The following is a 115,343-nucleotide window of genomic DNA, read 5'->3' as shown; positions in this document are numbered from 1 at the left end:
CAAAAGAGATTGTGGATGAGATAGTTAAGGCTTCGACAGGCTCAGCCTGACAAAATTATATAAAAGCAGTTAGTATTAGAGATGTCACCCTGAGCTTGTCGAAGGGTTTAGACAGACAAAACAAAATGAATGAAAATCTATTATGTTTATATTGTGAAATGTTCTGATAACTCTTATTACACGGGAGTTACCAATGATTTGGAACGAAGAATAAATGAACATAATGATGGTTTTAAACCTGAAAGTTACACCTATAAAAGAAGACCTGTAGAATTGGTTTTTTATTATGAGTTTAATGATATTAATCAAGCCATAGATTTTGAGAAACAAGTCAAAGGCTGGAGCAGAAAAAAGAAAGAAGCAATAATAAATGATAATTGGGATTTACTTTCTGAATTGTCAAAAAATCGAATGAAAAAGTGAAAGGGCTTCGACAAGCTCAGCCTGACACAGGTAAAATGATTTTCATTATTAATGCGTCTTTTAATAATAGTATTAGCAATGTCACTCTGAGCTTGTCGAAGAGCCATTAAAGATTAAATATAAAAATGAACAATTTAGAAACATATCAAAATTTTTACTTCGTTGGAATCGGAGGAATCGGAATGAGTGCTTTGGCGCGCTATTTCCATGCTTCGGGCAAGAATGTTTTGGGCTATGATAAAACCAACACCAAATTGACGACAGCGTTAATGAACGAAGGAATTGATATTGTTTTTGAAGATGTGATTGATGAAAAAATTACTTCGCTTCAGAAAGAAAATACATTGATAATCTACACTCCGGCAATCAAAAAGCTTGAGATTTTAGATTATTTTAATGAAAATCAGTTTGAAGTTTTAAAGCGTGCAAAAGTTTTAGGTTTAATTACAGAAAACACAGATTGCATCGCTGTTGCGGGAACACATGGAAAGACCACAACTTCTACTTTGGTTTCGCATTTGTGCAAAGAAGCAGATTTACCTTTCTCATGTTTCTTAGGTGGAATTTCTGAGAATTTTAAATCAAATTTTCTATATAACGGTTCGCAATATTCTGTGGTTGAAGCCGATGAATACGACAGAAGTTTCCTCAACCTTTCTCCGGATTGGGCAGTGATTACTTCTACAGATGCCGATCATTTGGATATTTATGGAGATAAAAATACGATTGAAGAAGGCTTTAGACAATTTGCAGCTTTAGTTCCTGAAGACAAACAGCTTTTTGTAAGAAAAGGTATTGAAATCGGGAGATCGCATAAAACCTATGCTGTAAACGAAGAAGCAGATTATTATTCGGATAATCTTCGTATGGATCATGATAAAATCTACTTCGATTTTCATACGCCAGCAAATGATTGTCACTCTGAGCTTGTCGAAGAGTTTGTGTGGGATGTTCCGGGAATTCATAATGTTGAAAATGCAACGGTTGCGCTGGCTATTCTTCACAATCTGGGAGTTGATTTTGAAATCTTAAAGAAAGCAATTGCCAATTTTAAAGGAATTAAGAGAAGATATACAAAACATATTTATCCGAGTGGTAAAATTTATATTGACGATTACGCACATCATCCGACGGAAATCAATGCTGTTGTAGGTTCAATAAGAACATTTTATCCGGAAAAAAAACTTTTGGTTGTTTTTCAGCCGCACTTATTCAGCCGCACGAGGGATTTTGTGGATGGATTTGCTGAAAGTTTAAATAATTCTGATGAATTGATCTTGCTCGACATTTATCCGGCAAGAGAACTTCAGGAAAATTTTGAAGGAATTACTTCAGATTGGTTATCAGAGAAAGTAAGTTTAGATAAAAAAGAAGTGTCAAACTTATCTGATGCTTTCAACAAAATAAAAGAAAAGGAATTTGACATTTTGCTTACAGTCGGCGCAGGAAACATAGATACACTGTATGACCCGATTTGTGACTGGATGAATAAAATGTAAAAGTAATAATGTATTAACGTATTAATTCATGAATACATTTTACATTAATACATGAATACAAAAAAGTATGAAAAATAAATACAGAATTTTAAAAATTGCCATTACAGTAATCATTCTTGGGTTCCTGCTGAGTTTCTCGTTGAAGAAATTTGGGAGTCAGAAGATTACGGACAATAAAATTTCTGTAAAAATGAATGAGAAAACTCCGGTTTATTTCATTGATGAAAAAGATATTCGTGAGATCGTCAATAAAGAAAACCCGTCACGGAAAGTCGGTGATTTGAATATTCCTGAACTGGAAAGAAAAATAAATGCGCTTCCGGCGGTTGACAGCGCTAATGTTTATTTAAATCTAAATGGAAAACTGAATCTGGATATTAAACAAAGAGTTCCTGTTTTCAGGCTTAATTATAAAGGAAAAGATTTTTATGTAGACGAAAAAGGAACAGAATTTCCGATTTCAAGAACCTATTCTCATCCGTGCATGCTGGTGACAGGAGATGTAAAAAAAGATGAATATGAAAAGCTGGCAGATCTGGTAGATAAGATTGATAAAGATGATTTCAGCAAAAAATATTTCATTGGGATTTCAAAATATAAGGACAGTTACAATCTTCTCACCAGCGAAGGAAACTATAAAGTTGAGATAGGAGATTTAGACAATATTGAATTAAAGGTAAAAGGTTTTAAAACTTTTGTTGAAAAATACTTAGTGTTTCAGGATCCTCAGAAATACAAAATGATTTCTGTAAAATATCAGAATCAAATTGTTACAACGCTGAATCCTTATTTTAAAGAAAATGACAGTATTTTAAAAGCCAGTCATAAAGATTTAGCAAAAACTCCGGTTGCAGTAGTAAAAAAAGCGACTTCAACTTCTTTAAAGCCAAAAGAAAATACAAAGCCAAAAGCGGTCGTCAAACCAAAAGAGAAAAAGATAACTCCGGAAAAGAAAACGGTCACAAAACCGAAGACTAAAGCAAAGGTTAAAATAGAATAAACAAAGAGTCCAAAAGGGACGACTTAATAAAGGAGGGGATAAAATCCTATCAAATAATAAATAAGTAATTAAATCAAATCGATATACACAATGGAAAATCAAGAGTATTCAGTAGGTCTTGACATCGGGACAACCAAGATTGTCGCCATTGTCGGAAGGAGGAATGCACACGGGAAAATAGAAATTCTCGGTGTTGGGAAGGCCAAAAGTCTTGGAGTTCATAAAGGGATTGTGAATAATATTTCACAAACCATTAACTCTATAAAAGCAGCTGTGGCAGAAGCACAGTCGAGCGCAGGAGTTCCTATTCATAAGGTAACTGTAGGTATTGCAGGAAAGCACATTCGCTCATTGCAGCATTCAGATTACATTATGCGTGAGAATCCGGATAGATTCATCACAGATGATGACATCGAAGCATTAAAAGATCAGGTGAAAAAACTGGTCATGTTACCGGGTGAAGAAATTATCCATGTTCTTCCACAGGAATATAAGGTTGATTCTGAAGGAGAAATTCAGGAACCTGTCGGAATGCACGGAAAACGTCTGGAAGCCAATTTCCATGTTGTTGTAGGACAAATGGGAAGCATCAGAAACATCGCAAGATGCGTAAGAGAAGCAGGTTTGGAGATGGAAGCGCTTACATTGGAGCCTTTAGCATCTTCTGAAGCTGTTTTAACTAAAGAAGAAAAAGAAGCAGGAGTAGCAATCGTAGACATCGGTGGTGGTACTACAGATATTGCTATTTTTAAAGATAATATCATTCGTCATACTTGCGTCATCCCTTATGGAGGCGGAATTATTACGGAAGACATCAAAGAAGGCTGTTCAATTATAGAAAAGCACGCCGAGCAATTAAAGGTTAAGTTCGGTTCTGCAGTTCCAGAGTTGGAAAAAGACAGCACATTTGTAACGATCCCGGGACTTCACGGAAGACCGGATAAAGAGATTTCTCTGAAAACTTTAGCACAAATTATCAATGCGAGAGTTGAAGAGATTTTAGAAATGGTCAATACAGAGTTAAAAGCTTACGGAGCTTTTGAACAAAAGAAAAAACTGATTGCAGGAATTGTTTTGACGGGTGGTGGTTCAAACTTGAAACATCTTCGTCAGCTGGCAAACTACACGACAGGTTTTGATAGCAGAATTGGTTTTGCCAATGAATATATTGCCAACGATAAAAACCAGTATCTGAAAGGTCCCGAATTTGCAACTTCTATTGGTTTACTGATGGAAAGTCTAAAAATCAGAGATAAAAAAACGGTTGCTGTAGAAGAGGAAATTGAAATTGAGGCTGACACAAAAGTGGAGCAAAAAGAAGCACAAACGAATGCTAATGCTGAATCTCAAACTCAAACAACTCCTCAAATAGAAGAAGAATTTAAAACTCCTGTACAAACATCAAGACCTTCGAAACCAACATTCGGACAGTCGCTGATGGAAAAAGTGAAAAAATTCTTTGAAGAAGTAGAATAAAATATAAATGATGAATGATAAGCGATGAATGATCTTTCTCATCAACTATCATAGTCGATTATCAATTTAGAAAAAATTAAATATGGAAAATATAGGCACACAAGGATTTTCATTTGATCTGCCAAAAGGAAATTCTTCGATCATCAAAGTTATCGGTGTTGGTGGCGGTGGAAACAACGCTCTAAAGCACATGTACGAAAAAGGTATTCACGGGGTAGATTTCGTGATCTGTAATACCGATGCGCAAACTTTAGATAACAATCCGGTTTCAAACAAAGTTCAGTTGGGAGTTACCATTACTGAAGGTCTTGGAGCAGGTGCAGATCCTGAAGTAGGGGAGAAAGCGGCTATTGAAAGTATCGAAGACATCAAAGCGGCAATGGGACAAAACACCAAAATGGTTTTCATCACTGCAGGAATGGGTGGTGGTACCGGAACGGGTGCGGCTCCTGTTATTGCTAAAGTTGCCAAAGATATGGGAATTCTTACGGTAGGTATCGTTACCGTTCCTTTCAGCTTTGAGGGGAAAAGAAGACTTGATCAGGCAGAATTAGGACTTGATAAATTAAGAAATAATGTTGATTCATTAATTGTGATCAACAATGATAAACTAAGACAGCAATTTGGAAATCTTGGTTTCAAACAAGGTTTTTCTAAAGCCGATGAAGTGTTAACCAATGCTGCAAAAGGTATGGCAGAGGTTATTACAGGTTACTTTGATGTAAACATTGACTTTAGAGATGCTAAATCTGTGCTTCAAAATTCCGGTACGGCATTGATGTCTACAGGAATGGCTTCAGGTGAAAACAAAGCGGAAGAAGCAGTAAGAAAAGCATTAGATTCTCCATTATTGAACGACAACAAAATTACAGGTGCAAGAAATGTGTTATTGTTGATCAGAAGCGGTGTAGAAGAAGCTACAATGGACGAGATCGGGATCATCATGGATTATATCCAGAAAGAAGCTGGTCACACGGCTGATATCATTTTCGGTGTTGGAGCTGACGAAGAATTGGGCGATGCTGTAAGCGTATTGGTGATTGCTACTGGTTTTTCTAATGATAACCAAAAGTTTTCAGGACCTACTGAGAAAATCAGAATTGGTTTGAATGACGCTTTAGATACTCCAAAAGCTTCTCCTTTCAAAACAAGGGACGAGAGAGAAGTAGCTCCTGAACAGGGATACGACTTTGGAGGTAAAAATCTTTTTAGATTAGATGATGAAGATCAGGATCTTCCGAAGTTTAAAATGTCGTCTTCTGAAAAAAAAATGATTATTGAGGATGAAGATGTAAAAACCGAAATAAAATTCTCTGATAGAGAGGAAGATACATTAGAAAGCCCGATTCAGAGCTGGAGAAACGAAGAATCGAGCAATGACGATGATGTCAATTTGTTTTCTTTCGATGACGATCCGAATGATTTAGAAATTCAGTCTTTCTCTTTCGATTTTGATAATAAAAAAGAAGAACCAAAAGAGAGTGCTTTTAACAATAATTATTCAGACGAAAAAAAGGTTGAGTTTAACTTCACCGTGAACGAACCTCTTGTTGAGCCTAAATATGATTTTGGTCAACCAAAAAATGAAGTTGAAACTTCAGCTGTGATTGAGAAAGTTGAAGAGAAAATTCAAAGAGTTGAAACATTTTATCAAACTCCAGAACAGCCTAAAGCTGAAGAAAAACCTGTTGTTGAAAAAAGAGTAGAAATAGAAACAACAAGACATACAGAATCTGAATTCACTTTTGTGAATAAGCCTGCTGATCAGGAAAGAGTAGTAGAGAGAAGAAACAAGTTGAAAGAATTCAATTCTCGTTACCAAAATTTCGATCACGTAAATGAATTTGAATCTGTACCTGCTTTCAAGAGAAAGAATATTTCAATTGACGGCACCAATGCATCAGACCAAAATATCAATACCTATTTGTCTGATAACAACGGAAACATGCAGATCAGAGAAAACAGATTTTTAAATAAAGACGTAGACTAAAATAATGTAACAATGTAGAAATGTACCAATGTAACAATCTCGAACGGTCATGCTGAGCTTATTGAAGCATCTCAATTGGTAAACTGTTACATTGATACATTGTTAAATTTAATAAAATGAGTTTAGAACTAACCATAAGCGAAGCAATAAAAACAGCAATGAGAGCTAAAGACAGAGTAGCTTTAGATTCTCTTCGTGCTGTAAAATCTCAGATATTATTGCTGAAAACCGAGGCTTTAGGAGCTGAAGTTTCATCTGAGCAGGAAATTGCAATTTTGCAGAGAATGATCAAACAGCGTAAAGATTCTTATGAGCAGTTTACCGCTCAGGGAAGAAACGATTTGGCAGAAGTAGAAGAAGCTCAGATGAAAGTCATTGAGAAGTTTTTACCTGCACAATTGTCCTCTGAAGAATTAGAAGCAGAGATCAAGCAGATTATTTCAGAAACTGGCGCTGAATCGATTAAAGATTTAGGAAAAGTAATGGGATTAGCTTCAAAAAACTTGGCCGGAAAATCTGACGGAAAAAGTATTTCCGAGATGGCTAAGAAATTACTTTCGTAGTTGATTGTTGACCGTTATTGGTTGGTACTTTTAATATACTATCAACTGACAACTAAAACTCATCAACTATTTAAAACGGATATTCAACCTTTGCATATCGATTTGATTAACGAAGCCCGAAACTTTATGTTTCGGGCTTCATTTATTGTAAATCCTTTATCAATGTTTTTTAATGAATTCTAAAAACCGAGGATAAAACAGAGAGAAAGGTGAGGGAATTACATTGTTACCAGATTACTCTGATGTCTTGAAAGATTGATTTAATAAAGTTTTTTTCATGGAAATCGTTTTTAGAATCATTTCAAATTTAGCAAATAAAATTTAATATAGATGATTTTTATTTAAATATTAATTAAAATTATTATGTTATTCTTATATGTTGTTCAAAATTCATTTTGTTTATTAAAAGCTTTGATAGTTTTTATAAATTGTAAATACATACAGAATTGTGTAAATTTGTAGACACTTAAAAAAAAATAAGAAATGTATCCAACAGATTTAGTAATGCCTATGAAGGCTGAGCTTACAGATAAAGGTTTCGAAGATTTGGCAACTCCTGCTCAGGTAGAAGATGCTTTAAAGCAATCAGGAACTACTCTTTTAGTAATCAATTCGGTATGTGGTTGTGCAGCTGGAGCCGCAAGACCGGGAGTGGTTTACTCTTTGACTGGAGAAAAAAAACCAGACCATTTGACTACCGTTTTTGCAGGTTTCGATAAAGAAGCAGTAGAAGCAGCTAGAAAACATTTGGCACCATTTCCTCCAAGCTCACCATGTGTAGCACTTTTCAAAGACGGAGAATTGGTTCATATGCTTGAAAGACACCATATTGAAGGTAATCCTGCAGGAGCAATTGCTGCAAACTTACAGGCAGCGTACGACGAGTATTGCTAATCCTTTAAGAATTAAAAAAATAATATGGAAACCATTGCAAATTTGTGATGGTTTTTTTGTTTAAATCATTCGCTGAAAATTCAAATATTATTATATTTGTCAGAATGGCAACGAAAGCACTTTTCAATACGGTGGTCAATTGGTTTATCCGTCAAAGGATAGATCAGATCCAGCATTTTATGGATCATCCTATCGATACACAGAAGGGAATTCTGTTTTCTCAATTATTCCATGCAGAAGACACGGAATATGGCAAGAAGTATGGGTTTAATTCTATCTCAAGTTATCAGGATTTTAAAAATAAAGTCCCGATTGTTACGTATGAGGAATTTGAGCCGTACGTGGAACGGGCAAGGCAAGGCCATAAAGACGTGAGCTGGCCCGGTTACATTAAGCATTTTGCAAAATCTTCGGGAACTACTAATGCCAAAAGTAAATTTATTCCTATTTCAGCAGAAAGTCTGGAATACTGCCACTTAAAAGCAGGAAAAGACATGGTTTCGATCTATGCCAATAATCATCCTGAAAATCAACTTTTTACCAATAAAAATTTACGTCTTGGCGGAAGCTCTGAGTTATATGCTGATTTTAACACGAAGTTTGGCGATCTCTCTGCTATTTTGATTGATAATCTTCCTTTTTGGGTTGAAATTACCACAACACCGAGCAAAAAAGTTTCGTTGATGGGAGAGTGGGAAAGTAAGCTTAACGCCATTGTTTCTGAAGTAAAAAACGAAGATGTAGGAAGTATTTTAGGGGTTCCTAGCTGGATGATGGTGCTTTTGCAAAGAGTTTTAAAGGAAACAGATGTGAAAAATGTTTCTGAACTTTGGCCAAACCTGGAAGTATTCTTTCATGGCGGAATCAGTTTTAAACCTTATAAAGAGCAATACAAACCGATTATCGGGAAAGATATCAATTACTATGAAATCTATAATGCTTCTGAAGGCTTTTTCGGAATTCAGGACAGATCGAATAGTGATGAAATGCTTCTGATGCTCGACTACGGAATTTTCTATGAATTTATTCCCATGGATCAGTTTCACCATTCCAACCCGAAAGTGGTGAGTCTGGAAGGAGTCGAGGTAGGAAAAAACTATGCAATGGTGATTACAACCAATGGCGGACTTTGGAGATATTTAATTGGGGATACAGTGGTTTTCACATCGACGAGCCCATTCAGAATAAAAATTACGGGTCGTACAAAACATTATATCAATGCTTTTGGTGAAGAACTGATGATTACGAATGTAGAATCGGCTTTAACGAAAGCTTGCCAGGAAACGAATGCTTCCGTAAAAGACTTTACCGGAGCTCCGATTTTCATGAAAGAAAATGAAAGCGGTGCCCACGAATGGATTTTTGAATTTAGTGAACATCCCGAAAATCTCGATTTGTTTACGGATATTTTTGATAAGCACCTGAAATGCATCAATTCGGATTACGAGGCTAAAAGATATAATAATATTACGCTGAAAAAACCTGTCGTGCATATTGCAAGACCCAACCTTTTTTACTGCTGGCTTGAATCTAAAGGTAAACTGGGCGGGCAGAACAAAGTGCCGAGGCTTAGTAATGACAGAGAATACATAGATCCTTTACTGGAGCTTAATAGAGTATAAAAAAACCGCAGAATTTTCTGCGGTTTTTATTTTATTTAAGATCTTCCTTAATTTTTTTGGCACCGTCTTCTACTTTCTGAGCACCTTTTGCAGCTGCATCTTTAATGTCTTTACCTGCTTTGTTGATGTCTTCTTTTGCTTTTTGGGCTGTATTGTCGATCTTATCACTCGCATTATCTACGGTGTTTTGAATATCGTTTTTAGCTTTATCTACTTTCGAAGAATCGATCAATCCGGTACCTATTTCCGTTGTCGTAGTTGTCGTTACAGATCCGTCAGGATTTTCTGTTTTTTCAGTGGTTGTTGACTTTGTACATGCAACAAATAGTGTAGAAACTACAACTGCTGATAAAATGTGTTTTTTCATTGTGTATATTTTTTTGTAATGAATTGTTTGAATTGCAAAAGAAGAAAATTTGTTTGCAATAAAAATCTGTTTTAAGTATAAATTAATTTTAATTATTCCTGTTTAGGTTCTGTTGTCTTTTCAGAAGCTTTTAATTTTTTCTCGGTCTCAGCTTTCTTTTTATTTTCTTTTTCAAGCGCTTCGGTAATTCTTTTTTCTTCCTGTTGCAATTTTAAGGCCTCTTTTAAAGAATCCTGATATTTCTGTGAAGACATTCTTATTTGTCTGGCAATATCTACTGATGTTGCGCCCGGAGAAAAAGAATCTATTGCTGTGGTATCGTATTTAATTTTTAATACCTGATCGTTGCTGACAACAGGTTCACGTTGAGAACAGGCAACCGATAATAAAGATGAAATTACAGTAGCAAAAATTACATTTTTCATGCGACTAATTTAGTAGAAATTCAGCAATTACAGGATAGTGATCTGATAATTTTACCGAATAATCTACCTTATAGCTTTTGGGAACAAGGCTGCTTGATGCAAAAATATAATCTATTCTGAGTGGGAATTTATAATCGTGAAAGCTTGTAGAGCTTCCGTTTCCGGCTTCTACAAAAGCATCATCCAGGTTTTTACCCAGATTGTAGTATTCCCAGGAATTGGGAACCGAATTAAAATCTCCTGCAAGAATCACCGGGTAAGGTGAATGATCAACTACTTTTCTTATTTTTCTCACCTGATCTTCATGCGTTCGGAAGGTAGGAATCAGTCTTGAAAATAACGCTTCCATTTTATTATTTTCTTTTTTGCCAGAATTGTCATCTTCTATTCCGATCATGTTTTTATTGAGTCTGAAAGGTTCCAGATAAACATTTACAACTCTTACGATTTTACCATTAATATCGATATCTGCATAGAAAGAATTGCCTTTGGAAGCATCATTAATTAAATCTCCCTGTCTTAAAATTTTATGTTTTGTTTTTAGTATGACCGAAGGATATTTTACCAGATCGCTCCTAAGCGCTTTATTAGTGTCTTTTTCCTGAACCAGAATAATATCGGCATTTTGATCTTCAATATATTTTTTTACATTATCCCAACCCAGACTTCCATATTTTACATTGTATGTCAAGACTTTTATATCTGTCTTGGCGGTCTCAATATTGCTGTTTTGAGGTGAAAAATTAACCCATCGTCTTACAGGGTTATAGAAAATAAATGTTGAAAGAATAAAGACGACAGCAATTTTCTTCTTCTTAATAATCCAGATAAGCGTAAATAAGAGATGGGCAAAAATTAAATAAGGAAAGCTCAGCGAAAGAAGATTGAGTTTACTGAAGTAGTTGGGGCTTATCCATGCATTTGCAAATGTGCTTATTAACAGTGCTAAAACTCCTAAATGGATAATAAGAAAAAAAGGAAACCGCTTCATGAAACTCAAAATATTTCTTGAGCAACAAAAATTCTGCCAATCAGTGTTTTATGAAGGCTGAGATTGTTTTTAATCAATTTTAAAAGTGGCAATCACCGGAAAATGATCAGAAAGATGCACGCTACTGTCAACCTGATAGCTTACGGGTTTTATTGATTCTGAAGTGAAAATATAGTCTATTCTTAACGGATATTTATAGTCATGAAAGCTTGTTCCGCTGCCTCTTCCTACTTCGTAAAAAGCATCTTTTAAGCCCTCTGAAGTTTTGTAATATTCGTAAGAGTTGGGAACGGAATTAAAATCTCCTGCCACAATTACGGGATACGGAGAACTGTCGATACTTTCTCTGATGATTTGTACTTGTTCCTGATGTGATTTAAAAGTAGGAATTAATCTTTTAATTACGTTTTTTACTTTAGTTTCGTCTTCACCGCTATTTCCGTTAAGTTTTACCATACTTTTTACAACGCCGAAAGATTCTAAATGAACGTTGATGACACGATAGGTTTTACCTTTAATTTCAAGGTCTATTTGCTCGCACTGCGCGGTAATGTCTCCATTAAAAAGATTTTCAAAAAGATTTTTGCGGGAAACAATTTTATAATTTGTGTATAAAGAATTAATCGGAATAGTGTTCTTTCCTGTGAGATTTTCAAGCTCTAAATCACCGGCTCCATATTCCTGGATGAAAACTAAATCAGCTTTTTGAGCATTAATATATTCCTGTATTTCCTCCTTACCAAAAGTACCTCCTTTTATATTAAAAGTAACAATTTTTAAGTTCGCTGTTTCATTGCTTTCAGAAGAGTAATTAATCCATCTTTTTACAGGGTTCAGAAAAAATAATCCTAAAAACATAAAGACGAATGCTCTTTTTTTCCAACTCAAAATCCAGAAGAATGTGAGTAACACATATCCGGCAATCAAAATAGGAAAACCTAAAGACAGTAAATTAAACCACGGGAAAATTTTCGGTGGAATATAAGCATTCAGTAAAACTCCTGTTAACAGAAATAATAGCCCTAAATGAAGTATGAGAAGTATTAATCGGAAAATTTTCACAATATATTATTTGAATCTGTATAAGTGTTTTTTCCAGATCATAGCTAAAATGAAACCAACAATTGCGCCACCAACGTGAGCTAAGTGAGCAATTCCGCCAACATTTCCTGTAACGCCTAAAACAACAGAACCAACTATAATTATGGGTAGTAAATATTTTACTTTCACGGGAACCGGAATAAACATAATTCCGATTTTTGCTTCAGGATACAAAGTTGCAAATGCAGCAATAACACCGAAGATTGCGCCAGATGCACCTACCATTCGGCCAAATATAATTGGGTTTATCTGATCATTAATCAATTCTTGAACCTTTAATGAAACTTGAGCATTCACAAAGCTTTCTGGATCAGCAACATATCCTTGTATGTCAAACCCTAAATTACTTAATTGAGAGTAGGCATCTTGATATTCTACAAAATTCCATAAGTTAAAAAGAAAAAATGCTCCTAATCCACTTAAAAAATAAAGAATTAAATATTTTTTGGCTCCCAGACTTTGCTCTAAAATAGGACCAAAACTGAACAGAGTAAACATATTGAAAAGAATATGCATAGGACTTCCATGCATGAACATATGTGTAATAATTTGCCATGATTTAAATTGTGGTGATAAAGGAAAATACGCAGCCAAATAAAAATCAAGCTGTGGTATTACCAATGCTGCAATATAAACTACAATATTTAATATAATGATATTTCGGGTAATTGGCGGTATATTATTAAACATCTACTTAAAATTTATTTTTAAAATCATTAAACGGAACTTCATAAAAACATCTTTTTCCGTTAGGTAAAAATTCAGGGAAACCCAAAGCTGTAAAGTCTTTGATGAGCTGTTCGGCATCTATTTTATAAATAAAATCGAAACGGGATTTCGACTGCATTTTATTCCATTGGTTCTGGTAAAACTGCATAAACTCTTCCTCGGTTTTATACTCCAAAACATCAAAAAGATTCTCCAGAAACTTCATTACCTGAGATTCTTTCAAACCTTCCGGAACAGCATCAATTCTTAAAACACTTTCATGAGCAATGCTCATTTCAAACCCTAGCTCGGGAAGATATTTTTTGATTGATTTGTATTTGCTCTTTTCAATCTCATTCATATGATATTCGAGCGAAAACAAAAGAGACTGGCTATTTGTGGTTTTCTTTGATTTGTTATTGATTTCGGTCACCACAAGACGGTGCATTCTACCCAAATCGAGCATCAAAGTGCGGTCTCCTTTATTGAAAAGCCAATATCCGTTGGGAAGTCTCATCAAATCTTCATCAAAATCTTCATCTTCAAACAAGTTGATTTTTGAAGGCTCAGCAGAAATATTCTGATGATACATTTCCGCAAGATTATGAATTTCAGTTTTTGATGTTGTTCTTTCTTCCAGAAAAGGGTTGTAATCTCGGTCTACGATGATTTCAGGCATTTTTAGATTTCCGGTATTATTGCTTTTGCTCGGAAAGCTTTTTTGCATAATTGCATCAATCTGCGGATCTCTTTCGAAATCTAGACTTGGCGCAATATTGTAAATTCCTAAAGAACGCTTTATAGTCGAACGAAGCAGCGCAAAAATAAGATGCTCGTCTTCAAATTTTACTTCCGTTTTTTGCGGATGAATATTGACATCAATTTTTTCAGGATCTAATTCCAGGAAAAGAAAAAATGTAGGGATATATCCGGGCATTAGCAATCCGTCGAAGGCTTCCTGAACAGCCTTGTTGAAATACGGACTTTTAAAAAATCTTCCGTTCACAAAAAGGAATTGTTCGCCACGCGTTTTCTTGGCTCCTTCAGGCTTTGCTACAAAACCGTGAAGCTTACACCAAATGATATCTTCTTTGATGGGAATCAATTGCGGATGAAGTTTTCTGCCAAAAATATCGACAATTCGCTGCATCTGTGTTCCTTTTCTCAGCTTAAAAACCGGATCGTCATCATGAAAAAGAGAAAACTCTAATCCTTCATGAGCCAATGCAACACGCTGAAATTCGTCAATGACATGACGAAATTCTATATTATTATTTTTAAGAAATTTTCTTCTTGCAGGAACATTATAGAAAAGGTTTTTAACTAAAAAATTAGAACCTTCCGAAGTCTGCACCGGTTCCTGAAACTGGAAAACTCCGCCTTCAATGTATATATTGGTTCCTAAAGCAGCATCTTTAAGCTTGGTTTTCAGTTCAACCTGAGAAACGGCGGCAATAGAAGCCAAAGCTTCACCACGGAAACCTTTGGTTGCAATTTTAAATATATCTTCAGTTCCTCGGATTTTTGATGTGGCATGCCTCTCAAAAGACATTCTTGCATCGGTTTCAGACATTCCTTTTCCGTCGTCAACAACCTGAATAAGGTTTTTTCCGGCGTCTCTTATAATCAGCTCTATTTTTGAAGCCCCGGCATCAATAGAGTTCTCCAAAAGTTCTTTTACAATAGATGCAGGACGCTGCACCACCTCACCGGCTGCGATTTGGTTGGCTACATGATCGGGTAAAAGCTGAATAATATCTGACATAAATGAGTAATGAACTTACAAAAATAGGCAAAGCAAATAAGATTTTAAATAATAAACCGATGAATTAAGATTAAGTTATCCCTAACTTTTACACAATTTCGTTAAAAAAAAGTCCATGCCTGAAAAACCAGGCAAGGACTCCAAACTAAGTATATACAATTTGTGCTGCTATTTTTAATGAATTTTTACATCATTTTTTCTTCTAAGACCAGTTTTGATTTTTCAGGTCTTTGCTGTTTTACCACAACTTCGCCATTTCCATGTATTCTGTCATATAAATAAGCCATCAGATTGGGTTTATTATAGATTTTCGAATATCTGTAGTTTGTGTAAAAGTGTCTCAGATGAATTTTATAAAGATCATATCCGATAACGACCAGCAAACAGGCACTGATCACATAAAATACACTGAATTCCAGATAATAATATGTCAAACCTGAAAATACGGCTCCTGTAACATACGCCAACATTACACTAGATAAAAGCTTGGCTCTTGCAATCAACTCAGGATTTTTTCTATATTTTTTGTGCGTAAACATAGACATCAAAATTCCCAAGTCGGTTGTTGTTCCGGTAAGATGCGTAGTTTTTACCAAAAAGTTTGAAATACTTGCCGTTAAACCATTTTGTAAACCGGTTGCAAAAAGCATTAACGCGACCAGATATTCGGCTTCTTCCAATGTTTTTTGGTAGAAAAACTGACCGTAGATTCCGACTGTCAAAAGACATAATATTTCCAGAACAATCGGCATTGCATGGGCAAAATATTTACTTTTTTTGTTGAAATTGATGACAAAAAAGTTGGCGGTAAAACTACCGAAGAAGAATAAGAAGATCCAGGCACCTACAACGGCAACCTGATTCCAGTTTCCTTTGCTTATTTCTGCTGCAAATACAGCATAATGTCCCGTTACGTTTGACGTAAATGAGAGAAATATCAATAGAGATGCTATATTTATAGTTCCTGCCGTAAAAGCAGTCAGCGTCCCCAGTTTTATGTTGTCTCCCAACGTCCTGCTGTTACTATAATTTCTTAACATTTTACTTAAATTTTAAAATAGTTTACATTTAAAGCATTACACTTCTACAAAAACTTCTGCAAGTCTGCCTTTTTCAGGCATAAATTCCGGAGTTCCGAATACCATTTCATAAGAAGTCAATTCTTTACATTTTTTGATGTAAGGATTTAGATCAAATTTTCCTTTGGTATTTTTATTTTTAAGAGAAGGCGAGTAGTACGCTTCTGTAATTCCTTCAGCTTTTACGTAATTGTTAAATGCTCTCTGGAAGCTTCCTGAAAAGACATCACAAACAATTTTGTGAACCAAATGCGGATATTTGTTAACAATAATTCCGTAGGCATCGCAAAATTCCTGCGTTCTTATTTTGCTGAAAATGGTAGATTTTGTAGTGAAAAGAAGATCTCTGATAGAATCTCCCATGTCGTAACCTGATACCAATAAAATTTTGTATTGCGTATCATTTTCTTCTGCGTTTTTCTCTTTTAAAACTCTTTTTAAAATATTCAGAGACTCAAGAGAATAATCCGTTGCTATTAAAATGGTTTTGATCATATCTTTAGATTTAGTTGTGTAACATCTTTTTGATGATACAAAACTATACCTGCCAAATTAAAAGCTCTTTGGAAAGAAATTAAAATGTAATTAAAGAGATTAAAATGAGATTAGAATTTCATTTTAAAAATGCTTCTTTTTGAAGCTAAGATGGGTTTTCTTCTTTCTGAGTACCGTAAATAGTAGGAAAACGCATTTGTACGGTCGTTCCCTGATTTTCGTGAGAACTTACCAAGAGTTCACCGTTGTGCATTCTCACAATATTTCTGGCAAGAGGAAGACCGATGCCGTAACCTTCATAATTTCGCGTATTGGAAGCCCGGAAAAAAGGATCGTAAATTTTATTCATTTCAGATTCTGGAATACCGATTCCGTTGTCTTTAATGATAATATAAAGATCTGTGTCTGTTGCGCCCAATGATACTTTTACCTGCTGGTGATTAGAATATTTACAGCCGTTATTAATAATATTGGCAACCGCCAAATGAAGAAGCTGCTCATTACCCTGAACTTTCAGTTTTTTAGGATTATCGGGAAGCATGCTGATGTCAAGATAAATATTATTTCGGGAATCTATTCTTCTTAAAGTTTCAATAACATCCCATAAAAGCTGGTCGATTCGTACTTTATCGATTTTCTGAATTCTACCGTCAAATCCGGTTTGTGCAATCAGTAAAAGTGCTTTTATTTTTTTATCAAGCTTTTCGGCTTCATCTAAAATAATTTCAAGCGTCTCTTTATATTCTTCGGCAGTTCGGTTGATAGAAAGTGCTACATCGGCTTCGCCCATAATCGAAGTTAGCGGTGTTCTGAGCTCGTGCGATACATTTCCAATCAAGTGATTCTGAGTTTCAAAAGAAGTTTCGATTCTTGTCAGCATGGTGTTGAACGTTTCAACCAATTCATTTAATTCTTTGTTATCCGGTTGAGGTTCAAGTCTTAAATGCAGGTTTTCGGAACTGATTTCTTTTACTTTTCCGGTGATCTTTAAAATCGGTTTAAATAAAGTTTTAGACAAATAAAAAGAGAAAATCATGCTGAAAAATATCGAAAGAATCATACATGTAATTAATGTTCTTTTCAAAAATCCTAGATAATGAACGACGTAATGGTTTTTTGCTGAAGCGATTGCGATATAATCTTTGTTTTGATATTTAAACGTCTGTCCGATATAATAAAATTCAGAATCGTTGTAATTGGCTTCTCCGGATCTGATAATATTTTTAAAAAAAGTATCCGGAATATGCACTTCGTGCGAAATTTTTTTGAAATTAGAATCTGTAGGAATTGCAAAAACATAGTCTCTTTCCATCGGAAGTTCTTCGTCATTCCTGCTGTTGAGAATATAATTTTCTGGAAGATCGAGACGTTCTTTGCTTTTTTCGATCTGCACAATGGTGGTGGTACGGATTTTTAGCAATTCATAGAACCTCTGATGCGAAAAATTAACAATAGAAAAGTACACCGATCCGCCAAAAATCAGAATAACGGTTGTAAAAACAACCATCAAAAGCACCATTGTTTTGGTTTGATTGGTAATGACTCTATTGAACATTTTCTAAGGTTTTTTTAAAACATATCCCATTCCTATTACCGTATGGATAAGCTTTTTATCTTCCTGGTTATCGATTTTCTTTCGCAAATAATTTACGTAAACATCCACCACATTCGTTCCTAATTCGTAATTGACTCCCCAAACGGCATCTAAAATTTCAGCTCTGGAGATCACTTTTTCGGGATTATTGAGGAAATACATGAGGAGTTTGTATTCTGTGGAGGTTAAAGAAACTTCTTCACCTGCGCGAGTGACTTTTTTGGTGTAATCATTGACAATTAAATCTGAAATCTGAAAAACATGCTTGTTATCAATTTCGTTTTCTGTTTCGTCTGGAGTGTTTATTGGGTTACTTCTTCGAAGCAGAGATTTTACACGGGCAACTAATTCGATAAATTTAAAAGGTTTTACAAGATAATCGTCACCGCCATTTTCCAGACCTAAAACAATATTCTCGGAAGTTCCCAATGCCGTTAAAAAAAGAATAGGAACGTTTTTATTGGTTTTTCTGATTTCTTTGCAGACATCCAATCCGTTCATTTCGGGCAGCATAATATCGAGAATAACCAAATCGAAATCGTTTTCCTGCACCAAGCTTACACCGGTGCGGCCGTCGAATGCTACAGAAATTTCATATCCTTTTTCCTGAAGTCCTTTTTTAATAAAAGAGACTACGCTGGTTTCATCTTCAATCAGAACAATTTTTTTCATAAAAAGTAGTGAACTTCACAAAAATAGGAAAAAGATTATAAACTGAAGGTTCTGGTTTTTCATTTCAATCAACAAAAAAGACGAATATAGAATTCGCCTTTGGTTATATATGGAAATGTGTTTTTAGTTTATATGAAAATAAATCATTAATTACAACCTGAGCAATATGATCTGTCAACATATTGTTTGCTGTTTCCGGTGTAATAATAGCAACCGCCTCTTTTTCCGACGTACAAGGTTCGTCCGTTATACATACAGTCCTGGCTTTTAGACGCGGTTGTCGTTCTTTTCTTTTTAGTTTTTTTGCTTTTCTTTTTTGGTTTTGTGTTTGAGAATTCTGTTTTGGCAGTCGAATTTTCTTTTGCTAAAAAGTTGGCTGGTAATAATAAGCCTAAACCTAAAAGGCTTGTAAATAGTAGTTTTTTCATGGTAGTTATTTATATGTTATACTTTGAGTTAAATCTATTTTGTGACATAAAAATGAAAGCAAAGAAATCAATAATTGAAAGGCAAAGCGGGATAAAAGTCCAGCAAAATATTAAATATAGAATACCGATAAGAGGTTGGCCTAAATAAAAACGATGTATTCCTAAACCACCTAAAAATAACGCCAGTATAGTAGCTATGTTTTTATCTTTTAATCCTTGAGTTTTTACTTTTACGTTTTGAGTTTGAGAAGATTTTAATTTGATAATATCGTCTGAGGACATCGAAACCAACTGCGCAATATAATTTACAATATTTATAATGTGATTATTGGCATGAGTAACTTCATGCGATTCATTAAATGTGCCTAACTTTCTTCTAATTTCAACAGTTATTTCTGTTTTATTTTCAGTTACCGAATTTAAATTAATGTCAATATAAACTCCGAGACTTAAGAATTCATAAGACTCATAAGTGTATTGGTTGAAGATTTCATTAGAGTTTGAAAATCTATATTTTTGATTAATTAAGGATAAGTTTTTTACACCTTGTCTTACTTTTTCGATTGGAAAATCAACACTAAGATTTTTCTTTGGATTAGGAATTGCAAAAACAGCCATAATTAATAATTTTCTAATGTTTTCAGAAGCTCTGTCTTGTAATTATATATTTCGTCCAGATTATTAAGTAAAATCTTTTCTCCGGCATCTTTTCCGTTGTGAAATGTTTCCAGATATTTATTTGCAGTATTAAAATGCAATCTGCAAAGTGGTTTTCTATTATTATCATCCAGCAGAATTCCGAAATAGGATAAAGTATCTCTGTGTGCAATTCTGGCAGATGGAATTTTTTCTCTCAAAATAGCTTTCACAATCTGAAATCCTTCCAGTTCTTCTTCTGTAGTTACAATTTTAGAATCGTTATTTTCGTCAATCGGCTGTGATGTTTTTACATCATCTTCCTGCTTTTCGATTTGCTCATTAATGCTTAAAGCAGATTTTAATCTGAAACTGATTGATTCATTAATGGAAGTTGTTAACGCCTTTTTGGCATATTCTTTAAACGAAATCATTCGGTTTGCCGTTAATGGTTTTTCAAAAAAACGGTTGACTAATAATTTGACCAATTCATCTGAAGGGTTTTCAATTTCTTTTTCAAACTCTTTTCTGATAGCTTTGATGTATTTTAAGGCTTCTGCAGAATCAAGAATACTTTCAAGATTGTAATCTTTCTTGGTGAAGCTTTCCAGAATTTTAATCGAACTTTCTTTTATATCTTCAATATTGATGGTAAAAAAAGGCTTTTCATCCATGATATTTGGTTTCTCAAGATCTGTGTAGAAGTTGTAGACAATTCCGTTGGTTAAGACTCCGAATCTTGTTTTTGAAACATGATAATATCTGTGAAGTTGAGAATTGTGCGCATCGGCGCTTTCTTTCCAATGTTTGCATTCGATAATGAAAATGGGCTCGTCATTATTTTTGATGACGTAATCTACTTTTTCACCTTTCTTGGTTCCAATATCGCAAACATGCTCCGGAACGACTTCTGTAGGATTGAAAATATCATAACCCAAAATTTGTATAAAAGGCATTACAAAAGCATTTTTGGTAGCTTCTTCTGTAGTGATCTGCTCTTTTAACCCAACTACTTTTTGATGTAATTGCTCAAGTTTAATTTTAAGATCCATAATGGTATTTTTTAAAGAGTTTCATCAACGATTTCGGCAGTTGGTGCATTGGTTTTTACAGAATCAATTCCGCTTTCCATGCTTGATTTTGAACTGTAATACTGGCTTTTTCCAATGATTTCTCCGTTTCTTGCTTTCAATACAAAATAATCTTTTCCGTTTACAGCAACTCTTCTGTCGTATCTTGAAGAATCCTGTGAATTGATTCTTACAGATTCGATTCCTTTATGGCAATTTGCTTTTGTCGTGTAACCTTCGCTGGTTAAAATGATTTCTCCGTTCCCAGCTTTCAGATTAAATTGATATTCATCATTTTTTCTTTTGCTAATAGTAAATTTTCCCATGATTGTTTTTGTTTAATACTTCAAAAGTATAACCCTTTCAAAACCAATCCTTACGGGAAACCGTAAAACAAAAAAACCTTTCAATAATTTGAAAGGTTTCGAATGGTTATTTAAAATGAATTATATAATTCCTAAGTCTTTGCAGAATGCAACCAATTGTTCGTTGTTGCTTATTCCCAACTCTTCTTTCAGCGTATTGAGTTTCTTTTCAATACTGCTCAAACTGTTGGGTTTTATATTGTTGTTTTGTAGAAATACCGGAATATTCTTTTGTAAAACCCCTTGAGAAAGTAACGAGACTAGTGTAATATCATACGATGTAAACTCATAATTATTCAGTTTTTTTACCTCCTGTTTAAGATCAAGCGAAAGATAATTTTCATTGTCATAAACTGATGCAATTGCTTTTTTTAATTCTTTAGAATCGTGTCTTGCTTTCCGGACATAGCCGTTGATTCCGTAATCATTAAAAAGAGAATCGATTATTCCGGATTTATGTTCGGCCGAAAAAACGATAATTTTTAAATCAGGTTGTTCTTGTCGGACTGCCAAAATCAATTCCCGACCGTCTTTTAATTTTTGAGGATGATGATCTTCTTCGTAATAAAGATCGGTGATGAGCAAATCATAAGGTTTCTTTTCACGGATTGCTTTCTGAGCTTTTGATAATGCATCATCACAATAATATACATACTCAAAATTATCAAATTTGAGATCTTCTAAAGTTTTCTGTACTGAAATATTGATACTTTCGTGATCTTCGGAAATTAAAATTTTTTTAAACATTGTTATCTTTTTAAGAAACAGGAAATGAAACATTGATTTTCAGTCCTTTTTCGGTTTTGGTTTCAAAAGTAATTTTTCCGTTGATGTTTTCTATACGGGAAACCGTATTCGATAATCCGTTTTTAAAAATTAAATCATCAGAAATCCCAATTCCGTTATCAGTATAGTGAATATTGATGAGGTTGTTTATTTTTTCAAACTTAAAAACAACATTGTTTGCCTCACTATGCTTTTTCATGTTTACCAAAAGCTCACGAATAATCTGGTAAATCTCTGTTTGAGTCGATTTTGTAACGTTTTCCCATGTTTCTTCCTGATTTCCGACAGTAAATGTTTTGATCTCATCATTTTTAAAAGAAGCTACAAGCTTTGAAATTTTTTCATTGAATTTTTCATCTTGAGAATCCGGGTTTTCGTACGAGATATCTCTGGATTTTTCATAGACAAATTCCAATTCATCAAGCGCCTGTTCTTTATTGAAGCTGCCTTGATTTTCAATTTTTGTCATCACCTGATAAATCCCGTTGGCTACTACGTCGTGTACTTTTTTTGCGGTCTTAAGTTGTTGTTCTTTTAATTTGTTTTCAGATTCTAATAGTATTCTTTGTCTACGTTTTCTATACCAAATGAATGTTCCTATTAATGCTAAAGCCAAAAAAGTAATTCCAATATTTTGTTGAAAGTTTCTTGCTGTTAATTCTTGGTTAGAACGCTTTTGTTTTTCTACATCAAATTTTATGAGACCAAATCTTTGAAAATCGTTGTTTCGAGCATTTTGCACACTGTCTTTTAGTGAAACATATCTGCTAAAATTTAGTGAATATTCGTTAGAATTTAAAAGAATTAGTTTATTTAGCGCTTCCAATTGATCATCCGGATTTTTGTTTTTCAGAGCAATTTTATACATTTCATTTGTATAGAATAATGACTTCTTGGGATTTCTTTTAAAATAGAAATCCGCTAATGTCGAAAAGCTTGAGGTAATTTCTTTATCATCTTTTTGGCGCATTCTAATTAGCAAAGCTTTTTCTAACACAGGATATGCTTTGTAAGAGGGGGTTTCTAAGAAATTAGCTTTTGCAAGATTATTTAAGGCACGAGCAAAATCTATACTGTCAGTTGTTTTTAAAGCTATTTTAAAGTATGATTTTGCAATTTTATTGTTCTTTTGTTCTAAATAGGTGTCTCCGATATTGTTATAAAAAGCTAATGAATCTATCTCTTTTTGAGATGTTTTTATGGCAAGTTTATAATAATCAATTGCTTGTGAGTAGTTTTTTAAATTTTTTGATGCGATTGCGATCGAATTGTAATTGCTGGATGCTATTTTTAAAGCATTACTATCTTTTTTGTTTTTTAAAAGCTTTTCAGCTTCTATTGAATTAGTAATACTTGAGTGATAATCTCCTTTGTCACATTCTATAATGGCAACATTTACAATTGCTCGTGCTGCTTCTGTGTTATTTTTATCTTTTAGTAATTCTTCTTTGGCTTTAACATAATAAACATAAGCAGAATCTTCATTTGATGACTCTCTAAATTCTCTTGCTTTGTTTAAATTTTTATTTTCGCCATCGGTAGAATTATTTTTTATTTTTTCCTTACAATTAATTAAAATCAATAAGGTGATTAATATAAATTTTTTCACGGATAGTTTTTCCGAAAAGTACAAAAAAAGAGAGTAATAATTAATTACTCTCTCAATTTATTGAATTAAGGGTTTGTTGAAGGATTTGTAAATGGTGGCTTTTGACCTGTATTTCCACTCGTACCTCCATCTCCGGTTCCCGTTCCCGGATCTAAACCAGCTCCTCCTCCTGTATCCTGTACCGTTATGGGGGCTTGGTCGTTATTATTGCAGTTTGTTGTATTTCCGTTTGAAAATGCTAATCCCAATAGCATCAATATAAGTTGTAACATTGTTTTAAAATTTAAAATTTTGCATAAGTGTTCTTCCTTGCGAAACCGATCACAAGCAGTGGAACACGATTAAAAAAATTGAAGCGCTTCTAAATTTTTGGGAAGTAAACCTTCAAAAACGGAAGAGAAACATCTGCTTCCCAACCCGGAGTTTTCTTCCGTTTTATCAGGTGATTAGAAATCAGAATAACTGTTTTTTGTTTTTGTAATTGTTAGTTTGTCACTGATTTCTATTGCAAAGATGGGGTAGAAAGGAAGGTAAGTGTTAGACAAAACATGGACATCGATGGACATCGATTACACACATTTATATTACGGGAAACCATAATGTTATGTGGTTGAAAATTATTTAATTTGTAATGCCTTTAAAAACTAATTATGTCCAAAAGAAAATTATTAATCAATGAGGTATTTGAAAGAATTAAATCTAAATCTGATAAGGATACAAAGAATGGGTGGGCAACGGATCTTTCTGATGATATCGATAAGAAATTAGGATTTCTAATTTCTATAAAAACACTTTCGAGATATTACGATTCGTATGTTGCAGGAACAAAAGAGGAAACGGGTATTGAAACTTTAATCTTAAATAAATTGAGCGAATATTTAGATTATAAAAGTTTTGCTGATTTTTCAAGAACCATTATTAAGAAAGATGATGATGCAAACAAAACAACAGTGAAAATAAGTGTTGATAAAGACGAAGAATCTTTTAGTGAGAAGTTATCTAATATAATTATCAATATTAGTAATGAGCAAAATTTCAAAATGCCCGAATTCATGAAGAAAAATGGGATGGGAATTATGGAAATTGCATTTTTAATTTGTCTTACTACAGGAAGTATTGCATTTTCGAAGAAACCCAACGCACATATTCAGGGAATTGCCGGAATTTTACATTCAGGGCCATATTGCATGTATTGGGATAAAAGTGAATATAAATCTGTCGATTGTGAAGATAAAAATCCGGCTTACAATCACAGAATTCCTTTTGATTTTGAAAGAATGGAATATTTTAAAAGAATTGAACGGAAAGATACTTTAACGGTAGAGAATGCTTTCGGGAAAGTTTGGTATTCAAAATATAACGGAGAAGTAGATTTTTTTACAAGTGATGGCGTTGATCCGAATAATGGAAGAGAATTAAGAAAAGCAACAGAATATATTATTGATAAATATGCTGGGATTCAGGAAGATGGGCAATAAAAAAAGCGAAGAAAAATCTCCGCTCTTGTTTTTTATTCTGAATCTGTTTCCAGCATTCCCAATTCTCCGAAATGTTTTTTAAATTTTTGAATCTTTGGTCCTACAACTGCGCTGCAATAAGGCTGTGTCGGGTTTTCATTATAATATCCTTGATGGTATTGTTCGGCTGGCCAGAATTTTTCAAAAGGGGTTAATTCTGTCACATAAGTTCCAGACCATCTTCCTGATTCCTGCGACGCTTTGATGGCTTCTTCAGCTTTTGCCTTTTCAGCATCGTCTTTATAATAAATTACAGAACGATATTGAGTTCCGATGTCATTACCCTGTCTGTTGAGTTGAGTCGGGTCGTGAAGGAAGAAAAAGACATCCATTAATTGTTCATAAGAAATAATTGCAGGATCATACGTAATCTGTACCACTTCGGCGTGACCAGTTTCGCCTGTGCAAACCTCTTCGTACGTAGGATTATCTTTATGACCTCCCGAATATCCGGAAATAGCAGATTCTACTCCTTTCAATATATTAAAACAGCTTTCTACACACCAAAAACATCCGCCACCAAAAGTGATCTGCTGAAAATTATTTTTATTCATTTTAAGTTGATTGTTTTATTTAAATATTCTCTTTCTTAAACTTTAATAAGCCTGAAAAACGAAATCAAAATTATGAAAAACTTTTTCATTTAAATAAGGTTTTATGCTTTTAGAATAAATGATCACAATAGATTTCACAAATCAAATGAAAGAAATTTGCACACTTAAATGAGCCATGAAAAACCGGCAAATTTATTAGCCACGAATGCACGAATATTTTTCGATATCTATTTAAATGTTCGTGCATTCGTGGCAAAATATAAAATCAGTGGTAATTTAATCAACAAAAAAAGCACCCCAGAAAGGATGCTTAATATTTTAAATTTAAGTCAGATTATTTTTCCCAAACTAAAGCACTTGCTCCAAGAATAGCTGCATCTGCTTCATCCAGTTCACTGAAAACCAATCTTACTTTATTTCTGAAAATAGGAAGGAGGTTTCTTTCCATGTGAAGTTTAGCTGGTTTCAAAATAAAATCGCCCGCTTTGATCACTCCTCCGAATAATAAAATCGCTTCAGGAGAAGAAAACATGACAAAATTGGCTAAAGCTTCACCCAATTTCTGACCTGTATATCTAAAAACCTCAACCGCTACAGGATCTTCTTTTAATGCACATTCGTGCACTGTTTTAGAATTGATCGCCTCCTCCGGGTACTGATTCAGCATAGAATCCGGAAATTCTGCTCTCATTTTTTTTGCGGTAATGGCAATTCCTGTGGCTGAAGCATAAGCTTCGAGGCTTCCTTCAGAACCTGTACTCCAATGTTTTCTACCGCCTGGCTTTACAATGGTGTGGCCCAGTTCTCCGGCAAAACCGTCATGACCGTAAATTAGATGTCCACTGGAAACAATTCCGCTTCCTACACCTGTTCCCAAAGTAATCATGATAAAATCTTTCATACCTCTTGCTGCACCATACATCATTTCTCCTAAAGCCGCAGCGTTGGCATCATTGGTCATTTTGCAGGGACTGTTGAATTTCGCAGTCATTAAGTCGGCGAAGTTGATTACTCCTTTCCAGGGAAGATTGGGAGCCAATTCTATAGTTCCTCTATAGTAGTTTGCATTTGGAGCACCTACACCTATACCTTCAATCTTTTTTCCTTCGCAATGCTCATCGATCATCGGTTGAATCTGCTCATGAAGAGCATCAACAAATGCTTCAGGTGTGCTGTATTGGTCGGTCGGCAAAGAACCTTTAATCAAGATTTCTCCTCTGTGATTGACGAGACCAAATTTTGTATTGGTTCCACCGATATCGATACCTAATGCAACCTGTTTTGACAAATCTACTACTGACATTTTCTTATTGTATAATTTCGAGGCAATAAATTTATAAAAAAGATTGTATTAATAGTTATTAAACCCGACTTATTTGAAAAATCAGACTGCTTTTTTAGTCTTTTTTCTTCTTCCCCACCATATTAAAAACCCCGTTACGGGAAGTGAAGCACAAATTAAGCTGACAATAAATGCAATGATTTTTGTGGGTAATCCCAAAATAGATCCTACGTGAATATCATAATTAGCAGCGACTGTTTTTTCGCCAAAGTTCTTATCTTCATGATTATAAGTATGCAAAAGCTCTCCCGAATTTTCATCAAAAATCAAACTGCTGTTTTTGTGATAAGAGTAAGAAAGATGTTTTACGAAAACTGAGAAATTAGGATGCTCATGATCATCCATATGCGGATGTCCAAGGTCAATTGCAAACCCAAAAGAGTTCGGGTATTTTGCCTGAACCGTGTGAATGACTTTATCTAATGTGGTTTCATTTCTTTGCTCTATCGGCGCTTTGGTGGTAATGTGCGAAAAATCGGGGTATACCGTATTTCCTCCGGAAAAAACAAAATAGATCATTGCCTGTACGATAAAGAAGGCATAAAATAAACCTGTAATTGAAAAGATTAAAGCAAAAATAGAAGAATAAAATCCTAAAATATTATGAAGGTCGTAATTCTTTCTTTTCCAGTTTTTGATATTTTTCCATTTGAAAGAAAGGCGTTGTTTTCGGGCAGATTTATTCTTTGGCCACCACAATATAATCCCGGAAATCAGCATGATAACGAATATAATTACCGGAATTCCCACTACATATTTTCCCCAGTCCTGTTTTAATAAAAAGCTCCAGTGAATAGATTTTACAATGCTGAAAAAACCGTTTTTCTCATCATAAGTTCTCAATACTTTTCCTGTATAAGGATTTACATAAGCAACTTTGTAGATAGGAAACTCGTCAAAATAATTCCAGGCTGCGGTATTGTGCTCGTACCAATAGAACTGATAAGACATTTTCTTATCGATAGGAACATTTACCCAATGGATCTTATATTTTTCTTTAAGCTGAGCATCGACAGCTTTTTCTAAAACCCGGATTGGCAAAATCTGTTTTTGCGCAATATTTTGCTCATTGTGATAAATAACATCTTTACGGGTAAAATTCTCAACCTCATCTTTGAATACAAACAAAGTTCCGGTGATTGAAACAATAAATATGATCAAACCGATGGAAAGACCAAACCACAGATGCAGTTTGCCTGTCCATTTTTTGAAGATACTGGGCTTCTTTTTATAGTGGTGTTTTTTCTTCATAGAAATTGCAATGTGCAAATATAAAACAAGTTTTTATTTAGATTAATTAAAATCTGTATTCAATCATAAAGGTTCCTCTCATACCCAAAGCGTTTACAAATTCAGAATCTCGGGCGTTCCACCATGCAATTGCTGGCTGATAAGTGGTGTTGAAAAGATTTTCTATCCCTAAAGAAAGCTTCCAGTTTTGGTTGATTTCATAGTTTGTTTTAAAATTAAAAATAGTGTATTCAGGGACTTTTCCTTCACCATAAGCATACAAACCTGTGCTTGCATTAGGGCTAAACCTGTCTTGTTCGAAAGAATGAAGCATATCAAGGCCTACAGAAAATACTTCGGTAGGCTTTACCTGAACGTATGCTAAAACTTTGGGTGCTGCGATTCTGCTGTTGTTTACTTTTGCTGAGTAATCTCCATCGTCTTTAAGCGAAGTAATACCTTCCAGCCAGCTATAACTTCCACCGAAATTAATCCATTTTACTGGTGTGAAGTGCAGAAAACCTTCAACACCGTACACTACTTCAGGAGATCTTTGAATGGTAAAAGCTCTGTCTGGACCCTGTACGAAAGAAGCTCCCAATTTTGAGGTGCTTACATAAGATGTTACTTCATAATTCAGCCAATTAGAAATTTGTCCGGTAGCACCCAACTCATAATTGTTGACAATGATTGGCTTGGCTTCTATCTGGGCAATGGTACTTTGTGTAGAAGTTCGTAAAATTCTCCCGATCTCGTTGATTGAATAAGACTGTGAAAAGCTCCCGAAAAGATTGATCTGATTATTAATATTATAACGAAGACCAATATTCCCTACCAAAGCGTTGTATTTTAAGTCTCCACCGGTTACAAAGATACTTTTGGTGAATGTTCCGTCGCTCTTTACAGAAGAAAGCGTGTTGAAATCTCCTACATTTACGGTCATATTTTCGTATCGTAATCCTCCCTTTATCGTTAATTTTTTAAAAAGATCGATTTTTAATAAAAGGAAAGGTGCGGTATTGATCATATCCATATCCGGAGTCCAGTAACGTCCGTCTTCAAGCTTCTGCACGGTCTTATCATTGAGTAAATCTAGACCATATATGACTTCTGCCTGAGAATTGTTTCCAGACCAAAGTTGGGTATCAAAATTGATTCTGGCTCCCATTTTTTTAGAAATAATATTCGACTGTCCTCCTCCGAAAAAAGTATCGCTATATCCATAAACTGTTCTGAAGTCTTGCATATACGCATTAACATTAAGAGCTGTAGAGCCCCAAAAAAGATTTTTGTTGTCGTAGTTTATTCTGTAATTGTGATTACGGGGTGTGCCTTGCGGAGTGGTTTCTAAACTTTTACCTTCGCCATCTCCAATAGTTGGAGTAATGCCATATTTCCCTGTTTTTATACCTAAATTCAAATCAGATTTTGATGCATATCCCATATAAGAAACTTCGATTCTCTGGTTATCATTAATATCATAACCCAACTTCAGTAATCCGTTGTAGCTGTTCATCTGTGATGTGCTGTACGTAGGGCTTAGAAATACGCCGTCACCGTCTTTTGCATCACCGGTTCTCTCATAAGCCAAAGACAAGACATAATCTAATTTTTTTATTTTACCAGATAAAAGCTGACTTGCTCTGAAACCTAAAGTCCCGCCATAAGGTTGCCCGGTAATACCGATCTGAGAAATACCGGAAATCTTCTTATCTGTTTTGTTTCTTTTCGTAATATAGTTGATGATACCGCCATCTGCGCCATTTCCGTAGATAGACGAGGCTCCTTTTATTACTTCAATTCTCTCAATAGCCGAAGGATCTATAGATTTAATGTCCCTTGCACCGTTACGTAGCGGAGTTGATTGCGGAATTCCATCGATGAGTACCAAAACCTGACGACCTCTTAAGGTTTGTCCGGAATTGGAAGTCTGCCCTGAACTAGGTCCTAAACTTGGTACCGTGTATTGCAGAATATTAGAAATGTCTGAATTGACTGTCAGCTGCGCTTGAATTTGTTTTTCGCTAACGATGGTAATAGAACTTGGTATTTCTTTGATGCTTTCTTTTTTTCTGGAAGCTGTAAGCACTACTTCATCTACATTTTTTACTTTCAAACTGTCTGTTTCTTGTGCAAAAACTGTGATTGTGCCAAGACAAGCGACTGATAAAATAGCCTTTTTCATATTGTTTTCTTTCCTTGTTTTTTACGTTTTCCCCACCATACCAAAAAGCCGGTTACCGGTAATGAGGTACATACCAATCCTGCGGCAAACCATAGGATTTTACCGAAGATGCCGAAATATGACCCAACATGAATGTCATAATTGGCATTGGCATATTTTTCAGCGTTCGTTAATTTCTGATAAGGTTTATTTAATAAAAGTTTCCCCGAATATTTATCGTAGAAGAGTAGATTTCTTTCACTGTATCTACCGTCTTTACCATAGACGGTAACGGGGATGTTTTCTAATTCTTTTCCTTTTTTATTTTTTCCGTTTAATGGAATTCTAAAGCTTGAAGACTGAGAATATAATTCTTGAGTTTGAGGAATGGTAAGATCAAAAACCGAGTTGTTTTTTGCTAAAAGTGAGTCAGGGGATTTGATCTCTTTTTCTTTTGGAAGTTCTACGGAGCCGGATAATGTAAAATTGAATGCATTTTTCATCCACGGATAAGCAAAATATAACCCTGAAAGACTTATTAATAAAGCAATAAACGAAGCGTAAAATCCTAAAACATTGTGAAGGTCATAATTTTTGCGTTTCCAGGTTTTTACGTTTTTCCAATCAAATGAAAGTCTGCTTTTTCTCGCATTTTTATTTTTTGGCCACCAAAGAATAATTCCTGTAATCAGCATAATGATAAATAAGACAACCGGAATACCGACCACATATTTTCCCCAGTCAGCTTTTAATAGTAAACTCCAGTGGATGGATTTCAGAATAGGGAAGATATCATATTTTTCATTGTAAATTCCCAGAACTTCACCAGTGTACTGATTGACATAAATCAGTTTGTTGATCTTTACTTCATCAAAATAGTTCCACGCTTTTTTGTCTTTTTCATAAAAAATAAACTTGTAAGATTTGCTTTTATCTAAAGGGATCTCAACCGAACTTACAGGATATTTCTCATTGAGCTCCAAAGTAATTTTTTCCTTTAAAACTTCGACAGACAAAGGTTTTTGTGTAGCAGTTTCAGTTTTTACAAACAGAACATCTTTCCTTAGCTGATTCTGAATTTCGTCTTTGAAAACATACATCGTTCCCGATAAAGAAACTATGAAGATAATGAGCCCCACAGATAAGCCAAACCATAAATGCAGTTTGCCTGCCCATTTTTTATAGGCGCTCGGTTTCTTTTTATGATGATGTTTTTTTTTCATTTATCTATTAAAAAACTATTCCCGAAAAAGCTTTCAGGAATAGAGAATGTAGTTTTTAAATTTTAGAACTTGTAATTTAAACTTAGAGATAAAGTTCTCAATCTCTGGGGTGTCACTGTAGACCATCCAGAGAAGTATTTTTTGTTAGCAATGTTATCTAGCTTAAGAATGATGCTGTATCTGTCTTCTGTGTAAGAGAGAGATGAATTCATAATGATGTAGCTAGGAAGTGGAAATGCGCCAATATTACCTCTATTAAGGGTGTAAAATCTACTTGCTGAGTTACCTCCGAAGCCAATTCCAAAGTTTTTCAGAGAGCCTTCCTGTATTTTATATGTTCCCCAGAAATTGATTAGGTTTTTAGGTCCTGAATCTTCCGTTCTGTGACCAGGATAACCTTCGTCACCTTTTACAACGTTACTGTCGTTGTAGCTATATCCTGCAATAATATTCATACCGGGAATTGGGCTACCCAAAACACTTACTTCGAAACCTTTACTGTCAACCTCTCCTCCTTGAGTAATATTAGTTCCGTTACCCATTACTTTATTTTTAACATTAATGCTGTAATAACTTGCTGTAATTGAGAATTTGTCACCTGCTAAATTGGCTTTTGTTCCAACTTCCCATTGGTTGGCGTGTTCAGGATCAAAATAACGAAGTTCGTTGCTCAAAACATTTCCAAGATCATCAGTGATCTGTACAGTAGAAGGATCAACATTTTTGAAACCATTCATATAATTCCCGAAAATGGATACTTTATCAGGAATAGGTTGGTAGACCAAACCTAGTTTTGGTGAGAATGTTGTTTGGTTTTTAGAATCGTCAGTAGCATAAGCAGTTGCTTTACCTGTAAAATGATCCATTCTTAAACTTAACATTGCTGATAGGTTGGGTAAAATGTTCACAACATCAGAGATATAAGCACTGTAAATTTTTGCCTGTGCATGACCTATTTCCTGACCAGATCCCTGTAAAGCAAAATCAACTGAAGATTTTGTTAATACATCCGCTTTTGTATCACTTTGATTAACAATGTCTACAACTCCGTAACCAATCCAGCCAGTTCCTCCCTGAATGAAATCTCTTTGGAAATAATCTAAGCCAACTAATAATTTATTTTTAACACGTCCAAAATTGAAATTACCGACGAAATTTTGCTGAATACCTGTAGTGTTGGTTTCACCACCTACATCAGCAATGTATCTTGTGAAATCTTTTCCGTTTGACTGATCATATAAATATTGATAGTAACCATCTGTTTTGGTGTTGCTTCTAGAAAAAATTGTTTTTGAAGTCCAATTATCAGAAATTTGGTAATTCGCTGAAGCTTGAAAATTGAAAGTTGTATTATTAATGGTTAAGTCATCACTGGTATAAGACTTTTTATAATTGTCTTTAAATACTCCAATTGAATAATAGGTAAGTGGAAGATTTCTGTTTAAGAAGATCATTGGCGCATTTGCAGACTCGCTTTTTTTGATTTCGGTATTTACAAAAAAGGTAAGTCTGTCGTTAGCGATAAATTTTAGAGAAGGTGCAACGTAAAAAGATTCGCTAAAACCTGCGTCCTGAAAAGTATTCTGTTTTTGATAAGCGGCATTTACTCTCGCAAATAAGTTTTTGCTTAGCGGAGTATTTATATCGGCACTCAGCCTGTTCAGGCCGTAACTTCCGTTAATATAGTTTACTTCACCTCCAAAATGGTGATACGGCTTTTTAGTAATTACATTAATCAAACCGCCATAAGAAATTACACTTCCTCCGTACAATGTACCAGATGGCCCTTTAATGGCTTCAATGGTTTCAACTCCTGCAAGGTCTAAAGTTCCGTTGGTAAGGGAAGGCATTCCGTTTGTCAAACTTGGCTGTAAAGAAAAACCTCGCATGGTATAATATTCACCACCATCATTTCCTCTTCCTGTAGATTCCCATAATCTGGCAATCCCTGTAACGTTTTTCAAAGCATCATTAAAGCTTGTGACAACTTGCTCTTTGATTACATTCTTGTTAACAATATTATAAACCTGAGGGTTTTCGATTTCCTTTAGAGGCATTTTGTTTACCGACTCTCTATCTCGCGTAATATAACCTTGTACAACAACTTCGTCAATTTTATCAGTTTTAACAGTATCGTTTTCTTGTGCAAAAGCAAATGCTGTTGCTAACAACGAAGCAGAGATCAATAATTTATTCATGTAATACCTAATTTTTTGCAAATATATAGTTTTTAATTATTCTAAATAAAATAGCTAATTGATATTTGTCATATTTATTTAATAAGTATTATTCTGTAAATAACAAAAACCCGTCTCATTTGAGGCGGGTTTTTATAAAATCTATAATTTATCTCTTATGCGGGAATTTCTCCTCTGTATAAGAATGAAATAATTTCTTTGTTCATCTTGTCTACCATTTCACTGAAAAGGTGGAAAGATTCTTGCTTGTAAATCACCAAAGGATCTTTTTGTTCGTAAACAGCTCCTTGAGAAGATCTTCTCAAGTCATCCATCTCACGAAGGTGAAGTTTCCAGTTTTCATCAATGATTGATAACGTGATATTCTTTTCAAAATCATTAATTAAGCTGTCACATTGTGAATCATAAGCTTCTTTTAGATCTGTAACGATGGTTAAAGTTTTCACACCGTCAGAGAAAGGAACCTGGATCATTTTGAACATAGAACCTTGATTCTGATATACATTCTCAATAATTGGGAACGATTTTTCTTTCAGCAAATTCAGCTTCATGTTATAATCATCCTGAGCTGCTTTGAATAGAATATTGGTAAGTTCGGGAACTTGTTTTGATTTAAAATCATTTTCAGAAACCGGAGATTCCATCGTGAAGTTTTTAATCACCTCAAATTCAAAATCTTTGTAGTTTCCAGAAGCTTTGCCTTTGGTTACAATAGAGTTTGAAACATCAAAGATCATATTCGTAATATCATACTTCAGGTGATCTCCGAACAAAGCATTCTTTCTTCTTTTGTAAATTACGTCACGCTGTTTATTCATTACGTCATCGTATTCCAAAAGTCTCTTTCTTGTTCCGAAGTTATTTTCCTCTACTTTTTTCTGAGCTCTTTCGATAGATTTACTGATCATAGAATGCTGAATTACTTCACCTTCTTTGTGACCCATTCTATCCATCATTTTTGCAATTCTTTCAGAACCGAATAAACGCATCAAGTTGTCTTCCAGAGAAACATAAAACTGTGAACTTCCAGGATCTCCCTGACGTCCCGCTCTACCTCTCAACTGTCTGTCAACACGTCTTGAATCGTGTCTTTCTGTTCCGATAATTGCTAAACCGCCTGCTTCTTTTACTTCTTTAGAAAGCTTAATATCGGTACCACGACCTGCCATGTTGGTTGCGATAGTCACAACTCCTGGTTGACCAGCTCCGGCAACGATTTCTGCTTCTTTTTTGTGCAATTTTGCATTCAACACCTGATGCTGAATTTTTCTTAGCTGAAGTGCTTTAGAAAGTAACTGTGAAATCTCAACAGAAGTTGTACCTACCAATACCGGTCTTCCAGCTGAGGTTAAGTTTTCAATTTCTTCAATTACTGCGTTATATTTTTCTCTGTTGGTTTTGAAAACCAAATCTTGTTTGTCGTTTCTCTGGATCGGACGGTTGGTAGGAATTACCACTACGTCTAATTTATAAATCTGCCAAAGTTCTCCTGCTTCAGTTTCTGCTGTACCTGTCATCCCCGCAAGTTTGTTGTACATACGGAAATAGTTCTGAAGTGTTACCGTAGCAAAAGTTTGGGTAGCTGCTTCAATTTTTACACTTTCTTTAGCTTCAATTGCCTGGTGTAAACCGTCTGAATAACGACGACCTTCCATAATACGGCCAGTCTGCTCGTCAACGATTTTCACTTCTCCGTCAATTACCACATATTCATCATCTTTTTCGAATAATGTATACGCTTTTAATAATTGGCTCATGGTGTGAACACGCTCTGATTTTTCGGCAAATTCTGCGAAAAGCTTTTCTTTAGCTTCAAATTCTTCTTCTTTAGATAAATTTTTAGCTTCTACTTCTGCGATTTCAGTTCCGATATCCGGAAGTACGAAGAAGTTATTATCCGAATTTCCTTGAGACATGTATTCAACACCTTTGTCTGTCAAGTCAACCTGATTGTTTTTTTCTTCGATTACGAAGTATAGATCTTTATCTACAATCGGCATATCACGGTTGTTGTCAGCCATGTATTGAGCTTCAGTTTTTTGAAGCAATGCACGGTTTCCGCTTTCCGATAAAAATTTGATTAATTGTCTGTTTTTAGGAAGACCTCTGTAAGCCTGAAGTAATTTGAATCCTCCTTCTTTAGTATTTCCTGCTGCGATTAATTTTTTAGCCTCATTAAAAATACCAGAAACAGTTTTTTTCTGTACTTCAACGATTCTGTCGATTGAAGGTTTTAAAAGATCAAATTCTTGTCTGTCACCTTGAGGAACCGGACCAGAAATGATCAATGGTGTTCTCGCATCATCAACTAATACAGAGTCAACCTCATCCACGATGGCAAAGTTTAGTTCTCTCTGTACCAATTCTGTAGGCGAAGTTACCATGTTATCTCTCAGGTAATCGAAACCAAATTCGTTGTTGGTTCCGTACGTGATATCTGAGTTGTATGCTTTTCTTCTTCCGTCAGAATTGGGTTGGTGATTATCGATACAGTCGATAGACATTCCGTGGAATTGGTACAATGGTCCCATCCAAGCGGAGTCTCTTTTTGCAAGATAGTCATTCACGGTTACAACGTGAACTCCTCTTTCTGGAAGTGCATTTAAGTAAATAGGAAGTGTTCCTACCAACGTTTTACCTTCACCAGTTGCCATCTCAGCGATTTTTCCGCTGTGAAGAATTACACCACCAATAAACTGTGTATCATAATGCACCATATCCCAAACTACTGGTGTTCCGGCTGCGTTCCATGAGTTTTTCCAAACTGCCTGATCTCCCTGGATCTCAATGAAATCTTTTCCGGCAGCGGCCAATTGTTTATCCCACTCTGTTGCTGTGGTACGAATTTCCCCGTTTTGTGCCCATCTTCTTGATGTTTCTTTGATCAAGGCAAAGGCTTCCGGAAGAATCTGTAAAAGAACTTTTTCTTCAATTTCGTAAGAATCTTTTTTCAAAGCTTCTATTTTAGAAAACAGCGCTTCTTTCTCATCAACATTGGTAGAGTTTTTTATCTGCTCTTTAATTTGTTCTATCTGCGCTGTGATACTGCTTGTCGCTTCTTTTATTTTAGATTTAAATTCGGCGGTTTTCTCTCTCAGTCCATCATCAGATAATTCTCCGATACCTGGCTCAACAGCTTTGATTTTTGTTACAACTTTTTTTACTTCCTTTAGGTCCTGCGCTTTTTTGTCTCCCAAAAACCCTTTAAGAACTTTATTTAAAAAACTCATAGAATTTGATTTAAGCTCAAAGCTTATTGCTTTAAGCATATTAAAATTACACGCTTTGGTGTGTATTATATATTTAAAAAAGCTTTAAGTATACCACCTAAAGCTTAATGCTTTTCATTAATATTCGTCTTCGTTCCAAAGATAATCTTCATCTGTTGGATAATCGCTCCAAATTTCGTCGATAGCATCGTAAATTTCTCCTTCGTCTTCAATTGCCTGAAGGTTTTCTACCACTTCCATTGGTGCACCAGTTCTGATTGCATAGTCGATAAGTTCTGCTTTTGTCATCGGCCAAGGTGCGTCGCTTAGATATGAAGCTAATTCTAATGTCCAGTACATAATTTATTATTTTTTGCAAAAGTATAAAAATAGGTTATATTATAAACTTTTTTTATGAATTGATTTTCAATTCTTTTTGTTAAACTTTGTCTATATTTCACTGCAGATGCATGTAAGTGTGCAGGCGCAGTAGATTGATGTCATTTTCTCAAAAACCATTCCACAAATTTTTTTGTGCCATTTTGGAAGTTTGTGACTGGTTTGTAACCTATTAAATTTTGTGCTTTTGTAATGTCAGCGCTGGTTTTCTGTACGTCACCCGGCTGAAGTGGCAGTATTTTTCTGATGGCAGTTTTATTAAGATTTTTTTCAATTTCTGACAACATTTCAATTAAAGTGACTACTTCATTTTCGCCTAAATTAATAATTTCATAGATGTCGGAATTTTTCTCAAGATAATCTATTGATTTTAGTATTCCATCAATGATGTCGTCTATATAAGTATAATCTCTTGCTGTGTTTCCGTCGCCGTAGAAAGGGATTTCTTTGTTTTCTGAAATGAGTTTTGTAAATTTATGAATGGCTAAATCAGGTCTTTGCCTTGGTCCGTAAACCGTGAAAAACCTAAGCTGAATCATGTCTATTCCATATAAACTGTGATAAACGTGACCTAAAATCTCCCCACTTTTTTTTGTCGCTGCATACGGTGAAATAGGTTGATCTACATTATCAGTTTCACAAAAAGGAATTTTCTCATTGTTGCCGTATACACTTGATGATGAGGCGCAGATGAATTTTTTTATCCCGAATTGATTACACAGTTCCCAAAGATTCATCGTACCCCGTACATTCACTTCTTCATATTCTAAAGGTCTTTCAATAGACGGTCTTACGCCAGCAAGAGCAGCTAAATGGATGATAAAATCAATTTGATGATTGTGAAATATTTTCTCTAAACCTTTTTGGTCTCTGATATCCTGGAAATATAAAGTGTAATGTTCTGATTTTGAAATTGAAATTAAATTTTGAATATCATTTTCTTTTTCGGAAAATTCAAAATCAATGTTTTTTTCAACAGAATCTAAAGTATTTTTAATTTTTATCTTATAATCGTAAAAATTATCAAAATTGTCAATGTTTATGACAGAATGTCCTTCTTTCAATAATTTTTCTATCAAATGAGAACCAATAAATCCGCTTCCTCCTGTTACGAGATAAATCATTTGCTAAGTTTCTTTTACAAATATATCCATAAACTGAAAAAGAATCTCAATAAAACATTGAGATTCTTTTATGTTTAAATGATTTTTATTATTTGATCAGTACTTTTTTAGATACAGCTGCTTCGTTCTCCTCAACATTTAGAATGTAAATTCCTTTTGGTAATTCAGAAACGTTTACTTCGCTTTTAACTGTTTTACTAATGAGTAATCTTCCTGTTTGATCGAAGATTTTCACTTTTTTATCAGAATTTTTACTTGAAGTAATAAAAATTTTACCATTACTTACAGAAGTAGGATAGATATTAAATCCCTTTTTGTTGTTTTCATTAGTCGCTAAAGTACCAGCAGTTCCTGTCAACTTTATATCATCAATTCTAAAACCTACATTAGAATCTAAAACATTGGTTAATCTGATTCTCAAATTGGTAGTTGCGGGTATTATTCCGGTGGGGCTTATCAATATCCAATTTGATGTTCCGGAGCCTGTAGGTCTTGTATAAGTTAATGGTGTCCAGGTTGTTCCATTAGCGCTTACTTCGATAGTAAGTTCGTTACTTGAAGCATTTGTGCTCTTTTGATGACCAAGCGTCATTGAAATACCCATATAATTGGAAGTGTTTATCCCTTCAATCATCAATGTTTTTGCAGGGTTTCCTGAGGTTGTAGTAACTTCTCCTAAAAATACACATCCACTGCCACTTGCTCCAGCATAGCCTACTGATGGACTAGAGGTTCTTACATCTGCAGTTCCTGAATACATGATCGGACTACTGTTTTGGTATCCCGAATAAGCTGTCAGTAAAGTTGTTGCGGTAGGAGTTCCGAAATCCTCCGAATAAATAGTAGTTTGTGCAACAAGTAATGATGTCAATAATATTGACAAGATAGAATAGATTTTTTTCATCTTTTTTATGTTTTTAGTGATAGTGAAGTTAGGAATTTATTTTTAAATGACTAAAAAAGTTTACATTTATATCATAATTAAAATTTTTTGAAATGCAGTTTTCCGGACAAATATTGAAAATGACAACCTATGACGATCAACCGATACAATATTATCTAAATCTTTCTGGAGATCTTATCCACATGAATGAATTATTTGGAAAAGAAATAACTATAAAACATACAGGTTTTCAGTGTGTAAATTGCGGATTAGATAAGACCATTTACAGAATGGGATTTTGTAAAAGCTGTTTTTTCGAAAGTCCTTATGCAAGCGATACAATTATCCGTCCTGAGCTGTCTACAGCGCATTTGGGAATTGGTGAAAGAGATTTAGATGTAGAAAGACAAATCCAATTGCAGCCGCATACCGTATATCTGGCATATACAGGAGATGTGAAAGTGGGTGTGACGCGAAATACACAAATTCCTACCCGATGGATCGATCAGGGCGCAACATTTGCTTTACCGATCGCGAGAACAGAAAACCGATACGAAGCAGGAATGATAGAAGTTGCCTTGAAAGATCATCTTCCTGATAAAACGAACTGGAGAAAAATGTTGCAGGACGATTATGAAGATGACATAGATTTGGCAGATTTTCAGCGGAAAATAAGAGAATATTTCCCTGAAGATTTTCAGAAATTCTATTCTGAAGGTGAAGATATGTGGAAGTTTGATTATCCTTTTTCAAAGCCTGAAAAGATTACATCTTTTACGCTGGATAAAAAGCCTGAATTTACTGCAAAACTGAACGGTATTAAAGGTCAATATCTGAGTTTTGAAGGAGGTAATTTTATAAATGTCAGAGGACATGAAGGGTATGTAATTGAGTTGACTGTAAAAAATTAATTGTATGTATTAAAACTTTATAATGATGAAAAAACCTTGGGTTAAAAAGCTTTTGATAGGTCTGGGAATTATTTTCGGCCTCGTACTGCTTGCTAATTTCGGACTTAATATATGGCTTAAAACCCAATTACCCAATTACATCAAAAAAAATACAGATTATAAAGTTTCGTACAAATCGCTCGATGTTGATCTTGGAACCGGAAATATATTTGCATCCGGAATTACGGTCAACAATAAAGATCCACAAAACATAAACGTCATAGGGCTTCAGGGAACAATTGATACTTTAAAGATCAGTCGTTTCGGAATTTACGATGCGTTGTTTAATAAGACCATAAGTTCTTCGGATTTATTGCTTTCAAAGCCGAATCTTAATATTATTCTGGCAAAACCTGTCGATAAAAAAACCGGAAAAAAACCAAATCCGGTTAATTTTGAAAATATCAGAATCAATAAAGGAACAATCAATATTTTTAAACATACCAAGCAGAAATTTGTAGGCGTTGATCAGCTTGATCTGTATGTGGAAAATCTACAGATGACAGAAGAATCTGTAGAAAATAAACTTCCTGTTGTTTTTGATCGTTACAGCATTCGAGGCAGAGATTTTTTCTTTCAGCCGGATGATATTTACACGATAAAAATTGATAAGATTACTACAGCGAACGGGCAAATGTCTGTTGAAAACTTTCAGCTGACACCACTTATTTCGTTCGAGCAGTTTAAGAAAAGTTATCCTAAAAAAACTCAAATGTATCAATTCAGTATTCCTAAAATGAATTTTAAGGATATTGTTCTGAAAAAAAATAAAGTTTCATTGGCCAATGCAAATTTTCAGAATCCTTTTGTGAAAATTTATACAACAGGAGTTTCTGCGATAAAAAAAGCAGAGAAAAAAAGAAATTTTGAGCTAAATTTAGATGATATACAGTTGAGTAATGCTAAAATTCAAGTGTTAAAACCTAATGATACTGATTTGTTTTTTGCTGAAGATTTAAGTGTTAATATCAATAAATTAGAATTTTCCAAAGAAAGCTCGCAGGAGGTAATTCCGGTGCTGTATAAAGATTTTAAAATTGCCGGAAAAGGGATTCACTATAATGATCAGCAAAATATTTCTGTTGAAAGTTTTAATTTGAATCCTAAAGGCGGACAAATAAAAAATATGGTTGCAAAGCCTGGCAACTCGCCAAAAATGGTAATGGATTTTAAAACCAACCTTATTCAGTTTAATATTAATGATTTTAAATTTGTTGATAAAAAATTAAATCTCGACGTTAAAGATCTTCTGATTGACGGGATTAACGGTAAAATTACTGCAGGAAACGCTGTTCCAAAGAAAAAGATAGCTGTTAAAGGAATTGAGTTTCCGATTCTGGTAGGGAAAATATCACTTAAGAATTCAAATATTACTTACGAAAGCGACAAACAACCGCTGACTTTCAATGCACTAAATGCGACGGTAAACCAACTTGAGTTAGTAGAAAATGCCACCAAAAACGGAATGGCAGTGAAGATAAAAGATTATGCACTTACAACCAAAAATTTCATCTATACAACAAAATTCTATAAAATGAATGTCGGAGCTTTGGCTGTAACCAAAAATAAAATTGAAGTTGATCAATTTGCAATGACGCCATTGGTTTCGCGAGCTCAGTTTATCAGAATGATTCCCGTAGAAAGTGATTTATATGATATAAAAGTGAAGCAGATTTCTGCGCAGGGAAGTTGGGACTTTTTTTCAGCAAATAAATTTATTAATGCCTCAAATGTTACTATCAATTCTGCAAATGCCAATATTTTCCGAAGTAAAATTCCTGCCGATGATCCCAAAGAAAAGCCTTTGTATTCTAAACTGTTGAGATCGATCAAAATGCCGATGTATATTGCTAATCTCAATCTGAAAAATTCAGTTTTAGAATACGAAGAAGATACTCCCAAAAGCGACGGGCCGGGAAAATTGATTTTTACCAATTTTAACATGAATGTGAAAAATCTGAATTCTGCTAAAATGAAAGGTAAGTCTACTCAGGTTGCCATAAAAATAAATTGTGACTTTATGGAGACTTCGCCACTTTCTGTTAATTGGGGCTTTAATACAGCAGATCTTGGTGACCGTTTTTCTATTTCTGGGAAATTGATAAATATTCCTGCGAGAGCACTCAATTCTTTTATAGTTCCTTATTTAAGTGTTTCGGCGACCGGAACGATACAGGAAATGCTGTTCGATTTTAAAGGAAACCCAAAAGGAATTGGTGGTGCATTTAATCTTAAGCATAAAGATCTTAAAATTTCGATTTTAGATAAAGAAAGTAAAGAGAAAAAAGGTTTTTTAAGTGCCGTTGCGAATGTTTTTATCAAAACAGACTCTGATAAACTTCCCGAATCTGTTATCGTGGAAGGAGTAGAAAGAGATCCTACAAAATCTTTTTTCAATATGTTCTGGAAAGGGATTGAAGACGGTTTGAAGAAAACATTGATCGGTATCAATATAGACAAAACTAAAAAAACCGTTGAAGGAGCAGTAAATACCGTAAAGGATGTAAAAGGTAGTGTAAAAGATGTGAAAAATTCTGTGAAGCAGGCCAAGCAAGATATTTCCAAAGAATTAGCGACACCTAAAACCAATACAGATACGCCAACTGAGGAAAAGAAAACTGAAACATCAAAAGAAAAGAAAGAACTGTTTAAAAAGATATTCAAGAAAAAAGAAAAACCCGAAACTGAATAATTTCGGGGGATTCTATATTTAAAATAAATTTTTATTTAGTATTCGTCGCTTTCCTGAATCGGAATAGCACGAAGGAAAGTGTCAAATTCTTCACCTGAATAATTGCTGTCTGCACCATAAGAATCAATGATAATTCCTAAATTTTGTTCATTATCCTGCAATACATACAAGGCAACGTTATCATCCGGATTACTGTCGCCTTCAAAACGGTATGTTTTCAGGATTAATAATTCCTCTGGAGTATAGTTTTTTTCAGAGTTATCATACTTCATTTGACATTCATCATTCATTCTGAATTCTTTGTGAACCCCTCTTTTTCGCAGGGTTTCCATAACCTGACTCAGGGTTGTCATTTGGTCGTTATTTTCTGAATGTTCCATAATAATATTTTTAGTTTATACTACAATTATTAAACCATAATGAAGTATATATTAACAAAATATAGATGTAGATTTAACGAAAATTTTTATTACATAAATATAAATAGGTATACTATTTGATATAAAAATACAAATCGTAAAAAAAATGAAAAAAGAAGTTGGAGTTTTACTGGCAGGAGGAGTTGGCCTTTTGGCGGTATTAAGTTTTTTAAGCGTAAAGAAAATTTTAGGTAAAAAACATAAAAAATATAACGAGTACTATTCTGATCATCACAGACATTTTGATAGAAAAAATGATGATGACGATCATGGTATTGAGTTCTACGCATTCAAATAAAAGTAATAAATAGATATAGATTTTTGAAGTCCGGCATCCAAATTTTTGGTGTTGGATTTTTTTTGTGGAAAACTTTTGTCGTAAAACTTATTATTTTTAAAACAAAGCTTTATAATTTTACATAGAAATGCAGAACGAAAATATCATAAAAGGACAAGGTGCTCAGCGAAATGTAATTAACCGTTTCGACAGATTTACTTTTGAGCCTGAAGATGAAGATTTCGACATCATAAAAACTTCTTTTACCGAAGTATTTCCCAAAACGATTGTTAATCAGGTTAAAAGCGAAGATTTACCGATGGAATACTCGATGAATCCTTATCAGGGTTGTGAACATGGATGTTCTTATTGCTTTGCGAGACCAACCCACGAATACTGGGGCTACAGTGCCGGAATTGATTTTGAAAGAAAGATCATGGTCAAGAAAAATGCTCCCGAATTATTGGAGAAATTTTTCAGAAAGAGAGGCTATAAACCTGAACCCATTTTAATGTCGGGAAACACCGATTGTTATCAGCCGGCAGAAAGACAATTTGAAATCACCAGACAATTGTTAAAGGTTTGCCTGGATTACAGGCATCCGGTAAACGTTTTGACAAAAAATGCTTTGGTTCTGCGTGATCTGGATATCCTGAAGCCTCTGGCGGAGCAAAATTTAGTTTCTGTATCATTGAGCATCCCGACAATCAATGAAGATTTGCGCAGGAAGATGGAACCCAGAACAAGTACGGCAAACAATAAACTGAAGGCAATCGAAGTTCTTTCTGAAAACAATATCCCCGTTCATGTTATGGTGGCTCCTATTATTCCAGGGTTGAACAGCGATGAGCCGTTGAGCATTTTAAAATCAATTTCTGATGCAGGAGCTCAAAGTTTTGGTTATACTTTAGTCAGGCTTAATGATACGGTAGAGCCTGTTTTTGTAAAATGGATTGAGGCTCAGTTTCCGGATAGGGCACAGAAGGTTTTAAATTTAATCCGTTCTATGCGAGGCGGAAATTTAGGTGACAAAAGGTATTTTGAAAGACAAAAAGGAAGTGGAAATATTGCAGAAATGATTCACAATACGTTCAAAATAGGAAGAAAAAAGTTTTTTGACGAGAAAGAATTTCCAAAACTTTCTACTGACGGTTTTACCGGAACTAAAGAGCAGCAGCTGAAATTGTTTTGATTATTTAAGCTTCATTTAGATAAAAAAAGACTTCTGAATAAACAGAAGTCTTTGTGTTTTATTGAGAGAATTGATTTATCCAATCAGCTCTTTCGCCTGCGTTAATGCCGCTTCAGTGATTTTACTTCCGGATATGAGCTGTGCAATTTCGTTCAGTTTTTCCTCATCATTGAGAGGGATAATGGTTGATTGGGTTTTACCGTTAATATCCTGTTTTACAACTTTGTAATTGTCATTTCCTTTTGCGGCAACCTGTGCCAAATGAGAAATAACGATCAGCTGCATATCTTCAGACATTTGGCGCATTAAATTTCCTATCTCTTCAGCTACTTTTCCGGAAACTCCGGTATCAATTTCGTCTAAAATCAAAGTCGGAAGTTCATCGCTTTCGGCAATGATCTTTTTCACAGCAAGCATTACACGAGATCTTTCACCACCTGAAATAGCGGTTTGAATGGGTTTTAAAGGAAATCCTGAATTGGCCTGAAATAATAATTGAATATTTTCTTTACCAAACTGATTGTATTCTGAAGCTTCAGTAATTTCAATATCAACTTTAGCTTTTTCTAAACCGAGTTTTTTAAGCAAATCTTCTGCTTTTTTAATGAAAACAGGAATGCTTTTCTTTCTGTTTTTTGAAAGTTTCTGGCTTAAAGATTCCAGTGATTTTTCTTTTTTAGAAATGTTTTCAAGAATTTGTGCAATATTGGTCTCAATTTCTGCTGTTCCTTTCTGTTCGCCCGAAAGCTGATCTCTTATTTCCTTTAAATCTTCAATATCAGTAACATTGTGTTTTAGGAAAAGACTGTTTACTTTATTATTAAATTCTAAAAGTTGAGCTAAAGTTTCAGGATTAATTTCAATTCTATCGGCTTCATCTTCCAGCTCCGAAATGATATCTTTGATTTCCACAAATGATGTTTCAAATCGTTCGCTAAGTTCTGCGAAGCTTGTTGATACCTCAGAGATTTTAGAAAGTTTAGATTTTGCTTCATTAAAAAAGGAAAGAATTCCTATTTCTTCCTGATGAAATCTTGACAGAAGCTGAGCCAGATTTTCAGAAATCATGCCTGCATTTTCCTGTACGGAAAGCTGATTCTGTAGATCTTCATAGTTTACATCATCCATTTTCAGATCTTCCAGCTCACTCAAAAGAAATTGCTTGTAATCACTTTCTTTAGTGTTTTCTGAAAGTTGGGTCTGAAATTTTTTAAGCTGAGTTTTTAAAGACTGGAATTCATAAAAATCGTGCTGATAATTTTCAATCAGGTTTTTGTTATCTGAAAGTCCGTCGATGATTTTAAACTGATATTCTGAAGTAAAAAGATTTGACGTTTCAAACTGAGAATGAATGTCGATCAACTGAGAAGTCAGCTCTCTCAAAATATCCAAAGTGACCGGAACATCGTTAATAAAAGCTCTTGATTTCCCTGAAGGCAAGATTTCACGTCTTATAATGGTCTGATGCTCGTAATCGAGATCATTTTCGATAAAGAATTTTTTAAACTGGTTGTTCAGTTCAAATTCGGTCTCAACAATACTTTTTTCTTCAGTTTTTGAAATTGATTTTATATCTGCTCTTTCACCCAAGATCAATCGAAGAGCACCGAGAATAATCGATTTACCCGCACCTGTTTCACCGGTAATTACCTGTAAACCGTTTTTTAAAGATACTTCGAGAGCATCGATAAGGGCAAAATTTTTAATGTAGATTCTTGAAAGCATAGATCAGAGGCAGATTACGTTTGTTACTGCAAATATAAAATTTAGAAGTCAGAATTCAAGAATTATGCCTGTTACTTCCACTTATTCCATCTGGATTCTGTGTTCTTTGGTGAGAAAATAATCATCTGTTGCTTCAAAGCACTGATGTTTACCGCTCCATTATTGCCAGAATTGAAAATATTGAATATTTCATCAGCTTTAGTATCCATAAAAAGATTGAAGAAATAATTCTGCTGGAAAGAGTTTTCGTAAGTTTTAAGCTGCATCAAAGCATCAAAGATAATTTTCTTGGCCTGTGTTTGATCCTGATTAAACAATCCGTCTAAACCCGCTCTGTGATAGGTGTAGATTGTTGAACGCAATTGGCTCATATTCGGATTAAGAATCTCGCCGATTAAAATAGAACGGCTTCTGGGCTCGTTGATTTGATTCCAACCTTCATAATTTCTGTTCTGAGAATTTTGGGCAATCTGTTGCGCTTTTGAAAACCACTGCGTTCCGCCCATCGACTGAAAACTGTCTGCATCGTAACCTAAAATAAGATAGACATAAAAGCTGATCACATCAATTAAGTTTTTCCCCGAAAACTGTCTTTCATTAAATATCAGATTTTCGTTTTCCGCATATTCGAAACCAAACCGAGTATCCTGAAGGTTTAAAAGCGGAGATTCATATGAACTGTTAAATACAGGGCGAACAGCCTGAACAACTATAACTCCTTTAAATCTGTTTCCTTCTCTTTCGCTAAGAACAATCGAGATATTTGATTTTATTTTTTCGAAATTCTGAAGTTTTTTACCGGTCCAGCTCGTGTTGTTGATAAAATCTCTGAGACTTTTTTCCAAAGCTTTAAAAACCTGGGTATTACTCCCTCCCAATTGTTGAGAGTTCACCTGAACTGTAGCCAGAATTTCCTGAGAAAAACCAAAATTAAATGCGATGAGAAGAAAAAGTATGATTATTTTTTTCATTTGACAAATTAAAAGTTGAAAACGGAAATTTATAACATTTATTTTAAATACTGAGCTTCAATACAATCGAGAATATCTTTAGCGACATTTTCTTTTGATTTTAAATCAAATTCTATTTTCTCGTTTTTTGTAAATATCTTTATTTTGTTGGTGTCGTTTTTGAAACCGGCTCCTTCATCACGTAGCGAATTCAAAACTATCATATCCAAATTTTTCTTGGCCAGTTTTCCTTTCGCATTTTTTTCTTCGTTTTGAGTTTCCAAAGCAAATCCTACCAAAAACTGATGTGCTTTTTTTTCGCCCATTGTTTTCAGAATATCCGGATTTTTAATGAGCTCAATCGTAAAAGTATCTTCATTCTTTTTAATCTTTTCTGAAGCCACCACTTTCGGAGCGTAGTCTGCAACTGCGGCACTTGCAATTCCTATGTCGATCGTATCATAATATTCTAAAACTTTATCGAGCATTTCTTTTGCCGATGTAATTCGGTGTAAATTGATATTTTCATGTTTCGGTTTCAAAGAGCTTGGCCCTGAAATTAGAATCACTTTGGCGCCTCTTTTTGCAGCCTCTTCAGCTAAAGAAAAACCCATTTTTCCTGAAGAGTGATTTCCAATAAAACGAACAGGATCAATAGCTTCATACGTTGGTCCGGCAGTAATTAAAACTGTTTTTCCTCCCAAAGATTTTTTTTGATCAGAACTAAAATGCTCTTCTATCATTCGGGCAATGGTTTCCGGCTCAGCCATTCTCCCTTGCCCAACTAAACCACTTGCCAATTCTCCACTTTCAGCAGGAATTACTGTGTGACCAAATTCTTCGGCAAGTTTTAGGTTATTTTTGGTTGAAGGATGTTGATACATATCCAAATCCATCGCAGGAGCAATGAAAACCGGGCATTTTGCCGACATATATGTCGCAATCAAAAGATTATCACAAATCCCGTGAATCATTTTTGCCAGAGTATTTGCCGTACAGGGAGCGACAATCATTAGATCTGCCCAAAGTGCCATTTCGACATGGCTGTTCCATGTTCCGTTATCACTATAAAATTCTGTGTACACAGGTTTTTTTGAAAGCGTTGAAAGACTAAGTTTAGTAACAAAATGTTCTGCATCAGAAGACATGATTACCTGAACTTCTGCTCCTTTCTTTATCAAGTCTCTGATGAGGAAATGAATTTTATAAGCAGCTATTCCGCCAGAAACGGCAATGAGAATCTTTTTCCCGGAAATACTCATGTAGATTTTTTTAAAGGACTAATTTACTTATTTTTTTCAAGAACCTTGTTGTCTTATTTGTGCGCATTTTGATAATTCTAATAATGGCAATATATAGAAACAACAAAAAATCATAGAAGAAATTAATCTTCTATGATCTTAGATTTTATAAAAATAAAATTTTATTATTTTCTTTCTTCAGTTTTTCTGAAATATACATCACCATCCAACCATTCTTGGATTGCGATAGATGTTGGTTTCGGAAGTTTTTCGTAGTGTTTTGAAATTTCGATTTGTTCTCTGTTTTCAAAAACTTCTTCCAAAGTAGAGTTGTGAACAGCAAATTCGTCTAATTTATTGTGTAATTCAGTACGGATTTCTGCATTGATCTGCTCTGCTCTTTTCCCCATGATCACAATAGCTTCATAGATTGAACCTACTTTATCTTCAATCTTATCTTTATCGTAAGTAATAGTATTTACTTCTGCTTTTGTATCTTTTACGCTCATTTTGAGAAAATTATTTTAATTATAAGATGGCAAATTTACGAATTATCTTTGGATTTTGAAAGTCGCCGCCGGAGGAGGTGTCTGTAATGCAGCACTGTCTCTCTGAATCTGCATTGCTTTCTTCTCGTTAGAGATCTGTTCTTTCATTTGCTCTTCTGTTTTATTCTGCTCTGCAAGCTTATCGGCGATCTTTTTTTGCTTCGCCGTAAGTACCGCAATTCTTTCTTCCATTTGTTTTTTAGCAACAGCAAAATCTTTTTTCTCTTTTTCGAGTTTTTCTCTTAAGTCTAATGCTGTTTTAGAATATTCTGTATCTGGAAGTTCTTTTTCAACCTGTCTGGTAAAAGCTAAAGCACTTTCTATACGCTCGCTTTTTAGATCATAATTGGAACCTACAGCCAAAGAATAGCGTGATTTCATGATGTAATCATAGATTTTTGGACGAAGTTTGGTACTTGGGAAATCATCCAAAACATTCTCAAAAGTAGTAACTGCAGCTTTGTAATCTGCCATCTTGAAATATTGCTTGGCATTTTCGTAAGCTTTGAATTCTAGCTTATAAGAAAGCTCATCAATCATGGTGTTGATGTTTTTTGATCTTTCAGAAGTAGGATAGGCCGTCAAAAATTCCTGAAGCTCATTAATTGCCAATTCTGTACTAGACTGATCCAAGTTATAATCCATAGAACCGTTATAGTAACATAATGCAGACATATAAGCCGCTTCTTCTTTTCTGTTATCCTGAGGGAAACTTACCGAGAAATTTTTAAACTGATTTCCTGCCAGTCTGTAGTTTTTATCGTAATAGTTGGCGTATGCAGAATTGAAAACCACGTTGGGTGCATCATCTGTACCTGCCACCAAATTGGGAAGTCTGTCATAAAGTGCCAATGCATTTTTCCACTTCTTTTTAGCAAAATTTTCGTTTGCAGCTTTAAGAATAAAGTTTTTGTCTGCACTTCTCAACGCTTTTTCCTGCTGACTTTTGCACGATGCCAAAACAGCAATGGCGAAAATACCTAAAATATACTTTTTCATATAAAATGTAACAGTTTTCGGGTTTACCGAGCTATTAATTTGCAAAAATATAACTTTTTTGCTAAAAGATTTTTTTTTATGATTATTTAACGTAAAATTAGTCTGCTGCATATCCCAAAACAGCAAAAATATTCATTAAGAGATTCATTCTCACCTTTTTTTCGGCTTCTTTGGTGTATGATTCGTCATCATTGTGAGGTACATACAGCTCATAGAAATTCTTATTTCTGATGACAAATAAGGTAGAGCCTATAATGGTAGTAAGGATATCCTCAGGTTTTGGTGTGAATGTAAAAACTCCTGAAGTAACTCCTTTTTTGATGACTTCATCTAGTTTTCTTACAAAAAGCTGATAAAAATCGAGCAATTCATCTTTAAGATTTTCGGTATGGCGAAGCTCCTGTGTGACAAAACCATGAAAATAATTGTATCTGAAAAGCTGGCTTACAATATATTTTATCATTTCTTTCATCTGCATTTCGGGTCTGCCATCTTTTATGGTATCTGCAAATTCAGAAAAGTTCTCTCTGGTTTTCAGTACCCGATACTGATAAAGATAAGACATCATTTTCTCTTTAGAACCAAAATAATAAGAAATCATTGCGACATTGATATTCGCTTTGGTGCAAATATCTCGTACAGAAGTTCCTTCATATCCTTTCTTAGCGATGAGTTCTTCAGCAATATCAAGAATGTGAATCTGCTTCTCAGAAAACTTTTTTCCCATGCGTAGGTTTTTAGTAAAGTTAAGACTTTTTAACATATCTGTAAACAGATGTTTAATAATTTTCAGCCTTACAGTAATTATAGTATTTTTGAATATGAAATTTTTTGATTTTCATCATCATAAGAAAAATATAAGCTACGGAATTTACAATCTGGAATATAGTGAAGGTCTGCCTGAATTTCCATACTCAATAGGAATTCATCCTCAAGATATTCAATCAGAAAGTGTTGAAAGCCAATTCAATTGGTTGAATTCTAATATTACTCAAAACTGTTTTGCCATCGGAGAATGTGGTCTTGACGGATTGATTTCGATTGAACAAAAAATACAGGAACAGGTCTTCAAAAAACATATTGAAATTTCTAATGAGTTTAAAAAACCATTAATCATTCATTGTGTAAGAAAATTCTACGAGGTAATTTCTTTCAGGAAAATAGCGACTCAAGCCATGATTATTCATGGGTTTAATAAAAAACAGAGCATTGCTGATGATTTGCTTAAAAATAAATTTTATTTGAGTTTTGGAAAACCTGTTTTGTATAATCTATCTTTGCAGAATGTTTTAAAGACGACTCCTTTAGATAAAATATTTCTCGAAACTGATAATGAAGATTTTAATATTGAAGAATTATATGCAAAAGTTTCAGAATTAAAGGGAATTTCTTTAGAAAAACTTAATCAACAGATTTTAGAAAATTTAGAAACAATTCAGCATGGATAAAGTTTGGCTTGAAAGAACAGAGTTACTGATAAAAGAGGCAGGTGTTGAAAAATTAAATAAAGCCGCAGTTTTGGTTGTAGGCTTAGGAGGGGTGGGTTCTTTTGCCGCTGAATTCGTAGCCAGAGCCGGGGTCGGGAAAATGACAATTGTAGATGGTGACACTGTAGATATTACGAATATTAACAGACAGCTTCCTGCTCTACATTCTACTGTAGGAAAGCATAAAGTAGATGTTGTTTCAGAAAGATTGATGGATATTAATCCGAATCTTGAACTTTTAAAAGTCAATGAATTTTTGAATCCTGAAAGAATGGCGGAAATTCTAGATGGTGGAAATTTTGATTATATATTAGATTGTATAGATAGCGTTAGCCCGAAAGTATCATTAATTATTGCAGCAAGACGCAGAAAAATAAAAATTGTAAGCTCAATGGGAGCCGGCGGAAAATCTGATCCTTCTAAAGTTATGGTTCGCGACATTAGTAAAACCCAGCATTGCCATCTTGCAAGAGAAGTTAGGAAAAGACTGAAAAAAGAAAAAATAGATAAAGGAATACGTTGCGTTTTTTCGGATGAAATTCAGGATGAAGAAAGTTTAAAAATGACTGACGGAAGCAATTATAAAAGATCTTTCTACGGAACCATTAGCTTTCTTCCTGCAATTTTCGGATTGTACGCAGCTGCAGAAGTTATAAATCATCTAGTGAAGAAAGATTAATGTCTGATTTTAAATATCCAAAAGAAGAAAAACTCAAAAAAGATAATGAGATCACTTTACTTTTTGCAAAAGGTAAGTGGAAGAGTTGTGGAAATTTGCGCATTATTATTCTAAAAAATCACCCGGATCTACACACCGAAAATGTAAAACTAGGAGTTTCGGTTTCTAAACGATATTTTAAAAAAGCGGTGTATAGAAATCGTATAAAAAGACTTTTAAGAGAATGTTACCGTCTAAATAAAGATTTGTTTAAAGAAAGTTTTGGTGAAAAAACAATTGCGATGATGTTTTGGGTTTCGAATGAACTTCCTGAGAAATTTCAGGATGTAGAAGCTGAGTTTATTAAGCTTTGTCAGTCTCAAAAGAAATCGTAGCAAGGTTAAATTTAATTATTTTATTGTTAATATAAAGGTTGCGCTCCGAAGGAGCGCAATTTTCGTTTTCATATTTTCTACAAAGTTTCTGCTCCCAAGGAGCCTAAATTAATCTTTCTCATTATAGCACTTAAAAATTTGAGATGCAGGTGTTTGTATTTTTTGTAGCTTTAGACAAACAATTGATGTTATGCAAGATCAAATTCCTTATCTTCCGTATGTTCTGAGCGCATTTATTGGTATTGGGCTTGCTGCTGCAACTGGTTTCAGAGTTTTCCTGCCGATGTTTGCGGTGAGTTTAGCTTCTTATTTTCAATGGATTCCCACGCATGAAAGTTTTGAATGGCTTTGTGGTCTTCCAGCATTAATTACGACAGGAATTGCCACATTAGCAGAAATTTTAGCTTATTATATTCCGATTGTAGATCATTTGCTCGATACTGTTTCTGTTCCAATGGCAACGATTGCGGGTTCTGTACTTTTTGCAAGTCAGTTTGCTGATTTAGGAACATTTCCACAGTGGGGATTGGCTTTAATTGCAGGAGGCGGAACTGCTGCAACGATCAGTTCCGGCTTTGCAGGAATTCGGGCGGCGTCCACCGCGACAACAGGTGGATTGGGAAATCCTGTTGTAGGAACTACCGAAACCGCAGGAGCAGGAATTATGGCTGTTTTGGCAATGGTTGCCCCTGTAATAGCTGCTTTTCTGGCAATTGCAACTGTAATAGCGATTGTCATTTTGGGTAGAAAAGCTTTGAAAAAATTAAGAAAACGAAAAGAAGTTTTGAATAATTGAATTTAAAATGTGTATTATAAAGAGTTTTTCTTTATAATTTCTACAGTTTTAAATAACCAGTTTTCGTTTTCGTTAAGTTCAATGTTGGGTGTGATACCAATATATTCGTATTGAAGTAAATCTTTGTAATTTTTATCAAAAACCTTAGTGGGAAGGAAAATTACATAATCATTATTAGGGAATGGAGCTTGATGAATATCCCGAAATGAAGTCATTCCCATCGTGTTCTCTCCAATGGTTTTAATAGGTTTTAATCCTCTTAAATGAAGAATGAACAACTCCGCAGCACTTGCTGTATTTCTGTTTTGTAAAACAAAAATATTTTTAGGATCTTTTATCTTTTTAACTCCGCTAAGCAACGTTTCATATGCCATTGCTCCGCCGGGATTATCTCTTACGTCAAAAATAATGTTTTTGTATTTTTTATAGTTTGGCAAAACATATTTTTCGAAAAACTCTACAAACTCTTTGTTTTCTTCAATAGTTAAGTTCCTGAAACTTCTTATTGAAACGTATAATATTTCATTGTCGATGATTTCAAAAGACAATTTTTGTTTAGATCTATTGAAAATCAGGCTTTCTTCTCTAGTGAATTTACTAATGTTAAATTTTTTGATAAGGCTTTCTAAAGATGATGTTTTGAAATATCGTGGATCTTTAGAAATAGTATATGAAACCCCTTCGTAAAAACTATTTCCTTTAGTAAACTTTAGAATTAATTCTCCTTTTCTCCAAAATTTTGAATCTGAATTTTTTACATAACCTTTAAAATGATTTTGAGAATCTTGAAAAATATAAATATTAATGTTGTCTATTAAAGAGTTGTAGATGTAATCTGGATTCTTATGTTCGATAAGAGAATCAATATTTATTTTTGGTAATGAATTGAATTTTTCCGAATTTAAAAAGTTATTAACTGAAGTTGAATCACTGAAATCAAGGTTGTTTTTTACCAAAATTTGCAAATGACCATCTTGGATGGTTCGCATAATTCTCTGTAAATATTCTTTGCAATTATAAGGGTTGTTGTCTTTGATTGCAATGCTTTTGATAGAATCTGCTTTTATTTGGAAATCTACTTTATTCTTAACTAAATACTTGTAAGAAGGCGATTTTTCTTCTAGTGTTTTAATTAAAAAATCTATATTCTCAGCGCATTTATTATTTTCTTGTGCGTACGAAAGGCTTGGTAATATTGTTGTTAAAATGAAAAATAATTTTCTGATGGTTCGTGTGTTCATGAAATTCCAGTTATCAAAAATTTGAATTATTTAATTTCAAAAACATCCCGATCATTCAAAAACTGAAAATGATTTCTGAAATCTTTAAGTTCATCTAAATTTAATTCTGCAGAAACCAAATTTCCTTTTTTCTCAGCAATTTCTTTTCCGTCTGCAAAAAAGCAATGCGAACTTTCCTGGTAAAAAAGATCGTTCCCATCTGTGCCAATTCTGTTTAATCCAAAAACATACGACAGATTCTCAATCGCACGTGCTTTTAACAAATGTTCCCAAGCTCCGACTCTTTTTTTCGGCCAGTTGGCAACGTATAAAATAGCATCATAATCATCATTATTTCTCGCAAAAACAGGAAACCTCAAATCATAACAAACCTGTAACAGAAAACGAATTCCAAGATATTCTACAATGATCCTTTCTTTTCCGGGAGTGTAGATTTTGTCTTCGCCCGAGAACGAAAACAAATGCCTTTTATCATAAAATGTAACCTCAGAATTTGGCTTCACAAAATACATTCTATTAAAAAACTGATCATCAACTTTTATAGAAGCACTTCCGGAAAATGCTGTATTTTTCTCTTTTGAAATTTTCTTTAAAAATTCTAAAGATTCTTCATTTTTATCTGAAACTTCAGCAGCATCCATACAAAAGCCTGTAGAAAACATTTCAGGCAGAAGAAATAAATCTGCTTCTTGGTTTTGAAGCTGATTCTCTATTAATTTAAAGTTTTCACTTTTATTTTTCCAGATAATTTCCTGATTCAATCCTATAATTTTCATACACAGATTTCTTTTTTTTTAATTGCCGTATGGAATCGCCTTTTTAAAATCGCATCTATAATTTAAAAACAAACATGGCGATTTCACATTCCAAATTCAAAACTTGTATAAAATTACAGCTTTTAAATGGTTTCGGTTTTATATTTGCTGCAAATTGTCATTAGTAATAATTTAAAATTAAAATCTATGAAGAAATTGGTTTTTATGTTGATGGTTTTTGCCGGAGTGGCAGTCAGCGCACAAGCCTACACCGGAAAAGGGGATCAGAAAGTTAATTTAGGTTTAAATGCCTGGGGCTATGGAACGGGAATTACCGCAACTTACGACTATGGTTTAAACCAGTTGATATCTGTCGGAGCCGGAGCTAATGCTTATTTTGATGGATATAAAGACAATAATAAAGATAACAGGGTTTTTATATTTGGAAGGGTTAATTTTCATTTAAACGAAGCTTTAGAATTGCCTGAGAAACTAGACATCTATCCGGGAGTTGATCTTGGGGTTCTCGGCAGAGACTTCGGTATTGGCGCTCATATTGGTGCCCGATATTTCTTTACAGAAAAAGTTGGTGTTTTCGCGGAAGTCGGGAACAACGGAAGTCTGGGAGTTTCATTCAATTTTTAAAAAAGCAGTCACAATATATGACAAAGCTTCTCATTTAGAGGAGCTTTTTTGTTTGGCATCCTTTTGATAATTGTTACCTTTGCAAATTAAAATCTAAAAACAATTAATGGAATTAGCAATTAAGATCTTTCAATTTATATTAAGCATATCTATCTTAGTAATTCTTCACGAACTTGGGCATTTCTTACCCGCAAAGTATTTTAAAACCAAAGTAGAAAAGTTTTATCTTTTCTTTGACCCTTACTTTTCTTTAGTTAAGAAAAAAATCGGCGAAACTGAATACGGTATCGGATGGCTTCCTTTCGGAGGTTATGTAAAAATTGCCGGAATGGTTGACGAAAGTATGGATACCGAACAACTAAAGCAGCCTGCACAGCCTTGGGAATTCAGAGCAAAACCGGCTTGGCAGAGATTGATCATTATGTTGGGTGGAGTTACGGTTAACTTTTTCCTGGCTTGGTTGATTTACGGATGTCTTTCGTTTTTCAATGGTGAAACTTCTTTTGATACAGCGAAAGTTGATGCTCCTATGAATTATACGAGCGTTGCCAAAGGAATGGGTTTCCAGGATGGCGATAAAATCTTAAAAGTTGACGGGAAAACTCAGAATAATCTTGATAAATTAGCTTTAGATGTTCTTTTAAGTGACGAAATCACAGTTTTAAGAAACGGAAAGGAAGTTACATTCCCAACGAATGACGATGGTAAAGCGATGGCTTTCAGAGATGAGAATCCCAGAGCATTCCTTACGCCTAGATTTCCTGCAGTAATCGATTCTATATACAATCCTAAAACTGCTCAAGCTGGTTTGAAAGTTGGTGACCAAGTTGTTGCTGTTGATGGAAAGAAAATTTCATATTACGACGAATTTCAGGAAACTGTAAGAAATAGTCCCGGAAAAGACCTGAAAGTAGATGTAGTAAGAGGTGGAACAATTCAGCCGCTTGTTTTATCGGTATCTAAAGAAGGAACTTTAGGATTGGCTTCTTATAAGCAATTAACTAAATTCTATGAAACGAAACACTTTTCTTTTGGAGAATCTATCGGAAGAGGTTTCACAAGAAGTATTGAAAGCTTAACGTATCAGGTAAAACAGTTCAAATTAATCTTCAATAAAAAAGTTCAGGGTTATAAGAAAGTTGGTGGTCCATTGGCTATCATCAAAAATATGCCTGTTGACAAAGCAAGAGACGGAAGTGTATCTATTGACTGGACGGCTTTCTGGAGTTTTACAGCAATGTTCTCTGTTTGGTTGGCATTCTTAAACCTAATTCCAATTCCTGGATTGGATGGTGGACATGTAATCTTCACTTTATACGAAATGATTGTTGGTAAACCTGTTCCGCAAAAGATATTAGAAAATGCACAGATGGTTGGTGTTATCTTCTTGTTAGGCTTGATGTTACTGATTTTTGGAAGTGATATTTTTAAATGGGTTACAGGAAATCTTTAATTTTATTCAAAAAAATAATTAAAAAACTTGCGTGGTACAAATATCCGTCCTATATTTGCACCACTTAAAAATAAGGACATTCCTCCTTAGCTCAGTTGGTTAGAGCATCTGACTGTTAATCAGAGGGTCGCTGGTTCGAGCCCAGCAGGAGGAGCAAAAAGACTTACAGAAATGTAGGTCTTTTTTTGTTTCATACTTTCCTTTTTTAATTTATTTTAAAATTTAAATTCCTGAAAAATAATCTGATAGCAGGTTTCCTGTAATTTTGGGTAAAAAATATTTGCTTACTATTATTTTTCATATTATCTTTGCACCACCTTAAAAGAGGAACATTCCTCCTTAGCTCAGTTGGTTAGAGCATCTGACTGTTAATCAGAGGGTCCTTGGTTCGAGCCCAAGAGGAGGAGCAAGCCGTAGTCGTTTAGATTACGGCTTTTTTTATGTTTTATATTTATATTTTGTTTTCAGAATCAGCAGATAAATACTACATCGGATATTCACAATTTCCGAATGAAAGACTTTTGAAACATAATCAGTAGGAACTTTAATACATTCACTCGAAAATTCCGTCCGTGGAAAATAGTTGCTCTCTTTGAGGTTTCTGATGATAAAACTATAGTCATTACTATTGAAAGATATATTAAAAAACAAAAATCCCGAAAACTTTTGGAAAAACTATGTGATGAAAATCACCAACTGTCTGGAATTTTAGCTCAGTTGGTTAGAGTCCCGAACCTTCGGGATTAATCAGAGGGTGCTGGTTCGAGCCCAGCAGGAGGAGCAAACCGTAGTCACTTAGATTACGGTTTTTTTTATGTATTATATTTATATTTTGTTTTCAGAATCAGCAGATAAATATTACACCGGATATTCACAATTTCCGAATAAAAGACTTTGAAACATAATCGGCAGGAAAACTTTAATACATTCACTCGAAAATTCCGTCCGTGGAAACTAGTTGCTCTTTTTGAGGTTTCGGATGATAAGGCTAATGTCATTGCTGTCGAAAGGTTTATTAAAAGACAAAAATCAAGGAGATTTATAGAGACGCTTTGTGATGAAAATCACCAACTGTCTGGAATTTTAGCTCAGTTGGTTAGAGTCCCGAATCTTCGGGATTAATCAGAGGGTGCTGGTTCGAGCCTAGCAGGAGGAGCAAACCGTAGTCACTTAGATTACGGTTTTTTTATGTCTTATATTTATATTTTGTTTTCAGAATCAGCAGATAAATATTACACCGGATATTCACAATTTCCGAATAAAAGACTTTGAAACATAATCGGCAGGAAAACTTTAATACATTCACTCGAAAATTCCGTCCGTGGAAACTAGTTGCTCTTTTTGAGGTTTCGGATGATAAGGCTAATGTCATTGCTGTCGAAAGGTTTATTAAAAGACAAAAATCAAGGAGATTTATAGAGACGCTTTGTGATGAAAATCACCAACTGTCTGGAATTTTAGCTCAGTTGGTTAGAGTCCCGAATCTTCGGGATTAATCAGAGGGTCGCTGGTTCGAGCCTAGCAGGAGGAGCAAACCGTAGTCACTTAGATTACGGTTTTTTTATGTCTTATATTTATATTTTGTTTTCAGAATCAGCAGATAAATATTACACCGGATATTCACAATTTCCGAATAAAAGACTTTGAAACATAATCGGCAGGAAAACTTTAATACATTCACTCGAAAATTCCGTCCGTGGAAACTAGTTGCTCTTTTTGAGGTTTCGGATGATAAGGCTAATGTCATTGCTGTCGAAAGGTTTATTAAAAGACAAAAATCAAGGAGATTTATAGAGACGCTTTGTGATGAAAATCACCAACTGTCTGGAATTTTAGCTCAGTTGGTTAGAGCCCCGAATCTTCGGGATTAATCAGAGGGTCGCTGGTTCGAGCCCAGCAGGAGGAGCAAAAAGACTTACAGAAATGTGAGTCTTTTTTTTATTTTATTTCCTCTCAAAATATAACTTTTGTATTTTATTAAATATCAGCTTTAAGCTTTCTCTGAGCGCAATATTCATAGCTTTATTTTCGTTACATTTGCAGGTTTATAGATAAACATCAAAGTCTGTAAAAAACTTTTAAAATTTAATAATAAAACAGCATAGTTTTTGTTTAAGCTATTGCTCGAAGATACGAATGATGTCAACCAATCAATTAAAATACGGTCTCCTATATATATCCCTTTTTATAACCAGTCTTTTTCATGCTCAAAATACAGCAAGCGGAAAGATTGTAGATGCTAAAACCAATAAAGAAGTCAGCGCTGTCGAGGTTTTCATTAATGAAAGCGATACGCCTGTTCTTACCACTGCTTCAGGAAGCTTTACTCTACAATCTGACAGTATTATTTACAAATTAAGATTTCAGAAAAAAAACTATGCGTTAGAAAGTGTAGATATTACTCCCGACAGCAACAATAATCTTCTTATTAAACTGTCGTCTGAAAAAGTAAGCAGCATTGAAGAAGTTGTCATTCACAACGAGAAAACAAAATTTAAAAATAAAAAAGAAAATCCGGCATACAGAATTATGCAGGAAGTGTGGAAGCGCAAGAGAAATAACGGTCTTGATAAATTTGATACCTACACTTATAAAGAATACGAAAAGATTCAGTTTGATGCCAATAATCTCGACAGTGCTTTTATGAACAGGAAAATCTTCAATAAATTAGACTTTATTTTTGATTATGCCGATTCTACTGCAAGAGGAAAAATGGCATTGCCTATTTTCTTAAATGAATCAATCTACAACCATTTCGGAGAAAACAAACCAAACAAGAAAACAAAAAAACTTTTAGTCGCGCAAAAAACATCCGGATTTCAGGATAATCAGGTTATTGCGATTACGGCTAAAAATCTTTATCGTGACATCAATATTTATGATAATACCTTAAATTATTTTGATATCGGGTTTCCGAGCCCGGTAGGAACTGATGGTTTTAGCACGTATGATTATAATTTGACTGATACAGTCTCCATTCGGGGAGAACAGGCGTATAAAATACGTTATCAGCCTAGAAGATCTGAAGTTTTGGCTTTCCAGGGATATCTTTATATCGACACCGATTCTTATGCGGTTTTAGAAGCTACTTTAAAGTCTACAAATAAAATCAATGTCAATTTCATCAACGCTATTTCTACAGAATTAGAATATGATAATCCTGATGACGAAACATTTTTGCCTAAAAAATACGTCACAGAAATTGAAATGACCCCTTTTTCGAAAAAGAAGACAGCAAAAAGCATTATTGCAAAACGGTCTGTAGATTATTCTGATTATGATTTTAATAAACCCTTAGCAGATACTGTTTTCACAAGGAGAAAAGAAGAATATGACGATCGCTTTGTAGACAAGGATGATGCTTTTTGGGTGAAAGCAAGGCCAGACTCTTTATCGAAAGAAGAAAAAGGGGTTTATGAAATGCTTGACAGGTTACAACAGACTCCAAAATTCAATAGAATTCTTAAACTTACAGAAACGCTTGCTTCTCGATATTATAATGTTACAAAAGGCGTCGATTTAGGTCCGATAACCTCAGTCTACGGGAAAAATGAAGTGGAAGGTGATAGAATAAGATTGGGAGCGAGAACCTATTTTACGCAAAATGACCCTTGGAGAGTTGAGTTTTATAATGCTTACGGTTTTAAAGATCAGCAATTTAAATATGGGGTTGAAGGTCGATATATGTTCAATAGAGTCAATCGTTTTATGGTGGGAGCCGGAACCAAAAGAGATATTACGCAATTGGGTGTGCAGCTTACAACGGAGGACGGTATTCTGTCGCGTTCATTTGCTTCTTCGACAGTTTTTGCCAGAGGAGAAAATGCTTCTTTAAGTTCGGTCAACCAAACGAGTGTTTTTACTTCTATTGAGCCTTGGAAAAACTTTCAGGTAAGAGTTGACGGGACGATGCAAAGCATTAAATCTGCCAATCCTTCAGGTTTTAGTTTGATGTATTTCAGAAATGGTGACTTAAGAAAGACGACCAATGATTCGCATGTTACGATTAGTTTGATTGCAAGACCGGGCGCTACTTTTTCTCAAACCGGAGTTGACCGATATGAGCATGGAACATTGGCTCCGACCATTGTTTTAAAATATACAAGAGGTATTGAAGGTTTGTTTAATGCAGATTTTAATTATAACAAATTGCAGTTTATGTTTTACAAGCCGATTCTTTTGGGAAGTTGGGGAAAAACATTGCTGAATTTTGAAGCCGGGAAAAACTTTGATACCGTTCCTTTGGCACTGCAGAATATTATTCCTGGAAACCAGTCGTACGGAATTGTTCCGAATACGTTTGCTCAGTTAAATTACTATGAGTTTGTTGCAGATACCTATTCTACGCTTCATATAGAACATCATTTCAATGGTAAAATACTTTCTTATATTCCACTTATTAAAAAATTGAAATTAAGAGAAGTTGCGTTTATCAGAGGCGCTTACGGATCATTAAGTGATGCTTCAAAAAATATTAATGTTGATAATTTAAAATATTCTGCACCCGATCAGCAAGTGTATTATGAATACGGATTTGGGATTGAAAATATAGGTTTCGGAAACATCAGAATTTTCCGTGTAGACTTCAATTGGAGAGGAAATTATCTTGACCGACCGGATGTTTCCAAATTTGGAATTAAAGCAGGTTTTCAGTTTGGCTTTTAAAATTATCAATAATGTATTTCTTCAACGAGCCTGCAGAGCCTTTTACGTCGTTTACGTATTATGACATAACTTTCCTTATTTTAGTCTTAATAATCAATATTTATATATTCAGAAGTAGTAAAAATATTAAGATAAATCGTTTTATGAAAATATCTATATTTTTACTTTTCTTTATATTAATTCCCTATATATCAAACGCGATCGAAACCAAAAACATTTATAAGAAATTTATAATCGTTGACAGTTTTAATCTTTGGTATTTAATATTTAAATATCCAGTTAGGTGGTCAATAGGGATCTTAGAAATATTATTTTTATCTAAATTATCAGAAAAACAATCCGCTACAAATTCATTAAGCGCAAAAAATCCTCAACAAAAATGCTGAGGATTTTATTTTTATAAAACGCTAATTTAATTATGCGTTTGGTTCAATAGATACAAATGATCTGTTGTTTGCTTTCTTTCTGAAAACTACTTTACCGTCAACAAGAGCGTGCAAAGTGTGATCTTTACCCATACCAACATTTTCACCTGGGTGATGTTGAGTACCTCTTTGTCTGATAATAATGTTACCAGCAATAGCGTCTTGTCCACCGAAAATCTTCACACCTAATCTTTTAGAATGAGATTCTCTACCGTTTTTGGAACTACCAACTCCTTTCTTATGTGCCATTTTATTTTAAGGTTTTTTGGTTAAACAATTATTCTGCGCTTTCAGCGTCAGCTTTTTTAGTTGTTTTTTTAGCAGGCTTCTCTGCTTTTTTTCCTTCAAATCCTGTGATTCCAGTGATTTTGATTTGAGTTAAAGATTGTCTGTGACCGTTTTTAACTTCATAACCTTTTCTTCTTTTCTTCTTGAAGATGATTACTTTATCAGCCTTTACGTGGTCAAGGATCTCTGCCTCTACAGTGATACCGCTTACAGCTGGGGCGCCTACAGTGATTGCTCCGTTTACAGTAAGTAAGATTTTATCGAAAGATACTTTCCCTCCTTTATCTCCTTTCAAACGGTTCACAAACAACTTCTGGTCTTGCTCAACTTTATATTGAAGCCCTGCTATTTCTACAATTGCAAACATTGTCTATAAATTTTTAGTTAATTCGAGGTGCAAATGTACTGATTATTTATTTAGTAACAATATGATTTTGAGAAATTTTCTACTTTCGGTGTAAATTTAATTCCAGCTGATTATTGTTCGATTTATATTTCCTGGCTGATAATTCTTCGAAAAACTTTATGATTTCTGCGTTGTTGGTTAATTTTTTGCCTTCTCCTGTAGTAACGGTCATCGAATGATTAGGATTAGCCAAATCGAGTTTAATATCTTTTGCAGGATCATTTTTGTAAGTCATAAATAACTTTTTGTATTGAGCCGGATTTACTTTTACTCCTTCAAATTCATGTTTAGCTTCTTTTTGAAGTGCTAAAATATAATCCCAAGAATGATCTTCAGCTTTCAGCTTCTTGTTTCCTTTCAATAAAAACTGATGTGACTTGGTTTTATCTTCTAATTTCACAATCAAACCGGGCAAACCGTGAAACTTGTAAGGCCCGTCGGGAAAAGGCAGATCTTTTGAAAACCATGCTTCCCAAATTCTTCCTCCAAAATTTGCTGTCGCTTTCTGACAATTATAGCTTTCAATTTTTTTTGTTTCTGGAAGAATCTGCCATTTTATCACAGGAGTTTCCTCTACGACCATATTAGTCTGCTCAATATTTGTAAACCAATTAGTTTTAAAGCTCGGATATGACTTTTCTATTAAATAAGAGGTATTCCAATCTTCTGTGGTGGAAGAATAGCTTAAACTATTCGGAGTAGACTTTCTTTGCTCAATGATCGAATTGTTCGTGATAGAATCACTTGCGAATTTAGCCTGACCATAAAAGTAAGATTTGGTCGGAAAAATATCCAGGTTCACAAATTCTTTTTTCAGGCTGTCTGTTTTCGTGGAATCAATTCTGAACTGATATTCATAAGTGAAACGATTTCCTTGCGCAGATAAATTGAGAATGGCAAAAATAGCCAAAATAAGAGCGTATTTAAGTTTCATATTTTTATGATTGGTTGTTTCAAATATAGAAATTAAATTGCTTTTGTTTTATTCTTACTTTTAAAAAATATTCCACATTTAGATGAAGTGAGTTCTTTACAATGATTTTTACCACAAATTGAGCAATATTTCCACATCAGATCTTATTCATAAAGCCTCTTTAGTAAAGAGTTTTTATACCCTTCCAAAACGTCGCATGTTTTTTGGTTTTGGTATTTTATTTTTTTGATGCTTAAACACAACTGCATCTTTATCAAATAGTAAAAAATATTTTCGACCTGCATAGCATAGCTTTTTTTCGGTATGAATTAGTGAATTATTTCACATTATTGTATATCTTCGCTTTCACCAAAATATTTCAATATGAAAACAAACTTTAATTTCTGCTTACTAGCAGGAGCATTTGCTGTATTCTCATTATCAGCATGTAACGACGATACAATGGAAACTCCTGTATCTGAAACTCAAAAGGAAAACTTAAAACCTGAGCAGCCAAGCGATCTCGAAAAAATCTGTTATTATGTAGACCAGTACTGGAGCTCAAGTGCCGTATTAACGACATCATTACCGAGCTCTACAGACACGAGTTTTATGAATGCTCAGATGACAAAAATTGCCAGTTTATGGGGAAGGAGTAATCCGACATTACGTTTCGTAAATGATCCGTCCAGTCCAAATTCTACGTATAATGCGATTTCGTATTCCACTGGAAAGATCTATTATGGATACGCAATTTATGCCGATGCAAAAAACAAAGGCGGAAATATTGTTAATGCAATGATTCTAGCTCATGAATATGGTCACCAGTTGCAGTATATTTTTGGATTGCCTTCTGTAAGCGAATCCACGGCAAGACCAAACGAATTGGAAGCAGACGGTTTTGCAGGATATTATCTAAGAAGACCCAATGGATACAACCAAACATCATTTGCCCAGATTGCTGCGGCATATGAGTTTGCCCAAAGTATTGGCGATTATCAGACAACCAGTGCAGGACATCACGGAACGCCGCCTCAAAGGAGATCTGCAGTACGTTTAGGTTTTCTTTTAGGACAGTACGACCTTTCTGCAGCAGATTTTGATTACAACTTCTTTTATTATTATCAGGGAGTTTTAAACGGAACTTACAAAATGGCAAAAAACTCAAAATATCCTGAGTTGGATGCTTACATGAGCCAATATCTTGATGAGCTGAAAAAAATTCAGTCAGGAGAAATTTCTGCTGAAGAGTTTAAAGAACTTAAATAAGCATTTATTTTAATATTTTTAATAAGAGGTAAGACATTGTTCTTGCCTCTTTTTCTTTGTATAGAATATTGATAAAGTTTAATTACTTTTGGAAAATAATCCACATTTAGATGAACAGAGATCTCTACATTGATTTTGCGAAAGGTTTAGCCACGCTTTCCATTATATTTATTCACACGGCATTTTGGTCGGGGCAGTTTTATATCATTCCGGAAATCCGTGTGTTTTCTTTGGTTTTTGATGTTGCGCTTTTTTATGCTTTAAGTGGTATCACGTCAGGAAATAATATTGAGAAAACGCTTTACCGTTTACTAAAATTGCAGATAACGTACATGATCTTTGTGACGCTTCTGTTCTTTTTAGATTATTTTTTCAAAATATTCGGGCTCACCTTTTTCTCACTCGAATGGCTGCAAAGTTTTTACTCAACATTTGGCTCAAAGTATTTGGCAACAAGTATTTCAACAGCACCGCAATGGCAGAATTTAGGGAATTGGTATCTTCACGAATACAGCAATGCAGATACTTTCCCTGTTGTGATGGGAAGTTTTTGGTATCTTAAAGTCTATTTTATTTTAACCGTTTTTGGAGTTTTAATTTTAAAATTTTTCCCCAAACATGTCAATTGGTTTATCGGACTTTGCATTGCGTTAACTTTAATATTTAATATTTTCCCGGAAATTTATCCAAGTGGGCAAGTAGGATATGTTGCTTTTTATATGACAGTTTTCCTTGTCGGAAACAGAATGAGAGGTAAAAAAATACCGACAAAAATGATTCCTGTTCTTTACGGATTGGTGGCCTTGGCGTTAGTTTGGATGTTTTGGTACTTTGGAAACGAAATATTTTTTAAAATCAATAAGCAAAAGTTTCCGCCGCAAACGCCATATATTATCTGGACTTTCTTTTCTCTGACGACTTTATTTATTTTGTACAACAGATTAAAAATTAAAAAAGAAAATTTTGTTACCCATATTGGTAAAAACGCAATCTTCTTTTATTTCGGTCAGGGAATCAGCTCTTCATTGGTCTATTTTCTTGTTGTTCCGATGAAAGAATTGATGCCTTGGTGGGTTTTAATGGTCATTATTTACATTATTAATGTTGCTTTGGCTTTTATCATTGCAACTGGTTTAAAGAAATTTGATGCTTTTGGGTGGAATGTTTTAGAAGTTTTAAGAAAGAAAACCGCTTCTCCAAACTAAATCAGCTACGGAATTTGAAACAAAACGATAATTCTTATCGCAATTTATTTTAAATTTACAGAAATTTTTAAATTATGTTTAAGTTGAAACTTCCTACCGACCCAAGGTGGGCAAATATTGCAGAGGATAACATTCAGGAAATTTTGACCGATCATGCATGGTGTGAGCAAAAAGCAGCTACCAATGCAATAGGATTAATTACAATGCTTCCGGAACGTCCGGATATTGTAAAAGAACTTTTAGCAATTGCTCAGGAAGAATTGGAACATTTCGGGCAGGTTCTTGAGATTATTACAAAACGAGGTTACACTTTTGGGCGAACTAGAAAAGATGATTATGTTAACGAATTGGTGAATTTTATTCAAAAAGGAGGTCACAGAGATACTTTAATTGTCGATAAAATGCTTTTTGCTGCGATGATTGAAGCCAGAAGTTGTGAAAGATTTAAAGTTTTAACAGAAAATATAAAAGACGAAGAACTAAAAACTTTCTATAAAGAATTAATGATTTCTGAAGCCAATCATTACACTACCTTTATCGGATTTGCCAGACAGCTTGGCGATCCTGAAAAAGTAAACAAGAGATGGGAAGAATGGCTGGAATATGAAGCAGGCATTATAAAATCTTACGGAAATAAAGAAACTATACACGGATAAAAATAAATTGAAAAAGCCGACTTTTGAAAATCTGACTAATTTTTTCCTGAAAAACTTTTTTCAGGGATTGCTGATTATTGGTCCCATCGGATTGACCATTTTTGTCATCTGGTCTGTTATTACGTCCATAGACAATATTATTCCGTCTGTGGCAAGGCAAATTCCGGGGTTGGTTTTCATTTCAACATTGCTTATTACAGCATTACTGGGTTATCTGGGAAACAAATTTGTGGTCGGAAGATTCTTTGTAGATTCTATCGATAGATTATTAGAAAAAACACCTGGTATCAAGCATATTTATTCACCTACAAAAGATGTAATGTCTTCGTTTGTAGGAGATAAGAAAAAATTCAGTGATCCGGTTTGGGTGAAAACCAATGAAAATCCTGAGATCTGGAGAATAGGTTTTCTTACGCAAAGAGAGATGGCTGATGTACATAAAGATAATTTTGTAGCAGTTTACCTTCCGCATTCTTATGCAATTTCTGGCTGGGTGATTGTAACTGAAGAAAAAAATATAAAACCTGTTGTAGGAATGTCTGCAGCTACGGCGATGAAATTTGCGGTAAGCGGCGGCGTAGCAGGTTTTCATTCAGATGAAAATATATTTAAAGCTCCTGAGTAAATTTCTTTTACTCGCTTTAAACTGTCTGATTTTAAAACATTAAGAAATTTGACACTTTCAAAAAGTTAAAGCATAGTGCTTAATAAACATTTTTTTAGTGTTTTTCCTAATTAAACTTAACATCTTAATTTAATCTTAATGGTTAAATTTTAAACAGTATCAAAAATACATCTGATGATTTGAAATCAATTTCAAATTAATTTTTCTTTAATAAAATCTAAAAATATATCACATGGAATTACCATATGCAGAACCGTTTCGTATTAAAATGGTGGAAGAAATCCGTCAATCTACAAGAGAAGAAAGAGAACAATGGCTGAAAGACGCAAAGTTCAATTTATTTAATCTAAAATCTTCGCAGGTTTATATTGATCTTTTGACAGATTCCGGAACTGGAGCAATGTCAGACAGACAATGGGGCGCTTTGATGACCGGAGACGAAAGCTATGCCGGTTCTCGTTCTTTTGAGCAACTGCACAAAACTGTACAAATCATTACAGGTTTTAAATATCTATTACCAACACACCAGGGAAGAGCTGCTGAAAATGTTTTGTTTTCGGTTTTGGTAAAAGATGGTGATGTGGTTCCGGGGAATTCACATTTTGACACCACAAAAGGTCACATCGAAATCAGAAAAGCACACGCAATCGACTGTACAATTGATGAAGCTTTTGATATTAACGACCTTCATCCTTTTAAAGGAAATATCAACCTTGAAAAATTAGAAGAAGTTTACAAATCTCATCCAAAAGAACAAATTCCTTTCTGTTTGGTTACCATTACCTGTAATTCTTCAGGAGGTCAACCAGTTTCTCTTGAAAATATGAAAGCGGTAAAAGCACTTTCAGACCAATACGGAATTCCAGTATTTTTTGACTCTGCAAGATTTGCTGAAAACGCCTACTTCATCAAAAAAAGAGAAGCAGGTCAGGAAAACAGAAGCATTAAAGATATCTGTAAAGAAATGTTTTCTTATGGTGAAGGAATGACGATGAGTTCTAAAAAAGACGGTTTGGTAAATATCGGTGGATTCATCGCTTTAAATAATGAAGACGTTTTCAGAAAAGCTTCAAACTTTACGATTATTTATGAAGGATTCATCACGTATGGTGGAATGGCCGGAAGGGATATGGCTGCTTTGGCTGTTGGTCTTGATGAAGCGACTGAATTTGCTTATCTGGAAAGCAGAATTTCTCAGGTAGAATATCTTGGAAATAAATTAATTGAATACGGAATTCCTGTACAAAAGCCAATTGGCGGACATGCGGTTTTTATTGATTCGTTGGACTTCTTACCAAATGTTTCTCGTGCAGAATATCCGGCGCAAACTTTAGGTTTAGAAATCTACAAAGAAGCAGGAATCAGAACGGTTGAAATCGGAACTTTACTAGCAGACAGAGATCCTGAAACCAGAGAAAATCGTTATCCGAAACTGGAATTGGTTCGTTTGGCGATTCCTAGAAGAACGTACACCAATAATCACATGGATTACATCGCTGCTGCAGTGAAAAACGTTTACGAAAGAAGAAATGAAATCTCAAAAGGGTATAACATTACTTGGGAACCTGAAATTTTAAGACATTTTACGGTTCATTTAGAAGAGGCTTAAGAAAATAATTGTTAGAATAATTGATAAGTTTTGGCGCAAAATCGAAGATTTTGCGCCAAAACCATTTTTTAATAATATCTTTTTTGATAGGATTTTATCCTATCCTTTGTTAAATCGTCCTTTCAGGATTCTTTATTTTTAGAGTTATTTCTTAGATATTTTATATAATTTTCCGCTGTCGGTAATTCCGTAAAGATTGCGGTCGGAACCATTTAAAACATCTCTGAATCTTTCTTTTTGATCCAAAAGTAAACGCTCTTCGCCAACCACTTTATTGTCTTTCATCACAATTCTGTTGATGTGTTGACCACTCAAACAGGCGATAAATAGATTATTTTTCCATTCGTCAATATTTCCGGTGTAGAAAGTTACTCCACTTGGTGAAACTACAGGATCCCAATAATAAACGGGCTGCTCGGTTCCTTCTTTTTGCGTCGTTCCGTTGTTGATTTTATCTCCGGAATATTCAATTCCATAAGTTACATCACCCCAACCGTAATTTTTCCCCGGTTGAATTAAATTAATTTCATCTCCGCCTCTTGGTCCCATTTCAATATCCCAAAGCTGGCCTTTTTCATCCATCGCTAAACCTTGAGGATTTCTTATTCCGAAAGCATAAATTTCAGGTTTGTAACCGGTTTTACCGATGAAAGGATTTCCCGGAGCGGGTTTTCCGTCTTTGGTTATTTTTAAAATTTTACCTAAATAATTATCGGTTTTCTGAGCATAAACACGAGTTTCCTTATCTGATCTTTCGCCGGTGCTCACAAAAAGATTTCCGTCTTTATCAAAAACCAATCGGCTTCCGTAGTGTTTATCACCATTATAAGTTGGCGTCGCACGGAAAATCACTTTTACCTCTGAAATGTTCTTCAAGTCTGGAGAAAGTTTTCCTTTGGCAACGGCTGTATGATTTCCCCCTTCATAAGGTTCAGAATAACTGAAATAGATAATATTATTGGTTTTAAAATTAGGATCGAGTGCAACATCGAGCATTCCGCCTTGTCCTTTTGAATCTACCTTCGGAAAGCCTTCAATTTTAGAAATTTGTTTTCCGTCTATAGAAACTACATTCATAAAGCCTGACTTTTCAGTAATCAAGAATTTTCCGTCAGGCAGATTAATGATTCCCCATGGTTTACCTAGATCTTTAGTTAAAACTTCAACATTATATGGAGTTGACGTTTTTATTGGAGCAATACGGGTTTGTCCTTTAAAAGCCGGCTTATAACTGGTATTTGGTTTTTCTTCTTTTGCAGAAGGCTCGCTTGGCTTTCCTTTTCCTTGACAAGAAATCATAGTGGTTGCGGATGCCAGTAAAATGGGTAATAGTAGTTTTTTCATAATTAAAATTTAGTGGTTCAGAGATGAGAGGAAAAATAATGCCACAAAAAAGTTGCACAATTAAAATTTTATTCTACATTTGTAGAGTAGATTTTAATTATGTAGAATATGGATGAAATAAAACTCACGAATTCCGAAAAAATAGTAATGGAGATTCTTTGGGAAAAAGAAAAAGTATTTTTGAAAGATATTTTAGAATCATATCCTGATCCTAAACCGGCAACAACTACCGTTGCAACAGTGCTTAAAAGAATGCAGAATAAAGATTTGGTAGGTTTTAAACTTTTTGGAAATTCTCGAGAATATTTTCCAAAAGTAGCAAAAGGAGAATATTTCAATGATGAAATGACTTCTATGATTGACCGTTTTTTCAATAGCTCTGTAACGCAGTTTGCTTCGTTTTTTACTTCAAATTCTAAACTGTCGCAAAAGCAATTGAAAGAACTTCGTGATATTATTGATCAACAGATAAAAAAATAATCATGTTAACAATAGTTTTAAAAATGATTCTATGCTCAGGAATTCTGCTCGCATTGTATCATTTGGTTCTGGTAAAAGAACGGACTTTTATTTTCAATCGGTTTTACCTGATTTCAGCTTTACTATTTTCATTTTCAATCCCATTTGCAACAATAGAAACAAAACAGGTTGAAAAAGAAATTCAGGAAACTGTTTTTGTAGGGGAAATTGAACAGCCTATTTTACAGGCTCAAATTGAACAGCAAGAAAGGTTTGATTATGCACAGGCTCTTTTAATTGCATATTGTATTGTTTCTGGGATTTTAATTATAAAAATTGCATATTCTGTTATAAGAATCAAAAAATTAAAAGGAAGAAAAATTACGTATCAAAATAGAACTGTTTTTCTTCTGAAGCAAGACCTAGCTCCTTTCAGTTTTTGGAATACAATTTATCTTTCTGAAACTTATTTTAAAGATTCCAAGATTCAGGACTCTGTATTTCTGCACGAAGAAATTCATGTAAAACAGAAACATTCTGCTGATATTCTTTTTGTAGAGATTTTAAAAGCTGTTTTTTGGCTTAATCCATTCCTTTATTTTTATAAGAAAGCGATGGTTAATAATCATGAGTTTATTGCTGATGATCATGTAATTCGTAAGAATAAAAACATAAAAAATTATCAGGAGCTGATTCTGCAGGAAATTTTAAAACAACAGAATCTACCATTGATACATCAGTTTAATTTTAATAACACAAAAAAACGATTTATAATGATGACCAGTAAAAATTCAAAATTTGCGAAGGTGAAAAATTATCTTGCAGTTCCCGCATTTGCTGTTTTAGCAATAGTTTTTGCAGAAAAAACATATGCGAAAGAAAGTATTGAAAACCTAAATCAGGAAAAAGAAAATGTAATTTCTAAGGTATTTTCAAACGATCCTCTTTCAGAATATAATCAAATCATAAAAAAATACGGCAACCTTTTAGAGCAAAAAAAATACGCTGAATTTCACAAAGCAGTAAGCATATCTGATCGATCCAAACTTCACGACCTATACTTTCAACTTACAAAAGAACAAAGAGCAGCAACCCCTCTGTTTTTTATGAATACTCCTAAAAAACTTGCAAAGACGAAAGTAACACAAAGCGAAATTAACGACTTTATGGATTCTAAAAAATACGGTTTGTGGATTGACGGTAAGAAAACCAAAAATCAGGAACTTAAAAACTTTAAGCCTGAAGATTTCTCTAATCATTTTGTAAGCAAAAGATATCCAAATGCCATTAGCAAGCAAAATCCGGAACCGTTCCAGCTTAATATGATGACAAATAGATATTTCCAAGAATATCTGAAGAAAGAAGAAGCTGTACATATGAGTTTTAAAGTAAAGGCTATTATTAAAGGAAAAGACACAATCCCTATTAAAAGAAATGTCGATGCAAACATCGTAAATAAGGTAGAAGAAAAATCTTTACAAGATATTTCTACTGCTGTCGAAGGTAGTGCAGCAGATTTTGTTCCTGCTGAATATCCTGGCGGAAATAATGAACTTAGAAAAAAGATGGGTTATAATTTTGATTCAAGTTCTTTAGATCATCAAAATAGCATAATTAAAGCAGATGTTTTTATTATAGTCGATGAAAATGGGAAGGCAAGCGGTATAAGTGCAGTCGGTGAAAACGAAAAATTCAACAATGAGGCAATAAGAGTAGCTAAATTGGCTAATGAAAACGTAACATGGACTCCCGGTAAAAAAGATGGACTGGCCGTAAGATATAAATATAAAATTCCCTTAGCAATGCAATTTGCGCCCAATGATAAAACACAATAAATATAAATAATTTCACTCAGTGATATTACAACCAACCGTAAAGTATTATACTTTGCGGTTTTTTGATGCATTAATGATTTATCAGAATAGTTATTTTTTAATAAGCTTCTTCAATTGAGAAATCATAATTTTATGACTTCACTCTTCATCTTCGCATTTTTTTATTTCCTAAATTTGTTAGATGCAATTCAAACTTCAATCAGAATATAAACCTACAGGAGATCAGCCCAAAGCAATTGAAAAATTGACCGATGGAATAGAAATTGGCGAAAAATATCAAACATTGCTTGGTGTAACAGGTTCCGGGAAAACTTTTACCGTTGCCAATGTTGTGAACAATGTTCAGAAACCAACGTTGGTTTTAGCACACAACAAGACTCTGGCAGCTCAGCTTTTTATGGAATTTAAAGAATTTTTTCCTGAAAATGCTGTGGAGTATTTCGTAAGTTACTATGATTACTATCAGCCTGAAGCTTATATTGCAAGTTCAGGAACTTACATAGAAAAAGATTTAAGTATCAACGAAGAGGTAGAAAAATTACGTCTTTCGGCAATTGCAAGTTTACTTTCAGGAAGAAGAGATATTTTGATTGTAGCCTCAGTATCATGTATTTATGGTGTCGGAAACCCTGCTGAATTCCATAAATCTTTAATTTCTCTTCAGATAGGTGAAAAAACTACCCGAACGGCGTTACTTCATTCTTTAGTTAATGCTTTGTATTCAAGAACGTTGGCGGACTTCCAGCGTGGGACGTTTCGTGTAAAAGGGGATGTCATCGATATATTTCCTGCGTATGCAGACAATGGAATAAGAGTTCAGTTTTTTGGGGACGAAATCGAAAAAATTCAGAGTTTTGATCCTGTTTCCGGAAATGTAACTTCCAATTTTGACCAGATTCAGATTTATCCTGCCAATCTTTTCGTAACCACAAAAGAAACATTGAATGGTGCGATAAAAAACATTCAGGATGATATGGTAAAACAGGTCGACTTCTTCTCCGAAATCGGTAAGCCTTTAGAATCAAAAAGACTGCAGGAAAGAACAGAATTAGACCTTGAAATGATTAAAGAGCTCGGTTATTGCTCAGGAATAGAAAACTATTCACGTTATCTCGACGGAAGGCTTCCGGGATCTCGCCCGTTCTGTCTTTTAGATTACTTTCCAAAAGATTTCTTAATGGTGATTGATGAAAGCCACGTTACGGTTCCACAAGTTCATGCGATGTACGGTGGTGACAGAAGCAGAAAGGAAGCTTTGGTGGAATATGGTTTCCGATTACCAGCAGCGATGGATAACAGACCTTTAAAGTTTGAAGAATTTGAGGCGATTCAAAATCAGGTAATTTATGTTTCGGCAACCCCGGCAGATTATGAGCTGGAAAAAACCGGTGGAGAATATATTGAACAGATTATCCGTCCGACAGGACTTTTAGATCCAATAATTGAAATAAGACCTTCCTTAAATCAGATTGATGATTTAATGGAAGAAATAAATAAGCGTGCTGAAATTGACGAAAGAGTTTTGGTGACCACTTTAACCAAAAAAATGGCGGAAGAACTCACAAAATATTTCACAAAATTCGGAATCAGAACGAGATATATTCACTCGGATGTTGAGACTTTGGAGCGTATTCAGATTATGCAGGATTTGCGTCTTGGAGTTTTTGATGTCTTAATTGGTGTCAATTTATTGAGAGAAGGTCTTGATTTACCTGAAGTTTCATTGGTTGCAATTTTAGATGCCGATAAAGAGGGAATGTTGAGAAGCAGAAGATCTATGATTCAGACAGTGGGGCGTGCTGCAAGAAATATCAATGGTAGAGCAATTATGTATGCCGATAAAATCACCAAATCGATGCAGGCAACTTTGGATGAAACCGAATATCGCCGTGCAAAACAAATGCAGTATAATGAAGAACACGGAAAAGTTCCGATGGCATTGAACAAGAAAATCTCAGAAAACCTTGTCGGAAGAAGTAAAGATTTCCCTGATGAAAGATATACTCAGAAAGAAATTACTCAGAAAGTTGCAGAAGTAAAAGCATCCTACGCAACTGAAGATATTGAGAAAATGATTGGGCAGAAGCAAAAAGAAATGGAAGCTGCTGCAAAGAATCTAGATTTCATAAAAGCTGCAAAACTTAGAGACGAAATTGCTGCTTTAAGAGCGTAAGAAGTTAAATTACTTTAAAACTATATCATGAAAAGAGTTACAGGAATTGGAGGCATTTTCTTCAAATGTAAAGATCCTATCAAATTGAAAGAATGGTACAAAAGTCATTTAGGGATTGATACCAATGACTACGGAGCAACTTTTGATTGGAAACAAATGTCCGATTCTGATGCAAAAGGATCATTGACCTGGAGCCCAACTAAAGAAACAACAGATTATTTCGAGCCTTCTACAAGAGAGTTTATGATTAATTATACTGTTGAAAATTTAGAAACATTGGTTGAAGAATTAAAAAAAGAAGGAGTAACAATTCTTGACGAAATTGCAGTGTATGATTTTGGAAAATTTGTTCACATTCTTGATTTGGAAGGAAATAAGGTTGAATTGTGGGAACCGAAATAATTTATTCCTTGCTTGAAAATATATTCGGCGGTACCAAAAGTACCGCCGAAGTTTTGCAAAGTCTTTTAAAACTTATAAATCTTAGTTTTAGGTTTTTCATAACTCACTTTCCCGCCACGAAGAGGTGTAAGCAAATCCATCAAACCATTTAGTTTTATTTCGTAAATCGTAGAAAGCTGCATTCCCAATTTTCCTGGCGGCATACCTTGACGGTGAAACCACTCCAGATAACTGATTGGAAGATCAGCCAAAACGGTGTCTTTATATTTTCCGAAAGGCATTTTTACAACACATATTTCCTGTAAAATTTCAGGATTTATTCCCTGCTCCATTTTTAAACTATTAAATCAATTTTATTTTCTAATTCTTCTTCACGGTCTTTTTCTGAAAGTTGAAGTTCAGGAGTTTCATCATCAGAAAACTCATTTCTATATACCTGAATAAGCAGTAATGTAAATGATACTAGAATGGGCCCGAAAATTAATCCCATAAACCCAAATAAATTCATCCCCATAATAATTCCGAAAACGGTATTTAAAGGGTGAATATCTTCCAATTTTTTAAGCAATGTGAAACGAAGTACATTATCCGTTAATCCCACAACAATTACACAATACAATCCAAGACCAATTCCGGGTCCTGTCTGGCCTTCAGCGATCATAAAAATACAAATTGGGGCATATACTATCGCCGCTCCCACAATCGGAATCATCGATGCAGCAGCAGTTAATGCAAACAATAAAATAGGGCTTGGCGCACCAAAGATAAAATAACCAATTAATGCGATAATACCTTGTCCTAAAGCAACAACAGGAAGACCAATCGCATTGGCCATAATCAGCTTACGCATTTTTTCGCCAATTAAAGAAACATTTGCTCTTTTTAAAGGAGCAGCTGATGCCAAAATTCTTTCAAAAAATCTTGGTTTTTCAAACATAAAGTAAAGAATAAAATACATCGACATCACTACCGTCAGAGTATTAAAAGTTCCGCTTAATGCTGAGGTAGAATATTTTCCGGCAAATTCTTTGACCTTTGCCATGTTTTCTTTGCTAAGAATATTTATACCTGTTTCTTTATCAATGAAATCATGAATTTTAGCAATAAAAATATTAAACTTTTCCATGTAAGCCTGTGCATTACCAAGCTTTTCGATCAATAAATCAACGATTAAATATACAGGAAGAATAATTATAATTAAACTGGCCAGCATAAGGACCAGAGATGAAGCCCAGGGTTTCCATTTTCGCTCTTCTTGCAGGTAAAAATTATATTTGCGGCAGACTACGTAAATCGTTATCGCTCCCAAAACGGAAGGAATGAAAAGCGCAAGATTAAAACAGATTAAGCCCCCTAAAACTAAAATAATGGTTAGCAAAAAGACCTGTTTGATGGCAATGCTGCTGATATGTTTCTCTTTATGTGGCATTTTCATAGTTTTTATTTAGAAGTAAATTTAACCTTTCTCATAACAAAAGCAATACCACGGCTTACATATTATGCTTCCTCTTTGAAAATAGTCTTGTAAAGAGAATAAATCATCGCATTCCAAAATGGAAAAGTGAATAATCCACCGATCAAAAAGATTCCAAATCCAATGTATTTAAATAAAACTGCCACTATTGTACAAACTAATATTTCGATGAAAAACATTTTTAAAGCTTTCCAGTTTAATGCGATTCCCTCAAAAATAGTTTTGTTCTGAAAAAACATTAGTGGCGCTACAAACAAGGTGATCATTACCCAAATGACCGGAAGAATGAGGGTTTGAGCAATAATGCTGTATAAAAAATACCAGAATATAAAATAGCTTGCATATCTGAAGAAATTCAGACCATTGTAGCCTGCAAATAAATCTTTTAACTCAACATTCTCTTTAAGGTCAATTTTTCTGAAAATCTGAAAAAAACCTAAGTTTAAAGGATAAAGAAAAATAAGTGTTCCTACCATTCCAAGATAAAAGTTCTGAAATCCTTCACTAGAAATGATTGTTGAAATATTATTTTTATAGGCTTCTAGCCCTGCAGGTCCTATTTTCATATAATCAGACATGGCACCGAGAAACTGATCCATAATTCCGTATCGACCCGAAAAGTACATGAATACCGTAGAAAATAAAGCCATATAAATAACTGAAAAAATCATTTGGTATATCAAAGTCTTATTCCAATAAAAAAATGCCTGTTTTAAGATAAAATCGATTCCCGGTTTTTGTGGATATTGCTGCTGCATGAAAATATTTTGTGCAAAAGTAAACATCAATAACTACTTTTGCGGAATGTTTTTGGCGAATCATCAAAAATTTATTCAAATGGACGAACTTTCACATCAGAAAGTTCCCTTTTTCTTTATTATAGACTTTCTGGTTGATAAGGTAGAGGTTTTCACAGAAAATGAAATTAGTAAAAATGGTTTATTGATTGATTTTCAGGGTTTTTCGAATGTAAATGAGCAGGAAGCTTTAGGAAAAGAAATAGAATTGAAATCTTTTCCTGAATCATTGAAAAGCTTTAAAAAAGGTTTTGACCACGTTCAGAAAAATATTCGGCAGGGAAATTCTTATCTTACCAACTATACAAGGAAAACAAAAATTGAAACCAATCTCAGTTTAGAAGAAATTTTTCATCATTCTCAGGCAAAATATAAGGTTTTATATAAAGATTTTTTCGTATTTTTTTCTCCTGAAACTTTTGTAAAGATCGTTGATGATAAAATCCTTACTTTTCCGATGAAAGGCACGATTGATGCTTCCGTAAAGAATGCTGCAGAGGTTTTGAAGAACGATAAAAAAGAAAAAGCCGAACATTATACCGTTGTTGATTTGCTTAGAAATGATTTGAGCATGGTGGCAGATGATGTAAAGGTTGACAAATTTCAGCATATAGATTTTCTGAAAACAAAACAGAAAGATTTGTATGCGATGAGTTCTGAAATTTCGGGAAATTTAAAATCTGAATTTAAAGGTAAAGTAGGAAGCATAATGCAAAAGCTTTTGCCTGCAGGCTCAATTTTAGGAGCTCCAAAACCTAAAACTTTAGAAATTATTCTTGAAGCAGAAGGCTTTGAAAGAGGTTTTTATACCGGAGTTTGCGGTTGGTTTGATGGTAAAAATCTAGACAGTTGTGTGATGATTCGTTTTATAGAAAAAGAAGGCGATCAGCTGTATTTCAAGAGCGGTGGCGGTATTACGCACATGAGCAGGTTAGAAGACGAGTATCAGGAAATGAAAAACAAAATTTATGTCCCAATTCATTGAAAGTATTAAAGTAGAAGATCAGGAATTGTTCCTGCTGGAATTTCACCAGAAGCGTGTGAACGAGACTTTCGCCCATTTTGGGAAAGAAGGCTCTATCGATTTGGAGAAAATTTTTAAAAATCTCAATCATGACGAAGACGGTTTATACAAATTAAGATTGACGTATGATTTGGATAAAAAATTCAGAACCATGATGATTCCTTATGCAATTCCCGAAGTACAGGATTTTCAGTTGGTAGAAAATAACATCTACGATTATTCTTTTAAGTTTGAAGACCGCAAAGAACTGGAGAAAATGAAGATGAAATCTAAAGCTGAGGAAATTATTATTGTAAAGAATAATCACATCACAGACACTTCTTTTTCTAATCTTCTGTTTCAGAAAGGAAAAGACTGGTTTACACCGTCTACTTACCTTTTAAATGGAGTTCAAAGACAGTATCTTTTAAAGAAAAAGAAAATAAAAGAAGCGGAAATTACATTGCAAAACATTAAGGAATTCTCACATTTTCAGTTGATTAATGCGCTGAATGACTTTGATGATATGTTTATTTACCCAATTCATAAAATCACCAATCTCCCGGGAAATGATGATTATCTGGATATTTAGATAACTCTTTTAAAATATTTTTCTTACAGATTAAATAGAAAAGCAGATTTATTTAATTATAAATCTGCTTTTTTTTATCATTAAAGTTTAGGATTTTTTCTTAATCTTCCTCACAACTTAATTCTTCTTAATGGTTCAAATCTATTTTAAACTTCCTTCAAAAAATTAAAATAAGCTTTTTGTGTAGCTGCATTATTTTGACCTTGCGTATTGACTTCCATTATTTTAGGTTGTAAATCCGGCTTGAAGAAATTTTCAAAAACCCGGTCTAAAGTTCCGTCATCATCTACTTTTACATAAGAAAAACCAAAATGTTTAGCCATAAACTCAGCATTCTTATGATGCTTTGTAGAAATGAATTCATCAACTGTATTTGAGTTAGCATTTCCAGGACCAGGAATTATTTTAAAAATATTTCCTTCACCATTATTAAAAATGATAATTCTTGTAAACGGCGGAATATATTGATTCCACAAACCATTGATGTCATAGAAAAAGCTTAAGTCGCCTGTAATCAATAAAGTTGGGTTTTTGTTCTTAATGGCAAAGCCCATTGCCGTGGAAGTACAACCGTCGATTCCGCTTGTTCCGCGATTACAGTACATTTTTCTTTTACCAAAATCGAATAATTGTGCGTAGCGTATCGCCGATGAATTACTGAAGTGTACATTGTAATTCTCCGGAATGCTTTGTGAAGCTTTATTAAAGAAATAAAAATCTGAAAACTCGATTAGATTTAAGAAATCATTATGTTTTTTATCTTTTTTATCTCTTAAAACATCCCAAAGATTATAATAAGGCCTTGGTTCTAAGTTGATGAAATTTAATAATTTAGAAAAGAATAGTTCAGGCTTTACTTCTATTTTCTGGGTTAAAGAAAAATAAGTATCGGGCTGCCAAACCTCATCCAAATGCCAATGCTGTTTCGGATGTGCATTTCTTAAAAATTGCTTTACTTTTTTAGAAACCACATTTTGCCCGACAGTAATCAATAAATCGGGTGCGTAAGTCTTAAAATCTTCTTCTGTGAATGCAAAAATATATCGGTCGATATGCCTGAAAAATTTCTCATGATACAAATTAGAATTCGCTTCGCTTAACACGACAACCGAATGGTTTTTTACCAATTGTGTGAGCTGGTTTTCAAGCTCTGCGCTGTAGCCTTTGGTACCCACAAGAATCATGATTCTCTGTGAAGTATTCCAGTCTGCAACTAAATTTGAAGGAAGCTCGTAATCTTTCTTTTTTATGGTTTTCTCCACTTCAGGGAAAGTTGGAAGTTCTGAAACCAAATCATACAAAGGCTCTTCCAACGGAATATTGATATGCACCGGACCTTGTTTTTCAAAACAAAGCTCAATTGCTTTTTTTATAAGGCCTGAATTGATGTTTTCGGCATCGTCTTTACTGTCTTCAACTAACTGAAAATCTCCGTAAGAATGCTGATGAAAAAGGTTGTTTTGTCTGATTGTTTGTCCATCAAACAAATCGACATAATCCGTCGGTCGGTCTGCCGTTAAAATCAACAATGGAATATTCTGATAAAAAGCTTCGGTAACTGCAGGATAATAATTTGCCGCTGCAGAACCGCTTGTACAGGTAATTGCAACAGGTTTTTTCTCACTCATTGCCATTCCGAGAGCTACGAAAGCCGCACTTCTTTCATCAACAATGCTGAAACAGTTGAAATCATCCATTTCTGAAAAATGAATGGCCAGAGGAGCATTTCTGGATCCCGGAGATATCACAACGTCTACAATGTTGTACTGATGAAGAATATTGGCAAGTACCTGAATACTCCTTTTAGAAGAATATTTTTTCATATAGCAAATTTAGTTTATAAATAATGAATTCAAAAATCATTTAATTTAAAAAAGATGTATTTTAGCACCACGTAAAATTTCTATAAAATGGATAAAATACCTAGTGTAGACCTGCGTGATTTCCTTTCGGACAACCCGGAACGCAAACAGAAATTTGTAAATGAAATCGGAAAAGCTTACGAAGAAATTGGTTTTGTAGCCTTAAAAGGACATTTCCTTGATGACAAACTCGTAGACGATCTTTATGGAGAAGTAAAAAACTTCTTCGAACTTCCAACAGAAACCAAACAAAAGTATGAAATCCCAGGAATTGGGGGACAGAGAGGGTATGTAGGTTTTGGTAAAGAAACGGCAAAAGGTTTTAAAAAAGGTGATTTAAAAGAATTTTGGCATTTCGGACAGTATGTTTCGGATGACTCAAAATACAAAAGCCAATATCCTGACAATGTAATCGTTGACGAGCTTCCAAAATTTAATGAGGTAGGTAAAGAAACTTACCAAATGCTTGAAAAAACAGGAAAATATGTTTTGAGAGCTTTAGCTTTATATCTTGGTCTTGATGAATTTTATTTTGATGATAAAATTGCAGAAGGAAATTCCATTCTTCGACCAATTCATTATCCTCCAATCACTCAGGAACCAGATGATGCAGTAAGAGCTGCCGCTCACGGAGACATCAACTTAATCACTCTTTTGATGGGTTCTCAGGGAAAAGGTCTTCAGGTACAAAATCATAAAGGTGAATGGATCGATGCCATTGCACAACCTGATGAATTAATGATTAACGTTGGAGATATGCTTTCAAGACATACCAACAATAAGCTGAAATCTACCATTCACAGAGTCGTTAATCCGCCAAAAGAATTGTGGGGAACTTCAAGATATTCTATTCCTTTCTTTATGCATCCGGTAAGCGAAATGTCGCTGAATGCTTTAGAAAACTGTGTTGACGAAAACAATCCAAAGTTGTATGAAGATACAACAGCCGGAGAGTTCTTGCATGAAAGATTAATTGAATTAGGATTAATCAAGAAATAATTTTGAAACCGAACTTTTTAGTTCGGTTTTTTTCGAAAGTATCATCTGTGTCAATATGTGAAATCCATGAAAAGTAATTCTTCTCATATATTGACACAGATTTTTTAAGTTAAGCTCTTATTTGTTGATTTTCAGCTATTTCGTAATGTTTTCTAGTACAATATTTTAATTTATTTTATATAATTGTAAATCAATATAATTGTTATTTTTTAACATCTGTTTTTCGACATACTTTTTTTCTTCTCTTTTCTTTTGCGTAAAATCTATTTCATTTCCATTATTATCAAAACTTTTACCATTTAAAAGACCAGGATTTATATTCATAAATTGTTCGGTGGCACCCATTGGATTTCTTTTAAAATTATTCCAAATTTTATTAAATTCAAATTTATTTATTTGAATAGGTGTTAAATACTGTTTATAAATAAAGTTTGTTACTGCGTTTGCTACTTTATAATTTGCTATTAATAAAAAAGAATGCTGGTTTTGTAAATCATTTATTTTAACTATTAAACCAGGAAGGTTTGCAAAAACATATGGACCATCCTGTATTAAAATGTCTTGTGTAAACCAAGCTTCCCATGTACGTCCGCCATAATTGACTTCAGCTTTTTGACAATTGTAGTTTTGTATTATTTTTTTTTCTTTTGTAAGCTTCCAATTTATTAGTGGTTGTTGTATAACTTTAAATGGTTGAATACCAACATACTCAATAGAATAAGTGCTTTTTTTACTTTTAAAAACATTATTAATAAATAGACCCTTAGTGAGTTTAATGTTGGCTGGACTTTCATTATTTTTAATAGCGTTCGCAATAGCTGAATCTCTCTTTGCGCCAATATTACTAACAAATTCAGTATGGTTATCAAAAACTTCTAACCTAGTTTCTTCATATAGCAAACTATCTATCTTTGTTGAATCGGCAATAAATTTATATGAATAAATAAATCGATGGGTTTGAGAATAACAAACAAAAGGTAACAGGAATAAGACGAGATAAGTAAATTTCTTCATTGAGTAGTATTTGATTTACATTTATTAAAAACCATTAACCCCCAAAAAGCTATGGGTTAATCTTGTAAAAGTCTATAATTTCTTAAAAATTACAATTTACCTGTATTATTGTCTGGTATGGAGGGTTGTGAACATTAACACTAGGTGTTGAAGATAAATCTTTTAAATCATTCTGCAAACTTCTTGTTCCGTCATCACAGGAAGTTTCCAATCCGCCAGAAATCCTTGACAATAAATTCTCAGAGACAACTGCTCTTTTTCATCAAAATATTTCTTTCTGCTTGTTTTTAGAACTTGTGATAATTTTAGAAAATAAATTGCTAGAAACTAAAAGTATTTTGAATCATTTCAGCGATATTCTTTAGAAAACTGTGTTGACGAAAACAATCCGAAGTTGTATGAAGATACAACAGCCGGAGAGTTTCTACATGAAAGATTAATTGAATTAGGATTAATCAAGAAATAAATCTGATCTATAAATTCTAATATATAATTAAGAAAGACCTCTATTCGTAGAGGTTTTTTTGCTCTAAACAGTTGGATGCGATAGAAATACATCGTACAGAAAGTCTATACGATCCAATTAAACTTTTCGTAGATCTGCATAATATCTAAACTGATATTTTAAACTCTCTGTAAACTTACAGAATGCTTAAACCAACATTTTAAACTTAGCGAAGATTGATTTAGCTTAAAATCTGAGACTTTAATCTGTCGGTATACAGAAGCTTTTTTTATTCCCACAACTTTACGTATTTTTGAGAAAATCCTTCATAATGAATTTTAAACCTATATTATTAACAGCCGGAGTATTGTTCTCGGCTACAGTTTATTCTCAAAAAATGAATTATCCTAAAGCGATTAAGGGAAATCAAACAGATACTTATTTTGGAACAGGCGTTGCAGATCCGTACAGAGATTTAGAAAATGATTCAGCCCCTACCAAAAAATGGGTAGATGAAGAGGTTGCTTACAGCCAAAATTATTTGTCTAAAATTCCTTTCAGAAACCAGATTAAAAAGCAATTGACAGATATTTGGAATTACGAAAAGATTGGTGCGCCTTTTAAAGAAGGAGGTTTTACATATTATTATAAAAATGACGGTTTGCAGGCGCAATCTGTACTGTACAGAACCAATAATAAAACAAAAACAACAGAAGTTTTCTTAGATCCGAATAAATTTTCAGATAAAGGAACAACTTCACTTTCCAGTTTATCTTTCAATAAAAAAGGAAATTTGGCAGCATACTCAATCTCAGAAGGAGGAAGCGATTGGAATAAAATCATCATCATTGATGCTATTACGAAAAAGCCAATCGATGAAACTTTGGTTGATGTAAAGTTCAGCGGAATTTCTTGGCAGGGTGATGAAGGTTTCTATTATTCAAGCTATGACAAACCGAAAGAAGGAACTGTACTTTCCGGAATGACCGATAAGCACAAAGTGTACTTTCATAAATTAGGAACAAAACAATCTGCTGATCAACTGATTTTTGGAGGCGATAAAACTCCAAGACGATATTTGGGAGCTGGAGTTTCTGAAGATCAGAGATATTTGATTATTTCAGCGGCTAATGCAACCAACGGAAACGAGTTGTACGTTAAAGATTTAAAGAAAGGAGGCGATTTCGTTCAAGTCAACAAAGGTTTTGATATCAATGTAAATATTGTTGATACAGAAGGTGACAATCTTTTTATTTTTACCGACAAAGATGCGCCAAATATGCGTTTGGTGAAAACTACCATCCAAAATCCATCTCCTGAAACATGGCAAGATGTTATTCCAGAAACAGAAAATGTGTTGGGAATTTCCGGCGGCGGAGGTTATTTCTTCGCTACTTATATGGTTGATGCGATTGATAAAGTGAAACAGTTTGACAAAACCGGAAAGCTGATCAGAGAAATTTCTCTTCCTGGGAAAGGTAATGTCGGTGGTTTTGGAGGTAAAGAAACAGAGAAAGAAATGTATTATTCTTTCAGCAATTACATTACTCCGGGAACAACGTACAAATTCAATGCAGATACCGGAAAATCTGAAGTTTACCAAAAACCGAAAGTGAAATTTAATCCTGAAGATTATGTTTCTGAGCAGGTATTTTATACATCAAAAGACGGCACCAAAGTTCCGATGATGATCAATTATAAAAAGGGGATCAAACTGAATGGTAAAAACCCTACGATTCTTTATTCTTACGGTGGCTTCAACATCAGTTTACAACCATCTTTCTCCGTAGTTAATGCGATTTGGATGGAAAATGGCGGAATTTACGCTGTTCCAAACATTCGTGGCGGAGGTGAATACGGTAAAAAATGGCACGATGCAGGCACGAAAATGCAGAAGAAGAATGTATTTGAAGATTTCATCGCAGCTGGAGAATATTTGCAAAGTAAAGGTTATACTTCAAAAGAATATATGGCGCTTTCAGGAAGATCAAACGGAGGTCTGTTAGTTGGAGCAACGATGACGATGCGTCCTGATTTGGCTAAAGTTGCCTTCCCGGGAGTTGGTGTTTTAGATATGTTGAGATACAACAAATTTACTGCTGGAGCAGGTTGGTCTTACGATTACGGAACTGCTGAAGACAACAAAGAAATGTTTGATTATTTAAAATCATATTCACCGGTTCATAACGTAAAAGCAGGAACTTGTTATCCGTCAACAATGATTATTACAAGTGATCACGACGATAGAGTTGTTCCGGCGCATTCATTCAAATTTGGTGCAGAATTACAGGAAAAACAAAAATGTACAAATCCTATTTTGCTAAGAATTGAGAAAAATGCAGGCCACGGAGCAGGAAGAGCAACGGATCAGGTAATCAGTGAAAATGCCGATCTAATTTCTTTTGCGTTATACGAAATGGGAATTAAAAAACTAAATAAATAATCTAAAATTCTTTAGGTTTAAATGAAAGCGAGATTGTAATATTACAGTCTCGCTTTTGTATTTTATGTTACTAAGAAGTCCTGAAAGGAGGATTTAACGAAGAATAGGATGAAGTCCTATTAAATTAAACAAGTTGATACAGCCTAAAGAGCTATATGTTAAAAGATTCTTTATTTTACGCATTTAATCTTACTTTTCCTTCCTAAAAATCAATCGCAAAACATTCTCTCAAAAATGCTTATTTTTAAAATCTTAAATCTGAAGAAATGAGAAGGGAAATAAAGAATAAAATTCCTCAATTTAATATATCTGAAAATCAGCAGGAAATCTACCAATTTGAAAAGGATGGACTTGAGCTGAAATCAAAATACACTGCGGAAGATGTAAAAAATAAAGATATCGCTGATGCCTCTCCGGGAATTGCACCTTTTCTAAGAGGTCCTTATTCTACAATGTATGTCCAAAAACCTTGGACCGTTCGTCAATATGCGGGATTTTCTACAGCTGAAGAATCGAATGCGTTTTACAGAAGAAATTTAGCAGCCGGACAAAAAGGACTTTCCGTTGCCTTCGATTTGGCGACACACAGAGGGTACGATTCCGATCACGCAAGAGTTGTTGGAGACGTTGGTAAAGCCGGTGTTGCGATTGATTCTGTTGAGGATATGAAAATTTTATTCAACGAAATTCCTTTAGATGAAATATCGGTTTCCATGACGATGAATGGGGCGGTTTTGCCGATTCTTTCGTTCTATATTGTAGCGGCAGAAGAGCAGGGTGTTTCTCAGGATAAGCTTTCAGGAACCATTCAGAATGATATTTTGAAAGAATTTATGGTGCGTAATACGTACATTTACCCACCAACACCGTCCATGAAAATCATTGCTGATATTTTTGAATACACTTCGAGAAATATCCCCAAATTTAACTCGATTTCGATTTCCGGATATCACATGCAGGAAGCCGGTGCAACCCCTGTTTTGGAAATGGCTTATACTTTAGCTGATGGTTTAGAATATGTAAGAACCGGAATTAAAGCAGGAATGAATGTGGATGATTTCGCACCAAGATTATCATTTTTCTGGGCTATCGGGATGAATCATTTCATGGAAATTGCTAAAATGCGTGCGGCGAGATATATTTGGGCAACGCTTTTAAAGCAGTTTAATCCTCAAAACCCTAAATCTTTAGCTTTAAGAACCCATTCACAAACTTCGGGTTGGTCTTTAACAGAGCAAGAACCATTTAATAATATTACGAGAACATCAATTGAAGCCCTATCTTCAGCTTTAGGCGGAACCCAGTCTCTTCATACAAACGCTTTGGATGAAGCGATTGCTTTACCTACTGATTATTCGGCAAAAATTGCAAGAAATACCCAAATTATTCTTCAGCAGGAAAGTGGAATCTGCGATGTGGTAGATCCGATGGGCGGAAGTAATCTGGTTGAAAGTCTTACGCAGCAAATGATCGAAGAAGCGATGAAATTCATCGATGAGGTAGAAAAAGAAGGCGGAATGACGAAAGCCATAGAAGCAGGAATTCCAAAAATGAGAATTGAAGAAGCTGCCGCAAAAAAACAAGCTAAAATTGACAGCAGTGAAGAATTTATCATTGGTGTCAATTCATTTAAATCCAGCTTAAAGCAAACACCAATCGATATTTTAGATATTGATAATACTGAAGTTCGTAGAAAGCAGATTGAAAGATTAGATTCAATTAAATCAAACAGAAACAGCGAAGCTGTTGAGCAGATTTTAAATGAAATCCGAGAATCTGCGAAAACAGGAAACGGAAATCTTTTGGCATTATGCATCGAAGCGGCAAGAAGGAGAGTGACTTTAGGAGAGATGAGTGATGCAATGGAAGAAAGTTTCGGACGTTACAAAGCCAATATCAGAACGATACAAGGAGTTTACGCTATGAATGCAGGTAAAAATGAATACTTTGGAAAAGCTCTTGAGCTTACCCAAAAATTTGAAGAAGCAGAAGGTCGTCGCCCAAGAATTATGGTGGCAAAAATGGGGCAGGATGGTCATGACCGTGGTGCAAAAGTGGTAGCAACTGCCTTTGCAGATATGGGATTTGACGTCGATGTTGCGCCGTTATTCCAGACTCCGGAAGAGGTTGCAAAGCAGGCGGTTGAGAACGATATTCATATTTTGGGTGTTTCAAGTTTGGCGGCTGGTCATAAGACTTTGGTTCCGCAGGTTGTTGAAGAGTTAAAGAAATTGGGTGCCGAAGATATTACAATTGTTGTGGGAGGAGTAATTCCGCAACAGGATTACGAATTTTTGTATGCAAACGGAGCTGATTTCATTTTCGGTCCTGGAACAAATCTTCCTAAATGTGCGGTTGATATTTTGAATAAATTTCTAAATATCACAATTTAACATTTCATTAGACTTCAAATTGCACAGCTTTTGTACTGTAAGACATAACCAAAAATAAAATGTTATGGCTTATACAGTAGTTTCAGTATTTCCGGAAAATGTGAATACCGAGGAAATAAAATCAGAATTAAAAAATAACGGATTTCTTGATGCAGACATTATTGTTTCGAAATCAAGGTTTGATCAGGAATCTTTAAATAATGAATACGAAGATGATGAAAAAACAAAAAGTTTTTGGAATCATGTTTTTGTGAACGATAATGAAATTTTAGCGGCTTACAGCAAAGAAAGTGTAGGGAAAATCAACTTGGTAGTTTATGCTTCCAATCTTACAGATGCCCAAAAAGCAAAAAAAGTTCTCGATCAATATGGAGCGTTAAAAATTTACAACAAGCCTTCTGTTAATCAGAGTGAGTCAGACACAGCAGGTTTACCGGAAGATGTTTACAACGGGATTATTGCAAAAGCAAAGCACGATGTATATTTCCTCGATAAAGAAAGAGTGTATTCCCCAAACAGCAACGGAATGGGCGATACAATGGATAGTTTAGGATCTAAAGATTAAGTTTAAGAAAAAAAATAAAGAATGCCTGGATAAGAAATTATTCAGGTTTTTTTCTGAAAAAATATTGTTTTTCAGAAAATTGTATATCTTTGCATCTGAAAATCAAGTTTAACCATTAAAAAAACAACGAAGCAATGTTCAAATACAATCAACATTCATCAGTAGGATTGCCTTTTGCAAAGGCGAGGCTTCGTGGTTTGGTACATTCATAGAACAACAGTATATTGAAATATCAAAACCCGAAGTCGTAAGATTTCGGGTTTTTTATTGCGCAATATTTCAAACTCAAAACGTTTCCCCGAAATCATTTTTTTTAGGAGCTTAATCCCGCTGTCCACTGTATCTTTTTTGCCAACGCTTTTTCAAGCCAACGCAAAAAAGGATGCCGTTTCCATGGTAAGTTTGCATTAGTAAATGTACTTTAATAAATTAGTTAAAAAATTAACCTAAAGATAAAAGCAGCAGGATAAAGGCAGACGCTTCACTGATACTTAGATATCGTCCCCGATTTTATTCCCCTGCTGCTGTTTTCTTCCAAATCCGGATAGAACGTTGTTTAGCCATAACTTTTACCATGGTGGATCAGAAGAAAACTTCTTTAAAAAAGAATTTTGTATGTCAAAAATATCAAAAAAAGTAATTGGAGTAGATGTCGGAGCGAAGTTTTTAACAGTAAGCTTTAATGATTTTGAAAACAGAGATCAGGTTTTTAATATAGAAAATACCCAGCGCTCTATTTTGTCATTTCTAAAGAAACTGCGGATAGAAGATTATTGTTTTGTCATTGAGGCCACAGGAAATTACAGCAGTCGTATTTTACATTTATCCTTAGTTCAGGGCTTTGAATCAAGTCTGATAAACTGTATGTCTGTTAAGCATTTTGCAAGGATGAAAAACATCATCAGCAAGACAGATGCTGAAGATGCCAAGCTGATCAGGCTTTACGGAGAGATGTTTAAACCTGATATTTATACTTCTAAAAGTGTTGATATTGAACATCTTGATCAGGAACTAAAGCTTCTCAATGATTTGGAGGAAGAAAAAAGGAGATATGGAGTGAAGTTAAAATCTCTTCGCTATAATGCTCAGATTAATCCAAACACAGAAAAACATTATGAAAGAAGATTACAACAATTAGAAAAAGAGATTAAAGAAGTTATAAGCCGTCTCCCTGGGCTCCAGGATGAAGAGTTTAAGGAAACAAAAGCATTACTACAAAGTGTATCTGGCATTGGTGAAAAGACATCTCTTCAACTGATGACGGCTACTTCAGGATTTAAAAACTTTAATTCAGCAAAATCATTATCTAAATATTTTGGCTTGGCACCCCGTATTTATCAATCGGGAAAGAAATCATATTCCCCGGGAAAATGCAGAACCTCAAAGAATCATATCAGGGGCTTGTTATATGTTTGTTCGTGGACGGCAATTAAGCATAACAAACAATGTAAAGAGTTTTATGAAAGACTTCTTTCTCAGGGGAAACCTAAAAAATTAGCTTTAATTGCAGTATGTAACAAGCTACTGAGAATATGTTTTGGAGTGGTAAAAAATAAAATCAATTATCAACCAGATTATCAAAAAAACTTTAAAATTTTAACCTGAATAATTTGCATAGTAACATAGAACATCGGGGCTAGAAAACACTCTGCCAATAAACCTCATAGGTTTTTAAAACCTATGAGGTTTGAATAACATTGTCATTCTCACGAAGGAAGAATCTCTTTCAAAAAGATGACAAAAACAAGATCAACTAAAATTTTAGTTGGTGAAATATCAGATGCAAAAATATCTTTCATCTAGCGTTGATATCTAAACATTTTATTAAAAAAAACAATGGGAAATTTAAAACTTAAAGGAAAAGATATATTAAAATTAGGCTATCCAAATAATCAAAGCGTAAACATCGCTTTGGAAGTCATGAAAAGAAATTTTGCCACGAAAAATATTCATCATGTAAAATCTCTTTTAAAGGAAATTCTGGTCAATCCGGAAAATTTTGAGAAAGATTTAACCTTCGGACAAATCGCAGAAGCCTTGCTTTCATCCAAGAAAACAGAAAAAAGAATGCTCAACACAAACCGAACTTCTTTTCAGATTTTCGGAAATAATATTTCGGATGAAGCAAAGAATCAATTGTACACCGCATTGAAACTTCCAATTGCAACGCAAGGAGCTTTGATGCCTGATGCACACAGTGGTTACGGGCTTCCGATTGGTGGAGTTCTCGCCGTAGAAAATGCTGTAATTCCTTACGGAGTCGGCATGGATATCGGCTGTAGAATGTCGCTCAGTATTTTGGATACGCCGATTTCATATCTGAACGGAGCTAGAGATAAATATGAAAAAGCGCTTGCCGAGCATACCAAATTCGGGATGTATGAAACGCATAAATCTCACGTCGATCACGAAATTTTCGACAGAGACACATTCGACTTAATTCCGATTTTGAGACGATTAAAAGGAAAAGCCATCAAACAAATGGGAAGTTCCGGCGGCGGAAATCATTTTGTGGAGTTCGGGGAAGTTGAAATTACGGAAGAAGACGAACAGATCAACCTTCCAAAAGGAAAATACCTCGGAATTCTTTCACACAGCGGTTCGCGTGGTTTGGGAGCAGAAATCGCTCAGTATTATTCGAGAGTTGCGACAGAGCAATGTCCTTTGCCAAAAGAAGCCCAAAACTTCGCCTGGCTAGATTTGAATACGCATCTCGGCTTAGAATACTGGACAGCGATGAATCTTGCAGGAGATTACGCTTCGGCTTGTCACGACGACATTCACCGAAGATTGGTAAAAGCAGTTGGCGGAAGAGTGAAAGCTAAAATCGAAAACCATCACAATTTCGCCTGGAAAGAAATCCATAACGGAAAAGAAATGATTGTTCACAGAAAAGGCGCAACTCCGGCAAATGAAAATGAATTGGGAATGATTCCCGGATCGATGACTGCAAAAGGTTTTATTGTTCGCGGAAAAGGAAATCCGGATTCATTGAACTCAGCTTCACACGGAGCAGGACGAGCTTTTTCAAGAGGAGAATGCAGAAATCTTTTCACTCAAAATGACATTAAGAAAGAATTAAAACTCAAAAATGTCACTTTGATGGGCGGAAATGCCGAAGAAGCACCAATGGCGTACAAAGACATCAACGAAGTCATGAATGCGCAAAGCGAATTGGTAGATATTCTTGGAACTTTCCAGCCTAGAATTGTGAGGATGGATAAGTAAATTGGTTGTTAGTTTTTAGTTGATGGTTGTTAGAATCTTTAACGCCATCAACTGACAAACATCAACTATCAACAAAAATTAACAAAAATGGGAGCGCCACATAATATAAAAAGATACGGTGAGGTCTGGCCGGAATTTAGAATTCAATACGGACTGGAAATTTTAGAGAAATTAAAAAACAAAGTCATTTTATCAGGAGGTTGGGCATGGCATTTTATGTCTGAAATAGGACACACAGAATATAAGCACGCTCACGACCATAAGGATATTGATATTTTTGTAAATAAGGAAAACGTAGCAGAGGTCGTTATGATTCTTCAGCAGGAAGGTTTTCAGAAAATCTGGACTCGTTATGATCATTTGCCAAGCGAAGAAAACTTCCGCAGGTACGAGAAAACAATCGAAATGGAAAATGAAAAATTCCACAGGATAACCATTGATTTCTTTGAAAGAAATGATTTGGAAACTGTAGAAACCAACGGATTTATGGTGGTGAAACCTGATGTTTTACTTTCATTTTACAGAAATATTCATTCCAGCGATAAATGTTGGGCGGTAATGGCTGCAAAAGATTTATTGGAAAAAGGAATTGATCCTGTCGGTCATCCAAGATTAAGTGAAATACCAAAATAAAATGGACAAATTAATACAAATAACCTCAGGAAGAGGACCTTTAGAATGCCAATGGATAGTTGCCAAAGTTCTGAAGGTTTTCCTTGAGGAAGCAAAAAATAATAATATAGATTACGAAATCATACACCGCGAAAATGGTGATGAAAATCTTACATTGAAATCTGTAACCCTATTTTTAAAATCAAAAAATGTAAATGAATTTTTAAAAACTTGGTTAGGAAGTATTTGTTGGATAGGGAAAAGTACATTCCGAAAACTGCATAAAAGAAGCAATTGGTTTATTGGGGTTTTTGAACTGGAAGGATTGAAGAAAATTAATTTCAACGAAAAAGATATTCAGTTTCAGACGACGAGAAGCCAGGGAAGTGGCGGACAAAACGTGAATAAAGTAAATACTGCTGTTCGTGCGACTCATATTCAGACCGGAAAAAGTGTTTTTGTGCAGGATTCTCGTTCGCAATTGGAGAATAAAAAACTTTCTATTGAAAGACTGAAAGAAAAAGTATTGGAGCAGAATATTATTCAGCTTCAAAAGCAAATGCAGGAAACATGGAACAATCATTTGCAGGTGCAGAGAGGAAACGCTGTCCGTACTTTTTCGGGAACAGATTTTAAAAAGAATTATCAGGAAAAATCTTTCAGAAAACAAAGAAATACCCTGAAAAACGAATTAAAAAAATATAAAAATGACCTTAACTAAAAGTAAATATTACTTCGAGGCTTTAGATAATTATCCTTATAGCTTGCCGGATTGTCTGGAAGCGTTGAATTATGCATTGTCGTACGATCCTGAAGATGCAGATTCTCTCTGTTTAATGGGAAGAATCTACAGCGAAATGCTCATCGATTACGAAAAAGCAAAACTCTATTTTGAAGAGGCAATGCAATGTGATGTGACGAATCTCAATACGCCCAAATATTACATCAAATGTCTTCTGGATAATGAAGATTTGCAGGAAGCTGAAATGCTGATTACCTATTCTTTAAAAATAAAAGGAATTGATAAAGCGACTATCTGGTTTTACAGATCCCTGCTTTCTGAGAAGAGAGGAAGTTTTCCCAATGCTTTAAAGTTCTTAACTGAAGCAGAAAAGTATTGTTTTTCATCGCATAGTTTGGATGTTGTAAAAGATCGCAAGAAATTTATAAAATCTAAAATGCCCAAGAAAAAATCTAAAAACAAGAAGGAGACGAAATAAGTCTCCTTTTTTGTAAATTTAATTTATGAAAGACTATTTATTTTTGATTCTATTGCTATTGATTTCCTGCAAAAAGAACGAAGCGAGAAAAGAAATAATCCAAAAAGATGAAACCTTGGACTTGAAGTACGAAGTTTTGAATCAACTTATTACTGACCAAATTAGAGAAGACAGCATTAATGATATTTTACATGATAACATTTATAATATTGCAGTTAAGAGGATTTTTTTTGAAGAATTAAATGAGAACGAACCACCGCCGCCGCCTGTTTTAGCGTTGAATTTCTCATATGATTCAATTTTTGCAATGAAAGATTCATCTTACTATAAAAATCAAGATAGAAACTTAATAAATTTTAATCTCCAAAAAAGTAGAATCAAGAATAAATTAGATTTTGTAACCACCGACGAAATTTTGAATTTAAGCATAAAATATGAACGAAATTTTTGGAAACAGTTTCGAAAAAAATATGGAGATAAATGCATTCAAACTTTTTCTGTTCCTTTCTTTAATAAGAATAAAACGGTTTGCATTGTACAAAATTCAATGTCTTGTGGACCATTATACGGTGGAGGTTCAACTTCGATCTATAAAAAAGTGAATGGAAAATGGGTTGTTTTAAGAACATTTGACCAATGGGTAAGTTAGTATATGAAAATAAAGTTTACACTTAAAAAGCTTCACCTAAAAGAAACATTCTCCATTGCTTACGGGAACTATGATCATCGCAATGCATTGCTCGTTGAACTATCTCATCAAAAATGTAAAGGCTATGGCGAGTGTGTGGCGATTGATTATTATCAGATTAACCTTAGTGATTTTGTTTTAAAATTAAAAGAAATTCAGCGTGAAATTGAGGGTCATAATATCATTCATCCCAAAGATTTTTTTGCTTTTTTAGTGGGTTTAAATCTACATCCGTTTTTACTTTCTGCTTTGGATTGTGCGTATTGGGATCTGTTCGGAAAGTTGGAGAATAAAAGTTTTATTGAATTAAATAAAATTCCTTCTAATGATTTGGTTGAAAGCTCGATCACAATTTCTGTAGCATCCATTGAAGAACAGATAAAAAAAATTCGTCAAAGTGAATGGAATAAGTTTAAAGTGAAATGTAAAGGATTGGACAAAATGCAGGTTGAGAAACTGTTACAATTAAATAAAAATATCGCATTAGATTCCAATGCAAGCTTCACCGATGAAGATTGTAGTTGGCTTCAGAAAAATAATGAAATTCAGAAATTCTCCTATCTGGAACAGCCTCGCCCGATCAACAATTATAAAGTTTTACAAAAAGAAGGCTTTGCAAATTGGATGGCAGATGAAGATTGTCAAGATATCGATTCACTTGAGGAACTCATTCCATATTATAAAAGTATCAACATTAAGCTGATGAAATGTGGAGGATTGACTCCCGCTTTAGAAATGATAAAAAAAGCAAGAGAATTAAACTATAAAATTATGATCGGCTGCATGACAGAATCCACAGTTGGAATTTCGGCAGGATGCCTTTTAGCAGGTCTTGGAGACTATGCCGATTTAGACGGAGCAACACTTATTTCCAATGATTATGCAACCGGGAATTTTGTGGAAAATGGTAAAATTACTCTATCCGGAAAACCAGGCTTGGGAATTGATTTAAAGTGATTTAAACGGTTAATTGTCAATTGTAAATTCACTTTGCTTGTCAATTTTTATAAGTTTAATCTGAGCGAGGAGTTTGTCAGTTCGGGCGTTTATCTTAATGAAATGAAAAAAGTGTATCGAGAACTTTTGCTAATCTCAACTCGAATTGAGGTGAGATTTAAGCACAATAGACTCTCAAAAGAAAGTCTATTTTTTATTTACAGAAATCAAATAATCATACACCATTTGATGTTGTTCATCGTTCAACTTTGCTTTTGGCGCCATTCTACTTAAGGTTTTAATCCAGCCTTGGTCGTCATGTTTTTCCGGATTTGGAAGCGCATGACATCTGTTGCAAGAGTTTTCAAAAACTGTTTTCCCTTGTGCTAAATGTTCTGCTGTGGTAAATTTAGGACCGGTTACTGCTGTACTTTTTGGTCCACATGAAACCATAAAAGCAGATCCTAAAATCATACTTAATACTAATTTTTTCATGATGATATTTTTTTATTGGTTAAATCTTTTATTTTTTAACAGACACCACATAATCATAAACCCACTGATGTTGTTCGTCGGTTAGTTTTGCTTTGGGTGCCATAGAATTCATAATTCCTACCCATTGCACAGAAGTAAATTTGGTGGGTTCTGGCAAATCGTGACATCTTTTGCATGCAGTTTCGAAGATTGTTTTTCCCTGTGCTAGTTGTTCTGCCGTACTGGTTGCTGATTTTGGAGCTTGTGCTACGGGTGTTGCTTTCGGCGTACAAGATGCTAATAAGACAAGGGTAAATGTTGCTGCTGCAAATAGACTTTTCATATTTTTTTTAATTGTTTAAAACAAAAATAATGAATTTTGCAGGTGATTGGCTCATAGCTTTATAATTTAGAAGCATTAAAATTAGTACTCTTTTTTTCGGATTTTGTAGGTTATTTTTATATTTTTGAATGAATGAAACCGAAAGGTTACATCTTTCCTTAAAAATGGAATACCCAGATGAAAATTTCAACAGAAGACTTTATCGATGGCATTAAATCAGGCAATAAACGTTTGATTGCAAAAGCCATTACTCTAGTTGAAAGTAATAAGCCTGAACATAGAAGTCAGGCTGAAGAACTTTTAAAAAAGATACTTCCATTAACAGGAAAATCGATTCGTGTAGGGATTACAGGAGTTCCGGGAGCTGGAAAATCTACTTTTATAGAAAACTTTGGCAGGCTAGCGATCGCAAATAATAAAAAAGTTGCGGTTTTAGCCATTGATCCCAGTTCAGCGATTAATAAAGGCAGTATTCTAGGAGACAAAACCAGAATGGAAGAATTGGCAAAAGAAGAAAATGCATTCATTCGTCCTTCACCAAGTTCGGGATTTTTGGGAGGCGTTGCCAATACTACTTTTGAAACGATGATGATTTGCGAAGCTGCAGGTTACGATTATATTTTAATTGAAACCGTTGGAGTAGGGCAGTCTGAAGTTTTGGTTTCAGATATTACCGATGTTTTTTTATTCTTAAAAATTATTGGTGGCGGAGATGAACTTCAGGGAATCAAGCGCGGAATCATGGAAATGGTGGATATTATTTTTATTAATAAAGTAGAAGAAAGCAATCTGCAGAAAGCTAAAAATACCAAACTCGAACTGAAACGTGCATTAGATTTTCTTCCTTCCAAAGAAAAAGACTGGAAAGTGCCTGTTTTACTAGGTTCCGCTTTACAAAATGAAGGGCTAAAGGAGGTTTATCAGAAAATCGAAGATTTTATTTCATTAAAAAAGAATACCGCTCGTTTTGATAAAGTACGGACAATGCAATCTGAAAAACGTTTTGAATATTGGGTTCAGGAATATATTTTAAGCATGATGAAAAAAAATGATTCTGTGGAGGAAGCTTATATTCAACACAAAAAAAATGCTTCAGACCTGATTTCTAATCCAAGTACCGAAGCAAAATTATTTGTAGAGAAATTTTTAAGAGATTCGAAATCTGAGATTCGAGATTCTGAGAATATTTAATAAATATTTAAACTTCCATCACAAAACCCGAACCACGACTAAAGTTTTTCTTTTTCTTTTGTTTCTTCATTTTTAGAAATATATCCATCGTAAGAAATCGGCTGTCTGTCGTTACTTCTTATTGATGTAGATGCTCTTCCATTCTTAAAGATTTCAATATTAATGTCAGAAACATTCTTCACATCATTGGGTTTGATTTTGTACACCCAATTTCCTTTTTTACTCTGAGTTTTTGTGACTGCGTAATCTTTTGAGGTAAATCTATAGCTGTTATCAGAATTCCCATAGCTGGAAGTAAAAGCTCTGCCAAAATAAGGAAGTGTAACTTCCATCACACCTTTTTTTATCTCAATACCATAATTATCTCCTGAAATCTGAAATGTACGCAGTTGAGCTGCATTTGGAATTGAATTTACAACATTGATCACATCATAATTCATAGGATTTGCTTTCTCAGCATGAAAAGTAAATTCATCAGTACTTACCAAATTGTTTACTATTTGTGGATCAACCTTTTGCGAAACACAATTCTGAAATAGAAATATGAAAGCAAAAAGAGATATTATTTTTAGATAATTTTTCATAAGATTAAATTTAGTAATTTATATATCAAAATGTATGCAAATACAAATTTCAGATTATTTTTTGGAATAGAAATTGTTAAGGTTCATTTATAATAAGCATAATTATGAAAATTACTCATCTATTAGGTATTGGAGCAGCGGCTTTTGCAGTTGCAGCGTGTACAACAAACCCGATGACAGGAAGAAAATCTTTGCAAATAGGAACACTTAATCCTCAAATAACGTCAACAGCTGTTCAGCAGTATCAACAAACTCTGAAAGAATCGAAAGTTGTGACAGGATCTCAGGCTCAAATGGTAAAAAGAGTTGGAGGTAAAATAAAAACAGCAGCCGAAAAATATTACGCAAGTATTGGCAGAAGTGCAGATTTGTCAGGTTATCAATGGGAATTTAATCTTCTTCAGGATAATCAAGTGAATGCATGGTGTATGCCTGGTGGGAAAGTAGCTGTTTATACCGGTATTCTGCCGATTACTAAAGATGAAACTGGTCTTGCAGTGGTAATGGGCCACGAGGTTTCTCATGCTTTGGCAGGTCACGGAAACGAAAGAATTTCACAGGCTATGGTTGCACAATATGGAGGTGCTCTATTAGGAAGTACAATTTCAAATGCACAATGGTCGAGTGTTTTTCAACAAGTGTATCCTGTTGGGTCTCAAGTCGCTCTTTTAAAGTACGGAAGAACGCAGGAATCTGAAGCAGACGAAATGGGATTAAATTTGATGGCAATTGCAGGATACGATCCACGTCAGGCGATTCCGTTTTGGCAGAGAATGGAAGCGTCATCTTCAGGAGCAAGACAACCGGAATTTTTATCAACTCACCCAAGTCCGGGAACCAGAGTTGGAGATATTCAGAAAGATTTACCTAAAGCGTTGGAATACTACAAATCTGCTGGCGGAAAGATTTAATGTAAATACTTTAAGTTTTCATTATAATAATGGTTTAAACGGAGTATTTTATCAGAATTTATTATTAAATTTATAAAAATGAATATTTACCATTAAAAAACACGATTATGAAAAGTATTTCGATTACAGGCTTAGTTCTTCTTGCAGTATCTGTGCTGCTTTTTTACCTGACAACAGATTTTACAGCTGAAAAAATTACATTATCTCATATGATGGGTGTAATGGCAGGCATAGGAATTGGCTTGATTATCGGTGGTATGACCGGTTATATCAGCAAAGGATCTGCTATAAAAGCTGAAGAAAAAAGAAGAGAATTTAAACGTCTTCAACAGGAAAAAGAAGAGTTAGAAAAAAAGGCTGCAGAAATTGTTAAAAAACAAGAACAAATAGAAAGAGAAAATAAACAAGAAAATCCTCAAATTTAATTTGAGGATTTTTTATGTTTAAATAATTTCTAATTAGAATTTATATCCTAAACCTAACAGAAATAAGCTTGATCTGTTGTCATAATTAATTTCCTGACTTGATCCTGCAACGTTGTTGATGAATTTTCTTTGGTCTTTAGAAAAAGCTCCTTCGTATCTTGCTGAAAGAATAATCTTCTTAATTTCACTTTGTACACCCAATTGGTAACCAACTGTAAACTCTTTAGCGTCTACTTTCTGTACAAAGTTATCAAAATTATCGCTTTTAGCTAAATTGAAACTTCCAACAGGTCCGGCATAAGCACTTAGTAAATCTCCCAATACATTCACCCCAACCAAAACAGGAATATCTACTCTGCTGTTTTTGGCCTTAATGGTAGTCTGAGCTGCATTCACGTCATTTTGTACGGTAACTTCATTGCTGAAATTGGTATAATAAATCTCCGGCATTACGTATAAAGCTGTTGGCAAATCGATTTTTAAAGATAAACCTACGTTAAAACCTGTAATGTTTTTACCTTTTTGTTCTACAGCATTAGTTGCTGCAGTTTTAAGATTCTTCCAAGAAGCTGAGCTTGTAGGAATCAATACATTTGCTTTTCCTGCCAGTGAAATTTGCGCTGATGCAAAAACAGAAAATCCTATAAATGCTGCACTAATTAATTTTTTCATTGTCGTCTATTTTTGTAATAGTATTTTCAATTGTCTTATTATTCTCCAATAAATATTCTCTCAATTCTTTGAATAATTCTGATGAATAAACGAAATCGATCAGATTTTTATTGCCTGCAGTAATCAGAATGTCTTTATTGCCTTCCCATTCTTTTATGCCCAATCTCAGATATACAATTTTCTCGCCAATGGTCATTACCGAGTTCATATCGTGAGTGTTGATGATGGTTGTAGTATTGTATTCTTTGGTGATTTCAAGCAATAAATCATCAATTACGTTGGATGTATAAGGATCTAATCCTGAATTTGGCTCATCACAAAACAGATATTTTGGGTGGTTTACAATCGCTCTGGCAATTGCCACACGTTTTTGCATCCCTCCGGAAATTTCAGACGGAAACTTTCTGTTAGCTTTATCTAAATGTACTCTTCCGATAACCTCAAAAACTCTTCTTTTCTTTTCTCTGAAGGTTAAATTGGTAAACATATCAAGTGGAAACATGATATTTTCTTCAACAGTCAAAGAATCAAACAAAGCACTTCCCTGAAATAGGGTGCCGATTTCAGATCTTAAATGCTGTTTTTCTTCACGGTTCATTACATTTATATCTCTGCCATCAAACAAAATTTCCCCTGATGAAGGTTGATAAACATTCAATAAACTTTTTAGGAAAACGGTTTTCCCGGATCCACTCTGGCCTATAATAAGATTCGTTTTTCCTTTTTCAAAAGTGGTTGAAATTCCTTTAAGCACTTCAACATCACCAAAACTCTTTTTAAGATCTTTTACCTCAATCATTAGCTTAATATTAATTGTGTTAAAATTAATTCGGAAATAATGATAAATACCATCGTCCAAACCACCGCTTGTGTACTTGCTCTACCAACTTCCAGTGAACCTCCTTTTACAAAATAACCGAAATAAGAGGGAACGGTTGCAATCACAAATGCAAAAACAATAGTTTTGGTAAATGCATAAATAATGAAAAGGTTGGGCATGTACATTTGGATACCTGAGATATAATCTGCAGTCGTCCAGTTACCGGTAAGTATTCCGGCGATATAACCTCCACCAATACCAAAAACGATACTGAGTGCAATTAAAAGCGGATTAAATATAAGACAGGCTATAATTTTAGGTAAAATTAAAAAATTGGGTGAGTTAACTCCCATAATGTCTAAAGCATCAATCTGCTCAGAGACACGCATAGTACCAATGGTAGAGGCAATATATGAACCTACTTTTCCCGCCAAAATTAAGCTGATAATAGTAGGAGCAAACTCCAGAACTAAAACTGCTTTGGTTGCGTATCCCACAAAAGATGGAGGAATTGGGAAAGATGATGCATCAAAATTGTTAAACATCTGAATGGCAACTACGGCTCCGACGAAAATAGATGTGAATATAACCAACCCAAAAGAGTTGACTCCCAAATCATTGATTTCTCGCATAAAAAGCTTCCAAAAAACTCTCATTTTCTGAGGCTTTTGAAGAGATTTACCGATAAGAATCATGTATTCTCCTATGGCTGTAAAAAACTTTTTTAACATTCTGCTAAATTAGACTATTTTTATTTAATTTATTTAAGATTGAGGTTAAGGCTGAACCTTTGTTTTGATGCTAAAAATCTAAAATTGATTGTAACAAAAACCTCGTCTTATTTTGCATTTTTATCTCCTATAATTACTAATAAAATGGTTTTTAAAATAATGACTATATCCAGAGTAAAACTCCAGTTTCTAATATAGAATGCGTCGGCAAGAATTCTCTTGTTCATTTCTATTTCTACATTTCCCGCATCACCTCTTAAACCATTTACTTGAGCTAAGCCCGTAATTCCGGGATTTACCAAACTTCTCAAGCTGTATCTTCCTATTTTGGGTTTGTAATAGTTATCAACCGCCAGCATGTGTGGTCTGGGTCCTACAATAGACATTTCACCTTTCAAAACATTGATAAACTGCGGCATTTCGTCAAGACTGGTTTTCCTTAAAAACTTTCCTATTTTGGTAATTCTCGAATCATTTACACCTGTAGTTTTTGATGTAGAATCTTCATTCACAACCATTGTTCTGAATTTAATGCAATTAAAAATTTCCTCATGAAAACCATATCTTTTCTGAACAAAAAATACAGGTCCTTTAGAATTTCTTTTAATTAAAATTGCAATAATGGGAAATAGCCACGAACAAATTAATAGCAAAACCAAGACCGAAAAAATAATATCAAAAGTTCTCTTCAGAAAAAAATTAGAATAATAATCTAAAGGATACTTTGCCTGAGTTAAAACGGGCTGGGTTTGAATATATCCTAAGTCATAAAAGAAAAAATTGTTCTTCGAAATACTCGGGATCAAAGAAATATGAACTTTGTTGGCTTCTGCCAATTTGAACATCTTGTCTTCCATCTCATTGGTGAATGAATTTTCTGTCGGAATAAATAAGGTGTGAATTCCATTTTTTTTCCAAAATTCAACAAGATTTTCGGTATCTAGCTCAGATGAAGTATAATTAAATATTTTGTACCCAAAATCTTTTCTGTCTTCAATAATTTTCTTTAAAACCTCCGTTGATTTATTCTCACTTAGAAACATCACATTTCGGTGGTTGACTCCCATTGTTCTGATATATCTTATCAAGAAGTAAACAGCAGATTTTAATGTAAATATAAAAACGAAAAGGTAAAGTGATAGCCAGGTAAGTTCGGAACCAAAAAATTGATTGCCGCTCACTTTCCGAATCAATACCAAGCCTATTATAAATAAGAGAAAATGAATAATAATGCGCTCTACAAAAAGTATATAGGTAAGGTTTCTGGATATGTTGTAAATTCTGGTTCTTCCGCTTAGTAAAACCCAGAATGACATAACGAGAAGTAAAGGAAAAGCAGATTCCGACCATAATTCCTGATTGTCTGACAAACCTCGTGAAGTATTTAAAAAATACAATACAAATACTGCTGCAAGAACCAGAAGGTCAAGCAATATGATAATTGACTTTAAATAACGGGAATATCGGATTCTTTGCATCTTCTCTAATGAAAGGCAGAAGCTAATATAAACAATTTAAGGAATATTAAGGTATTTATGAGTCTGAACCGATGCTTGCCACCGCGGATTTGCAAGGATAAAATCGGTAATTTTAGGATACATCTCGTCACGTTTGCTCCATTCGCTCTGAAGATAAAGTCTGCAATTTTCAGAAACTTTTGATGCTTGTTCGTCGGCAAACTTAAAATCATTATTATTAAAAACAATCATTTTAAGCTCGTGAGCTTTAGCATAAATTTCTTCTTTTGGAAGTCCTGTTTTCTTTGGTGAAAGTGTAATCCAGTCGATTTGTCCGCTTAAAGGATACGCGCCTGAAGTTTCAATATGGATGGTGCATCCTAATTCTTTTAATTTAGAAGTCAAGATATCTAAATTCCACATTAATGGTTCGCCGCCCGTCAAAACAACAATTTTACAGTGTTTTGCGGCAGTTTCTGCAATTTCTTCAGCATTTATCAAAGGGTGTAGTGTAGGATTCCAGCTTTCTTTCACATCACACCAGTGGCAGCCGACGTCGCAACCTCCCAGTCTGATAAAGTAAGCTGCTTTTCCTGTATGCGCACCTTCACCCTGAATAGTGTAAAAATGCTCCATTACAGGGAGCATTTTACCTTCTTTTAATAATATATCTTCTTCTTTATTCATTTCAAAATTAGTCGTTATAGACTGAAGTTTTGTAAGCAATGATGGTATTTTTCATCAACATCGCTCTTGTCATTGGACCTACTCCTCCCGGAACCGGCGTGATCCAGCTTGCTTTTGCTGCACAACTGTCAAAATCTACATCACCTGCCAGATAATATCCTTTTGGAGAATCGTTGTCTACTCTTGTGATACCAACATCCACAATTACGGCTCCGTCTTTGATCATTTCACCTTTTAAGAAGTGTGGATCACCCAAAGCGGTAATCACGATGTCTGCTTTTTTGGTATATTCTTCAATGTCTTTCGTGTAAGAGTGAGTCAAAGTAACCGTTGAATTTCCGGGGAAATCTTTTCTTCCCATCAAAATACTCATCGGTCTTCCTACGATTTTACTTCTTCCGATGATGACACAGTCTTTTCCTTTCGTTTCAATATTGTATCTTTCAAGTAATGTCAAGATTCCGAAAGGGGTTGCAGGTAAGAATGTATCCATTTCCAAAGCCATTTTACCGAAATTTGTAGGATGGAAACCGTCAACATCTTTTCTTGGATCGATTGCGTTAATGATTTTTTCCTGATCAATCTGGTCTGGCAAAGGCAACTGAACGATAAAACCGTCTACTGATTTATCTTTATTAAGTTCGTCGATTTTTTCCAATAATTCAGACTCAGAAACTGTACTTGGAAATTTAACCAAGCTAGATTGAAATCCTACTTCTTCACAGTCTTTCACTTTAGCATTTACATACGCCTTGCTTGCTCCATTGTTCCCAACAAGAATAGCTACTAAATGGGGTGCTCTTCTTTTGCTAGCAATGATTTTATCAACTTCAACCTTGATTTCTGCTTTTATTTCTTTGGATACTTTTAATCCGTCAAGAATTTCTGCCATTTTTACTTTTATTACTTTTTATTATTAGATTTTAAGGATATTTTTCCGGATTCTGATGAGTACAGAAAACAGAAAGGATATAAATCACTTTTTCTTCATCATTGACCTCGTAGAAAATTATGTAAGGAAATTTCTTAACAGGTAAAGCTCTTACATTTTTAAATCTTTTTTGAAAATAAGGATTGCTTACAATTCTGTTTATCGAAAGATCCAACTGCTTATTAAAGCTTTTTACAACTTTCAATGAAATATTCGCATAATAATCTGTTGCCTCTTCAATATTGTCTTCCGCAATTGGTAAAAATTTAAAACTAAAGTCCATGCTTGGCTCTAATTCTTTTTAAAGATTCTTTACCATCTACTGCTTTAGATTTATCTTGTTTTAAAGCCGTTTCTATTGCTGCAATCATTTCATCCGTCAATTCAAAATCATCTTCATTTTTTTCAAAACTGATTTTCATTTTTTTCAAAAAAGTTTCCACAAAGGTTTCTTCTTCCTTATTGTTTAGGTTTATAATAATTTGTGTCATATTTTTATTTTTGATTAAAATTAATGAAAATCTTCAACAATTATTTATTTCCTTTATAATAATTGATCAATCCATTTGTTGAGCTGTCGTGAGAGCTAATTGTCTCATTACTTTCAAGTTCCGGTAAAATTTTATTGGCTAAAACCTTTCCTAATTCTACCCCAAACTGATCAAAACTGAAAATATTCCAAATCACACCCTGAACAAAAATTTTATGTTCATACATTGCAATTAATTGTCCTAGCGAAAATGGAGTTAATTCATTGAATATGATTGAGTTGGTAGGCGTGTTTCCGTGGAAGACTTTATAGTTTAATAAGAAATCAACTTCTTCTTCAGATTTTCCTGATGCTTGTAATTCAGATTCAACTTCTTCTTCGTTTTTACCAAAAGCTAAAGCTTCGGTCTGAGCGAAAAAGTTAGCTAAAAGTTTATCCTGATGATCAGAAACTTTGTTTGGACTTTTCGCATACGCAATAAAATCTGCCGGAATCAATTCTGTTCCTTGGTGAATCAATTGATAGAATGCGTGTTGGCCATTTGTTCCAGGTTCTCCCCAAATAATTGGGCCTGTTTCATATTCTACAAATTCTCCGTTTCTGTCAACGCATTTTCCGTTGCTTTCCATATCTCCTTGCTGAAGATACGCTGCAAATCTGTCTAAATATTGAGAGTAAGGTAAAATAGCATAAGTCGTCGCAGCATAAAAATTACGATACCAAATTCCTAAAAGTCCCATCAAAACAGGAATGTTTTCTGAAAATTCAGCAGTTTGGAAATGCTGATCAGTATTTTCAGCACCTTTTAATAATTGCTCAAAGTTTTCATATCCAACCGCAAGAACAATGCTTAATCCGATGGCGCTCCATAATGAATATCTTCCGCCAACCCAATCCCAGAATTCGAAGATGTTTTCTTCTGCGATTCCAAAGTCTTTAACTGATTGAACGTTAGTGGATAAAGCTACAAAGTGTTTTGCTACATCTTCCTGTTTTCCTGCTTTTAAAAACCAGTCTTTTGCAGAATTCGCATTCGTCATTGTTTCCTGCGTTGTAAACGTTTTCGAAGCAATAATGAATAAAGTGGTTTCAGGATTTAAGTTCTTTACAACTTCTGCAATATGGTTTCCGTCTACGTTTGAAACGAAATGAACATCCAATCTTGTTTTGAAATGCTTTAAAGCAGAAACTACCATTACCGGTCCCAAATCTGAACCACCGATTCCGATATTCACCACATCCGTAATTTCTTTTCCGCTGAAACCTTTGTGCTCTCCTGAAATAATTTTTTCTGAGAAAGACTTCATGTGCTCCAAAACTCTTTTGATCTGAGGCTTAATATTTTCACCGTCAACCAAAATTTCTTTATCAGAAAAATCTCTTAATGCAGTATGTAAAACCGCTCTTCCTTCTGTTTCGTTTATTTTATCTCCCGAAAACATTTTAGAAATAGCATCTTTTAACTGACATTCTTCTGCAAGATTCAATAGAAGTTCTTTAGCTTTAGAATCTATTAAATTTTTAGAATAATCGAATAGAAAATTATCTTTTTTAATAGAAAACTCTTCAAAACGATTTGGATTGTACTGGAAAAGGCTTCTCAACTCAAAATCATTATTTCCAAAATGTTCATCGAGGGCTTTCCAGCTATTTGTGTGTGTAGGGTTTATTTTTGATAACATAGGTAGAATTGCTTATAAGACTTAGGGATTTTTCGAATAAATCCACTAAAATCGTATTTATTAAATTTCAATCTGCAAATTTACGGAATTTTCGTACAATGATGTTAATTGAGAATTAAAAATCAATTTTCAAGTGAGATTTGCTGAAATGCATTTTAAATAAATCAGAAAAACCTCCACAAAATGTAGAGGTTCGTAATGTTTATATAAATAACCAGAAGGTTAGGATGCCAAGTTTATTCTTTGTCGACTGGGATTGACTTCTTAGTAGACTTATTTTTGCGATAAAAGTAAAATGCAATAGCTGCGATAATTACAATTGGCCAGATCGTTACCAATCCTATAAGAATTCTTTGAATTAAATAATATCCTTCAACAAAAGCATTTTTTGCACTGTAGAAAAAGTCGAATTTATATTTATTATCAATGTTTTCAGAATTGGTTACTGCAATTTCTGCGATTCGGAGCTTGGGTTCTTTAATGTAGATATCAACAGTGCTGTATTTCAGATTGTCGGTAACATCAAGATTTGCCAATTGCTGCAGGTTTTCTTCAGACATATTTTCATCGCTCATTTTTACTTTATCTTTTGTGGTTTTAAGCTCAGAAATATTTTCACTGGTTTTTTTAATTCTTTTGCCTTCCATTTCTGCATATTTAATGCTTGAAGTAACATCTTCGGCATTAATAATTCTAGAATTCAGGAAAAGTTTTTTATCATTGATTAAGGTTAATAGCTCGCCCAGTTTTGAGGTCGGCACTCTTACCTGCAATGTGTTTTCTGTCTGATACTTTTTTACCAGCATAGCTTCTTCATTTGAAGTGTTGTAAGTATCTTCAGAAATTACCCTGCTCTGTAAATTGCTGTGGGTAACAAATCCGCCGAGCTCCTGTACCGATTTTTCTATAGAAATTGTTGCATCATATACATCTTTTACTTCCATATTTACATTGGCGGTTTTTACAAATTGTTTGTCTTTCACAGACATGGTGGCTACAGAAGAAATGCTGTCGGCAGAAATCTCGTTACTATATTCTGTCGTTTGGTAGTCACCTGTTGTGGCTTCACCTTTTTTGCAAGAGTAGATGCCAGCTAAGAGTGCTGTTGCGATTGATAGTCTGATGTAAGTCGTTTTCATATTTTAATTTTTTATTGTTTACTTAGGTCAAAGTTCACGCAGAATCGTTTGTAATGTTTGAATATTGCAGGTAAACATTTTGTAAATATTTATTTAAATTTAAAATATTGAATTTCAGTTTTTTGTAAAAGAGCAGGCACTGTTTGTGTGGTATTTCGGATTGATTTTTGCTGATGTTTTACAAATTAAATCTCAAATAATATGTCTAAAACTTTTTCCAAAATCAGAAACGCCATAGAATTATTTAAATCAATTGATTTTGATCAGCTTAGCGAAATTTCGCAGAAAGTAAATCTCCCAAAACTCATGGAAAATTTTTCCAAGCTTGATGACAAGCAGCTCAGCGGAATGATGAAAATGCTCGATCCCAATAAGAAAAAGAGAGAGTTACCGCCAATTGATGGAGATTTCTACGATATTTATCACACCTTAACTCCTGAGCAAAGAGAAGTTCAGCTGAAAGTAAGAGCGTTTATGGAAAAAGAAGTGAAACCTTTGGTAAATCATTATTGGTTGCGGGACGAGTTTCCACACGAGCTGATTCCAAAATTTCAGAAACTTGATATTTGCGGAGTAACTTACGAAGGGTATGGTTGTAAAGGCATGCCATTTTTAATGGAAGGAGTTATTGCCATGGAAATGGCACGAATTGATGCTTCGATTGCTACTTTTTTCGGTGTACAGTCCGGCTTGGCAATGGGCTCTATTTATATATGCGGTTCGGAAGAGCAAAAACAAAAATGGCTTCCTCAAATGCAGAGGTTTGAAAAAATTGGTGCATTTGGCTTAACTGAACCCGAAGTCGGTTCAGGAGCAGCAGGAGGTTTAACGGCAACTTGCAAAAAAACTCCGGAAGGTTGGATTTTAAATGGTGAAAAAAAATGGATAGGAAATGCCACTTTTGCAGATGTAATTATTATCTGGGCAAGAGATCTTGATGATGGAGAAGTAAAAGGTTTTATTGTTGAAAAAGACAATCCGGGTTTTTCAGTGGAGAAAATCAAAGGAAAAATGGCGCTCAGAATCGTTCAAAATGGTTTAATTACGCTAAAAGATTGTTTAATCACAGAAGAAAACAGGCTTCAAAATGCCAATTCATTCAAAGACACGGCAAAAGTTCTCAGAATGACGAGAGCCGGAGTAGCGTGGATGGCGACTGGCTGCGCTAGAGGAGCGTATGAAAGTGCATTAGCATATACCAGAACACGAGAGCAGTTCGGAAAACCAATTGCTTCATTTCAAATGATTCAAGGACATTTGGTTGAAATGTTATCGAATTTGACGGCGATGCAAACCCTGGTTTTCAGACTTTCTGAAATGCAGGATGAAGGAATTTTAAAAGACGAGCACGCTTCTTTAGCAAAAGTTTTCTGTACAATGCGTACGAGAGATGTTGTTTCCAGAGCACGGGAAGTAATGGGCGGAAACGGAATTTTACTTGAATATGATGTCGCCAGATTCGTTGCTGATGCAGAGGCTATTTACTCTTATGAAGGAACAAAAGAGATCAACTCACTGATTGTTGGCAGATCAATTACTGGCTTCAGCGCATTTGTTTAAAAGTCGATGGTGAATTTTGAATCTTCTTCGCAAGTGAATTGAAAAATTGACAAGCGGAGCGAATTGACCATTCACCATTCACATTATTACTTCAGCAAAGCGTTATATTTTTCTTTGTTATCAATAAGCATCCAAAGATTAATTAAAAATAAAACACCGGCTATTGATATTCCCATTGGAGATTTATCCATCGTGAAAACATGAATTACAATTCCTATCATTACCGGCAAAATAACAATGGCGCCCAAAGCTCTTGTTTTTGGAAAGATAAATAATAATCCACCGACGATTTCCACCGTACCCACTAACGGCATCAGCCAGAAGATTTTGTCAAATGCTGCAAAAAGTTCCATTTGCTCGGGAGTGGGTTTTTCCATTGGCATGTAATTGAGGAACTTGTTTAATCCGGCATTGATAAACATTAACCCGAAGAGGAGACAGATGATAAATTTGATAATTTTCATGAGTAATATTTTTCATTAAAATTAAATAAAATTATAATCGGTTGATTAAAAACTAATTAATTTTTAAGAACATTAAGAAATGTATATAGATTTGTCTATTTATTTGATATATTTGTTAGATTAAAAAATAAAAACGAAACAATATGTTGAAAAATCTTAAAAAACTAAATCGTACAGATTTAAGAGAAATTCTAGGCGGCGGTGGTCCCGGAAAATGTGATATCGGGCCAATTGGTTGTCCATGCAAAATCCCAGCTGGAGATCCATGTTTAGGTGGCGGTGGTGGACCGACTGATCCGGGAGATCCCATCGGATATTGTACGTATAGCGGAACGTATATCTATTGTACGGAAACATGTCCGAATGGTACGAGCCCGCTTTGCGCATTATAAAAACTAAAAGCCTTCAATCTGAAGGCTTTCTTTATATGAAATAGTACTCATTACCAATTGCTTATCACTCATAATCAATCCATTTCCTTTAAAGTGATATTCTTAGAAATCTTGTAGCTTTTTTTCTTTTTATTGGGTTTGTCATCTTCACCCAGCAATTTCCCCCAGGGCTTTAAACCGTCTACTCTTTCAAAAATAATTTTGATAATCGCAATCGCAGGAATACATAGGAACATTCCTGAAATTCCCCAAAGGTGTTCGCCTAAAAGAATTCCAATGAAAGAAAATAGTGCGTTGATTTTCACTTTTGAACCAACTACAAAAGGCAGTACAATATTTCCGTCAATGGCATGAACGATCACGTAGCCAATTGCTACATAAACGCAGGTAGAAACAGTGCCGGTTGCAAATGCGATAAAACAAGAAATTAATAACGAAATAGCGATACCGATGTAAGGAATAACGTTTAATAATCCCGTTAAAACGCCCAGTAAAATCGCATATTTTACTCCTAAAATAGTAAGAACTATCGTAGCAAGTACAGAAACAATAATTACCTGAAGACAAAGACCTATAATGTATCTCTTCGTCATAATTCTTACTTCTGAAACGACTTCTTGCACGCTTGCTTTATGCTTTTCATTGAAAACATTGACGATAAAATTATTTAAAATCCTTCTGTAATTTAAGATGAATATGAAAAACAGAATGAAAAATACCATAAAACCTAAACTTGTAGAAAAAATTCCGAACGTAAAGCCAAGAATAATTCCTGATGAAGACAAAAGCTTGTTTAAGCCCTGATCCAAATAATCGAGTTGCTCATCAATTTTTACATTAAAAGTATGTGATACCCAGTTTTGCAGATTGTGAAAAACTAAATTAAATTGTTTGCTGAGGTGCGGAAGATCTCTGCTGAAGCTGGATAATTGCGATCCAAAGAAATAGAGCAAGCCTGTAAGAATAATCAACATTATCATTACCGAAACAATGGTAGACACAGATCTTGGGAATTTTAATTTTCGCTCCATAAAATTAGCAAGCGGTAAAAAAAGCATCGCCAACAAAAATGCCAAAAAAAACGGAGCCAAAATACTTTGCCCCAATTTGATAAGGTAACCTATCCCGATGATTGAAATCACTGCTAATGCAAGTTTCAGGAGAAATGGAAGTTTTATAAAATTCATAATTAAAAATCTGCTGTATAAAAATAATAAAACCCCACCGTTTTGAGATGAGGTTTTTAGTTTATTGTTGAAAATTTATTTTTCGATGGCCAGTTCAAGCACTTCTTTCATCCAGCTTACGTAGTTTACTTTCAGGTTTTTCAGATAGTCTTGCTTTATTTCTTCTACATCTTTTCTGTTGGCTTCGCAAAGAATTACTTCTGTAATGCCGGCTCTTGTTGCGGCGAGTAGTTTTTCTTTAATTCCGCCTACAGGAAGTACTTTTCCTCTTAGCGTAATCTCACCGGTCATCGCAAGGTGTGGTTTTACTTTTTTATTTTTGAATGAAGAAACCATAGAAGTCAGCATCGCAATTCCTGCAGAAGGTCCGTCTTTTGGTGTTGCGCCTTCTGGAACGTGAACGTGAATGTTTTTCTTTTCCAAGTCATCTTCATTGATTCCGAGGTCTTCATGCTTGGCTTTGATGTATTCCAACGCAATTGTTGCAGATTCTTTCATTACCGTTCCCAGATTTCCGGTCATCGTAAGATTTCCTTTTCCGTTGCTGGTGATACTTTCGATAAAAAGGATGTCTCCACCTACGCTTGTCCAAGCCAATCCCGTAACTACTCCGGGAACATCTGTTAATTCAGATAAACTTTTCGGTCTTGGAACGCCTAAGATTTCATCAACTTTGTCAACCGTAATTTTAGTATCATATTCTCTTACCAATGCCGTCTGCAAAGCAACCCAGCGTGCAATTGCGGCAATTCTTTTTTCTAAAGTTCTTACGCCGCTTTCTGAAGTGTGTGCTTCGATGATATGCTTAAGTTCAGGATTTCCAAGTTTGAAAGATTTTGCTGTCAAACCGTTTTCTTCCTGTTGTTTTTTGATTAAATGTCTTTTGGCAATTTCAATTTTCTCCTCCAACGTATAACCTGCAATCTGAATGACCTCCATTCTGTCTAAAAGCGGAGTTTGAATCGTTGAAAGCGAGTTTGCTGTTGCCAGAAACATTACTTTAGACAAATCATAACCCAATTCAAGGAAGTTATCGTAGAAAGAATTATTTTGTTCAGGATCAAGAACCTCAAGCAATGCCGAGCTAGGGTCGCCATGCATTCCTTTTCCTACTTTATCGATTTCATCTAAAACAATTACAGGATTAGAAGTGCCCGATTTTTTAATAGACTGAAGAATTCTTCCGGCCATTGCACCAATATATGTCTTTCTATGACCGCGGATTTCGCTCTCGTCATGAAGTCCACCCAAAGAAACACGTACATATTTTCTTCCCAAAGCATCAGCAACAGATTTTCCTAGAGATGTTTTACCAACTCCTGGAGGTCCTACCAATAATAGGATTGGGGATTTCATGTTATTTTTCAATTTTAAAACCGCCATGTGTTCTAAAATTCTTTTCTTGATATCTTCTAAACCAAAATGAGCTTTATCTAAAACTTTTTCTGCTTTTTCGATATCGAAAGTGTCTTTTGTAAAGGTTTCCCAAGGTAGATCGGTAAAGAAATCCAGATAATTTCTCTGAACATTATAATCCGGAGAATTTGGGTTTTGTCTTTGCAGTCTTCCTATTTCTTTCTGGAAGTGCTCTTCAACTTCAGGTTTCCAGTTTTTATCTTTCCCTTTTTTAAGTAAATCTTCAACGTCACTTTCTGGCCCGCCTCCCAATTCATCCTGAATGGTTCTGATTTGTTGATTCAGAAAATATTCTCTCTGCTGTTTGTCTAGATCTTTAGAGGTTTTTTGATGAATTTGGTTTCTGAGTTCCAGTTTTCGGAAGTCTTCGTGCATCATTTCGTAGCACTTTTTGGCTCTTTCCATCAGACTTTTTTCTTCCAGAAGTTTTTGTTTTTCCAGATAAGGGAAATTGGCATTTGTGCTTACAAAATTCAGTAAATCTTCGTTATTGCTGATGTTTTTTATAGCAAAGTTAGCCGCATTCGGAATATTAGGATCAAGCTCAATAATTTTTAGGGCTAAATCTTTAATGTTTTCGAGTAATGCCTCGTATTCCTCCTTGTTTTTAGCTTTGGTATCTTTTAATTTAGTTATTTCAGCCTTAAAATAAGGTTGAGATTCTAGTATTCTTTTTATTTTAAATCGATGGAATCCTTTAGTAATCGCAGTGATATTCCCTTCCGGAAGTTTAATGATTTTAATAATTTTCGCTAAAGTTCCGGTGTGATAAAGATCTTTTTCGGTAGGTTGCTCGATGTCAGAGTTTCTTTGGCTTACAATACCAATATAATCGCCATTTTGCTGTGCTTCTTCAAGCAGCTGTATTGAGGCCTTTCTTCCTGCAGTGATAGGAATAACTACATTAGGAAACATTACCATATTTCTTACCGGAAGTATTGGGAAAATGTTTTGCTCAGAGCTTTTCTCATGATCCATATTCAAGTCTGAAAGGTTGATTTCTTCGGCTACAATATTAAAGCCGTCGCCAAGAATATCATCAAAATTTATATCTTCAAATTCTGTCATAATAAATCGAATGACAAATTGTCATCTTCAGTTTAAGTCGTTACAATGATAATTTACAATATGCTTAGAGAAAGCAATATGTATGAACTGTGTATAAAGTTGACAATATTAATGCCATTTGTTAATCATCAAAAAATACGGTCAAAATTTCCATTTTAAGAGTATTTAAATTTTAAAAATTAAAAAAACGACTTATATTTCTGTAATTTCTTAAAAATGTGTATTTTCGCACACTGATATAAAAACTATATTTATAAAATGGCAATTTTAGGACAGATTAGGAGTAGACCTTGGCTTTTGATGGGAATGATCGCATTGGCGCTTTTAGCGTTTTTGGTAAACCCGGAAAG

115 protein-coding genes, 2 tRNA genes and 1 pseudogene (2 of these 118 running past the window's edge) are annotated in these 115,343 nt (G+C 34.4%); 57 read left to right on the top strand and 61 right to left on the bottom strand.

Annotated features, from left to right (window positions below):
- The 9 genes from murG to EG358_RS01070 all read left to right on the top strand — a co-directional run.
- Window positions 1–50, top strand: partial view of an undecaprenyldiphospho-muramoylpentapeptide beta-N-acetylglucosaminyltransferase gene (murG, locus tag EG358_RS01110; protein ID WP_076561445.1) — the final stretch only. It extends 1,084 nt beyond the left edge of the window; only the last 50 of its 1,134 coding nucleotides appear in the window; the start codon falls outside the window, past its left edge; the stop codon is at window positions 48–50.
- A 79-nt stretch (window positions 51–129) separates the two neighbouring features.
- A complete protein-coding gene (locus EG358_RS01105) occupies window positions 130–423 on the top strand; it encodes a GIY-YIG nuclease family protein (protein ID WP_076561446.1) in 294 nt (97 codons plus the stop codon).
- Between the two features lie 125 nt (window positions 424–548).
- Window positions 549–1,922, top strand: coding sequence for a UDP-N-acetylmuramate--L-alanine ligase (gene murC / locus EG358_RS01100; protein WP_076561447.1), 1,374 nt, complete (start codon window positions 549–551; stop codon window positions 1,920–1,922).
- Window positions 1,923–1,989: 67 nt separating this feature from the next.
- A complete protein-coding gene (locus EG358_RS01095) occupies window positions 1,990–2,922 on the top strand; it encodes a cell division protein FtsQ/DivIB (RefSeq protein ID WP_076561448.1) in 933 nt (310 codons plus the stop codon).
- 90 nt (window positions 2,923–3,012) lie between these two features.
- On the top strand, window positions 3,013–4,398 hold the full coding sequence (ftsA, locus tag EG358_RS01090; protein ID WP_076561449.1) for a cell division protein FtsA: 1,386 nt from the start codon (window positions 3,013–3,015) through the stop codon (window positions 4,396–4,398).
- 82 nt (window positions 4,399–4,480) lie between these two features.
- A complete protein-coding gene (ftsZ, locus tag EG358_RS01085; protein WP_076561450.1) occupies window positions 4,481–6,388 on the top strand; it encodes a cell division protein FtsZ in 1,908 nt (635 codons plus the stop codon).
- A gap of 116 nt (window positions 6,389–6,504) precedes the next feature.
- Window positions 6,505–6,951: a GatB/YqeY domain-containing protein gene (locus EG358_RS01080; protein WP_047443424.1), complete on the top strand. Its 447-nt coding sequence runs from the start codon at window positions 6,505–6,507 to the stop codon at window positions 6,949–6,951.
- A gap of 483 nt (window positions 6,952–7,434) precedes the next feature.
- Window positions 7,435–7,845 carry a BrxA/BrxB family bacilliredoxin gene (locus EG358_RS01075; protein WP_076561451.1) on the top strand — a complete coding sequence of 137 codons (411 nt, stop codon included), beginning with the start codon at window positions 7,435–7,437 and terminating at the stop codon, window positions 7,843–7,845.
- Window positions 7,846–7,949: 104 nt separating this feature from the next.
- Entirely contained in the window at window positions 7,950–9,467 is a 1,518-nt protein-coding gene (locus EG358_RS01070; RefSeq protein WP_076561521.1) for a GH3 auxin-responsive promoter family protein, read from the top strand.
- A 31-nt stretch (window positions 9,468–9,498) separates the two neighbouring features.
- Here EG358_RS01070 and EG358_RS01065 read toward each other — a convergent pair whose 3' ends face one another.
- The 17 genes from EG358_RS01065 to EG358_RS00985 form a co-directional block, all read right to left on the bottom strand.
- On the bottom strand, window positions 9,499–9,834 hold the full coding sequence (locus EG358_RS01065; protein WP_076561452.1) for a hypothetical protein: 336 nt from the start codon (window positions 9,832–9,834) through the stop codon (window positions 9,499–9,501).
- Between the two features lie 92 nt (window positions 9,835–9,926).
- Window positions 9,927–10,259 carry a hypothetical protein gene (locus EG358_RS01060; protein WP_076561453.1) on the bottom strand — a complete coding sequence of 111 codons (333 nt, stop codon included), beginning with the start codon at window positions 10,257–10,259 and terminating at the stop codon, window positions 9,927–9,929.
- Between the two features lie 4 nt (window positions 10,260–10,263).
- The gene (locus EG358_RS01055; protein ID WP_076561454.1) at window positions 10,264–11,250 is read right to left on the bottom strand and encodes an endonuclease/exonuclease/phosphatase family protein; all 987 of its coding nucleotides are present in this window, start codon (window positions 11,248–11,250) and stop codon (window positions 10,264–10,266) included.
- 69 nt (window positions 11,251–11,319) lie between these two features.
- The gene (locus EG358_RS01050) at window positions 11,320–12,312 is read right to left on the bottom strand and encodes an endonuclease/exonuclease/phosphatase family protein (protein WP_083677059.1); all 993 of its coding nucleotides are present in this window, start codon (window positions 12,310–12,312) and stop codon (window positions 11,320–11,322) included.
- 6 nt (window positions 12,313–12,318) lie between these two features.
- Window positions 12,319–13,041, bottom strand: a complete 723-nt coding sequence (locus tag EG358_RS01045) for a rhomboid family intramembrane serine protease (RefSeq protein WP_076561456.1) — start codon at window positions 13,039–13,041, stop codon at window positions 12,319–12,321.
- A 4-nt stretch (window positions 13,042–13,045) separates the two neighbouring features.
- Window positions 13,046–14,824, bottom strand: a complete 1,779-nt coding sequence (gene mutL, locus EG358_RS01040) for a DNA mismatch repair endonuclease MutL (RefSeq protein WP_076561457.1) — start codon at window positions 14,822–14,824, stop codon at window positions 13,046–13,048.
- A gap of 185 nt (window positions 14,825–15,009) precedes the next feature.
- The gene (locus EG358_RS01035; protein WP_076561458.1) at window positions 15,010–15,864 is read right to left on the bottom strand and encodes a YoaK family protein; all 855 of its coding nucleotides are present in this window, start codon (window positions 15,862–15,864) and stop codon (window positions 15,010–15,012) included.
- Window positions 15,865–15,900: 36 nt separating this feature from the next.
- The gene (locus EG358_RS01030) at window positions 15,901–16,398 is read right to left on the bottom strand and encodes a hypothetical protein (protein ID WP_076561459.1); all 498 of its coding nucleotides are present in this window, start codon (window positions 16,396–16,398) and stop codon (window positions 15,901–15,903) included.
- Window positions 16,399–16,543: 145 nt separating this feature from the next.
- Window positions 16,544–17,953, bottom strand: a complete 1,410-nt coding sequence (locus EG358_RS01025) for a sensor histidine kinase (protein WP_076561460.1) — start codon at window positions 17,951–17,953, stop codon at window positions 16,544–16,546.
- Window positions 17,954–17,956: 3 nt separating this feature from the next.
- The gene (locus tag EG358_RS01020) at window positions 17,957–18,664 is read right to left on the bottom strand and encodes a response regulator transcription factor (protein WP_076561461.1); all 708 of its coding nucleotides are present in this window, start codon (window positions 18,662–18,664) and stop codon (window positions 17,957–17,959) included.
- A gap of 146 nt (window positions 18,665–18,810) precedes the next feature.
- Window positions 18,811–19,092 (bottom strand): hypothetical protein, encoded by a 282-nt coding sequence (locus EG358_RS01015; protein WP_076561462.1) that lies wholly within the window; start codon window positions 19,090–19,092, stop codon window positions 18,811–18,813.
- A gap of 9 nt (window positions 19,093–19,101) precedes the next feature.
- The gene (locus EG358_RS19780; RefSeq protein WP_228421391.1) at window positions 19,102–19,710 is read right to left on the bottom strand and encodes a TM2 domain-containing protein; all 609 of its coding nucleotides are present in this window, start codon (window positions 19,708–19,710) and stop codon (window positions 19,102–19,104) included.
- A 2-nt stretch (window positions 19,711–19,712) separates the two neighbouring features.
- Window positions 19,713–20,780 (bottom strand): type I restriction endonuclease, encoded by a 1,068-nt coding sequence (locus EG358_RS01005; protein ID WP_076561463.1) that lies wholly within the window; start codon window positions 20,778–20,780, stop codon window positions 19,713–19,715.
- 11 nt (window positions 20,781–20,791) lie between these two features.
- Window positions 20,792–21,124, bottom strand: coding sequence for a YegP family protein (locus EG358_RS01000; RefSeq protein WP_076561464.1), 333 nt, complete (start codon window positions 21,122–21,124; stop codon window positions 20,792–20,794).
- 120 nt (window positions 21,125–21,244) lie between these two features.
- On the bottom strand, window positions 21,245–21,910 hold the full coding sequence (locus EG358_RS00995) for a response regulator (RefSeq protein ID WP_076561523.1): 666 nt from the start codon (window positions 21,908–21,910) through the stop codon (window positions 21,245–21,247).
- 10 nt (window positions 21,911–21,920) lie between these two features.
- On the bottom strand, window positions 21,921–23,558 hold the full coding sequence (locus EG358_RS00990) for a tetratricopeptide repeat-containing sensor histidine kinase (protein WP_083677060.1): 1,638 nt from the start codon (window positions 23,556–23,558) through the stop codon (window positions 21,921–21,923).
- Window positions 23,559–23,623: 65 nt separating this feature from the next.
- A complete protein-coding gene (locus EG358_RS00985) occupies window positions 23,624–23,830 on the bottom strand; it encodes a hypothetical protein (RefSeq protein ID WP_123886546.1) in 207 nt (68 codons plus the stop codon).
- A gap of 378 nt (window positions 23,831–24,208) precedes the next feature.
- Between EG358_RS00985 and EG358_RS00980 the strand changes: the two genes are divergently transcribed.
- Window positions 24,209–25,036: a hypothetical protein gene (locus EG358_RS00980; protein WP_076561466.1), complete on the top strand. Its 828-nt coding sequence runs from the start codon at window positions 24,209–24,211 to the stop codon at window positions 25,034–25,036.
- Window positions 25,037–25,068: 32 nt separating this feature from the next.
- Here the strand turns inward: EG358_RS00980 and msrA are convergent, their stop codons facing one another.
- From msrA to EG358_RS00930, 10 genes are all read right to left on the bottom strand, one after another.
- The gene (msrA, locus tag EG358_RS00975) at window positions 25,069–25,629 is read right to left on the bottom strand and encodes a peptide-methionine (S)-S-oxide reductase MsrA (RefSeq protein WP_076561467.1); all 561 of its coding nucleotides are present in this window, start codon (window positions 25,627–25,629) and stop codon (window positions 25,069–25,071) included.
- A gap of 334 nt (window positions 25,630–25,963) precedes the next feature.
- Complete coding sequence (locus EG358_RS00970) at window positions 25,964–26,932, bottom strand: ROK family protein (RefSeq protein WP_076561469.1); 969 nt, start codon at window positions 26,930–26,932, stop codon at window positions 25,964–25,966.
- Between the two features lie 81 nt (window positions 26,933–27,013).
- Window positions 27,014–28,222: a PepSY-associated TM helix domain-containing protein gene (locus EG358_RS00965; RefSeq protein ID WP_076561470.1), complete on the bottom strand. Its 1,209-nt coding sequence runs from the start codon at window positions 28,220–28,222 to the stop codon at window positions 27,014–27,016.
- 46 nt (window positions 28,223–28,268) lie between these two features.
- Entirely contained in the window at window positions 28,269–30,386 is a 2,118-nt protein-coding gene (locus EG358_RS00960) for a TonB-dependent receptor (protein ID WP_076561471.1), read from the bottom strand.
- Window positions 30,383–31,588, bottom strand: coding sequence for a PepSY-associated TM helix domain-containing protein (locus EG358_RS00955; RefSeq protein WP_076561472.1), 1,206 nt, complete (start codon window positions 31,586–31,588; stop codon window positions 30,383–30,385). Before EG358_RS00955 ends, EG358_RS00960 begins: the two co-directional genes overlap by 4 nt.
- A gap of 62 nt (window positions 31,589–31,650) precedes the next feature.
- On the bottom strand, window positions 31,651–33,786 hold the full coding sequence (locus tag EG358_RS00950; RefSeq protein WP_076561473.1) for a TonB-dependent siderophore receptor: 2,136 nt from the start codon (window positions 33,784–33,786) through the stop codon (window positions 31,651–31,653).
- A 155-nt stretch (window positions 33,787–33,941) separates the two neighbouring features.
- Entirely contained in the window at window positions 33,942–37,016 is a 3,075-nt protein-coding gene (gene secA / locus EG358_RS00945) for a preprotein translocase subunit SecA (protein ID WP_076561525.1), read from the bottom strand.
- A 117-nt stretch (window positions 37,017–37,133) separates the two neighbouring features.
- Window positions 37,134–37,355: a DUF2795 domain-containing protein gene (locus EG358_RS00940; protein ID WP_027382805.1), complete on the bottom strand. Its 222-nt coding sequence runs from the start codon at window positions 37,353–37,355 to the stop codon at window positions 37,134–37,136.
- 140 nt (window positions 37,356–37,495) lie between these two features.
- On the bottom strand, window positions 37,496–38,518 hold the full coding sequence (locus tag EG358_RS00935) for a GDP-mannose 4,6-dehydratase (protein ID WP_076561474.1): 1,023 nt from the start codon (window positions 38,516–38,518) through the stop codon (window positions 37,496–37,498).
- A gap of 88 nt (window positions 38,519–38,606) precedes the next feature.
- Window positions 38,607–39,422 (bottom strand): T9SS type A sorting domain-containing protein, encoded by an 816-nt coding sequence (locus EG358_RS00930; protein ID WP_076561475.1) that lies wholly within the window; start codon window positions 39,420–39,422, stop codon window positions 38,607–38,609.
- A gap of 92 nt (window positions 39,423–39,514) precedes the next feature.
- Here EG358_RS00930 and EG358_RS00925 point away from each other — a divergent pair, with 92 nt between their 5' ends.
- Entirely contained in the window at window positions 39,515–40,312 is a 798-nt protein-coding gene (locus tag EG358_RS00925; protein ID WP_076561476.1) for a DUF2797 domain-containing protein, read from the top strand.
- A 22-nt stretch (window positions 40,313–40,334) separates the two neighbouring features.
- The gene (locus tag EG358_RS00920; protein ID WP_228421394.1) at window positions 40,335–43,043 is read left to right on the top strand and encodes an AsmA family protein; all 2,709 of its coding nucleotides are present in this window, start codon (window positions 40,335–40,337) and stop codon (window positions 43,041–43,043) included.
- 35 nt (window positions 43,044–43,078) lie between these two features.
- Here the strand turns inward: EG358_RS00920 and EG358_RS00915 are convergent, their stop codons facing one another.
- Complete coding sequence (locus EG358_RS00915; protein ID WP_076561477.1) at window positions 43,079–43,423, bottom strand: hypothetical protein; 345 nt, start codon at window positions 43,421–43,423, stop codon at window positions 43,079–43,081.
- 145 nt (window positions 43,424–43,568) lie between these two features.
- On the opposite strand from EG358_RS00915, the gene EG358_RS00910 reads away from it, so the two are divergent.
- Both EG358_RS00910 and EG358_RS00905 read left to right on the top strand, forming a co-directional pair.
- Window positions 43,569–43,760: a hypothetical protein gene (locus EG358_RS00910; RefSeq protein ID WP_076561478.1), complete on the top strand. Its 192-nt coding sequence runs from the start codon at window positions 43,569–43,571 to the stop codon at window positions 43,758–43,760.
- Window positions 43,761–43,887: 127 nt separating this feature from the next.
- The gene (locus EG358_RS00905; RefSeq protein ID WP_076561479.1) at window positions 43,888–44,931 is read left to right on the top strand and encodes a PA0069 family radical SAM protein; all 1,044 of its coding nucleotides are present in this window, start codon (window positions 43,888–43,890) and stop codon (window positions 44,929–44,931) included.
- A gap of 75 nt (window positions 44,932–45,006) precedes the next feature.
- Here EG358_RS00905 and EG358_RS00900 read toward each other — a convergent pair whose 3' ends face one another.
- The 6 genes from EG358_RS00900 to EG358_RS00875 all read right to left on the bottom strand — a co-directional run bounded on the left by EG358_RS00900 (window position 45,007) and on the right by EG358_RS00875 (window position 51,121).
- Window positions 45,007–46,656 carry a DNA repair protein RecN gene (locus EG358_RS00900; protein WP_076561480.1) on the bottom strand — a complete coding sequence of 550 codons (1,650 nt, stop codon included), beginning with the start codon at window positions 46,654–46,656 and terminating at the stop codon, window positions 45,007–45,009.
- 71 nt (window positions 46,657–46,727) lie between these two features.
- A complete protein-coding gene (porD, locus tag EG358_RS00895; RefSeq protein ID WP_076561481.1) occupies window positions 46,728–47,627 on the bottom strand; it encodes a type IX secretion system protein PorD in 900 nt (299 codons plus the stop codon).
- Window positions 47,628–47,665: 38 nt separating this feature from the next.
- Window positions 47,666–48,868, bottom strand: coding sequence for a bifunctional phosphopantothenoylcysteine decarboxylase/phosphopantothenate--cysteine ligase CoaBC (coaBC, locus tag EG358_RS00890; RefSeq protein ID WP_076561482.1), 1,203 nt, complete (start codon window positions 48,866–48,868; stop codon window positions 47,666–47,668).
- Between the two features lie 164 nt (window positions 48,869–49,032).
- Window positions 49,033–49,356, bottom strand: coding sequence for a DNA-directed RNA polymerase subunit omega (locus tag EG358_RS00885; RefSeq protein ID WP_076561483.1), 324 nt, complete (start codon window positions 49,354–49,356; stop codon window positions 49,033–49,035).
- Window positions 49,357–49,398: 42 nt separating this feature from the next.
- Window positions 49,399–50,394: an outer membrane protein assembly factor BamD gene (gene bamD, locus EG358_RS00880; protein WP_076561527.1), complete on the bottom strand. Its 996-nt coding sequence runs from the start codon at window positions 50,392–50,394 to the stop codon at window positions 49,399–49,401.
- 97 nt (window positions 50,395–50,491) lie between these two features.
- Window positions 50,492–51,121, bottom strand: coding sequence for a TetR/AcrR family transcriptional regulator (locus tag EG358_RS00875; RefSeq protein ID WP_076561484.1), 630 nt, complete (start codon window positions 51,119–51,121; stop codon window positions 50,492–50,494).
- 94 nt (window positions 51,122–51,215) lie between these two features.
- Between EG358_RS00875 and EG358_RS00870 the strand changes: the two genes are divergently transcribed.
- The 4 genes from EG358_RS00870 (at window position 51,216) to EG358_RS00855 (ending at window position 53,730) form a co-directional block, all read left to right on the top strand.
- The gene (locus EG358_RS00870) at window positions 51,216–51,842 is read left to right on the top strand and encodes a TatD family hydrolase (RefSeq protein WP_076561485.1); all 627 of its coding nucleotides are present in this window, start codon (window positions 51,216–51,218) and stop codon (window positions 51,840–51,842) included.
- The gene (locus EG358_RS00865) at window positions 51,835–52,560 is read left to right on the top strand and encodes a tRNA threonylcarbamoyladenosine dehydratase (RefSeq protein ID WP_076561486.1); all 726 of its coding nucleotides are present in this window, start codon (window positions 51,835–51,837) and stop codon (window positions 52,558–52,560) included. The genes EG358_RS00870 and EG358_RS00865 overlap by 8 nt, the downstream gene beginning before the upstream one ends.
- Complete coding sequence (gene rnpA / locus EG358_RS00860; RefSeq protein ID WP_076561487.1) at window positions 52,560–52,934, top strand: ribonuclease P protein component; 375 nt, start codon at window positions 52,560–52,562, stop codon at window positions 52,932–52,934. Before EG358_RS00865 ends, rnpA begins: the two co-directional genes overlap by 1 nt.
- A gap of 190 nt (window positions 52,935–53,124) precedes the next feature.
- Window positions 53,125–53,730 (top strand): DUF4126 domain-containing protein, encoded by a 606-nt coding sequence (locus EG358_RS00855; protein WP_076561488.1) that lies wholly within the window; start codon window positions 53,125–53,127, stop codon window positions 53,728–53,730.
- A 14-nt stretch (window positions 53,731–53,744) separates the two neighbouring features.
- Here the strand turns inward: EG358_RS00855 and EG358_RS00850 are convergent, their stop codons facing one another.
- Window positions 53,745–54,971, bottom strand: a complete 1,227-nt coding sequence (locus EG358_RS00850; RefSeq protein ID WP_076561489.1) for a S41 family peptidase — start codon at window positions 54,969–54,971, stop codon at window positions 53,745–53,747.
- A gap of 26 nt (window positions 54,972–54,997) precedes the next feature.
- Window positions 54,998–55,747 (bottom strand): nitrilase-related carbon-nitrogen hydrolase, encoded by a 750-nt coding sequence (locus EG358_RS00845; RefSeq protein ID WP_076561490.1) that lies wholly within the window; start codon window positions 55,745–55,747, stop codon window positions 54,998–55,000.
- A 186-nt stretch (window positions 55,748–55,933) separates the two neighbouring features.
- On the opposite strand from EG358_RS00845, the gene EG358_RS00840 reads away from it, so the two are divergent.
- From EG358_RS00840 to EG358_RS00800, 10 genes are all read left to right on the top strand, one after another.
- A complete protein-coding gene (locus tag EG358_RS00840) occupies window positions 55,934–56,371 on the top strand; it encodes a DUF6646 family protein (protein ID WP_076561528.1) in 438 nt (145 codons plus the stop codon).
- 106 nt (window positions 56,372–56,477) lie between these two features.
- A complete protein-coding gene (rseP, locus tag EG358_RS00835; RefSeq protein WP_076561491.1) occupies window positions 56,478–57,824 on the top strand; it encodes an RIP metalloprotease RseP in 1,347 nt (448 codons plus the stop codon).
- Between the two features lie 80 nt (window positions 57,825–57,904).
- Window positions 57,905–57,978 (top strand) — tRNA-Asn (locus tag EG358_RS00830).
- Window positions 57,979–58,157: 179 nt separating this feature from the next.
- A tRNA-Asn gene (locus EG358_RS00825) sits at window positions 58,158–58,231 on the top strand.
- 33 nt (window positions 58,232–58,264) lie between these two features.
- Window positions 58,265–58,363 carry a GIY-YIG nuclease family protein gene (locus tag EG358_RS19985; protein WP_076561492.1) on the top strand — a complete coding sequence of 33 codons (99 nt, stop codon included), beginning with the start codon at window positions 58,265–58,267 and terminating at the stop codon, window positions 58,361–58,363.
- A gap of 275 nt (window positions 58,364–58,638) precedes the next feature.
- Window positions 58,639–58,722, top strand: coding sequence for a GIY-YIG nuclease family protein (locus tag EG358_RS19980; RefSeq protein ID WP_394337951.1), 84 nt, complete (start codon window positions 58,639–58,641; stop codon window positions 58,720–58,722).
- A complete protein-coding gene (locus tag EG358_RS00815) occupies window positions 58,719–58,946 on the top strand; it encodes a GIY-YIG nuclease family protein (RefSeq protein WP_076561493.1) in 228 nt (75 codons plus the stop codon). Before EG358_RS19980 ends, EG358_RS00815 begins: the two co-directional genes overlap by 4 nt.
- Window positions 58,947–59,092: 146 nt before the next feature.
- Complete coding sequence (locus EG358_RS00810) at window positions 59,093–59,320, top strand: GIY-YIG nuclease family protein (RefSeq protein WP_076561493.1); 228 nt, start codon at window positions 59,093–59,095, stop codon at window positions 59,318–59,320.
- A 147-nt stretch (window positions 59,321–59,467) separates the two neighbouring features.
- A complete protein-coding gene (locus EG358_RS00805; protein WP_076561494.1) occupies window positions 59,468–59,695 on the top strand; it encodes a GIY-YIG nuclease family protein in 228 nt (75 codons plus the stop codon).
- 265 nt (window positions 59,696–59,960) lie between these two features.
- Complete coding sequence (locus EG358_RS00800) at window positions 59,961–62,489, top strand: DUF5686 family protein (protein ID WP_228422007.1); 2,529 nt, start codon at window positions 59,961–59,963, stop codon at window positions 62,487–62,489.
- Window positions 62,490–62,905: 416 nt separating this feature from the next.
- On the opposite strand, the gene rpmA is transcribed toward EG358_RS00800, so the two are convergent.
- The 3 genes from rpmA to EG358_RS00785 form a co-directional block, all read right to left on the bottom strand.
- Window positions 62,906–63,163 (bottom strand): 50S ribosomal protein L27, encoded by a 258-nt coding sequence (gene rpmA / locus EG358_RS00795; protein WP_028121647.1) that lies wholly within the window; start codon window positions 63,161–63,163, stop codon window positions 62,906–62,908.
- Window positions 63,164–63,191: 28 nt separating this feature from the next.
- Window positions 63,192–63,569: a 50S ribosomal protein L21 gene (gene rplU / locus EG358_RS00790; protein WP_076561496.1), complete on the bottom strand. Its 378-nt coding sequence runs from the start codon at window positions 63,567–63,569 to the stop codon at window positions 63,192–63,194.
- A 79-nt stretch (window positions 63,570–63,648) separates the two neighbouring features.
- Window positions 63,649–64,542 carry a GLPGLI family protein gene (locus EG358_RS00785; protein ID WP_076561497.1) on the bottom strand — a complete coding sequence of 298 codons (894 nt, stop codon included), beginning with the start codon at window positions 64,540–64,542 and terminating at the stop codon, window positions 63,649–63,651.
- 363 nt (window positions 64,543–64,905) lie between these two features.
- Here EG358_RS00785 and EG358_RS00780 point away from each other — a divergent pair, with 363 nt between their 5' ends.
- The 5 genes from EG358_RS00780 to EG358_RS00760 all read left to right on the top strand — a co-directional run bounded on the left by EG358_RS00780 (window position 64,906) and on the right by EG358_RS00760 (window position 69,885).
- A complete protein-coding gene (locus EG358_RS00780) occupies window positions 64,906–65,790 on the top strand; it encodes a neutral zinc metallopeptidase (protein WP_076561498.1) in 885 nt (294 codons plus the stop codon).
- Window positions 65,791–65,900: 110 nt separating this feature from the next.
- Window positions 65,901–66,995 carry an acyltransferase family protein gene (locus EG358_RS00775; protein WP_076561499.1) on the top strand — a complete coding sequence of 365 codons (1,095 nt, stop codon included), beginning with the start codon at window positions 65,901–65,903 and terminating at the stop codon, window positions 66,993–66,995.
- Between the two features lie 74 nt (window positions 66,996–67,069).
- On the top strand, window positions 67,070–67,651 hold the full coding sequence (gene miaE, locus EG358_RS00770; RefSeq protein ID WP_066675320.1) for a tRNA-(ms[2]io[6]A)-hydroxylase: 582 nt from the start codon (window positions 67,070–67,072) through the stop codon (window positions 67,649–67,651).
- A 7-nt stretch (window positions 67,652–67,658) separates the two neighbouring features.
- Window positions 67,659–68,276, top strand: a complete 618-nt coding sequence (locus EG358_RS00765; protein WP_076561500.1) for a DUF502 domain-containing protein — start codon at window positions 67,659–67,661, stop codon at window positions 68,274–68,276.
- A 232-nt stretch (window positions 68,277–68,508) separates the two neighbouring features.
- Entirely contained in the window at window positions 68,509–69,885 is a 1,377-nt protein-coding gene (locus EG358_RS00760) for a tryptophanase (RefSeq protein ID WP_076561501.1), read from the top strand.
- A 144-nt stretch (window positions 69,886–70,029) separates the two neighbouring features.
- Here EG358_RS00760 and EG358_RS00755 read toward each other — a convergent pair whose 3' ends face one another.
- Entirely contained in the window at window positions 70,030–71,229 is a 1,200-nt protein-coding gene (locus EG358_RS00755; protein ID WP_076561502.1) for a PQQ-dependent sugar dehydrogenase, read from the bottom strand.
- 108 nt (window positions 71,230–71,337) lie between these two features.
- Between EG358_RS00755 and EG358_RS00750 the strand changes: the two genes are divergently transcribed.
- The 4 genes from EG358_RS00750 (at window position 71,338) to EG358_RS00735 (ending at window position 76,098) form a co-directional block, all read left to right on the top strand.
- Window positions 71,338–71,709, top strand: coding sequence for a BlaI/MecI/CopY family transcriptional regulator (locus tag EG358_RS00750; RefSeq protein WP_076561503.1), 372 nt, complete (start codon window positions 71,338–71,340; stop codon window positions 71,707–71,709).
- A 2-nt stretch (window positions 71,710–71,711) separates the two neighbouring features.
- On the top strand, window positions 71,712–73,523 hold the full coding sequence (locus EG358_RS00745) for a M56 family metallopeptidase (protein WP_076561504.1): 1,812 nt from the start codon (window positions 71,712–71,714) through the stop codon (window positions 73,521–73,523).
- A gap of 181 nt (window positions 73,524–73,704) precedes the next feature.
- Entirely contained in the window at window positions 73,705–75,696 is a 1,992-nt protein-coding gene (gene uvrB / locus EG358_RS00740; RefSeq protein ID WP_076561505.1) for an excinuclease ABC subunit UvrB, read from the top strand.
- Between the two features lie 27 nt (window positions 75,697–75,723).
- Entirely contained in the window at window positions 75,724–76,098 is a 375-nt protein-coding gene (locus EG358_RS00735; RefSeq protein WP_076561506.1) for a VOC family protein, read from the top strand.
- 65 nt (window positions 76,099–76,163) lie between these two features.
- Here EG358_RS00735 and EG358_RS00730 read toward each other — a convergent pair whose 3' ends face one another.
- The 3 genes from EG358_RS00730 to EG358_RS00720 form a co-directional block, all read right to left on the bottom strand.
- Entirely contained in the window at window positions 76,164–76,418 is a 255-nt protein-coding gene (locus EG358_RS00730) for a DUF3820 family protein (protein ID WP_076561530.1), read from the bottom strand.
- A gap of 14 nt (window positions 76,419–76,432) precedes the next feature.
- Window positions 76,433–77,527, bottom strand: coding sequence for an AI-2E family transporter (locus EG358_RS00725; protein ID WP_076561531.1), 1,095 nt, complete (start codon window positions 77,525–77,527; stop codon window positions 76,433–76,435).
- 68 nt (window positions 77,528–77,595) lie between these two features.
- Window positions 77,596–78,357, bottom strand: coding sequence for a hypothetical protein (locus EG358_RS00720; protein WP_228421396.1), 762 nt, complete (start codon window positions 78,355–78,357; stop codon window positions 77,596–77,598).
- A 19-nt stretch (window positions 78,358–78,376) separates the two neighbouring features.
- On the opposite strand from EG358_RS00720, the gene EG358_RS00715 reads away from it, so the two are divergent.
- Both EG358_RS00715 and EG358_RS00710 read left to right on the top strand, forming a co-directional pair.
- The gene (locus EG358_RS00715) at window positions 78,377–79,354 is read left to right on the top strand and encodes an aminodeoxychorismate synthase component I (protein WP_076561533.1); all 978 of its coding nucleotides are present in this window, start codon (window positions 78,377–78,379) and stop codon (window positions 79,352–79,354) included.
- Window positions 79,338–79,964: an aminotransferase class IV gene (locus EG358_RS00710; RefSeq protein WP_076561507.1), complete on the top strand. Its 627-nt coding sequence runs from the start codon at window positions 79,338–79,340 to the stop codon at window positions 79,962–79,964. Before EG358_RS00715 ends, EG358_RS00710 begins: the two co-directional genes overlap by 17 nt.
- Before the next feature lie 146 nt (window positions 79,965–80,110).
- On the opposite strand, the gene menD is transcribed toward EG358_RS00710, so the two are convergent.
- Window positions 80,111–81,787, bottom strand: a complete 1,677-nt coding sequence (menD, locus tag EG358_RS00705; protein ID WP_076561508.1) for a 2-succinyl-5-enolpyruvyl-6-hydroxy-3-cyclohexene-1-carboxylic-acid synthase — start codon at window positions 81,785–81,787, stop codon at window positions 80,111–80,113.
- Window positions 81,788–81,874: 87 nt separating this feature from the next.
- Between menD and EG358_RS00700 the strand changes: the two genes are divergently transcribed.
- Window positions 81,875–82,825 carry an isopenicillin N synthase family dioxygenase gene (locus tag EG358_RS00700; RefSeq protein ID WP_076561509.1) on the top strand — a complete coding sequence of 317 codons (951 nt, stop codon included), beginning with the start codon at window positions 81,875–81,877 and terminating at the stop codon, window positions 82,823–82,825.
- A 165-nt stretch (window positions 82,826–82,990) separates the two neighbouring features.
- Here the strand turns inward: EG358_RS00700 and EG358_RS00695 are convergent, their stop codons facing one another.
- Complete coding sequence (locus EG358_RS00695) at window positions 82,991–83,839, bottom strand: GLPGLI family protein (RefSeq protein WP_076561510.1); 849 nt, start codon at window positions 83,837–83,839, stop codon at window positions 82,991–82,993.
- 361 nt (window positions 83,840–84,200) lie between these two features.
- Here EG358_RS00695 and EG358_RS19775 point away from each other — a divergent pair.
- The 11 genes and pseudogenes from EG358_RS19775 to EG358_RS00640 all read left to right on the top strand — a co-directional run.
- A pseudogene (locus EG358_RS19775) lies at window positions 84,201–84,305 on the top strand (isopenicillin N synthase family oxygenase); the annotation flags it as partial.
- 376 nt (window positions 84,306–84,681) lie between these two features.
- The gene (locus EG358_RS00685; protein WP_228421402.1) at window positions 84,682–86,727 is read left to right on the top strand and encodes a prolyl oligopeptidase family serine peptidase; all 2,046 of its coding nucleotides are present in this window, start codon (window positions 84,682–84,684) and stop codon (window positions 86,725–86,727) included.
- Window positions 86,728–86,993: 266 nt separating this feature from the next.
- Window positions 86,994–89,120, top strand: coding sequence for a methylmalonyl-CoA mutase (gene scpA / locus EG358_RS00680; protein WP_076561512.1), 2,127 nt, complete (start codon window positions 86,994–86,996; stop codon window positions 89,118–89,120).
- A 64-nt stretch (window positions 89,121–89,184) separates the two neighbouring features.
- Window positions 89,185–89,685 carry a hypothetical protein gene (locus EG358_RS00675; RefSeq protein WP_076561513.1) on the top strand — a complete coding sequence of 167 codons (501 nt, stop codon included), beginning with the start codon at window positions 89,185–89,187 and terminating at the stop codon, window positions 89,683–89,685.
- Window positions 89,686–90,300: 615 nt separating this feature from the next.
- Window positions 90,301–91,290, top strand: a complete 990-nt coding sequence (locus EG358_RS00670; RefSeq protein ID WP_076563147.1) for an IS110 family RNA-guided transposase — start codon at window positions 90,301–90,303, stop codon at window positions 91,288–91,290.
- 231 nt (window positions 91,291–91,521) lie between these two features.
- Window positions 91,522–92,913: an RtcB family protein gene (locus EG358_RS00665; RefSeq protein ID WP_076562033.1), complete on the top strand. Its 1,392-nt coding sequence runs from the start codon at window positions 91,522–91,524 to the stop codon at window positions 92,911–92,913.
- Between the two features lie 87 nt (window positions 92,914–93,000).
- Window positions 93,001–93,546: a nucleotidyltransferase domain-containing protein gene (locus tag EG358_RS00660; protein WP_076562032.1), complete on the top strand. Its 546-nt coding sequence runs from the start codon at window positions 93,001–93,003 to the stop codon at window positions 93,544–93,546.
- 1 nt (window position 93,547) lies between these two features.
- Window positions 93,548–94,246 carry a peptide chain release factor H gene (prfH, locus tag EG358_RS00655; RefSeq protein WP_076562031.1) on the top strand — a complete coding sequence of 233 codons (699 nt, stop codon included), beginning with the start codon at window positions 93,548–93,550 and terminating at the stop codon, window positions 94,244–94,246.
- Entirely contained in the window at window positions 94,233–94,745 is a 513-nt protein-coding gene (locus EG358_RS00650; protein ID WP_076562030.1) for a tetratricopeptide repeat protein, read from the top strand. Before prfH ends, EG358_RS00650 begins: the two co-directional genes overlap by 14 nt.
- Before the next feature lie 25 nt (window positions 94,746–94,770).
- A complete protein-coding gene (locus tag EG358_RS00645; RefSeq protein ID WP_076562029.1) occupies window positions 94,771–95,394 on the top strand; it encodes a hypothetical protein in 624 nt (207 codons plus the stop codon).
- Between the two features lie 3 nt (window positions 95,395–95,397).
- Window positions 95,398–96,390: an enolase C-terminal domain-like protein gene (locus tag EG358_RS00640; RefSeq protein ID WP_076562028.1), complete on the top strand. Its 993-nt coding sequence runs from the start codon at window positions 95,398–95,400 to the stop codon at window positions 96,388–96,390.
- Window positions 96,391–96,576: 186 nt separating this feature from the next.
- Here EG358_RS00640 and EG358_RS00635 read toward each other — a convergent pair whose 3' ends face one another.
- Both EG358_RS00635 and EG358_RS00630 read right to left on the bottom strand, forming a co-directional pair.
- A complete protein-coding gene (locus EG358_RS00635; RefSeq protein WP_076562027.1) occupies window positions 96,577–96,864 on the bottom strand; it encodes a cytochrome C in 288 nt (95 codons plus the stop codon).
- 28 nt (window positions 96,865–96,892) lie between these two features.
- Entirely contained in the window at window positions 96,893–97,186 is a 294-nt protein-coding gene (locus EG358_RS00630) for a c-type cytochrome (RefSeq protein ID WP_076562026.1), read from the bottom strand.
- Window positions 97,187–97,363: 177 nt separating this feature from the next.
- Here EG358_RS00630 and meaB point away from each other — a divergent pair, with 177 nt between their 5' ends.
- A complete protein-coding gene (gene meaB, locus EG358_RS00625) occupies window positions 97,364–98,377 on the top strand; it encodes a methylmalonyl Co-A mutase-associated GTPase MeaB (protein WP_076562025.1) in 1,014 nt (337 codons plus the stop codon).
- Between the two features lie 38 nt (window positions 98,378–98,415).
- Here meaB and EG358_RS00620 read toward each other — a convergent pair whose 3' ends face one another.
- Window positions 98,416–98,961 (bottom strand): DUF4251 domain-containing protein, encoded by a 546-nt coding sequence (locus tag EG358_RS00620; protein WP_076562024.1) that lies wholly within the window; start codon window positions 98,959–98,961, stop codon window positions 98,416–98,418.
- Window positions 98,962–99,065: 104 nt separating this feature from the next.
- On the opposite strand from EG358_RS00620, the gene EG358_RS00615 reads away from it, so the two are divergent.
- Window positions 99,066–99,872: a M48 family metallopeptidase gene (locus EG358_RS00615; RefSeq protein WP_076562023.1), complete on the top strand. Its 807-nt coding sequence runs from the start codon at window positions 99,066–99,068 to the stop codon at window positions 99,870–99,872.
- Between the two features lie 107 nt (window positions 99,873–99,979).
- Window positions 99,980–100,297, top strand: coding sequence for a hypothetical protein (locus EG358_RS00610; protein WP_076562022.1), 318 nt, complete (start codon window positions 99,980–99,982; stop codon window positions 100,295–100,297).
- 33 nt (window positions 100,298–100,330) lie between these two features.
- On the opposite strand, the gene EG358_RS00605 is transcribed toward EG358_RS00610, so the two are convergent.
- From EG358_RS00605 to EG358_RS00560, 10 genes are all read right to left on the bottom strand, one after another.
- Entirely contained in the window at window positions 100,331–100,969 is a 639-nt protein-coding gene (locus EG358_RS00605) for an outer membrane beta-barrel protein (RefSeq protein WP_076562021.1), read from the bottom strand.
- Window positions 100,953–101,768: an ABC transporter ATP-binding protein gene (locus EG358_RS00600; protein ID WP_076562020.1), complete on the bottom strand. Its 816-nt coding sequence runs from the start codon at window positions 101,766–101,768 to the stop codon at window positions 100,953–100,955. Before EG358_RS00600 ends, EG358_RS00605 begins: the two co-directional genes overlap by 17 nt.
- The gene (locus EG358_RS00595; RefSeq protein ID WP_076562019.1) at window positions 101,768–102,520 is read right to left on the bottom strand and encodes an MlaE family ABC transporter permease; all 753 of its coding nucleotides are present in this window, start codon (window positions 102,518–102,520) and stop codon (window positions 101,768–101,770) included. The genes EG358_RS00600 and EG358_RS00595 overlap by 1 nt, the downstream gene beginning before the upstream one ends.
- A gap of 107 nt (window positions 102,521–102,627) precedes the next feature.
- Window positions 102,628–103,998, bottom strand: a complete 1,371-nt coding sequence (locus tag EG358_RS00590) for an exopolysaccharide biosynthesis polyprenyl glycosylphosphotransferase (protein ID WP_076562018.1) — start codon at window positions 103,996–103,998, stop codon at window positions 102,628–102,630.
- A gap of 36 nt (window positions 103,999–104,034) precedes the next feature.
- Window positions 104,035–104,664, bottom strand: a complete 630-nt coding sequence (locus EG358_RS00585; RefSeq protein WP_076562017.1) for a 7-carboxy-7-deazaguanine synthase QueE — start codon at window positions 104,662–104,664, stop codon at window positions 104,035–104,037.
- Between the two features lie 7 nt (window positions 104,665–104,671).
- Entirely contained in the window at window positions 104,672–105,556 is an 885-nt protein-coding gene (locus EG358_RS00580) for a bifunctional 5,10-methylenetetrahydrofolate dehydrogenase/5,10-methenyltetrahydrofolate cyclohydrolase (RefSeq protein WP_076562016.1), read from the bottom strand.
- Window positions 105,557–105,587: 31 nt separating this feature from the next.
- Window positions 105,588–105,878, bottom strand: coding sequence for a type II toxin-antitoxin system RelE/ParE family toxin (locus EG358_RS00575; protein WP_076562015.1), 291 nt, complete (start codon window positions 105,876–105,878; stop codon window positions 105,588–105,590).
- Complete coding sequence (locus EG358_RS00570) at window positions 105,868–106,086, bottom strand: hypothetical protein (RefSeq protein ID WP_076562014.1); 219 nt, start codon at window positions 106,084–106,086, stop codon at window positions 105,868–105,870. The genes EG358_RS00575 and EG358_RS00570 overlap by 11 nt, the downstream gene beginning before the upstream one ends.
- Before the next feature lie 40 nt (window positions 106,087–106,126).
- A complete protein-coding gene (gene pgi / locus EG358_RS00565) occupies window positions 106,127–107,767 on the bottom strand; it encodes a glucose-6-phosphate isomerase (protein ID WP_076562013.1) in 1,641 nt (546 codons plus the stop codon).
- 236 nt (window positions 107,768–108,003) lie between these two features.
- On the bottom strand, window positions 108,004–108,906 hold the full coding sequence (locus EG358_RS00560; protein ID WP_076562012.1) for a DUF4349 domain-containing protein: 903 nt from the start codon (window positions 108,904–108,906) through the stop codon (window positions 108,004–108,006).
- A gap of 201 nt (window positions 108,907–109,107) precedes the next feature.
- On the opposite strand from EG358_RS00560, the gene EG358_RS00555 reads away from it, so the two are divergent.
- Window positions 109,108–110,466, top strand: a complete 1,359-nt coding sequence (locus tag EG358_RS00555) for an acyl-CoA dehydrogenase family protein (protein ID WP_076562011.1) — start codon at window positions 109,108–109,110, stop codon at window positions 110,464–110,466.
- A gap of 86 nt (window positions 110,467–110,552) precedes the next feature.
- Here EG358_RS00555 and EG358_RS00550 read toward each other — a convergent pair whose 3' ends face one another.
- On the bottom strand, window positions 110,553–110,930 hold the full coding sequence (locus tag EG358_RS00550) for a MauE/DoxX family redox-associated membrane protein (RefSeq protein WP_076562010.1): 378 nt from the start codon (window positions 110,928–110,930) through the stop codon (window positions 110,553–110,555).
- Window positions 110,931–111,073: 143 nt separating this feature from the next.
- Here EG358_RS00550 and EG358_RS00545 point away from each other — a divergent pair, with 143 nt between their 5' ends.
- Entirely contained in the window at window positions 111,074–111,322 is a 249-nt protein-coding gene (locus EG358_RS00545; RefSeq protein WP_076562009.1) for a bacteriocin-like protein, read from the top strand.
- Window positions 111,323–111,396: 74 nt separating this feature from the next.
- Here the strand turns inward: EG358_RS00545 and EG358_RS00540 are convergent, their stop codons facing one another.
- Together EG358_RS00540 and lon are read right to left on the bottom strand one after the other, a co-directional pair.
- A complete protein-coding gene (locus EG358_RS00540) occupies window positions 111,397–112,509 on the bottom strand; it encodes an AI-2E family transporter (protein ID WP_076562008.1) in 1,113 nt (370 codons plus the stop codon).
- Between the two features lie 75 nt (window positions 112,510–112,584).
- The gene (gene lon, locus EG358_RS00535; protein WP_076562007.1) at window positions 112,585–114,993 is read right to left on the bottom strand and encodes an endopeptidase La; all 2,409 of its coding nucleotides are present in this window, start codon (window positions 114,991–114,993) and stop codon (window positions 112,585–112,587) included.
- Window positions 114,994–115,251: 258 nt separating this feature from the next.
- On the opposite strand from lon, the gene EG358_RS00530 reads away from it, so the two are divergent.
- On the top strand, window positions 115,252–115,343 hold the 5' end (the start) of the coding sequence (locus EG358_RS00530) for a peptidylprolyl isomerase (RefSeq protein ID WP_076562006.1). Its footprint extends 2,050 nt past the window's final position; only the first 92 of its 2,142 coding nucleotides appear in the window; the start codon lies at window positions 115,252–115,254; the stop codon falls past the right edge of the window.

It is taken from the genome of Chryseobacterium indoltheticum, assembly GCF_003815915.1.
In the GTDB taxonomy this organism is placed as follows: Bacteria; Bacteroidota; Bacteroidia; order Flavobacteriales; family Weeksellaceae; genus Chryseobacterium; species Chryseobacterium indoltheticum.
The sequence above is the reverse complement of the archived record's forward strand: the minus strand, read 5'-3'. Positions and strand labels throughout refer to the sequence as shown.

What these genes read in the sequence shown, in the direction of transcription:
- EG358_RS01105 (WP_076561446.1), top strand. Translation starts at nt 130, where the DNA reads ATGAAAATCTATTATGTTTATATTGTGAAATGTTCTGATAACTCTTAT.
- murC (WP_076561447.1), top strand. Translation starts at nt 549, where the DNA reads ATGAACAATTTAGAAACATATCAAAATTTTTACTTCGTTGGAATCGGA.
- EG358_RS01095 (WP_076561448.1), top strand. Translation starts at nt 1,990, where the DNA reads ATGAAAAATAAATACAGAATTTTAAAAATTGCCATTACAGTAATCATT.
- ftsA (WP_076561449.1), top strand. Translation starts at nt 3,013, where the DNA reads ATGGAAAATCAAGAGTATTCAGTAGGTCTTGACATCGGGACAACCAAG.
- ftsZ (WP_076561450.1), top strand. Translation starts at nt 4,481, where the DNA reads ATGGAAAATATAGGCACACAAGGATTTTCATTTGATCTGCCAAAAGGA.
- EG358_RS01080 (WP_047443424.1), top strand. Translation starts at nt 6,505, where the DNA reads ATGAGTTTAGAACTAACCATAAGCGAAGCAATAAAAACAGCAATGAGA.
- EG358_RS01075 (WP_076561451.1), top strand. Translation starts at nt 7,435, where the DNA reads ATGTATCCAACAGATTTAGTAATGCCTATGAAGGCTGAGCTTACAGAT.
- EG358_RS01070 (WP_076561521.1), top strand. Translation starts at nt 7,950, where the DNA reads ATGGCAACGAAAGCACTTTTCAATACGGTGGTCAATTGGTTTATCCGT.
- EG358_RS01065 (WP_076561452.1), bottom strand. Translation starts at nt 9,834, where the DNA reads ATGAAAAAACACATTTTATCAGCAGTTGTAGTTTCTACACTATTTGTT.
- EG358_RS01060 (WP_076561453.1), bottom strand. Translation starts at nt 10,259, where the DNA reads ATGAAAAATGTAATTTTTGCTACTGTAATTTCATCTTTATTATCGGTT.
- EG358_RS01055 (WP_076561454.1), bottom strand. Translation starts at nt 11,250, where the DNA reads ATGAAGCGGTTTCCTTTTTTTCTTATTATCCATTTAGGAGTTTTAGCA.
- EG358_RS01045 (WP_076561456.1), bottom strand. Translation starts at nt 13,041, where the DNA reads ATGTTTAATAATATACCGCCAATTACCCGAAATATCATTATATTAAAT.
- mutL (WP_076561457.1), bottom strand. Translation starts at nt 14,824, where the DNA reads ATGTCAGATATTATTCAGCTTTTACCCGATCATGTAGCCAACCAAATC.
- EG358_RS01035 (WP_076561458.1), bottom strand. Translation starts at nt 15,864, where the DNA reads ATGTTAAGAAATTATAGTAACAGCAGGACGTTGGGAGACAACATAAAA.
- EG358_RS01030 (WP_076561459.1), bottom strand. Translation starts at nt 16,398, where the DNA reads ATGATCAAAACCATTTTAATAGCAACGGATTATTCTCTTGAGTCTCTG.
- EG358_RS01025 (WP_076561460.1), bottom strand. Translation starts at nt 17,953, where the DNA reads ATGTTCAATAGAGTCATTACCAATCAAACCAAAACAATGGTGCTTTTG.
- EG358_RS01020 (WP_076561461.1), bottom strand. Translation starts at nt 18,664, where the DNA reads ATGAAAAAAATTGTTCTGATTGAAGATGAAACCAGCGTAGTCTCTTTT.
- EG358_RS01015 (WP_076561462.1), bottom strand. Translation starts at nt 19,092, where the DNA reads ATGAAAAAACTACTATTTACAAGCCTTTTAGGTTTAGGCTTATTATTA.
- EG358_RS19780 (WP_228421391.1), bottom strand. Translation starts at nt 19,710, where the DNA reads ATGGCTGTTTTTGCAATTCCTAATCCAAAGAAAAATCTTAGTGTTGAT.
- EG358_RS01005 (WP_076561463.1), bottom strand. Translation starts at nt 20,780, where the DNA reads ATGGATCTTAAAATTAAACTTGAGCAATTACATCAAAAAGTAGTTGGG.
- EG358_RS01000 (WP_076561464.1), bottom strand. Translation starts at nt 21,124, where the DNA reads ATGGGAAAATTTACTATTAGCAAAAGAAAAAATGATGAATATCAATTT.
- EG358_RS00995 (WP_076561523.1), bottom strand. Translation starts at nt 21,910, where the DNA reads ATGTTTAAAAAAATTTTAATTTCCGAAGATCACGAAAGTATCAATATT.
- EG358_RS00985 (WP_123886546.1), bottom strand. Translation starts at nt 23,830, where the DNA reads ATGTTACAACTTATATTGATGCTATTGGGATTAGCATTTTCAAACGGA.
- EG358_RS00980 (WP_076561466.1), top strand. Translation starts at nt 24,209, where the DNA reads ATGTCCAAAAGAAAATTATTAATCAATGAGGTATTTGAAAGAATTAAA.
- msrA (WP_076561467.1), bottom strand. Translation starts at nt 25,629, where the DNA reads ATGAATAAAAATAATTTTCAGCAGATCACTTTTGGTGGCGGATGTTTT.
- EG358_RS00970 (WP_076561469.1), bottom strand. Translation starts at nt 26,932, where the DNA reads ATGTCAGTAGTAGATTTGTCAAAACAGGTTGCATTAGGTATCGATATC.
- EG358_RS00965 (WP_076561470.1), bottom strand. Translation starts at nt 28,222, where the DNA reads ATGAAGAAAAAACACCACTATAAAAAGAAGCCCAGTATCTTCAAAAAA.
- EG358_RS00960 (WP_076561471.1), bottom strand. Translation starts at nt 30,386, where the DNA reads ATGAAAAAGGCTATTTTATCAGTCGCTTGTCTTGGCACAATCACAGTT.
- EG358_RS00955 (WP_076561472.1), bottom strand. Translation starts at nt 31,588, where the DNA reads ATGAAAAAAAAACATCATCATAAAAAGAAACCGAGCGCCTATAAAAAA.
- EG358_RS00950 (WP_076561473.1), bottom strand. Translation starts at nt 33,786, where the DNA reads ATGAATAAATTATTGATCTCTGCTTCGTTGTTAGCAACAGCATTTGCT.
- secA (WP_076561525.1), bottom strand. Translation starts at nt 37,016, where the DNA reads ATGAGTTTTTTAAATAAAGTTCTTAAAGGGTTTTTGGGAGACAAAAAA.
- EG358_RS00940 (WP_027382805.1), bottom strand. Translation starts at nt 37,355, where the DNA reads ATGTACTGGACATTAGAATTAGCTTCATATCTAAGCGACGCACCTTGG.
- EG358_RS00935 (WP_076561474.1), bottom strand. Translation starts at nt 38,518, where the DNA reads ATGATTTATCTCGTAACAGGAGGAAGCGGATTTATTGGTTCTCATTTG.
- EG358_RS00930 (WP_076561475.1), bottom strand. Translation starts at nt 39,422, where the DNA reads ATGAAAAAAATCTATTCTATCTTGTCAATATTATTGACATCATTACTT.
- EG358_RS00925 (WP_076561476.1), top strand. Translation starts at nt 39,515, where the DNA reads ATGCAGTTTTCCGGACAAATATTGAAAATGACAACCTATGACGATCAA.
- EG358_RS00920 (WP_228421394.1), top strand. Translation starts at nt 40,335, where the DNA reads ATGATGAAAAAACCTTGGGTTAAAAAGCTTTTGATAGGTCTGGGAATT.
- EG358_RS00915 (WP_076561477.1), bottom strand. Translation starts at nt 43,423, where the DNA reads ATGGAACATTCAGAAAATAACGACCAAATGACAACCCTGAGTCAGGTT.
- EG358_RS00910 (WP_076561478.1), top strand. Translation starts at nt 43,569, where the DNA reads ATGAAAAAAGAAGTTGGAGTTTTACTGGCAGGAGGAGTTGGCCTTTTG.
- EG358_RS00905 (WP_076561479.1), top strand. Translation starts at nt 43,888, where the DNA reads ATGCAGAACGAAAATATCATAAAAGGACAAGGTGCTCAGCGAAATGTA.
- EG358_RS00900 (WP_076561480.1), bottom strand. Translation starts at nt 46,656, where the DNA reads ATGCTTTCAAGAATCTACATTAAAAATTTTGCCCTTATCGATGCTCTC.
- porD (WP_076561481.1), bottom strand. Translation starts at nt 47,627, where the DNA reads ATGAAAAAAATAATCATACTTTTTCTTCTCATCGCATTTAATTTTGGT.
- coaBC (WP_076561482.1), bottom strand. Translation starts at nt 48,868, where the DNA reads ATGAGTATTTCCGGGAAAAAGATTCTCATTGCCGTTTCTGGCGGAATA.
- EG358_RS00885 (WP_076561483.1), bottom strand. Translation starts at nt 49,356, where the DNA reads ATGAGCGTAAAAGATACAAAAGCAGAAGTAAATACTATTACTTACGAT.
- bamD (WP_076561527.1), bottom strand. Translation starts at nt 50,394, where the DNA reads ATGAAAAAGTATATTTTAGGTATTTTCGCCATTGCTGTTTTGGCATCG.
- EG358_RS00875 (WP_076561484.1), bottom strand. Translation starts at nt 51,121, where the DNA reads ATGGGAAAAAAGTTTTCTGAGAAGCAGATTCACATTCTTGATATTGCT.
- EG358_RS00870 (WP_076561485.1), top strand. Translation starts at nt 51,216, where the DNA reads ATGAAATTTTTTGATTTTCATCATCATAAGAAAAATATAAGCTACGGA.
- EG358_RS00865 (WP_076561486.1), top strand. Translation starts at nt 51,835, where the DNA reads ATGGATAAAGTTTGGCTTGAAAGAACAGAGTTACTGATAAAAGAGGCA.
- rnpA (WP_076561487.1), top strand. Translation starts at nt 52,560, where the DNA reads ATGTCTGATTTTAAATATCCAAAAGAAGAAAAACTCAAAAAAGATAAT.
- EG358_RS00855 (WP_076561488.1), top strand. Translation starts at nt 53,125, where the DNA reads ATGCAAGATCAAATTCCTTATCTTCCGTATGTTCTGAGCGCATTTATT.
- EG358_RS00850 (WP_076561489.1), bottom strand. Translation starts at nt 54,971, where the DNA reads ATGAACACACGAACCATCAGAAAATTATTTTTCATTTTAACAACAATA.
- EG358_RS00845 (WP_076561490.1), bottom strand. Translation starts at nt 55,747, where the DNA reads ATGAAAATTATAGGATTGAATCAGGAAATTATCTGGAAAAATAAAAGT.
- EG358_RS00840 (WP_076561528.1), top strand. Translation starts at nt 55,934, where the DNA reads ATGAAGAAATTGGTTTTTATGTTGATGGTTTTTGCCGGAGTGGCAGTC.
- rseP (WP_076561491.1), top strand. Translation starts at nt 56,478, where the DNA reads ATGGAATTAGCAATTAAGATCTTTCAATTTATATTAAGCATATCTATC.
- EG358_RS19985 (WP_076561492.1), top strand. Translation starts at nt 58,265, where the DNA reads ATGTTTTATATTTATATTTTGTTTTCAGAATCAGCAGATAAATACTAC.
- EG358_RS19980 (WP_394337951.1), top strand. Translation starts at nt 58,639, where the DNA reads ATGTATTATATTTATATTTTGTTTTCAGAATCAGCAGATAAATATTAC.
- EG358_RS00800 (WP_228422007.1), top strand. Translation starts at nt 59,961, where the DNA reads ATGATGTCAACCAATCAATTAAAATACGGTCTCCTATATATATCCCTT.
- rpmA (WP_028121647.1), bottom strand. Translation starts at nt 63,163, where the DNA reads ATGGCACATAAGAAAGGAGTTGGTAGTTCCAAAAACGGTAGAGAATCT.
- rplU (WP_076561496.1), bottom strand. Translation starts at nt 63,569, where the DNA reads ATGTTTGCAATTGTAGAAATAGCAGGGCTTCAATATAAAGTTGAGCAA.
- EG358_RS00785 (WP_076561497.1), bottom strand. Translation starts at nt 64,542, where the DNA reads ATGAAACTTAAATACGCTCTTATTTTGGCTATTTTTGCCATTCTCAAT.
- EG358_RS00780 (WP_076561498.1), top strand. Translation starts at nt 64,906, where the DNA reads ATGAAAACAAACTTTAATTTCTGCTTACTAGCAGGAGCATTTGCTGTA.
- EG358_RS00775 (WP_076561499.1), top strand. Translation starts at nt 65,901, where the DNA reads ATGAACAGAGATCTCTACATTGATTTTGCGAAAGGTTTAGCCACGCTT.
- miaE (WP_066675320.1), top strand. Translation starts at nt 67,070, where the DNA reads ATGTTTAAGTTGAAACTTCCTACCGACCCAAGGTGGGCAAATATTGCA.
- EG358_RS00760 (WP_076561501.1), top strand. Translation starts at nt 68,509, where the DNA reads ATGGAATTACCATATGCAGAACCGTTTCGTATTAAAATGGTGGAAGAA.
- EG358_RS00755 (WP_076561502.1), bottom strand. Translation starts at nt 71,229, where the DNA reads ATGAAAAAACTACTATTACCCATTTTACTGGCATCCGCAACCACTATG.
- EG358_RS00750 (WP_076561503.1), top strand. Translation starts at nt 71,338, where the DNA reads ATGGATGAAATAAAACTCACGAATTCCGAAAAAATAGTAATGGAGATT.
- EG358_RS00745 (WP_076561504.1), top strand. Translation starts at nt 71,712, where the DNA reads ATGTTAACAATAGTTTTAAAAATGATTCTATGCTCAGGAATTCTGCTC.
- uvrB (WP_076561505.1), top strand. Translation starts at nt 73,705, where the DNA reads ATGCAATTCAAACTTCAATCAGAATATAAACCTACAGGAGATCAGCCC.
- EG358_RS00735 (WP_076561506.1), top strand. Translation starts at nt 75,724, where the DNA reads ATGAAAAGAGTTACAGGAATTGGAGGCATTTTCTTCAAATGTAAAGAT.
- EG358_RS00725 (WP_076561531.1), bottom strand. Translation starts at nt 77,527, where the DNA reads ATGCCACATAAAGAGAAACATATCAGCAGCATTGCCATCAAACAGGTC.
- EG358_RS00720 (WP_228421396.1), bottom strand. Translation starts at nt 78,357, where the DNA reads ATGTTTACTTTTGCACAAAATATTTTCATGCAGCAGCAATATCCACAA.
- EG358_RS00715 (WP_076561533.1), top strand. Translation starts at nt 78,377, where the DNA reads ATGTTTTTGGCGAATCATCAAAAATTTATTCAAATGGACGAACTTTCA.
- EG358_RS00710 (WP_076561507.1), top strand. Translation starts at nt 79,338, where the DNA reads ATGTCCCAATTCATTGAAAGTATTAAAGTAGAAGATCAGGAATTGTTC.
- menD (WP_076561508.1), bottom strand. Translation starts at nt 81,787, where the DNA reads ATGAAAAAATATTCTTCTAAAAGGAGTATTCAGGTACTTGCCAATATT.
- EG358_RS00700 (WP_076561509.1), top strand. Translation starts at nt 81,875, where the DNA reads ATGGATAAAATACCTAGTGTAGACCTGCGTGATTTCCTTTCGGACAAC.
- EG358_RS00695 (WP_076561510.1), bottom strand. Translation starts at nt 83,839, where the DNA reads ATGAAGAAATTTACTTATCTCGTCTTATTCCTGTTACCTTTTGTTTGT.
- EG358_RS00685 (WP_228421402.1), top strand. Translation starts at nt 84,682, where the DNA reads ATGAATTATCCTAAAGCGATTAAGGGAAATCAAACAGATACTTATTTT.
- scpA (WP_076561512.1), top strand. Translation starts at nt 86,994, where the DNA reads ATGAGAAGGGAAATAAAGAATAAAATTCCTCAATTTAATATATCTGAA.
- EG358_RS00675 (WP_076561513.1), top strand. Translation starts at nt 89,185, where the DNA reads ATGGCTTATACAGTAGTTTCAGTATTTCCGGAAAATGTGAATACCGAG.
- EG358_RS00670 (WP_076563147.1), top strand. Translation starts at nt 90,301, where the DNA reads ATGTCAAAAATATCAAAAAAAGTAATTGGAGTAGATGTCGGAGCGAAG.
- EG358_RS00665 (WP_076562033.1), top strand. Translation starts at nt 91,522, where the DNA reads ATGGGAAATTTAAAACTTAAAGGAAAAGATATATTAAAATTAGGCTAT.
- EG358_RS00660 (WP_076562032.1), top strand. Translation starts at nt 93,001, where the DNA reads ATGGGAGCGCCACATAATATAAAAAGATACGGTGAGGTCTGGCCGGAA.
- prfH (WP_076562031.1), top strand. Translation starts at nt 93,548, where the DNA reads ATGGACAAATTAATACAAATAACCTCAGGAAGAGGACCTTTAGAATGC.
- EG358_RS00650 (WP_076562030.1), top strand. Translation starts at nt 94,233, where the DNA reads ATGACCTTAACTAAAAGTAAATATTACTTCGAGGCTTTAGATAATTAT.
- EG358_RS00645 (WP_076562029.1), top strand. Translation starts at nt 94,771, where the DNA reads ATGAAAGACTATTTATTTTTGATTCTATTGCTATTGATTTCCTGCAAA.
- EG358_RS00640 (WP_076562028.1), top strand. Translation starts at nt 95,398, where the DNA reads ATGAAAATAAAGTTTACACTTAAAAAGCTTCACCTAAAAGAAACATTC.
- EG358_RS00635 (WP_076562027.1), bottom strand. Translation starts at nt 96,864, where the DNA reads ATGAAAAAATTAGTATTAAGTATGATTTTAGGATCTGCTTTTATGGTT.
- EG358_RS00630 (WP_076562026.1), bottom strand. Translation starts at nt 97,186, where the DNA reads ATGAAAAGTCTATTTGCAGCAGCAACATTTACCCTTGTCTTATTAGCA.
- meaB (WP_076562025.1), top strand. Translation starts at nt 97,364, where the DNA reads ATGAAAATTTCAACAGAAGACTTTATCGATGGCATTAAATCAGGCAAT.
- EG358_RS00620 (WP_076562024.1), bottom strand. Translation starts at nt 98,961, where the DNA reads ATGAAAAATTATCTAAAAATAATATCTCTTTTTGCTTTCATATTTCTA.
- EG358_RS00615 (WP_076562023.1), top strand. Translation starts at nt 99,066, where the DNA reads ATGAAAATTACTCATCTATTAGGTATTGGAGCAGCGGCTTTTGCAGTT.
- EG358_RS00610 (WP_076562022.1), top strand. Translation starts at nt 99,980, where the DNA reads ATGAAAAGTATTTCGATTACAGGCTTAGTTCTTCTTGCAGTATCTGTG.
- EG358_RS00605 (WP_076562021.1), bottom strand. Translation starts at nt 100,969, where the DNA reads ATGAAAAAATTAATTAGTGCAGCATTTATAGGATTTTCTGTTTTTGCA.
- EG358_RS00600 (WP_076562020.1), bottom strand. Translation starts at nt 101,768, where the DNA reads ATGATTGAGGTAAAAGATCTTAAAAAGAGTTTTGGTGATGTTGAAGTG.
- EG358_RS00595 (WP_076562019.1), bottom strand. Translation starts at nt 102,520, where the DNA reads ATGTTAAAAAAGTTTTTTACAGCCATAGGAGAATACATGATTCTTATC.
- EG358_RS00590 (WP_076562018.1), bottom strand. Translation starts at nt 103,998, where the DNA reads ATGCAAAGAATCCGATATTCCCGTTATTTAAAGTCAATTATCATATTG.
- EG358_RS00585 (WP_076562017.1), bottom strand. Translation starts at nt 104,664, where the DNA reads ATGAATAAAGAAGAAGATATATTATTAAAAGAAGGTAAAATGCTCCCT.
- EG358_RS00580 (WP_076562016.1), bottom strand. Translation starts at nt 105,556, where the DNA reads ATGGCAGAAATTCTTGACGGATTAAAAGTATCCAAAGAAATAAAAGCA.
- EG358_RS00575 (WP_076562015.1), bottom strand. Translation starts at nt 105,878, where the DNA reads ATGGACTTTAGTTTTAAATTTTTACCAATTGCGGAAGACAATATTGAA.
- EG358_RS00570 (WP_076562014.1), bottom strand. Translation starts at nt 106,086, where the DNA reads ATGACACAAATTATTATAAACCTAAACAATAAGGAAGAAGAAACCTTT.
- pgi (WP_076562013.1), bottom strand. Translation starts at nt 107,767, where the DNA reads ATGTTATCAAAAATAAACCCTACACACACAAATAGCTGGAAAGCCCTC.
- EG358_RS00560 (WP_076562012.1), bottom strand. Translation starts at nt 108,906, where the DNA reads ATGAAAACGACTTACATCAGACTATCAATCGCAACAGCACTCTTAGCT.
- EG358_RS00555 (WP_076562011.1), top strand. Translation starts at nt 109,108, where the DNA reads ATGTCTAAAACTTTTTCCAAAATCAGAAACGCCATAGAATTATTTAAA.
- EG358_RS00550 (WP_076562010.1), bottom strand. Translation starts at nt 110,930, where the DNA reads ATGAAAATTATCAAATTTATCATCTGTCTCCTCTTCGGGTTAATGTTT.
- EG358_RS00545 (WP_076562009.1), top strand. Translation starts at nt 111,074, where the DNA reads ATGTTGAAAAATCTTAAAAAACTAAATCGTACAGATTTAAGAGAAATT.
- EG358_RS00540 (WP_076562008.1), bottom strand. Translation starts at nt 112,509, where the DNA reads ATGAATTTTATAAAACTTCCATTTCTCCTGAAACTTGCATTAGCAGTG.
- lon (WP_076562007.1), bottom strand. Translation starts at nt 114,993, where the DNA reads ATGACAGAATTTGAAGATATAAATTTTGATGATATTCTTGGCGACGGC.